This window comes from Gillisella vitis (assembly GCF_001541345.2).
GTDB lineage: Bacteria > Pseudomonadota > Alphaproteobacteria > Rhizobiales > Rhizobiaceae > Allorhizobium > Allorhizobium vitis.
The window spans coordinates 173015-286120 of record NZ_LMVL02000005.1 but is presented as its reverse complement, the minus strand read 5'-3'; the positions used below and the strand labels follow the sequence as shown (position 1 = coordinate 286120).

The 113106-nt window shown below is 58.5% G+C and carries 113 protein-coding genes, 2 tRNA genes and 2 riboswitches (2 of these 117 only partly in view); of the genes, 49 read left to right on the top strand and 66 right to left on the bottom strand.

Annotated elements, in window-relative coordinates:
- Positions 1 to 498 carry the 3' portion of a glutamine amidotransferase gene (locus ASB66_RS18675; RefSeq protein ID WP_060718687.1) on the top strand. Its footprint begins 267 nt before the window's first position, so the window shows 498 of its 765 coding nt (coding positions 268-765); its start codon lies beyond the left edge, outside the window; it ends in the stop codon at positions 496 to 498.
- A 6-nt stretch (positions 499 to 504) separates the two neighbouring features.
- Here ASB66_RS18675 and ASB66_RS18670 read toward each other — a convergent pair whose 3' ends face one another.
- On the bottom strand, positions 505 to 1743 hold the full coding sequence (locus ASB66_RS18670; RefSeq protein ID WP_060718688.1) for an MFS transporter: 1239 nt from the start codon (positions 1741 to 1743) through the stop codon (positions 505 to 507).
- 140 nt (positions 1744 to 1883) lie between these two features.
- On the opposite strand from ASB66_RS18670, the gene ASB66_RS18665 reads away from it, so the two are divergent.
- Positions 1884 to 2174, top strand: coding sequence for a YggT family protein (locus ASB66_RS18665; protein WP_015917418.1), 291 nt, complete (start codon positions 1884 to 1886; stop codon positions 2172 to 2174).
- The gene (locus ASB66_RS18660) at positions 2171 to 2485 is read left to right on the top strand and encodes a DUF167 domain-containing protein (protein ID WP_060718689.1); all 315 of its coding nucleotides are present in this window, start codon (positions 2171 to 2173) and stop codon (positions 2483 to 2485) included. Before ASB66_RS18665 ends, ASB66_RS18660 begins: the two co-directional genes overlap by 4 nt.
- Positions 2486 to 2491: 6 nt before the next feature.
- On the opposite strand, the gene ppa is transcribed toward ASB66_RS18660, so the two are convergent.
- The 5 genes from ppa to ASB66_RS18635 form a co-directional block, all read right to left on the bottom strand.
- Positions 2492 to 3025, bottom strand: coding sequence for an inorganic diphosphatase (gene ppa / locus ASB66_RS18655; protein ID WP_060718690.1), 534 nt, complete (start codon positions 3023 to 3025; stop codon positions 2492 to 2494).
- Positions 3026 to 3159: 134 nt separating this feature from the next.
- Positions 3160 to 3666: a GNAT family N-acetyltransferase gene (locus ASB66_RS18650; RefSeq protein WP_015917421.1), complete on the bottom strand. Its 507-nt coding sequence runs from the start codon at positions 3664 to 3666 to the stop codon at positions 3160 to 3162.
- A 247-nt stretch (positions 3667 to 3913) separates the two neighbouring features.
- The gene (typA, locus tag ASB66_RS18645; protein WP_114386874.1) at positions 3914 to 5743 is read right to left on the bottom strand and encodes a translational GTPase TypA; all 1830 of its coding nucleotides are present in this window, start codon (positions 5741 to 5743) and stop codon (positions 3914 to 3916) included.
- Positions 5744 to 5902: 159 nt separating this feature from the next.
- A complete protein-coding gene (locus ASB66_RS18640; protein WP_114386833.1) occupies positions 5903 to 7483 on the bottom strand; it encodes an alkaline phosphatase D family protein in 1581 nt (526 codons plus the stop codon).
- A gap of 129 nt (positions 7484 to 7612) precedes the next feature.
- Positions 7613 to 9697, bottom strand: coding sequence for a M3 family metallopeptidase (locus ASB66_RS18635; RefSeq protein ID WP_060718890.1), 2085 nt, complete (start codon positions 9695 to 9697; stop codon positions 7613 to 7615).
- Between the two features lie 237 nt (positions 9698 to 9934).
- On the opposite strand from ASB66_RS18635, the gene ASB66_RS18630 reads away from it, so the two are divergent.
- Entirely contained in the window at positions 9935 to 11113 is a 1179-nt protein-coding gene (locus ASB66_RS18630; RefSeq protein WP_060718692.1) for a multidrug effflux MFS transporter, read from the top strand.
- 52 nt (positions 11114 to 11165) lie between these two features.
- On the opposite strand, the gene ASB66_RS18625 is transcribed toward ASB66_RS18630, so the two are convergent.
- On the bottom strand, positions 11166 to 12389 hold the full coding sequence (locus ASB66_RS18625; RefSeq protein ID WP_060718693.1) for an argininosuccinate synthase: 1224 nt from the start codon (positions 12387 to 12389) through the stop codon (positions 11166 to 11168).
- A gap of 323 nt (positions 12390 to 12712) precedes the next feature.
- Here ASB66_RS18625 and ASB66_RS18620 point away from each other — a divergent pair, with 323 nt between their 5' ends.
- The 3 genes from ASB66_RS18620 (at position 12713) to ASB66_RS18610 (ending at position 15248) form a co-directional block, all read left to right on the top strand.
- Positions 12713 to 13567 carry an SDR family NAD(P)-dependent oxidoreductase gene (locus ASB66_RS18620; protein ID WP_060718694.1) on the top strand — a complete coding sequence of 285 codons (855 nt, stop codon included), beginning with the start codon at positions 12713 to 12715 and terminating at the stop codon, positions 13565 to 13567.
- Between the two features lie 142 nt (positions 13568 to 13709).
- Positions 13710 to 14525: a hypothetical protein gene (locus tag ASB66_RS18615; RefSeq protein ID WP_060718695.1), complete on the top strand. Its 816-nt coding sequence runs from the start codon at positions 13710 to 13712 to the stop codon at positions 14523 to 14525.
- Positions 14526 to 14606: 81 nt separating this feature from the next.
- Complete coding sequence (locus tag ASB66_RS18610; RefSeq protein WP_060718696.1) at positions 14607 to 15248, top strand: LysE family translocator; 642 nt, start codon at positions 14607 to 14609, stop codon at positions 15246 to 15248.
- Between the two features lie 35 nt (positions 15249 to 15283).
- Here ASB66_RS18610 and ASB66_RS27015 read toward each other — a convergent pair whose 3' ends face one another.
- The 8 genes from ASB66_RS27015 to ASB66_RS18575 all read right to left on the bottom strand — a co-directional run bounded on the left by ASB66_RS27015 (position 15284) and on the right by ASB66_RS18575 (position 20262).
- Positions 15284 to 15412 carry a hypothetical protein gene (locus ASB66_RS27015; protein ID WP_267889528.1) on the bottom strand — a complete coding sequence of 43 codons (129 nt, stop codon included), beginning with the start codon at positions 15410 to 15412 and terminating at the stop codon, positions 15284 to 15286.
- Positions 15409 to 15633 (bottom strand): hypothetical protein, encoded by a 225-nt coding sequence (locus tag ASB66_RS18605; RefSeq protein ID WP_015917430.1) that lies wholly within the window; start codon positions 15631 to 15633, stop codon positions 15409 to 15411. The genes ASB66_RS27015 and ASB66_RS18605 overlap by 4 nt, the downstream gene beginning before the upstream one ends.
- Complete coding sequence (gene rlmN, locus ASB66_RS18600; RefSeq protein ID WP_411910084.1) at positions 15633 to 16811, bottom strand: dual-specificity RNA methyltransferase RlmN; 1179 nt, start codon at positions 16809 to 16811, stop codon at positions 15633 to 15635. Before rlmN ends, ASB66_RS18605 begins: the two co-directional genes overlap by 1 nt.
- Positions 16812 to 17109: 298 nt before the next feature.
- Positions 17110 to 17619: an invasion associated locus B family protein gene (locus ASB66_RS18595; RefSeq protein WP_015917432.1), complete on the bottom strand. Its 510-nt coding sequence runs from the start codon at positions 17617 to 17619 to the stop codon at positions 17110 to 17112.
- A 281-nt stretch (positions 17620 to 17900) separates the two neighbouring features.
- Positions 17901 to 18326 (bottom strand): YkvA family protein, encoded by a 426-nt coding sequence (locus ASB66_RS18590; RefSeq protein ID WP_060718891.1) that lies wholly within the window; start codon positions 18324 to 18326, stop codon positions 17901 to 17903.
- Between the two features lie 93 nt (positions 18327 to 18419).
- Positions 18420 to 18722, bottom strand: a complete 303-nt coding sequence (locus ASB66_RS18585) for a 4a-hydroxytetrahydrobiopterin dehydratase (RefSeq protein ID WP_060718892.1) — start codon at positions 18720 to 18722, stop codon at positions 18420 to 18422.
- A gap of 115 nt (positions 18723 to 18837) precedes the next feature.
- A complete protein-coding gene (thpR, locus tag ASB66_RS18580) occupies positions 18838 to 19425 on the bottom strand; it encodes an RNA 2',3'-cyclic phosphodiesterase (RefSeq protein WP_060718698.1) in 588 nt (195 codons plus the stop codon).
- Positions 19426 to 19491: 66 nt separating this feature from the next.
- Positions 19492 to 20262, bottom strand: a complete 771-nt coding sequence (locus tag ASB66_RS18575) for an arylesterase (RefSeq protein WP_411910085.1) — start codon at positions 20260 to 20262, stop codon at positions 19492 to 19494.
- A gap of 92 nt (positions 20263 to 20354) precedes the next feature.
- Here ASB66_RS18575 and ASB66_RS18570 point away from each other — a divergent pair, with 92 nt between their 5' ends.
- The 4 genes from ASB66_RS18570 to ASB66_RS18555 all read left to right on the top strand — a co-directional run bounded on the left by ASB66_RS18570 (position 20355) and on the right by ASB66_RS18555 (position 25259).
- On the top strand, positions 20355 to 21071 hold the full coding sequence (locus ASB66_RS18570; RefSeq protein WP_060718699.1) for an ABC transporter ATP-binding protein: 717 nt from the start codon (positions 20355 to 20357) through the stop codon (positions 21069 to 21071).
- Entirely contained in the window at positions 21068 to 23614 is a 2547-nt protein-coding gene (locus ASB66_RS18565) for an ABC transporter permease (RefSeq protein WP_060718700.1), read from the top strand. Before ASB66_RS18570 ends, ASB66_RS18565 begins: the two co-directional genes overlap by 4 nt.
- Positions 23615 to 23802: 188 nt before the next feature.
- On the top strand, positions 23803 to 24573 hold the full coding sequence (locus ASB66_RS18560) for a Bax inhibitor-1/YccA family protein (protein WP_060718701.1): 771 nt from the start codon (positions 23803 to 23805) through the stop codon (positions 24571 to 24573).
- Positions 24574 to 24701: 128 nt separating this feature from the next.
- Positions 24702 to 25259, top strand: coding sequence for a GNAT family N-acetyltransferase (locus ASB66_RS18555; protein WP_060718702.1), 558 nt, complete (start codon positions 24702 to 24704; stop codon positions 25257 to 25259).
- A 7-nt stretch (positions 25260 to 25266) separates the two neighbouring features.
- Here the strand turns inward: ASB66_RS18555 and ASB66_RS18550 are convergent, their stop codons facing one another.
- The 3 genes from ASB66_RS18550 to acnA form a co-directional block, all read right to left on the bottom strand.
- Positions 25267 to 25686, bottom strand: a complete 420-nt coding sequence (locus ASB66_RS18550) for a DUF2794 domain-containing protein (RefSeq protein ID WP_015917441.1) — start codon at positions 25684 to 25686, stop codon at positions 25267 to 25269.
- Positions 25687 to 26016: 330 nt separating this feature from the next.
- The gene (locus tag ASB66_RS18540; RefSeq protein WP_060718894.1) at positions 26017 to 26805 is read right to left on the bottom strand and encodes a DUF1223 domain-containing protein; all 789 of its coding nucleotides are present in this window, start codon (positions 26803 to 26805) and stop codon (positions 26017 to 26019) included.
- 467 nt (positions 26806 to 27272) lie between these two features.
- Positions 27273 to 29966, bottom strand: a complete 2694-nt coding sequence (gene acnA, locus ASB66_RS18535; RefSeq protein ID WP_060718703.1) for an aconitate hydratase AcnA — start codon at positions 29964 to 29966, stop codon at positions 27273 to 27275.
- Between the two features lie 251 nt (positions 29967 to 30217).
- Here acnA and ccmA point away from each other — a divergent pair, with 251 nt between their 5' ends.
- The 5 genes from ccmA to ASB66_RS18510 all read left to right on the top strand — a co-directional run bounded on the left by ccmA (position 30218) and on the right by ASB66_RS18510 (position 33183).
- Positions 30218 to 30883, top strand: coding sequence for a heme ABC exporter ATP-binding protein CcmA (ccmA, locus tag ASB66_RS18530; protein ID WP_171431004.1), 666 nt, complete (start codon positions 30218 to 30220; stop codon positions 30881 to 30883).
- Positions 30880 to 31539, top strand: coding sequence for a heme exporter protein CcmB (ccmB, locus tag ASB66_RS18525; RefSeq protein WP_060718704.1), 660 nt, complete (start codon positions 30880 to 30882; stop codon positions 31537 to 31539). The genes ccmA and ccmB overlap by 4 nt, the downstream gene beginning before the upstream one ends.
- A 68-nt stretch (positions 31540 to 31607) precedes the next feature.
- Positions 31608 to 32390: a heme ABC transporter permease gene (locus ASB66_RS18520; RefSeq protein WP_060718896.1), complete on the top strand. Its 783-nt coding sequence runs from the start codon at positions 31608 to 31610 to the stop codon at positions 32388 to 32390.
- Positions 32387 to 32557: a heme exporter protein CcmD gene (gene ccmD, locus ASB66_RS18515; protein ID WP_060718705.1), complete on the top strand. Its 171-nt coding sequence runs from the start codon at positions 32387 to 32389 to the stop codon at positions 32555 to 32557. The genes ASB66_RS18520 and ccmD overlap by 4 nt, the downstream gene beginning before the upstream one ends.
- Positions 32557 to 33183, top strand: coding sequence for a DsbE family thiol:disulfide interchange protein (locus tag ASB66_RS18510; protein ID WP_060718706.1), 627 nt, complete (start codon positions 32557 to 32559; stop codon positions 33181 to 33183). Before ccmD ends, ASB66_RS18510 begins: the two co-directional genes overlap by 1 nt.
- Here ASB66_RS18510 and ASB66_RS18505 read toward each other — a convergent pair.
- From ASB66_RS18505 to ASB66_RS18480, 6 genes are all read right to left on the bottom strand, one after another.
- Positions 33158 to 33748, bottom strand: a complete 591-nt coding sequence (locus tag ASB66_RS18505) for a DUF2585 domain-containing protein (RefSeq protein WP_114386829.1) — start codon at positions 33746 to 33748, stop codon at positions 33158 to 33160. The two genes, ASB66_RS18510 and ASB66_RS18505, sit on opposite strands and share 26 nt — an antisense overlap.
- The gene (locus tag ASB66_RS18500) at positions 33745 to 34395 is read right to left on the bottom strand and encodes a septation protein A (protein ID WP_060718707.1); all 651 of its coding nucleotides are present in this window, start codon (positions 34393 to 34395) and stop codon (positions 33745 to 33747) included. Before ASB66_RS18500 ends, ASB66_RS18505 begins: the two co-directional genes overlap by 4 nt.
- Before the next feature lie 73 nt (positions 34396 to 34468).
- Positions 34469 to 35836, bottom strand: a complete 1368-nt coding sequence (gene ftsY / locus ASB66_RS18495) for a signal recognition particle-docking protein FtsY (RefSeq protein ID WP_060718708.1) — start codon at positions 35834 to 35836, stop codon at positions 34469 to 34471.
- A gap of 22 nt (positions 35837 to 35858) precedes the next feature.
- Positions 35859 to 37133 (bottom strand): tRNA (N(6)-L-threonylcarbamoyladenosine(37)-C(2))-methylthiotransferase MtaB, encoded by a 1275-nt coding sequence (gene mtaB / locus ASB66_RS18490; RefSeq protein ID WP_060718709.1) that lies wholly within the window; start codon positions 37131 to 37133, stop codon positions 35859 to 35861.
- Complete coding sequence (dapF, locus tag ASB66_RS18485) at positions 37130 to 38041, bottom strand: diaminopimelate epimerase (protein ID WP_060718710.1); 912 nt, start codon at positions 38039 to 38041, stop codon at positions 37130 to 37132. Before dapF ends, mtaB begins: the two co-directional genes overlap by 4 nt.
- Before the next feature lie 70 nt (positions 38042 to 38111).
- Positions 38112 to 39107 (bottom strand): MBL fold metallo-hydrolase, encoded by a 996-nt coding sequence (locus ASB66_RS18480; RefSeq protein WP_060718711.1) that lies wholly within the window; start codon positions 39105 to 39107, stop codon positions 38112 to 38114.
- A gap of 261 nt (positions 39108 to 39368) precedes the next feature.
- Here ASB66_RS18480 and ASB66_RS18475 point away from each other — a divergent pair, with 261 nt between their 5' ends.
- The 6 genes from ASB66_RS18475 (at position 39369) to trmD (ending at position 43901) form a co-directional block, all read left to right on the top strand.
- Positions 39369 to 39866 carry a hypothetical protein gene (locus ASB66_RS18475; protein ID WP_147274055.1) on the top strand — a complete coding sequence of 166 codons (498 nt, stop codon included), beginning with the start codon at positions 39369 to 39371 and terminating at the stop codon, positions 39864 to 39866.
- 255 nt (positions 39867 to 40121) lie between these two features.
- Complete coding sequence (ffh, locus tag ASB66_RS18470) at positions 40122 to 41702, top strand: signal recognition particle protein (RefSeq protein ID WP_060718713.1); 1581 nt, start codon at positions 40122 to 40124, stop codon at positions 41700 to 41702.
- A 12-nt stretch (positions 41703 to 41714) separates the two neighbouring features.
- Positions 41715 to 42047 carry a chorismate mutase gene (locus ASB66_RS18465; protein ID WP_156544714.1) on the top strand — a complete coding sequence of 111 codons (333 nt, stop codon included), beginning with the start codon at positions 41715 to 41717 and terminating at the stop codon, positions 42045 to 42047.
- A gap of 64 nt (positions 42048 to 42111) precedes the next feature.
- Positions 42112 to 42483 carry a 30S ribosomal protein S16 gene (rpsP, locus tag ASB66_RS18460; protein ID WP_015917458.1) on the top strand — a complete coding sequence of 124 codons (372 nt, stop codon included), beginning with the start codon at positions 42112 to 42114 and terminating at the stop codon, positions 42481 to 42483.
- 124 nt (positions 42484 to 42607) lie between these two features.
- A complete protein-coding gene (gene rimM, locus ASB66_RS18455; RefSeq protein WP_060718714.1) occupies positions 42608 to 43180 on the top strand; it encodes a ribosome maturation factor RimM in 573 nt (190 codons plus the stop codon).
- Position 43181: 1 nt separating this feature from the next.
- On the top strand, positions 43182 to 43901 hold the full coding sequence (trmD, locus tag ASB66_RS18450) for a tRNA (guanosine(37)-N1)-methyltransferase TrmD (protein ID WP_060718715.1): 720 nt from the start codon (positions 43182 to 43184) through the stop codon (positions 43899 to 43901).
- Here the strand turns inward: trmD and ASB66_RS18445 are convergent.
- Positions 43883 to 44626 (bottom strand): sulfite exporter TauE/SafE family protein, encoded by a 744-nt coding sequence (locus tag ASB66_RS18445; protein ID WP_060718716.1) that lies wholly within the window; start codon positions 44624 to 44626, stop codon positions 43883 to 43885. The genes trmD and ASB66_RS18445 overlap by 19 nt on opposite strands.
- 273 nt (positions 44627 to 44899) lie before the next feature.
- On the opposite strand from ASB66_RS18445, the gene rplS reads away from it, so the two are divergent.
- The 7 genes from rplS to ASB66_RS18410 all read left to right on the top strand — a co-directional run bounded on the left by rplS (position 44900) and on the right by ASB66_RS18410 (position 50744).
- Positions 44900 to 45448, top strand: a complete 549-nt coding sequence (gene rplS, locus ASB66_RS18440; RefSeq protein ID WP_060718717.1) for a 50S ribosomal protein L19 — start codon at positions 44900 to 44902, stop codon at positions 45446 to 45448.
- 225 nt (positions 45449 to 45673) lie between these two features.
- Complete coding sequence (locus ASB66_RS18435; protein ID WP_234613196.1) at positions 45674 to 46051, top strand: hypothetical protein; 378 nt, start codon at positions 45674 to 45676, stop codon at positions 46049 to 46051.
- Between the two features lie 234 nt (positions 46052 to 46285).
- Positions 46286 to 47698: a PepSY-associated TM helix domain-containing protein gene (locus ASB66_RS18430; protein WP_060718719.1), complete on the top strand. Its 1413-nt coding sequence runs from the start codon at positions 46286 to 46288 to the stop codon at positions 47696 to 47698.
- A 71-nt stretch (positions 47699 to 47769) separates the two neighbouring features.
- Complete coding sequence (copC, locus tag ASB66_RS18425) at positions 47770 to 48141, top strand: copper homeostasis periplasmic binding protein CopC (protein WP_114386827.1); 372 nt, start codon at positions 47770 to 47772, stop codon at positions 48139 to 48141.
- Positions 48138 to 49019 carry a copper homeostasis membrane protein CopD gene (gene copD / locus ASB66_RS18420; RefSeq protein ID WP_060718721.1) on the top strand — a complete coding sequence of 294 codons (882 nt, stop codon included), beginning with the start codon at positions 48138 to 48140 and terminating at the stop codon, positions 49017 to 49019. The genes copC and copD overlap by 4 nt, the downstream gene beginning before the upstream one ends.
- Before the next feature lie 85 nt (positions 49020 to 49104).
- Positions 49105 to 49902 (top strand): transporter substrate-binding domain-containing protein, encoded by a 798-nt coding sequence (locus tag ASB66_RS18415; protein ID WP_060718722.1) that lies wholly within the window; start codon positions 49105 to 49107, stop codon positions 49900 to 49902.
- Between the two features lie 17 nt (positions 49903 to 49919).
- Positions 49920 to 50744 carry an amino acid ABC transporter permease gene (locus ASB66_RS18410; protein WP_070152772.1) on the top strand — a complete coding sequence of 275 codons (825 nt, stop codon included), beginning with the start codon at positions 49920 to 49922 and terminating at the stop codon, positions 50742 to 50744.
- Here the strand turns inward: ASB66_RS18410 and ASB66_RS18405 are convergent.
- Positions 50741 to 51760 (bottom strand): glycosyltransferase family protein, encoded by a 1020-nt coding sequence (locus tag ASB66_RS18405; protein WP_060718723.1) that lies wholly within the window; start codon positions 51758 to 51760, stop codon positions 50741 to 50743. The two genes, ASB66_RS18410 and ASB66_RS18405, sit on opposite strands and share 4 nt — an antisense overlap.
- A gap of 272 nt (positions 51761 to 52032) precedes the next feature.
- Between ASB66_RS18405 and ASB66_RS18400 the strand changes: the two genes are divergently transcribed.
- Entirely contained in the window at positions 52033 to 53736 is a 1704-nt protein-coding gene (locus tag ASB66_RS18400) for an O-linked N-acetylglucosamine transferase family protein (protein WP_060718724.1), read from the top strand.
- A gap of 321 nt (positions 53737 to 54057) precedes the next feature.
- The gene (gene leuC, locus ASB66_RS18395) at positions 54058 to 55467 is read left to right on the top strand and encodes a 3-isopropylmalate dehydratase large subunit (RefSeq protein ID WP_060718725.1); all 1410 of its coding nucleotides are present in this window, start codon (positions 54058 to 54060) and stop codon (positions 55465 to 55467) included.
- 178 nt (positions 55468 to 55645) lie between these two features.
- On the opposite strand, the gene ASB66_RS18390 is transcribed toward leuC, so the two are convergent.
- Both ASB66_RS18390 and ASB66_RS18385 read right to left on the bottom strand, forming a co-directional pair.
- Complete coding sequence (locus ASB66_RS18390; RefSeq protein WP_060718726.1) at positions 55646 to 56476, bottom strand: aldo/keto reductase; 831 nt, start codon at positions 56474 to 56476, stop codon at positions 55646 to 55648.
- A 154-nt stretch (positions 56477 to 56630) separates the two neighbouring features.
- Positions 56631 to 57191 carry a L,D-transpeptidase family protein gene (locus ASB66_RS18385; protein WP_060718727.1) on the bottom strand — a complete coding sequence of 187 codons (561 nt, stop codon included), beginning with the start codon at positions 57189 to 57191 and terminating at the stop codon, positions 56631 to 56633.
- A gap of 119 nt (positions 57192 to 57310) precedes the next feature.
- Between ASB66_RS18385 and ASB66_RS18380 the strand changes: the two genes are divergently transcribed.
- The gene (locus ASB66_RS18380; RefSeq protein ID WP_015917473.1) at positions 57311 to 57994 is read left to right on the top strand and encodes a response regulator transcription factor; all 684 of its coding nucleotides are present in this window, start codon (positions 57311 to 57313) and stop codon (positions 57992 to 57994) included.
- Positions 57995 to 58031: 37 nt separating this feature from the next.
- Positions 58032 to 58487, top strand: coding sequence for a cyclic nucleotide-binding domain-containing protein (locus tag ASB66_RS18375; protein ID WP_060718728.1), 456 nt, complete (start codon positions 58032 to 58034; stop codon positions 58485 to 58487).
- Positions 58488 to 58619: 132 nt separating this feature from the next.
- On the opposite strand, the gene ASB66_RS18370 is transcribed toward ASB66_RS18375, so the two are convergent.
- The 6 genes from ASB66_RS18370 to tesB all read right to left on the bottom strand — a co-directional run bounded on the left by ASB66_RS18370 (position 58620) and on the right by tesB (position 66100).
- Positions 58620 to 59423 (bottom strand): exodeoxyribonuclease III, encoded by an 804-nt coding sequence (locus ASB66_RS18370; protein ID WP_060718729.1) that lies wholly within the window; start codon positions 59421 to 59423, stop codon positions 58620 to 58622.
- Positions 59424 to 59557: 134 nt separating this feature from the next.
- A complete protein-coding gene (locus ASB66_RS18365) occupies positions 59558 to 60220 on the bottom strand; it encodes an outer membrane lipoprotein carrier protein LolA (RefSeq protein ID WP_060718730.1) in 663 nt (220 codons plus the stop codon).
- Positions 60221 to 60339: 119 nt separating this feature from the next.
- The gene (locus ASB66_RS18360; protein ID WP_114386825.1) at positions 60340 to 62967 is read right to left on the bottom strand and encodes a DNA translocase FtsK; all 2628 of its coding nucleotides are present in this window, start codon (positions 62965 to 62967) and stop codon (positions 60340 to 60342) included.
- Positions 62968 to 63259: 292 nt separating this feature from the next.
- Entirely contained in the window at positions 63260 to 64618 is a 1359-nt protein-coding gene (locus ASB66_RS18355) for an ammonium transporter (RefSeq protein ID WP_060718732.1), read from the bottom strand.
- Between the two features lie 28 nt (positions 64619 to 64646).
- A complete protein-coding gene (locus ASB66_RS18350; RefSeq protein ID WP_015917480.1) occupies positions 64647 to 64997 on the bottom strand; it encodes a P-II family nitrogen regulator in 351 nt (116 codons plus the stop codon).
- Positions 64998 to 65215: 218 nt separating this feature from the next.
- Entirely contained in the window at positions 65216 to 66100 is an 885-nt protein-coding gene (gene tesB / locus ASB66_RS18345; protein ID WP_060718733.1) for an acyl-CoA thioesterase II, read from the bottom strand.
- 86 nt (positions 66101 to 66186) lie between these two features.
- On the opposite strand from tesB, the gene ASB66_RS18340 reads away from it, so the two are divergent.
- A complete protein-coding gene (locus ASB66_RS18340) occupies positions 66187 to 67401 on the top strand; it encodes a ubiquinone biosynthesis hydroxylase (protein ID WP_060718900.1) in 1215 nt (404 codons plus the stop codon).
- Between the two features lie 55 nt (positions 67402 to 67456).
- Here ASB66_RS18340 and ASB66_RS18335 read toward each other — a convergent pair whose 3' ends face one another.
- From ASB66_RS18335 to ASB66_RS18320, 4 genes are all read right to left on the bottom strand, one after another.
- Complete coding sequence (locus tag ASB66_RS18335) at positions 67457 to 67645, bottom strand: Trm112 family protein (RefSeq protein WP_015917483.1); 189 nt, start codon at positions 67643 to 67645, stop codon at positions 67457 to 67459.
- 33 nt (positions 67646 to 67678) lie between these two features.
- Positions 67679 to 68353, bottom strand: coding sequence for an LON peptidase substrate-binding domain-containing protein (locus ASB66_RS18330; protein WP_015917484.1), 675 nt, complete (start codon positions 68351 to 68353; stop codon positions 67679 to 67681).
- Between the two features lie 177 nt (positions 68354 to 68530).
- Positions 68531 to 69529: a thioredoxin gene (gene trxA, locus ASB66_RS18325; RefSeq protein WP_060718901.1), complete on the bottom strand. Its 999-nt coding sequence runs from the start codon at positions 69527 to 69529 to the stop codon at positions 68531 to 68533.
- A gap of 196 nt (positions 69530 to 69725) precedes the next feature.
- Positions 69726 to 70235, bottom strand: coding sequence for a prolyl-tRNA synthetase associated domain-containing protein (locus ASB66_RS18320; RefSeq protein ID WP_081089092.1), 510 nt, complete (start codon positions 70233 to 70235; stop codon positions 69726 to 69728).
- 306 nt (positions 70236 to 70541) lie between these two features.
- Here ASB66_RS18320 and ASB66_RS18315 point away from each other — a divergent pair.
- Positions 70542 to 70616 (top strand) — tRNA-Gly (locus tag ASB66_RS18315).
- 186 nt (positions 70617 to 70802) lie between these two features.
- Here ASB66_RS18315 and ASB66_RS18310 read toward each other — a convergent pair.
- The 7 genes from ASB66_RS18310 to ASB66_RS18280 all read right to left on the bottom strand — a co-directional run bounded on the left by ASB66_RS18310 (position 70803) and on the right by ASB66_RS18280 (position 77514).
- Positions 70803 to 72083: an MFS transporter gene (locus ASB66_RS18310; RefSeq protein ID WP_070152734.1), complete on the bottom strand. Its 1281-nt coding sequence runs from the start codon at positions 72081 to 72083 to the stop codon at positions 70803 to 70805.
- 167 nt (positions 72084 to 72250) lie between these two features.
- Complete coding sequence (locus ASB66_RS18305; protein ID WP_060718735.1) at positions 72251 to 73261, bottom strand: aldose epimerase family protein; 1011 nt, start codon at positions 73259 to 73261, stop codon at positions 72251 to 72253.
- A 177-nt stretch (positions 73262 to 73438) separates the two neighbouring features.
- Positions 73439 to 74626 carry a vWA domain-containing protein gene (locus ASB66_RS18300; protein WP_060718736.1) on the bottom strand — a complete coding sequence of 396 codons (1188 nt, stop codon included), beginning with the start codon at positions 74624 to 74626 and terminating at the stop codon, positions 73439 to 73441.
- A 6-nt stretch (positions 74627 to 74632) separates the two neighbouring features.
- On the bottom strand, positions 74633 to 75085 hold the full coding sequence (locus ASB66_RS18295; RefSeq protein WP_060718737.1) for a GNAT family N-acetyltransferase: 453 nt from the start codon (positions 75083 to 75085) through the stop codon (positions 74633 to 74635).
- The gene (metA, locus tag ASB66_RS18290) at positions 75082 to 76011 is read right to left on the bottom strand and encodes a homoserine O-acetyltransferase MetA (RefSeq protein ID WP_060718738.1); all 930 of its coding nucleotides are present in this window, start codon (positions 76009 to 76011) and stop codon (positions 75082 to 75084) included. Before metA ends, ASB66_RS18295 begins: the two co-directional genes overlap by 4 nt.
- 69 nt (positions 76012 to 76080) lie before the next feature.
- Positions 76081 to 76158: riboswitch (SAM riboswitch) on the bottom strand.
- Between the two features lie 59 nt (positions 76159 to 76217).
- Positions 76218 to 77084, bottom strand: a complete 867-nt coding sequence (locus ASB66_RS18285; RefSeq protein ID WP_060718739.1) for an AAA family ATPase — start codon at positions 77082 to 77084, stop codon at positions 76218 to 76220.
- Positions 77085 to 77163: 79 nt separating this feature from the next.
- Positions 77164 to 77514, bottom strand: a complete 351-nt coding sequence (locus ASB66_RS18280) for a hypothetical protein (RefSeq protein ID WP_060718740.1) — start codon at positions 77512 to 77514, stop codon at positions 77164 to 77166.
- A gap of 50 nt (positions 77515 to 77564) precedes the next feature.
- Here ASB66_RS18280 and ASB66_RS18275 point away from each other — a divergent pair, with 50 nt between their 5' ends.
- From ASB66_RS18275 to ASB66_RS18260, 4 genes are all read left to right on the top strand, one after another.
- Positions 77565 to 77834: a hypothetical protein gene (locus ASB66_RS18275; RefSeq protein WP_060718741.1), complete on the top strand. Its 270-nt coding sequence runs from the start codon at positions 77565 to 77567 to the stop codon at positions 77832 to 77834.
- 35 nt (positions 77835 to 77869) lie between these two features.
- Positions 77870 to 78118, top strand: a complete 249-nt coding sequence (rpsU, locus tag ASB66_RS18270; protein ID WP_015917494.1) for a 30S ribosomal protein S21 — start codon at positions 77870 to 77872, stop codon at positions 78116 to 78118.
- 194 nt (positions 78119 to 78312) lie between these two features.
- Positions 78313 to 78972, top strand: coding sequence for a thiamine diphosphokinase (locus tag ASB66_RS18265; RefSeq protein WP_060718903.1), 660 nt, complete (start codon positions 78313 to 78315; stop codon positions 78970 to 78972).
- Positions 78973 to 78975: 3 nt separating this feature from the next.
- A complete protein-coding gene (locus ASB66_RS18260) occupies positions 78976 to 80805 on the top strand; it encodes an ABC-F family ATP-binding cassette domain-containing protein (protein WP_060718742.1) in 1830 nt (609 codons plus the stop codon).
- A 144-nt stretch (positions 80806 to 80949) separates the two neighbouring features.
- Here the strand turns inward: ASB66_RS18260 and ASB66_RS18255 are convergent, their stop codons facing one another.
- From ASB66_RS18255 to ASB66_RS18245, 3 genes are all read right to left on the bottom strand, one after another.
- Positions 80950 to 81237 (bottom strand): hypothetical protein, encoded by a 288-nt coding sequence (locus tag ASB66_RS18255; protein ID WP_060718743.1) that lies wholly within the window; start codon positions 81235 to 81237, stop codon positions 80950 to 80952.
- A gap of 422 nt (positions 81238 to 81659) precedes the next feature.
- On the bottom strand, positions 81660 to 83432 hold the full coding sequence (locus ASB66_RS18250; RefSeq protein ID WP_060718744.1) for an ABC transporter ATP-binding protein/permease: 1773 nt from the start codon (positions 83430 to 83432) through the stop codon (positions 81660 to 81662).
- Between the two features lie 120 nt (positions 83433 to 83552).
- Positions 83553 to 84293 carry a hypothetical protein gene (locus ASB66_RS18245; RefSeq protein ID WP_060718745.1) on the bottom strand — a complete coding sequence of 247 codons (741 nt, stop codon included), beginning with the start codon at positions 84291 to 84293 and terminating at the stop codon, positions 83553 to 83555.
- A 246-nt stretch (positions 84294 to 84539) separates the two neighbouring features.
- Positions 84540 to 84648: riboswitch (TPP riboswitch) on the top strand.
- A 71-nt stretch (positions 84649 to 84719) separates the two neighbouring features.
- Here ASB66_RS18245 and thiB point away from each other — a divergent pair.
- From thiB to ASB66_RS18220, 4 genes are all read left to right on the top strand, one after another.
- The gene (gene thiB / locus ASB66_RS18240; RefSeq protein ID WP_060718904.1) at positions 84720 to 85730 is read left to right on the top strand and encodes a thiamine ABC transporter substrate binding subunit; all 1011 of its coding nucleotides are present in this window, start codon (positions 84720 to 84722) and stop codon (positions 85728 to 85730) included.
- 179 nt (positions 85731 to 85909) lie between these two features.
- Complete coding sequence (thiP, locus tag ASB66_RS18230; RefSeq protein WP_060718905.1) at positions 85910 to 87532, top strand: thiamine/thiamine pyrophosphate ABC transporter permease ThiP; 1623 nt, start codon at positions 85910 to 85912, stop codon at positions 87530 to 87532.
- Positions 87529 to 88290 (top strand): thiamine ABC transporter ATP-binding protein, encoded by a 762-nt coding sequence (locus ASB66_RS18225; RefSeq protein WP_081089094.1) that lies wholly within the window; start codon positions 87529 to 87531, stop codon positions 88288 to 88290. The genes thiP and ASB66_RS18225 overlap by 4 nt, the downstream gene beginning before the upstream one ends.
- A gap of 308 nt (positions 88291 to 88598) precedes the next feature.
- Positions 88599 to 90065 (top strand): M48 family metalloprotease, encoded by a 1467-nt coding sequence (locus tag ASB66_RS18220; RefSeq protein ID WP_234613208.1) that lies wholly within the window; start codon positions 88599 to 88601, stop codon positions 90063 to 90065.
- A gap of 139 nt (positions 90066 to 90204) precedes the next feature.
- On the opposite strand, the gene ASB66_RS18215 is transcribed toward ASB66_RS18220, so the two are convergent.
- Positions 90205 to 91062, bottom strand: a complete 858-nt coding sequence (locus ASB66_RS18215) for an RNA polymerase factor sigma-32 (RefSeq protein ID WP_060718746.1) — start codon at positions 91060 to 91062, stop codon at positions 90205 to 90207.
- A gap of 485 nt (positions 91063 to 91547) precedes the next feature.
- Between ASB66_RS18215 and htpG the strand changes: the two genes are divergently transcribed.
- Positions 91548 to 93479 carry a molecular chaperone HtpG gene (gene htpG / locus ASB66_RS18210; protein ID WP_060718747.1) on the top strand — a complete coding sequence of 644 codons (1932 nt, stop codon included), beginning with the start codon at positions 91548 to 91550 and terminating at the stop codon, positions 93477 to 93479.
- Between the two features lie 63 nt (positions 93480 to 93542).
- Here htpG and bfr read toward each other — a convergent pair whose 3' ends face one another.
- The 8 genes from bfr to obgE all read right to left on the bottom strand — a co-directional run bounded on the left by bfr (position 93543) and on the right by obgE (position 100092).
- On the bottom strand, positions 93543 to 94028 hold the full coding sequence (bfr, locus tag ASB66_RS18205; protein ID WP_060718748.1) for a bacterioferritin: 486 nt from the start codon (positions 94026 to 94028) through the stop codon (positions 93543 to 93545).
- Between the two features lie 302 nt (positions 94029 to 94330).
- On the bottom strand, positions 94331 to 94642 hold the full coding sequence (locus ASB66_RS18200) for a (2Fe-2S)-binding protein (RefSeq protein ID WP_060718749.1): 312 nt from the start codon (positions 94640 to 94642) through the stop codon (positions 94331 to 94333).
- Between the two features lie 121 nt (positions 94643 to 94763).
- Positions 94764 to 95246 carry a 23S rRNA (pseudouridine(1915)-N(3))-methyltransferase RlmH gene (gene rlmH / locus ASB66_RS18195; protein WP_060718750.1) on the bottom strand — a complete coding sequence of 161 codons (483 nt, stop codon included), beginning with the start codon at positions 95244 to 95246 and terminating at the stop codon, positions 94764 to 94766.
- A gap of 163 nt (positions 95247 to 95409) precedes the next feature.
- A complete protein-coding gene (gene rsfS, locus ASB66_RS18190; RefSeq protein ID WP_060718751.1) occupies positions 95410 to 95874 on the bottom strand; it encodes a ribosome silencing factor in 465 nt (154 codons plus the stop codon).
- A 35-nt stretch (positions 95875 to 95909) separates the two neighbouring features.
- On the bottom strand, positions 95910 to 96566 hold the full coding sequence (locus ASB66_RS18185) for a nicotinate-nucleotide adenylyltransferase (protein WP_060718752.1): 657 nt from the start codon (positions 96564 to 96566) through the stop codon (positions 95910 to 95912).
- Positions 96541 to 97824 carry a glutamate-5-semialdehyde dehydrogenase gene (locus tag ASB66_RS18180; protein WP_060718753.1) on the bottom strand — a complete coding sequence of 428 codons (1284 nt, stop codon included), beginning with the start codon at positions 97822 to 97824 and terminating at the stop codon, positions 96541 to 96543. The genes ASB66_RS18185 and ASB66_RS18180 overlap by 26 nt, the downstream gene beginning before the upstream one ends.
- On the bottom strand, positions 97817 to 98995 hold the full coding sequence (gene proB, locus ASB66_RS18175; RefSeq protein WP_060718754.1) for a glutamate 5-kinase: 1179 nt from the start codon (positions 98993 to 98995) through the stop codon (positions 97817 to 97819). Before proB ends, ASB66_RS18180 begins: the two co-directional genes overlap by 8 nt.
- A complete protein-coding gene (gene obgE, locus ASB66_RS18170) occupies positions 98992 to 100092 on the bottom strand; it encodes a GTPase ObgE (protein ID WP_060718755.1) in 1101 nt (366 codons plus the stop codon). Before obgE ends, proB begins: the two co-directional genes overlap by 4 nt.
- 87 nt (positions 100093 to 100179) lie before the next feature.
- Between obgE and ASB66_RS18165 the strand changes: the two genes are divergently transcribed.
- Positions 100180 to 101040 carry an endonuclease/exonuclease/phosphatase family protein gene (locus ASB66_RS18165; RefSeq protein ID WP_114386819.1) on the top strand — a complete coding sequence of 287 codons (861 nt, stop codon included), beginning with the start codon at positions 100180 to 100182 and terminating at the stop codon, positions 101038 to 101040.
- A gap of 36 nt (positions 101041 to 101076) precedes the next feature.
- Here ASB66_RS18165 and ASB66_RS18160 read toward each other — a convergent pair whose 3' ends face one another.
- The 4 genes from ASB66_RS18160 to rplU all read right to left on the bottom strand — a co-directional run bounded on the left by ASB66_RS18160 (position 101077) and on the right by rplU (position 103048).
- A complete protein-coding gene (locus tag ASB66_RS18160; protein WP_060718757.1) occupies positions 101077 to 101664 on the bottom strand; it encodes a GNAT family N-acetyltransferase in 588 nt (195 codons plus the stop codon).
- On the bottom strand, positions 101664 to 102296 hold the full coding sequence (locus ASB66_RS18155) for a GNAT family N-acetyltransferase (RefSeq protein WP_060718758.1): 633 nt from the start codon (positions 102294 to 102296) through the stop codon (positions 101664 to 101666). Before ASB66_RS18155 ends, ASB66_RS18160 begins: the two co-directional genes overlap by 1 nt.
- A 126-nt stretch (positions 102297 to 102422) precedes the next feature.
- A complete protein-coding gene (gene rpmA, locus ASB66_RS18150) occupies positions 102423 to 102695 on the bottom strand; it encodes a 50S ribosomal protein L27 (protein ID WP_015917517.1) in 273 nt (90 codons plus the stop codon).
- 38 nt (positions 102696 to 102733) lie between these two features.
- Positions 102734 to 103048 carry a 50S ribosomal protein L21 gene (gene rplU, locus ASB66_RS18145; RefSeq protein ID WP_015917518.1) on the bottom strand — a complete coding sequence of 105 codons (315 nt, stop codon included), beginning with the start codon at positions 103046 to 103048 and terminating at the stop codon, positions 102734 to 102736.
- Positions 103049 to 103478: 430 nt separating this feature from the next.
- Between rplU and ASB66_RS18140 the strand changes: the two genes are divergently transcribed.
- Positions 103479 to 103568: transfer RNA gene (locus ASB66_RS18140), tRNA-Ser, on the top strand.
- 2 nt (positions 103569 to 103570) lie between these two features.
- Here the strand turns inward: ASB66_RS18140 and ASB66_RS18135 are convergent.
- Positions 103571 to 104782: a capsular biosynthesis protein gene (locus ASB66_RS18135; RefSeq protein ID WP_234613210.1), complete on the bottom strand. Its 1212-nt coding sequence runs from the start codon at positions 104780 to 104782 to the stop codon at positions 103571 to 103573.
- 229 nt (positions 104783 to 105011) lie between these two features.
- Between ASB66_RS18135 and ASB66_RS18130 the strand changes: the two genes are divergently transcribed.
- Positions 105012 to 106364 carry a capsule biosynthesis protein gene (locus ASB66_RS18130; RefSeq protein ID WP_060718760.1) on the top strand — a complete coding sequence of 451 codons (1353 nt, stop codon included), beginning with the start codon at positions 105012 to 105014 and terminating at the stop codon, positions 106362 to 106364.
- 88 nt (positions 106365 to 106452) lie between these two features.
- Here the strand turns inward: ASB66_RS18130 and purH are convergent, their stop codons facing one another.
- The 4 genes from purH to htpX form a co-directional block, all read right to left on the bottom strand.
- On the bottom strand, positions 106453 to 108069 hold the full coding sequence (gene purH / locus ASB66_RS18125; RefSeq protein WP_060718761.1) for a bifunctional phosphoribosylaminoimidazolecarboxamide formyltransferase/IMP cyclohydrolase: 1617 nt from the start codon (positions 108067 to 108069) through the stop codon (positions 106453 to 106455).
- Positions 108070 to 108221: 152 nt separating this feature from the next.
- A complete protein-coding gene (locus ASB66_RS18120; protein ID WP_060718762.1) occupies positions 108222 to 109898 on the bottom strand; it encodes a heparinase II/III family protein in 1677 nt (558 codons plus the stop codon).
- Positions 109899 to 110011: 113 nt separating this feature from the next.
- Positions 110012 to 111478: an RsmB/NOP family class I SAM-dependent RNA methyltransferase gene (locus ASB66_RS18115; RefSeq protein WP_060718763.1), complete on the bottom strand. Its 1467-nt coding sequence runs from the start codon at positions 111476 to 111478 to the stop codon at positions 110012 to 110014.
- Positions 111469 to 112497: a zinc metalloprotease HtpX gene (gene htpX, locus ASB66_RS18110; RefSeq protein ID WP_060718908.1), complete on the bottom strand. Its 1029-nt coding sequence runs from the start codon at positions 112495 to 112497 to the stop codon at positions 111469 to 111471. The genes ASB66_RS18115 and htpX overlap by 10 nt, the downstream gene beginning before the upstream one ends.
- Positions 112498 to 112606: 109 nt before the next feature.
- Here htpX and ASB66_RS18105 point away from each other — a divergent pair, with 109 nt between their 5' ends.
- Complete coding sequence (locus ASB66_RS18105; RefSeq protein ID WP_060718764.1) at positions 112607 to 112819, top strand: DUF1674 domain-containing protein; 213 nt, start codon at positions 112607 to 112609, stop codon at positions 112817 to 112819.
- Between the two features lie 183 nt (positions 112820 to 113002).
- On the top strand, positions 113003 to 113106 hold the 5' end (the start) of the coding sequence (locus tag ASB66_RS18100) for a hypothetical protein (protein WP_060718765.1). The gene runs 124 nt beyond the window's last position; 104 of the gene's 228 nt are visible here — the first part of the coding sequence; its start codon is at positions 113003 to 113005; its stop codon lies off the right edge, out of view.

Here is a 113106-nt window from a genome sequence, read left to right as displayed (position 1 = left end):
GAGAACCGGCCCTATCTCGGCATTTGTCTCGGTGCGCAAATGCTGGCCCGGCATCTGGGCGCCAAGGTCAGGGGTCATGACCGGGAATTGGTCGAGATCGGCTGGTATCCGATCCAGCCGACCAATCACGGCCGGTTGCTGATGAAATGGCCGAAAATGGTCTATCATTTTCACCGCGAAGGCTTCGATCTGCCGCATGGTGCAACACTGCTGGCCACCGGCGATATCTACCCCAATCAGGCGATCCGTTACGGCGAAAAAGCCTTCGGTATCCAATTTCATGCAGAACTGACGCGCGCGATGATGCAGCGCTGGGTGGTGCATGGCGCCTCACGCTTTTCCATGCCGAATGCCCAGGCTGGCCGCGACCACCTGGAAGGACGCATGCTGTTCGATGCCCCGCTCAAGGCCTGGCTCTCGGATTTTCTTGATCTGGTCTTTGCTGAGGAAACTCAGTCCGCCAATCAGCGTCAAAAGACTGATAAAGAACCAGCCTGATCGCAATCAGGTCTTGTCAGGGGCTTCCAGCGTGTCGATGGTGCGCAGCTTCGGAAAGGTCAGCGCCCAGATGATAGAGACCGCCAGCGTCCCGACGCCACCGACGACAACCGCTCCGACCGGTCCAATCAGATGGGCCATGGTACCGGCCCGGAACTCGCCCAGTTCGTTGGATGCGCCGATGAATACCGAATTGACGGCATTGACCCGGCCACGCACCTGATCCGGTGTCCAGAGCGCCAGCAGCGTTTCACGCACATAGACCGAAATCATGTCGCCTGCGCCCATCACCGCCAGCGCCAGCGCCGACACCCACCAGACCGTCGACAGCCCGAAAGCCACGGTCGCGAGCCCAAAGATGGCAACGCCGACGAACATGATCGTTCCGGCGCGGTGCTTGATCGGAAAGGTGGCAAGAAAGGTCGCCATGGCAATAGCGCCTACGCCCGGTGCCGAACGCAATATGCCCAGCCCCATCGGCCCCATGGTCAGGATGTCAGAGGCGTAGATCGGCATGAGGGCCACTGCCCCGCCTAACAGCACGGCGAACAGGTCGAGTGAAATAGCCCCCAGCACCACCTTCTCATGACGGATGAACTTGAAGCCAGCCAGAAGATAGGTCCAGGTTTTCGGTTCGTTGGCGGTTCGCTGCGCCGGTTTTGGCACCAGCAGAACAAGAAGCGTGCCTGCCGCCATGAAGCCCAGCGCAACGATATAGGCCGAGAGCGGTCCCACACCATAGAGCAGGCCCCCGGCAACCGGGCCGAGGATCGATGCGGTCTGCCAGGACGACGCATTCCAGGCAAAGGAATTGGCCAGATCCTTTTCCGGCACCAGATTGGGAGCCAGCGACTGAACGGCAGGCCCCATGAAGGCGCGTTCAATACCAAAAATTGTCATAATCGCCAGCACCGGCATCGGCGAAAAGGCATTCTCCACGGTGAGGAACAGCAGGAGCGCCACGCAGACAGCGCTAACACCCAGGCAAACCGCAACGATCATGCGCCGGTTCATCCGATCCGCGGCTGTGCCGGTGACCAGGATAAGCAACAGCGCCGGCAGAAACTGCACTAGCCCGATCAGGCCGAGATAGAGCGCATTACCGGTGACCTCATACATCTGCCAGCCCACGGCGACGCTGACGATCTGCATGGCGAAAGCGGCCAGGAAGCGAGCGAAGAAAAATTTCGTATAGGCGGAATGGCGAAAGGCGGCGAAACGGTCTTCGGACTGGGAAATGGACATCAGCTATTTTCCTGGCCGGAGGGGTCCGGCATTCTCTGCGCAACTTGCGTTAAACATGAATGGCGATAGCTGGCAAGGCGACACTTGCCCGTTTCGGCCTCAATGTCTACATGTCTGTCAACTGACAAATGGAGACAGACATGCTTGCCCTGTTGCAGACGATTGATCTCGCCCTCAATCTTTATACCTGGATCCTGATCGCCAGCGCGATTTTTTCCTGGCTCTACGCTTTCAATGTGATCAATTCCAGCAACCGATTCGTCAATCAGATCGGCCTGTTTCTGTTCAACGTCACCGAACCGGCGCTACGCCCAATCCGCCGCATCATGCCCAATCTCGGCGGCATCGACATTTCGCCGATCATCCTGCTGCTGATCATCTTCTTCATCCGCTCACTGATGTGGAACACGATTGCCCCCATGCTGCTGTGAGCCATTGCTATCGGCGTTTCGATGATCACATCCGCCTTGCCGTCCGGCTAACGCCGAATGGCGGGCGCGACGGGATTGATGGTGTCGACGTCAATGCGAATGGCGAAGCTCACTTAAAAGTGCGGGTCAGCGACGTGCCTGAAAAGGGCCGGGCCAACAAGGCATTGATCGCCCTTCTGGCCAAACGCCTCGGCATCGCCAAATCCGCCGTCAGCTTGATATCAGGAGATACCGCCAGACAAAAAATCCTCCGGATCGATGGCGACCCGGAGGATTTGATTGGTAGGCTGGAAGCGATCATTACCTCGTGAGGCAAATCACGCTTCTTTCTTGGCGCGCTCGATCGATTCGACAATCATCTTCTTGGCAACATTGACATCGCCCCAATCGCCGATCTTCACCCATTTGCCGGGCTCCAGATCCTTGTAGTGCTCGAAGAAATGCTTGATCTGGGCCAGCGTGATTTCCGGCAGGTCGGTATAATTCTGCACCTTGTCATAGCGACGGGTCAGCTTGGGAACCGGCACGGCCAGGATCTTCTCGTCCATGCCGCCATCGTCTTCCATCATCATCACGCCGATCGGGCGGACATTGATGACACAGCCTGGCACCAGTGGGCGGGTATTGCAGATCAGCACGTCCAGCGGGTCGCCGTCCAGACACAGCGTATGCGGCACAAAGCCGTAATTGCCGGGATAATGCATCGGCGTATAGAGAAAGCGGTCGACGATCAGCGTACCGGCTTCCTTGTCCATCTCATACTTGATCGGCTGGCCACCGACCGGCACCTCAACGATGACGTTGATATCTTCCGGCGGATTCTTGCCGATCGCAATCGCATCAATACGCATGTCTAACCCCATGGGATGGTTGAAATCCCCGGTGTCGTAAAGGGTTTCTTAAACCAAAGCAACCATTTGCGACAGGCAGCACCAATAAAGGGCGCAATCACGGTAAACACTGCGGGCCTACGCACCCGAGCCGATCAGGCCCAGACAAACCCCAGCTTTTTCAAGCTGACGGCATCGAAATCTTCCATGCCCTCCACGCTGTCCGTACCGCCATTCGAGCGGAAGAAATTGACGGCGCCCGCACAGTCCTCCAGGCACCAGACCACCAATCCTCGGCAACCAAGCGATTTAAGCAGGCGGCGGCATTCGGTAAACAGCGTGAAACCCAGGCCAACGCCCTGGTATGCGGGGCGCATATAGATCTCGTAGATCTCACCATCATAGGGAAGGCCCCTGGCCCGGTTGAGGCCGAGCGTCGCATATCCAGCAATCACCCCGCCAATATCGACCACCAGCACCGTCGCCGGACCATTGGTGGCCTTGCGCCACCAGGTCTCGCCACGGCGCTCCATCATCCTGATCAAGGCCTGGTGCGGGATAAGACCGCTATAGGTGGACTGCCAGGCTTCCCGATGCGCCTCGGAAAGCGCTCTCCCATCATCCGGCGCAGCCGGACGTACATCAATCGATAACGTCTTCATAACGTCACTCTCATCCGACTGGGGTGATGACAATCAATGCGGGATCATTCCCGCTGGCAAGTCCGCCCCCTCCTCGTGCTTGCCCCATAACCACGCCCCAGATTAACGCTTTCTTAAACAATCAGGCAAGAGTGGTCCTGGTAAAATTCCGAGGATCAGAATCGTCTTAAAGGCCTATGCACAAAAAAACCCCGGCCAACAGGCCGGGGTTGATGATCTCTCAGAAATGAAAGAACAGAAACGGCAATCAAGCCTGGGCGACGCGGGCCTTGCCGAAACGCTTGCGGTCGTTGGCGTCCAGGTAGAACTTGCGCAGACGGATGGACTTCGGCGTCACTTCCATCAGCTCGTCGTCCTGGATCCAGGAAAGCGCGCGGTCCAGCGTCATGCGGATCGGCGGGGTCAGCTTGACAGCTTCGTCCTTGCCAGCAGAGCGGATGTTGGTCAGCTGCTTGCCCTTGAGAACGTTGACTTCCAGATCGTTGTCGCGCGAGTGGATGCCGACGATCATGCCTGCATAGACCTTTTCGCCTGGCTCGATAATCATCGGGCCGCGATCTTCCAGGTTGAACATGGCATAGGCCACGGCTTCACCGGACTGGTTGGACAACAGCACGCCATTGTTACGGCCAGAGATTTCGCCCTTGAACGGCTGGTAGTTGTGGAACAGGCGGTTCATGATCGCCGTACCACGGGTATCCGTCAGCAGTTCCGACTGGTAGCCGATCAGTCCACGGGTGGGCGCATAGAATACCAAGCGGACGCGATTGCCGCCGGAAGGCCGCAGCTCGGTCATTTCTGCCTTGCGCTCGGACATTTTCTGCACGACGACGCCGGAATGCTCTTCATCGACGTCGATCACAACTTCTTCGATCGGCTCCATCAGGGTGCCGTTCTCGTCCTTGTGCATCACAACGCGCGGACGCGACACAGCCAGCTCAAAGCCTTCACGGCGCATGGTTTCGATCAGAACGGCCAGCTGCAATTCGCCGCGGCCAGACACGAAGAACGAATCCTTGCCTTCCGATTCTTCAATCTTCAGGGCAACATTGCCTTCGGCTTCCTTGAACAGGCGGTCGCGGATGACGCGGCTCGTGACCTTGTCGCCTTCTGTGCCAGCCAGCGGGCTGTCATTGACCAGGAAGGACATGGTGACGGTCGGCGGATCGATCGGCTGGGCTTCCAGCGCTTCGGTCACGGACGGATCGCAGAATGTGTCGGCAACCGTGCCCTTGGACAGACCGGCAATCGCCACGATGTCGCCAGCATGGGCTTCGTCAATCGCGGTGCGCTCGATGCCGCGGAACGCGAGAATCTTGGAAATACGGCCGGTTTCGATGACCTTGCCGTCCTGGCTCAGAACCTTGACGGACTGGTTCGGCTTGATCGAGCCGGAATGGATACGGCCGGTGATGACGCGACCCAGGAAGGGGTTGGCTTCCAGCAGCGTGCCGATCATGCGGAACGCGCCGTCTTCGTCGCCAACGCTTGGCTCAGGAACGTGCTGCAACACCAGGTCCAGCAACGGGGCCAGGCCCTGATCCTTCGGGCCTTCAGGCGCGATATTCATCCAGCCATCACGACCGGAACCGTAGAGGATCGGGAAGTCGAGCTGCTCATCGGTGGCATCGAGGCTGGCGAACAGGTCGAAGACTTCGTTGATGACTTCTTCATGGCGGCCATCGGGACGGTCGATCTTGTTGATCGCAACGATTGGGCGAAGACCAACCTTGAGGGCCTTGCCGACCACGAATTTGGTCTGCGGCATCGGGCCTTCCGACGAGTCGACGAGAACGATAGCGCCGTCCACCATCGACAGGATACGCTCGACTTCGCCGCCGAAGTCGGCGTGGCCGGGGGTGTCGACGATGTTGACGCGAACGCCCTTCCATTCAACCGAGGTTGCCTTGGCGAGAATGGTGATGCCGCGCTCTTTTTCCAGATCGTTGCTGTCCATGACGCGCTCTGCAACGCGCTGGTTTTCGCGGAACGAACCGGACTGTTTCAGAAGTTCGTCAACAAGGGTAGTTTTCCCATGGTCAACGTGCGCGATGATCGCGATATTGCGAATCTTCATGATTAGGATCTCTGATGGCTCTGGCGCGAAGTCCATGCCGGTGCCGTTGATGAAACCAAAGACCGCGCCTGTTACTTTGGGGCGCTCATACCCTGTTTTTTGCATTTGCGAAAGAGGCAAAGCGTCTTGATGACGCTCTGCCGCATTTTCACCGCAGAATCAGGCGCTGCGCACCGGATCGAGCACGACCTTGTAGAGTTCGTTGTCGTCCCGGTCCATCAGCCGCACGGAGAGCTGTTCGCTCTGCCCATCAACATCGACGATGCCGAAGAACTGAAGACCCGCTGACGGCGGCAGGTTCTGGCCCTGCTCGGCGGTCGGCGCTTTGATGAATTTCAGCTCAGGGCCGAAGGTCATGTCGAGATCGTTCGGCCCGAACGTCCCCGCATGCAGGGGACCGGAGACAAACTCCCAGAACGGCTCGAAATCCTGGAAGGCCGCCTTGTCAGGATTGTAGTAATGGGCGGCGGTATAATGCACATCCGCCGTCAGCCAGACGGTATTGCGAATGCCGGTCGTTTTCATGTGCCGAAGCAGTTCGGCAATTTCCAGCTCGCGGCCACGCGCCTCGCCATTATCGCCCTGGGCCACGGCTTCAGTGCCTTTCTTATTGAGATAATCGTCCCAGACGATCAGGCTCAACGGCATGTCGGCGGCGATAATTTTCCAGGTCGCCTTGGAATTGGTCAGTTCCCGCTTCAGCCACGCCACCTGCTCAGCCCCCAGGATGCGCGATTCCGGCGTCTGGACGGTTTCCATGCCATCGTGATTGGGGCCGCGATAGCTGCGCATGTCGAGGAAAAACACGTCGACCAGCGGACCATGGGAAATCTTGCGGTAAACCCGGCCCGGCTCGGCAGGCGTATAGCGGATCGGTGTCATTTCATGGAAGGCGCGGGCGGCACGCGCCGACAGCAGGGCGATGGATTTTTCGCTATAGCGGCTGTCGGCAGTCAGGTCCTTGCCCGACGACCAGTTGTTCAGCACTTCATGATCGTCCCACTGGTAATGGGTCGGACAGATCGCCGACAGTTCCAGCACGTTCTTGTCCATCATATTGTATTTCCACTGGCCGCGATATTCGTCCAGGGTTTCGGCCACCTTGCGCTTTTCATCGGTGACGATGACATTCTTCCACTTGGTGCCGTCCTTCAGGTCGACTTCTTCCTTGATGGGACCATCCGCATAGATGGTGTCGCCGGAATGCAGGAAGAAATCCGGCTGATGCTTGGCCATGGTGGCATAGGTCTTCATACCGGTTTCATCGATACCCCAGCCCTGCCCCACCGTGTCACCCGACCAGACGAAGCGGACGTTGCGCCTCGAAGCGGGTGCAGTGCGGAACCGGCCGGTGATCGGCTCGGAAACACTGTTGATATGGGAAAGATCAGCCGCCGTGAACCGATAGAAAATCTCCTGGTCGGCAGGTAGGTCCGTCAAAAGCCGCTTCACGGCATAGTCACTGTCCGGCAGCGCGTTGAGAGCGGGCAAACGCACAGGATTGGCAAAGCTTTCGGTGGTCGAATATTCCATCATGATCCGCGAAGGGCGGTCTACCCGCGTCCAGATCATCCCGGAATTCAGATCGACATCGCCGGATTGGACGCCGTGGGTGAAAACGGGGCGATCCGCCGCCCGCGCATAAAACGGCAGCGCCAGACCGGAGCCGGCAGCAAGCCCGGCGGCACTGGTGCCGAGAAGAAACGAACGGCGGCTGAGCGCCGTGAAGGATGTGGACATCAAACCTCTCCTTGGGAAAACGACGCCGGTTCAATCGAACCGACGTCGGACCCAAACAGAGAGACATGTCAGGCGCTTAACCGCAGCGTGACAGTTTCATTAAATTTCCTGCAACAGCAGCCGAACAGCTTATGCCGCAAGCCCACGCTTCTTCAACATCGCTTCCGGGCTCGGCAACCGACCACGGAAAGCCTTGTAGGTTTCTTCCGGGTCCACTGCACCGCCGATGGCATAGATATTGTCCTTCAAGCGTGCAGCCATATCAGCATTGAAGGCATTGCCGGTTTCCTCGAAAGCCTCGAAGGCATCGGCATCCAGCACTTCCGACCACATGTAGGAATAATAGCCAGCCGAATAGCCATCGCCGGAAAACACATGCTGGAAATGCGGCGTGGCATGGCGCATGACGATGGAAGACGGCATGCCGATTTTTTGGAGAATTTCTGCCTGTACTGCCATCGGATCGCCCACCTGATCTTCCCGCGTGTGAAACGCCATATCGACCAGCGCCGATGAGGTGAATTCAACCGTATCGAACCCGGCATTGAAGGTTTGTGCTGCCAGAACCTTGTCGAGCAAGGCCCGTGGCATGGCCTCACCGGTCTGATAATGCACGGCATAGGTTTTCAGGATATCCGGCACCGTCAGCCAATGTTCATAGAGCTGCGAGGGCAGCTCCACAAAATCGCGCGATACGGCGGTACCCGACACGGACGGATAGGTCACGTCCGACAGCATCCCATGCAGGGCATGGCCGAATTCATGAAACAGCGTGCGGGCATCGTCCAGCGACAGCAGCGCTGGCTTGCCTTCGGCAGGCTTGGCAAAATTGCAGACATTGTAGATGATCGGCAATTCGCCCTGCCTGCCGTTTTTCAAGTGCAGCTTGTGCTGCGACTGGAAGGAGCTCATCCAGGCGCCGGAGCGCTTCGAGGACCGGGCGAAGTAATCGCCGAGGAACAGCGCCTTCAGCGTGCCATCCGCCTCACGGATTTCAAACACCCGCACATCGGGGTGATAGCCCTTCACATCGTTCAACGGCACGGCAGTGATGCCGAACAGTTTTTGCGCCACAGCAAAGCAGGCTTCGATGATTTTTTCCAGTTGCAGATAAGGCTTCAGTTCGGCTTCCGAAAAATTGAACCGCTCGGAGCGCAGCTTCTCGGCATAGAAACGCCAATCCCAGGGCGCAACCGCGTGGTTCTTGCCGTCCTTGGCAATCAGGTCCGCCAATTCCTGCTCTTCGATGGCGGCTTGGGCGACGGCGCGTTCCCAGACCTGCATCAGCAGGCCGTTGACCGCTTCCGGGGTCTTGGCCATGGTATTGTCGAGCTTCAGGGCGGCAAAATTCTTATAGCCCAACAGCTTGGCCTTTTCCGCCCGAAGCGCCAGGGTTTCGGTCACGATGGCGCGGTTGTCACGCTCACCGCCATTTTCACCCCGGGCAACCCAGGCCCTGAAGGCGGTCTCGCGCAGGTCCCGGCGCTCGGAAAAGGTCAGGAAGGGGACGATGACCGAGCGTGACAGCGTCACGGCATAGGCTTCGCCCTTGCCACGGGCTTGCGCGGCAGAGGCCATCGCATCCTTCAGAAAATCGGGAATGCCCGCCAGCTCGTCATCGCTGGTCAGCGGCAATGCCCAATCGGTCTCATCGCCCAGCACATTCTGACCGAAATTGGCGCCAAGGCTTGCCAGCCGCTCATTGATCGCCGCCAACCGCTCCTGTTCGGGCTTGGCGAGCTTGGCACCGGCCTTGACGAAACCCTTCCAATGCCGTTCCAGCACCCGGGTCTGCTCCAGCGTCAGGCCCAGGCTATCGCGCTTTTCCCACAAGGCATCAACGCGGGCAAACAGTGCGGCATTCATGCTGATCTTTGAATAGTGGCGCGACATTTTCGGCGCAATCTCGCGCTCCAGCGCCTGGATGACCTTATTGGTATCGGCACCGGCCTTGTTCCAGAACAGCGCCGAGACCCGCGACAGCCCGTCACCGGCGATCTCCAGTGCGACGATGGTGTTGTCGAATGTCGGCTCCGAAGGATAATGGGCGATGGTGTCGATGTCCGCGTCGTGTTCGGCCAGCGCCATGTCGAAAGCCGGGGCAAAATCCTCATCGCCGATGGCAGTGAAATTCGGCAGGCCATGCGGCCCATTCCATTCTGTGACGGTGGCAAAAGCGCCGTTGGGGCCAAGATTACGGTCTGGAGATGTCATCACGAAGCAATCCTTCTCATCAATGACAAAGATATAGGCGATCACTCCCGCCATTGTCACCCCTGCGTCACCCCTCTGTTGCGCGGGGTGGGGCATCCGTGGGATCTCCGATGGCAATGACCGGCCATCGCCTGAAGGATTTTCCATTTCAATTGCACCCCGGCTGGCTTACCAGTGATCCATGCCCGTTGAATATGTCCCCGCCCCATGACGAAATCCGCCACCCCGCCGTCCCGGATGAGCGAGAACCGCACCTCCCTGCTTGGCGCACTGCTGACGATGATCGGTCCGCTGTCCATGGCGATTTACACGCCAGCCATGCCGCAATTGGTCCATGCCTTTTCCACCACGGATGCGGCCATCAAGCTCAGCCTGTCACTGTATTTCGCGGGCTTTGCCTGCGCGCAATTGCTGTCCGGGCCGTGTTCGGATGCGTTCGGACGACGCCATGCGACGCTGGGCTTTCTTGGCATCTACCTCCTCGGCAGCCTGGCCGCGGCGTTTGCGCCCTCTGTCGAGTTTCTGCTGGCCGGGCGCATCGTTCAGGGCATCGGCGCATCCGTCGGGGTCACGGTGTCGCGCGCCATGGTCCGCGACCAATTCGTCGGGGAGCAGGCCTCTCGGATCATCAATATGATCGGCATCATGCTAGCCATCGGACCGGCCATGGGGCCGACCGTCGGCGGATTGGCGCTTGTCGCCTTCGGCTGGCAATCGGTGTTTCTGCTGATGGTCGGGTTCGGCGTGGTCAGCATTATCACGGTCGCCATTCTGATGGCGGAAACGGCGGTGCCGGACCGGCAGATGATTCGCCCGGCCCGGCTTATCGCCTCTTACGCGACCTTGATGGCCGACCGGCGGGTCTTATGCTCGGCCCTGGTTCTGGGCGGCTGTGTCGGCGCGCTCTACGCGCAATCCACCATGCTGCCTTTCGTTTTGATCAACAAAGTCGGGTTATCTCCCGCGCAATTCGGCCTTGGCATGCTGATGCAGACCGGCTCCTATTTCGCCGGTTCGGTGGTGCTGCGGCTGGTATCAAGCCATCTGCGACCCGGTCAGGCCCTGCGCTTCGGGCTGACACTGGCAGGATGCGGCGGATTGCTGATTTTTTTGTCCACCCACCTTTTGATGCCAACCTATCTCTCCATCATGGGACCGGTCGCCGTCTGCGCCTTCGGCATGGCCTTCGTCATTCCCGATATCTCCACCGCAGGTCTGCTGCCGCATCCAACACTGGCGGGCTCGGCGGCGGCCCTGATGGGCTTCGTGCAGATGAGCTGCGGTTTTCTGGGCGGGCTTGCCGCTTCCTGGCTTGGCGATCCGCTGACCGCCTTCGGCACCATCATTCCCCTGATGGAATTGATGGCGATCATCGCCTATCTCGGCTTCCTTCGTGCCTGGAAGCAGACCCAATAAAAAACCGCCGCCAGTGTCCCGGCGACGGTTTCAAATCTTTCAAATCCTATGATTACTTGCCGAGATTACGCTTGGCCAGCGTGCGCAGGCGAAGTGCATTGAGCTTGATGAAGCCCGCTGCATCCTTCTGGTCATAGGCGCCCTGATCGTCTTCGAAGGTGACAAGCTGGTCGGAATAGAGCGACTTTGGCGATTCGCGGCCGATGACCATGACATTGCCCTTGTAGAGCTTCAGCGTCACTTCGCCTTCGACATGTTCCTGGCTCTTATCGATCATCGCCTGCAACATTTCACGCTCCGGCGAGAACCAGAAGCCGTAATAGATCAGCTCGGCATAGCGCGGCATCAGCTCATCCTTGAGATGAGCAGCGCCACGGTCCAGCGTGATCGATTCGATGGCGCGGTGGGCGGTCAACAGGATGGTGCCGCCGGGGGTCTCGTAAACGCCACGGCTTTTCATGCCGACGAAGCGATTTTCAACCAGGTCCAGGCGGCCAATGCCGTTGTCACGGCCATAGGTGTTGAGTTCGGCCAGCAGCGTCGCCGGGCTCATCCGCACGCCGTTGATCGACACGGCATCGCCCTTTTCAAAGCCAACCTTGATGACGGTCGCCTTATCGGGAGCGGCTTCCGGCGAAATCGTGCGCATATGCACATATTCCGGCGCTTCCTGGGACGGATCTTCCAGAACCTTGCCCTCGGAAGAAGAATGCAACAGGTTGGCATCAACGGAGAACGGCGCTTCGCCCTTCTTGTCCTTGGCGACAGGGATCTGATTTGCTTCAGCAAAGGCCAGCAGATCGGTCCGGCTCTTGAAGGCCCAGTCGCGCCAGGGCGCGATGATCTTGATATCAGGGTTCAGCGCATAGGCCGAAAGCTCGAAACGAACCTGGTCATTGCCCTTGCCGGTCGCGCCATGAGCGATAGCATCGGCGCCGGTCTTCCTGGCAATCTCGATCAGGTGCTTGGAAATCAGCGGCCGGGCAATCGAGGTGCCGAGCAGGTAGACGCCTTCATAGACGGCATTGGCGCGAAACATCGGGAAGACGAAATCGCGGACGAATTCCTCGCGGACATCCTCGATGAAGATTTCCTTGATGCCCAGCATTTCCGCCTTCTTGCGGGCCGGTTCCAGCTCTTCACCCTGGCCAAGATCGGCGGTGAAGGTCACGACTTCAGCGCCGAGTTCGGTCTGGAGCCATTTCAGGATGATCGAGGTATCGAGACCGCCGGAATAGGCGAGAACGACCTTTTTGACGTCTTTCGGAAGTACCATGAGTGCGAAGTCCGTATGTCTGGGCGAGGCCACTGAACCGGGCCCCCTCGGGTTGGAGGCACTTTTAGCCGGATTGGCGCGTCATGCAAGGGTGAAGCCCTCGGACATGGTCGATGCGGGTAGAGGAAAGGCAGGAGGTAGATCAAAAAAACCGGCGTGATTTGACTTGGAGGCCCTCTGTCCCATATGCCGAATGTCGTGAATGCGACAATTCCACGGGTAGATTCAAGCATTTCAGCCAGGAATTGCATAGAAACGATAGAATTGGAGCGGTTCATGCTCTTCCAGCATGGGCCATTTCCGAGCCATCAAAGGAGCAAGACATGACCGACATTCAATCGGTAATTGCCAAGGGCAAGGTCGCGGTCGTCACCGGGGCAGCTTCAGGCATCGGCCTTGCCGCCGCCAAGGCTTTCGCCAGTCAGGGCATGTGCGTCGTGCTCGCCGATCTCGGTGGGGATGCGCTTGCCAATGCACGCAGCGAAGTCGCCACTTTCTCGGAAAATCCGGAGAGCGATATCGTCGCCATCGAGACAGACGTCAGCAAGCTGGATGAACTGGAAGCACTGGAGCGCGCCGTGCTTCAACGCTTCGGGCGTGTCCACCTGTTGATGAACAATGCCGGCATCCAGCCAGGCAGCAGCCTGTTCGGACCACAGGTCAACTGGGACAACGTGTTCGCCGTCAACCTGATGGGCGTCGTCCACGGCACCAGGGTATTCGGGCCTGATATGATCGCCCACAAGGACCCGGCCATCATCATCAATACCGGCTCCAAGCAGGGGATTACCACGCCTCCCGGCGACCCCGCCTATAATGTTGCCAAGGCCGGCGTCAAAGCCTTCACCGAGGCCTTGCAGCATGAACTGCGCAACACACCGGACTGTAATGTCAGCGCCCATCTGCTGATTCCCGGCTTCGTCTTCACCGGTCTCACAGCCGGCGAGCGGACGACAAAGCCCGACGCGGCCTGGACCCCGGAGCAGACGGTGGATTTCATGCTGGACAGCCTCAAACGCGGCGATTTCTACATTCTCTGCCCCGACAACGATGTCAACCGGGCGACGGATGAGAAGCGTATTGCCTGGGCGGCTGGCGACATCATCGAAAACCGTCCGCCGCTGTCGCGCTGGCACCCTGACTACGCAGAGGCCTTCAAGGCGCATTTGCAAGGCTGAGTGGCCTTTTTGTCTTAAACGTCAGGCCGTGACAGATGGCTCCCGACATCTGTTACGGTCCTGCAAAATTTACGAGAATTCTATTTAAAGTTTCGCGCTATGAGTGTATCGATATCTTCATTATTGTTATGGAGATGTTTCAATGACTGTTTTTTACGCCTGGGTTAATCCCGCATTTTTTGAAGGCAATCCTCTCGATCACACCTGGGTCACGACCTATGACAACCGGGTTACCCCCTATGCGACAATCGATGCGGTGACACAGGCCGGACAAACCTATTGGTATTGCTGGGGTGATTTTCACGCCACCGGCTCCACCGATGATTATCCAACCGGCCTGCTTGCCCAGCAGGACGGCAACACTGCCGTCGCCAGTTGCCTTGTCGAACCCAATGTCGAGGGATCGCTTTCCAATTCACCGCCGAACGGAACCATTCTGGTCTATGGTGTGAATGGCGTTTGCCATCAGATTGCCAACCAGGTGCTGTATGCAACGAAAACGGCAACCACAGCGCCTTTGACCGTCAAGGGCGCAGCCGGATATGCCTTGAGTACCTTTCTTTATGGTACCTATGGCACCCGCAAGGCCGCATGGGCAAAGAAGATCACCACCTGCACAGCGGGAGAGACCAGCGGAGCGATCCGGGAAGAGGATGCGATGAGCGACCTGCCAGACGATTTTCTCGACCATGCCCGCCAGACACTGGGCGACCAGCCCGAAAAGCTGCAAAAACTGCTGGACTTGCGAGACACGGTCGCATCCTACATGGCAATGGATCTGCCAGGCACGGCAGCGCCCTCGATTGAGCTGATCAACGCGCGTAACCAGCACATGCTGGACCAGGCCGCTGACCTTCTCGGACCCGTGGACTTTGAAAAAGTCTTCGGGATTCACCCCGAAAAACGGGTGAAACTGGTTCATCCATCACAGCTGAAAACCACCAGAGAGCAAAAATAAGCCTCGCATCCGCTTGCTGAAAAGGGATCGCGGATCGTAACATGGCCCGCGAACTCTTTTCATATGCCATGCGAGATAGTCATGACCTTCATTCCGGGCCTGCCGACCCTTCTAGCCTTTACCGCCGCCTGCCTGTTGCTGGCGGCAACGCCGGGGCCGGACATGACCCTCTCCATCAGCCGTGCATTGCGCGATGGCAAGGCGGCAGGTCTTGCCGTGCTGATCGGCACCAATCTCGGAATTGCAGTGCATACGATGCTGGTGGCTTTCGGGGTCTCCGCCCTTATCGTTGCTTCGCCGACAGCCTTTCTGATTCTGAAAAGCGGTGGGGCTGCTTATCTGGCATGGCTCGCCTTCCAGGCAATCCGCCATGGCTCGAAATTCGTCGCCACGCCTGAAGCGGGCGCAAAGGGCAGCGTGAAGGCCGCGTTTCTCAACGGGATCTGGGTCAATTTGCTCAACCCGAAAGTCATCATTTTCTTCATGACCTTCCTGCCGCAATTCGTCACGGCGCATGATCCCGATGTCACCGGAAAGCTGCTGTTCCTCGGTTTCTGGTTCATGCTGGTGTCGCTCCCCATCACGGTCGCCATCGTGCTGGCCGCTGACAAGCTGGCTGGCTGGCTGCAACAGAATCCGAAAGTGCTCAGGGGAATGGATTACACCTTTGCAGGTGTGTTTTCAGTCTTCGCCGCCAAGATCCTGATGACCCAGGCGCGATGACAGAGCGTGCGTCTAAAAAGGCGCGATAACGCAGATCAATGAACGTGTTTGCGCGACTTTTCGGCGTCAATGCGGTCCTTGCGGGTGATGAAGAGCATGAAAAAGCCAATCATCAATCCGCCGACAGGCATGATCAACATTGTCAGAAATTGCTCTGTGCTCATGGCTTCAGACCTTTCAATATCTTCCGCGCTAACAAATGTAATGCCACAGACGCTAAAATGCAAATGGAACAGACAAGAGCGAGATTTCCGTTCGGACCATGGCCACTATTGACCGTAGAGATGACAGGCGCAAAACCTCCAACGGCAAAAATCGCGATGGCAACGCCATTGATATAGGTTGCCGTCAGCTTGGTTCGTTCATTGCGAACGGCAATTTCCATCAATCGTCCTCGCCATGGCCCACAATCATCATCGCCTCATAGGCCAGACGTTCGGTCTTGCGCATCCGTTCCGATTCCGACTTCAACTGCCCGCAGGCGGCCAGAATATCGCGGCCGCGCGGCGTGCGGATCGGTGAGGCATAACCTGCCGAATTGATGAAATCGGCAAATTTCATGATCTGGTCCCAGTCGGAACACTGATAATTGGTGCCGGGCCACGGATTGAAGGGAATGAGATTGATCTTGGACGGAATGCCCTTCAACAGCTGAATCAGGCCCTTGGCATCCTCAAGACTGTCGTTCACATCCTTCAACATCACGTATTCGAAGGTAATCCGCCGGGCATTGGACAGGCCCGGATAATTGCGACAGGCGTCGATCAGGTCCTTCAGCGGATATTTCTTGTTGATCGGCACCAGCAGGTCGCGCAATTCGTCACGCACCGCATGCAGCGAAATCGCCAGCATCACGCCGATTTCATCGCCGGTGCGGTAGATTTCCGGGACCACGCCGGAGGTGGAAAGCGTGATGCGGCGCTTTGACAGCGACAGTCCATCGCCATCCGAGGCGATCAGCAGCGCCTTTTTCACTTCCTCGAAATTGTAGAGTGGCTCACCCATGCCCATCATCACCATATTGGTGATCTTACGGCCCTCATTCGGCACCATCGCGCCGACAGGCGCATCGCGGTCGGGAAAGTCGCCCAGCCGGTCGCGAGCCAGCAACAGTTGCGACAGCACTTCTTCCGCCGTCAGGTTGCGCACCAGCTTTTGCGTGCCGGTGTGACAGAAGGTGCAGGTCAGCGTGCAACCAACCTGACTGGAAACGCAGAGCGTTCCCCGGCCTTCTTCTGGAATGTAGACGCACTCGACCTCGACCGGACGCCCGGCACCGCGCGGCGGATAGCGCAGCAACCACTTGCGGGTGCCATCATTGGACACCTGTTCCTCGACAATTTCAGGTCGGGCAATGGTGAAATGCGCCTTGAGCTTCTCGCGCATGTCCTTGGCGACATTGGTCATCTGGTCGAAATCGGAGACGCCGCGCACATAGATCCAGTTCCACAGCTGGGCAACGCGCATCCGCACCTGCTTGTCAGCCACGCCGATCTCGCGGAGCATGTCGCCCATTTCCTCGCGGGTCTGGCCGATCAGGGTCGGCTTGGTGGCGCCAGCCATGGCGGCGGGCCGCGCCTGGGGCGTCCGCTCAATGATAATTTCCGTGGCAGCCATCGCTTAACCTCATCAAAACCAAGTGATCGACAGCCTAGCAGCCATAGAATGACGCGGGCCTTCGCACTCTATTTTTCAACTTTGCTGTGTGCAAGAAATCGATAACACCCCATCATCAGCAGACAACGGCGCGGCAGCCTTCAAGACCGCATTTGCCGGGCCTTTATCATCAAAATACCCCGACGTCATCCCAAAACGCAAAAAGGCCGGGAAACCCGGCCTTTGTCGCATCGCAAAGCAAATGTTATTTGCACTTTTCAATGCGTTTCAGCGCATCGGAAATACCCTGAAGCGAATAGGCGTAATTGGTTGGCGTGCCGCGACCGGACACGGCCTGGACGCTCATGGTCTTGCCGACCTTCATCGCGGCCACCAAAGCTGGCTCTTCGGCGGCATTTTCCACCCAGGCGGCGCTATCCTTAGTGAACATCGTAAAGCTCTTGGCGTCAATTTTCACCGTCACCTTGGAGCCGGTCTTCAGCGTATAGCCCATCATCGCCTGCGGTTCGTAGGAAATGTTCTGGCCGGGACGCTGCGAGACGATGAAGAAAATATCGCCGTGATTGACGGAGGGCGGCTCCTTCGTGGTCGGCACCGACAGCACATAGCAGACCGTGCTATTGCCGGACTTGTAGGAATAAGCACCCCAAGCCTTGAACTGCTCGATCCGCGTCGGGCTTGGCGATTGCGCCGCGGCCACATCTGCGAATGCCAGCATGATTGCGACTGCGGTTGCGATTCTTTTTACAAACATTTTCTTCCTGCCGCTTTTTCGTCGGACGCCAAGACAACCAGTCTCGTGTCCAGCCTCGAAACCTCATTCAATTTGACTTAATTTTGGTTACCAAACCGTCAACGAGACATGAAATGCACAGCTTATAGCCGACAAATCCATGCTTCCAGTCAGTCCTTTTCCGAAAATGGTACAGATTGAAGGCACCGGCAGATCAACCGGCTCTTTGGTAGAACACAAGGAATCAGGCAGGAATTGGACTATGACGCAAGAGACTGGCGCCATAGTTGAAAATGTCGCAATCAGCCCCGCTCAGTCTGCCCCTGTGGTGCGCTTTTTCCTTCACCTTGCACCGGATCGCCATCATCGGCCAAGACTGCATCGGCTGCATCGTAATGACGTTCCTTGATATGGCCATTGATCATCGCCAGCGCCGTCGTCAGCACGGCAATGTCGTCTGTAAATCCGACAAAGGCCAGCATATCGGGAATAGCATCGAAGGGCAGGACGAAATAGCCAAGCGCCGCCAGCAATATACCACGCACCCGAAGCGGCGTCTGCCGATCCGTCGCGCAATAGAAAGCAGCAATCACATCCCGGCTGAACGGGATGTGGCGAATTGCCTTTCGCATCTTCGGCCAGAAGGTACGGCTCAGCTTTTGCTCCTGCTTTTGCTGTTCGGCCTCATCGCCCGGCAGAAGAATTTCACCGATCTTCACATCGTCCAGTTTCGACTCGACCATGACCTGCCTCTTTCTCACTCTCCAGCTTGGGGTGTGAACCCGGATATGGCCCTGATATGGGAATGACGCGTGTTTCTGTCAAACGCGCCGCTTTGCGACCTGGTCCATGGCAGCTGCCAGCTTCAGATCATGCCCGGTCAATCCGCCAACATCATGGGTGGTCAGCTTTACGTCGACCCGCCGGTAGACATTGAACCATTCCGGGTGATGACCCATTTTTTCGGCAATGATGGCGCATTCGGTCATGAAGCCGAAGGCCTGGGCAAAGTCGTCGAAGGAAAATTCCTTGGTGATCGCGTCGCCCTGTTCAGACAGGCTCCATCCATCCACATCCCGCAGAGCGCCCTGGATCGCATCTGGCGCAAGCCGTTCATATCGCATGATCAATTCCAATCTGGCCGCCGCAGCATATCACTCGCTGACATAGCGAGAAGCACTCGTGAGACAAGCCATTCGAGCGCAAAAAGTTCCTTCGACGTCCGCTTTCAGACTAGGTTTATCCGTTCAGCGAATGCTCGGCATGCTCTGAAAAACTGACCTCTGAGCGTTCTTCATAGAGGGGGAAGATTTCCTCCTTCAGATAAGGGCCACCCCCCACCGATTCCTTGGAGGACATCAAGACGAACCTTGGAACGAAAAAGGGCGCGGTCTGGAAATTACCGCGCCCTGACAGATAATGTACAACGTCATCCAGTCTCGATGACTTCAGCCGCGCCAGTGTGACATGCGGCGTGAACTTTCGGGGGTCGGGCGGCAGACCCACTCTTTGGCAGATCCGCTCTATTTCGCCCTGGAGCGCCGTCATCTGCGGGTGTGGCGTGACGCCTGCCCAGATGGAATGCGGCTTCTTCGACCCGAAGGACCCGATGCCGTTCAGACTGAGCTGGAATTCCGGCCGGTCGATGCGATCCAGCCTATCGACGATCTCATCGGCGGTTCGCCCGTCGATATCGCCTATGAACCGAAGGGTGATGTGGTAATTTTCCACATCGATCCATCGGGCTCCCGGAAGCCCGCCGCGCAGCAAAGACAGGCTCAAGGCCACGTTGCGCGGAATTTCGAGGGCAGTGAACAATCTCGGCATGGAGAGCTCCCCGAATCTTTTGCAGATGCTAACAACGAATCATGCTTGCAAAGGGTAAGCAAGTCGTTAATTCATCTTATCCTCCAAACCTTTCGCGAAACTCTGGACGGCGGGCAGCATATGCTCGACCATCACCCCTACGCCCTTGGCATTGGGATGCATGCCATCGCCCAGTTTCAACGTGGCATCGGTCACGACGCCCTCAAGGATAAAGGGATAGAGCGGAATTTTATATTTCTCAGCCAGGCGCTGATAGAGCGGATTGAACCTTTTGGCGTAATCCGCGCCCATGTTGGGCGGTGCGATCATACCCACTAGCAAAACGCCGATCTTGCGGGCCTGCAATTTTTCGATGATCGCCGCCAGGTTTTTTTCACTCTCTTCCGGCGCGATGCCGCGCAGCGCATCGTTGGCGCCAAGCTCCAGGATAACGCCCTGCGTTCCATCCGGCACCGACCAGTCGACCCGCGCCAAGCCGCCTTCCGTGGTATCGCCGGACACGCCTGCATTGCCGATACTGACATTCATGCCCTTGTCATGCAGGGCTTTTTCCAGCTGGCTCGTCAATGCCTCGTCGCCCTGAAGCTGATAGCCGGCCATCAGACTATCTCCGAGCCCAATCAATTGCACTTGCGCGTCCGCCACCGGCGTATCCCCCGTTGCATCCTCTGGCATGGACTGGTCCGGTAGAAGCTGATCAGGCATGGACTGTTCTGACGGCTGCCCTTGCGGAGCCTGCTCCTGAGCGACGCTCGGCAGGGCAAAACTACCGCCTGCGAGCAAGCCAGCCATCACTATGACGGCGAATTGAAGGGGGACAGGTTTAAAACCCATGATGGCTTTCCTAAATTCGCGTAGACGATCATGATGCCCGACCGGACATCGCCAAGGCGTTAAAGACCTAGACCCTCATATAGGACGAAAACCGCGTGAGACAAACCATCATTCAGCTCAGAAAAGCCGATCTCACCCTTGGCAATGCCGCCGCCTCGGTCCACGTCCTCAAGGGTATGGATCTGGATATTTCAGAAGGCGAATCGATTGGCATTGTCGGCCCGTCCGGTTCGGGAAAATCAACGCTGCTGATGGTGCTGGCCGGGCTGGAACGGCTGGACAGCGGCGAAATCCACATCAACGGCACCGCGCTGCATGGCTTGAGCGAAGATGCCCTCGCCGATTTTCGCGGCCGCAATATCGGCATCGTCTTCCAGTCCTTCCATCTGATTGCCAATATGACCGCGCTGGAAAATGTCGCCGTGCCGCTGGAACTGGCCAATGTCAAAAACCCTTTCGACATTGCCGCCCGCGAGTTGCGCGCCGTCGGCCTCGGCGAACGGCTCAGCCATTATCCCGGCCAGTTGTCCGGTGGCGAACAGCAGCGGGTGGCTATTGCCCGCGCCCTTGCTCCCTCGCCCGCCGTGGTGATTGCCGATGAGCCGACCGGCAACCTGGATGGCGCAACCGGACGGCAGATTGCCGACCTGCTGTTTGCCAAACAGGCCGAGCGCAAGACCACGCTGGTTCTGGTCACCCACGATACCGCGCTGGCCGGTCGCTGCTCAAGACAGGTCCGCGTCCGCTCCGGCCAGATCGAGCCGGATGACGAGGCTGGCAAGACGCTGGCGGACGAGACCGTTTCGGCATGAGCGGATTTTTGCAACGTCTCAGAACCGCCTTGCGTCTCAGCGCCCGCGAAATGCGCGGCGGATTTGGCGGATTTTATATTTTCCTGGCCTGCATCGCGCTTGGCACGGCGGCGATTGCCGCCGTCAACTCCGTCTCCACTTCGATTACCCGGTCCATTGCCAGCCAGGGGCAGTCGCTGCTGGGTGGCGACATCCGGTTTGAGCTGAACAACCGGGAGGCCAATGCGGCGGAAAGCGCCTTCCTCCAGGGGCTCGGCACCGTCTCAGCCTCCACTGGCCTGCGCTCCATGGCCCGGTTGCCGGATGGCTCCGACCAGTCTCTGGCCGAGATCAAAGCGGTCGATGGCGCCTATCCGCTCTATGGCACATTCGTCGCCACGCCGGATCAGCCCTTGGCTGACCTATTGACAAAAACCGGCGACGCTTATGGCGCGGTTGCAGCTCCTTTGCTGCTCGACCGTCTGGGGATAAAGATCGGCGATAGCCTGCTGGTCGGCTCCGTCCGGTTGGTCATCACCGGCACCATCACCACCGAGCCTGATGCCATTTCGGAAGGCTTCGGCTTTGCGCCGCGTGTCATCACCAGCCGCGAAGCACTCGCCGCCTCCGGCCTGATCCAGACCGGCAGCCTGGTCGAACAGGTCTACAAAATCAGGCTGAAACCCGGCAGCCCATCGCTCGCGGCCATTCAGGATCAGGCAAAGCAGCAATTTCCCGATGCGGGCTGGTCAATCCGCACCAGCGACCGGGCAGCACCCAACCTGACCGAAAACATCACCCGGTTTTCGCAATTCCTGACACTTGTCGGGCTGACGGCGTTGATTGTTGGCGGTGTCGGCGTTGCCAATGCGGTGCGCGCCTTTCTTGACAGCAAGCGTAGCGTCATTGCCACGCTGAAATGCCTGGGCGCACCGGCTAGCGTCGTCGTCATGGTCTATCTGTTCCAGATCCTGATGGTCGCCAGCATCGGCATTGCGCTGGGGCTTGCCATTGGGGCCATCGCGCCCTGGATCGCCAGCTATTATCTCGCGCAATTCCTGCCGATCCAGGCGGATTTCGCCATTTACCCACGCTCCCTGCTGCTGGCGCTGCTGTTTGGCGGGCTGACCACGCTGGCCTTCGCCGTCATGCCGCTCGGACACGCGCGGCAAGTGCCAGCCACGGCGCTATTTCGCGAGCAGGGTTTCGAGACCCGCCGCCTGCCCTCCTGGCCATATGTGCTGGTGGCAGGGCTGGCGATCCTCGCCCTTGCCGCACTGGCGATTCTGACCGCCTATGATCGGCGGCTGGCGATATTCTTCCTGATTGCCATGGCTGCCAGCTTCGTGGTGCTGCGGCTGGTCGCTTATGGCGTTGCAGCACTTGCCCGGAAAAGCCCTCGACTTCCTTCGCCTGCGCTGCGGCTGGCGGTCGGCAATATCCATCGCCCAGGCGCGCTGACACCCTCGGTCATTCTGTCGCTCGGCCTTGGCCTTGCGCTTCTGGTGACGCTGTCGATGATCGATGGCAATCTGCGGCGCAATCTCACTGGAACGCTCTCTGAAAAAGCCCCGAATTTCTTTTTCGTCGATATCCAGCGCGACCAGCTCGATGATTTCCGTCAGATCATCGCTCGCGAGGCACCGCAGGGGCAGGTCGTTGAAGTGCCGATGTTGCGTGGGCGGATCACCGCCTTCAATGGCCAGGACGTGGCCAAGATGAACGTGCCGCCGCAGGGCCGTTGGGTCCTGCGCGGCGACCGAGGCATTACCTATGCCACCGACCTGCCTAAAAATGCCACGGTGACAGAGGGCCAATGGTGGACACCGGATTACAAGGGTGAACCGCTGGTGTCGTTCTCAGCCCAGGAAGCAGGCGAACTGGGCCTGAAGCTCGGCGATACGGTAACCGTCAATGTGCTGGGCCGCACCATCACCGCGAAAATCGCCAATTTCCGCAAGGTGGATTGGCAATCCCTGTCGATCAATTTCGTCATGGTATTTTCGCCCAATACCTTTGCTGGGGCACCCCATGCCTGGATCGCCACCCTGACTGAGCCATCCGCCAGTCCGCAGCAGGAAGCAAACATCCTGCGTTCGGTCACCAAGGCCTTTCCGACCATTACCAGTGTTCGGGTCAAGGATGCGCTGGACATGGTGAATTCGCTGGTCGGCCAATTGGCCGTTGCCATCCGGGCCGCCGCCGCCATTGCCCTCATTTCATCGGTTCTGGTGCTGTCGGGCGCGCTTGCGGCAGCCAATCGGGGCCGCACCCATGACGCGGTGGTGCTGAAAACGCTGGGAGCAACGCGACCGATGCTGATCCGCGCCTTTACCTACGAATATCTGCTGCTTGGCCTTGCCACGGCGATTTTCGCGCTTCTGGCCGGAAGCGTTGCGGGTTGGTATGTGGTCAGCCAGATCATGAAACTGCCCGCCAGCTTCCTGCCCGGGGTCGCCGTTTCCACCGTCGCGCTGGCGCTGGTGACGACGATCGGCATCGGCCTTGCCGGAACATGGCGGGTGCTGGGGCAGAAGGCCGCGCCGGTTCTGCGGGAACTCTGACAGGGATGGGGACTTGTCCGTTAACCGAACTGGATGACCATAGGCGACATTACCGAGGTTTAACGCAAAAGCTCTTGTTCTATAGCGTTATTGCTCCCATATTGACGCTACGCATGCTGGAGCCCCGCAGCGGCGCTTGGGACACTGTCCCGCACCGTGAACAATCCGGGGCTTAATGAGAGGAAACCATGTCTGATTTTCGCAATTATCAGGCGCGTACTGGGGTAGGTTCGGCCGAGATGATCGACCAGGGCCTGCGCAGCTACATGCTGAAGGTCTATAACCTGATGGGTCTTGGACTGGCGATTACCGGCGTTGCGGCTTACGTGATCGCCATGCTTGCCACCACGACCGACCCATCCCAGGCTGTCGGACAGTTCGGCAACGGCATCATGCTGACCAGCCTTGGCGCTGCCATTTACGGTAGCCCGCTGAAATGGGTGATCATGCTGGCTCCTATCGGCCTGGTGTTTTTCCTGAGCTTCAAGATCCAGTCGATGAGCGTATCGGCGGCCCGCACCACCTTCCTGGTCTATGCTGGCCTGGTCGGCCTGTCGTTGTCGTCGATCCTGCTGATCTATACCGGCCAGAGCGTGGTGCAAACCTTCTTCGTCACGGCTGCTTCGTTCGGCGCCCTGTCGCTGTATGGCTACACCACCAAGCGTAGCCTGAGCGCGATGGGTTCGTTCCTGATCATGGGTCTGTTCGGCCTGATCATCGCCTCGCTGGTCAACATCTTCCTTCAGTCTTCTGCCCTCGCCTTTGCTGTTTCGGCTATCGGCGTTGTGATCTTTGCAGGCCTGACCGCCTACGACACCCAGAAGATCAAGGAAATGTATTTCGAGCAGGACGGTGCCGATACGGCTGGCCGCAAGGCTATCCTGGGTGCGCTGACCCTTTACCTCGACTTCATCAACCTGTTCCTGTTCATGCTGCGCTTCATGGGCGACCGTCGCTAACGGCGGACAAAAGTAACAGGATCACATCAGGGCGGCCTTCGGGTCGCCCTTTTTCATGAGCCGTCTTGCCGTAAGCGCCTGGCTATGCAAGACGGAAATCTACACTGTTTCTCAGCGTAGAAAGTCCCATGCCCGTGCAAATCCGCGCAGCCACCTTAGCCGACATCCCCCGCATCACCGAGATTTACTCGCATGCCATTCTGACGGGAAAGGCAAGCTATGAAATCACCCCACCCGACGTGACTGAGATGGCGCACCGGATGGAAACGATCACCTCTCAATTCTATCCCTATATCGTCTCAGAGGATGGTGACGGCGGTCTGCTCGGCTATGCCTATGCCTCGGCTTTTCGCACTCGGCCGGCCTATCGCTTTCTGGTGGAGGATTCGATTTACCTGGCAGAGGCAGCCCAAGGCAAGGGGATCGGTAAGGCGCTGCTGGCCGATCTGGTGGCGCAATGCACGGCACTGGGCTTCAGGCAGATGATCACGGTGATCGGTGGCGCTAACCCCGCGTCAATTGGCGTTCACCGCAGCCTGGGATTTACCCATGCCGGAGGTATCAACGGCTCCGGCTTCAAACACGGAACCTGGCTCGACACCGTTTTCATGCAACGCGCGCTCGGCGAGGGTAACCAGACACTACCCGACGAAAAAACCTATCCCGGCAGCCTTTTCAAAGGGTGAGGACGCTCTACTCGACCAGTTTCAAAACCTTGTCGAACACTTTCAGCACCTGACGCAGGTCATGCCCACGTTTCAAAATCATTCCGTGGGTATTGACTACAGAAAAGGCCCCTTGCTTTGCCGCAAGCTTCGGATTTTTCTCGATCCGATACAAAGGCATCTCACCGGAGCGCTTGAAAACGGAAAACACCGCCTTGTCTTTCAGGTGGTCAAGCGCGTAATCGCGCCACTCGCCTTCCCCGACCATGCGGCCATAGACCCATAGGATCGCATCCAATTCCGTACGATGAAAAGTGACCGGTAGCGGATCAAGATTCTGCTTGTAATCCCTCAGATCCACCACGGGAGCAGGTCTGTTGCCCGGACGCTGGCCAGTTTCAGGAGTGACGGGCGGGACTTCACGAGGTAAATCCGGCTGATCGGTCATTGGGGCTCCTTCGTGCTTTTCATGACAAGCCGGTGACAGTTTGCCTGACAGGCATCAAATTGCAAGAGCGTAACTGCGTAAGCGGTTTGCGCCAAAAAGCTCAACCTGTACCATTTCGGAAGGTTTTTTTCCTTCGCCGTATTTCGGTCAAAACAGCGCCCCAATTGCAGACGAGATTGCACCGTCTTCAGTTGACGCGTCAGCGTCAAGGGTCCGGTCTGGCGCATTGACCCCTTACCCCCAGCCCCCCAATGTTCCCGGCCGGACCCGCTGAAGACAAAATATGATATGTGAGACCCGGCAGCGCGCCATGCGCAAACTGTTTTCCAATCATGGATTGAGTTGCTTAGCGCTCTCATTTCCCGCAGATTGAGCCATTACCATTGCTGCTCCGACGATCCTGCCAGGCTCTCCATTTTGCGTCGAAGACTGAAGCAGCACTGCAAATCCGTCACAATCATTGCTGCGCAGGACCTTGGATGGCAGGGTCAGTTTCAAACTATCGCCATGCCACATGCCGACAGATTGGATGTCGCTGACGCTGTTCCAATAGGTCATGCGCTGGCCCTTGTTTTCACCCTTCAGGACCTCGACATCTTTTCGACGCTTGAAATAGACGACGATCACATCGGCGCGACCTTGGCCATTGCCGATCGACACCGACAGTGCATCCCCTTGAATGGCTGCATCGACCTTGACGGACAAGCCATTGCCGCTGGCCCGCAGCCCATCCAGTTTTCCCGAAAGCGTCGTCGCATCGGTACCCTTCATCTGCATCGCGCCATTGACCACAGCCTGGGGCGTATAGACACCGCTCCTACCGAAGCTTCGTGCATAGGCATATTGGCGGGCGGTATTGCCAGGGGACCCGAGCGTATCGGTCCAACCACGGTAGTTCCAGTAATCGACATGGTAGGCCAGTGCGATCACATCAGGTTGTTTGGCGAGCGCTTCAAAGGCACGGTCGGCGGGTGGGCAGGATACACAGCCCTGCGACGTAAAAAGCTCGACAACCCCCTTCGGCGAATGCACATCCTCAGCCTTGACGACTGAGGCAGCTGCCAAGCACATCATCAGGCCCACAAGGAGGCCTTTCCCAGGAATTGCCGTAACCTTCATCGAAACCATCGATACTGCCCCATTCTTCAACCCTCCCCTTTAGTCAACTCCTCTACAGCGCCGTGCGCCATATATGGCGCACAAAGGTTCGCTGTAGCTCTTTATATCTGCTGCATAATTTTCCCTTTAAACCGATTCCGGTTTAAAGAATTATGCAGTAAGCCCGCCACAATACCATGGCGTCTCAAAGTGCCGAACGATCCTTTTCGGAGCGCCCCCTTGCAGCCAGCCCGGCTTACGCTGTCTATACTGCATAAACATGTCAAAGCAGTTTAAACCGGTCACATGAACCTGGTCCTAAGCATCGCCAAGCCGCCGATCAGCCTGCTCATGGATTGAGAAGATAAACAGGACCCGCTTCAACACCAAGTCACGTTGGGGTGAGAGCAACCTTGAAGTGAAGAGAAAACAAAAAAGCCGCCGGCATTTGCGCCAGCGGCTGTTATTTTCAGTGGGAATCGACAGGATTAAGCGGCCAGATCGCGCAGAACGGTCTGCAAGATGCCGCCGTTATTCACGTAGGTCACTTCGTCAAGCGTATCGATGCGGCAGATCAGCGGCAGATCCTTCACTGTGCCATCGGCATAGGTGATCTTGGCGATCTTCTTCTCGCGTGGCTTGATCTCGCCTTCGAGGCCTTCGATCGTCACGGTTTCGTCGCCCTTCAGGTTGAGGCTGGCCCAGGTGGTGCCGTCCTCGAAGCAGAAAGGAACGATGCCCATGCCGACCAGGTTGGAGCGGTGGATACGCTCGAACGACTGGGCAATCACGGCGCGCACGCCGAGCAGGTTGGTACCCTTAGCAGCCCAGTCACGCGAGGAACCGTTACCGTATTCCACGCCAGCAAAGATCACCAGCGGAACGCCCTCGGCCTTGTACTGCATAGCCGCATCGTAAATCGACATCTCTTCCTTGGACGGATAATGGATGGTGTAGCCACCTTCCTTGCCGTTCGGACCGAGCATGTGGTTGCGGATACGGATATTGGCGAAGGTACCGCGCATCATCACTTCGTGATTGCCGCGACGGGTACCGTACTGGTTGAAGTCCGCCACGCCAACGCCATGGTCCAACAGATAGGCGCCAGCAGGCGACGCCGCCTTGATGGAGCCAGCCGGCGAGATATGGTCGGTGGTGATCTTGTCACCAAACAGGCCAAGAACGCGCGCGTTGGTGATGTTCTTGAGACCGGAACCACTCTTGCCCATGCCCACGAAGTAAGGCGGGTTCTGCACATAGGTCGAGTTGTCGTCCCAGGCATAGGTCTGGCCAGCCGGAATCTGAACGGCCTGCCAGTTTTCATCACCCTTGAACACGTCGGCATACTTGCTTTCGTACAGTTCGCGGGTGACGTATTTCAGGATGAATTCCTGGATTTCCTTCGAGGTCGGCCAGATATCCCGGAGGAACACCGGATTGCCGTCCTGGTCTTCGCCCAAAGGCTCCGTGGTCAGGTCCTTCTGGACCGAACCGGCCAGCGCGTAAGCAACAACCAGCGGCGGAGATGCCAGGTAGTTGGCCTGAACGTCCGGCGAGATACGGCCTTCGAAGTTACGGTTGCCCGACAGAACGCCTGCGGTGATCAGGCCCTTGTCGTTGATGGTCTTGGAGATCGGCGCTGGCAGCGGGCCAGAGTTGCCGATGCAGGTGGTGCAGCCGAAACCAACGAGGTTGAAGCCGAGTGCATCCAGAGAAACCTGCAGGCCAGACTTGGACAGGTATTCACCAACAACCTGGCTTCCAGGTGCCAGCGAGGTCTTGACCCAGGGCTTGGACTTCAGACCCTTGGCAACAGCATTACGGGCCAGAAGGCCAGCAGCAATCAACACGCTCGGGTTGGAGGTGTTGGTGCAGGAGGTGATAGCGGCAATGGCCACATCGCCATGACCGAGGTCGAAGTCAGTGCCTTCAACAGCGTAGCGATTGGTCAGCTGGCCAGGCTTCTTGTAGTCGCCTTCCAGCGCCGTTGCGAAGTTTGGCGCAATCGTTTCCAAGGCCAGACGGCCTTCCGGACGCTTTGGACCCGCCATCGACGGCACAACGTCGCCGAGGTCGAGTTCCAACGTGTCGGTGAACACCAGTTCGGAACCGTCGCCGTCGCGCCACATGCCCTGCGCCTTGGAATAGGCTTCGACCAGTGCAATCCGGTCCTTGGTGCGGCCCGACATCGTCAGGTAGTTGATGGTTTCGCCGTCAACCGGGAAGAAGCCGCAGGTCGCGCCATATTCCGGGCCCATGTTGCCAATGGTGGCGCGGTCGGCCAAAGACATCGAATCCAGGCCGGGGCCGAAGAATTCAACGAATTTGGACACAACGCCCTTCTTGCGCAGCATCTGCACAACGGTCAGCACGAGGTCGGTGGCGGTGACGCCTTCCTTGACCTTGCCGGTCAGCTTAAAGCCGATGACCTCAGGCAGCAGCATGGAAACCGGCTGGCCAAGCATGGCCGCTTCGGCTTCGATACCGCCAACGCCCCAGCCCAGAACGCCCAGACCGTTGATCATCGTGGTATGCGAATCGGTGCCAACGCAGGTGTCCGGATAGGCAGTGGTTTCGCCGTCTTCGTCCTTGGTCCAAACGGTCTGGCCGAGATATTCGAGATTGACCTGGTGACAGATGCCAGTGCCCGGAGGAACAACGCGGAAGTTTTTGAACGCCTGCTGGCCCCACTTGAGGAAGCGGTAACGCTCGCCGTTGCGCTCATATTCCAGCTCAACGTTACGGGCAAAAGCGGTTGGCGTACCGAATTCATCGACGATGACCGAGTGGTCGATGACGAGGTCGACGGGAACCAGCGGGTTGATCTTTTCCGGATCGCCACCCAGTGACACCATGGCATCGCGCATGGCGGCCAGATCGACCACGGCGGGAACGCCGGTGAAGTCCTGCATCAGCACGCGGGCCGGACGATAGGCTATTTCGTTTTCAGCCGTGCCCTTGTCAACGAGCCAGGCGGCGACGTTTTCAATGTCGGCCTTGGTGACGGAGCGGCCGTCTTCGTTGCGCAGTAGGTTTTCCAGCAGCACCTTCATGGAATAGGGCAGCTTGGAAACGCCGGTCAGGCCATTGGCCTCGGCCTTGGGGATACTGTAATAGACATAATCCTTGCCATCGACGGAAAGCGTCGACCGGCAATTGAAACTGTCAAGCGATTTGGACACGGATAGAACCCCGCTGATACTGATAGCCAACACATACGTGCGGACGCCTATGCACTACATGCACATCAGGATGCGGGTGCGACCATTTCCGCTGTCCGCCCGTGAAAATCGCTTTACGCAACATTCAAGTTCGGCGCTAGGATGATGGACACGCCGGTCGCTGGCGTGGTTGCAGGTCTTATAGAGAATTTCCAAGAACTGTTCCAGAGTGTAGAAGGCCAAATGGCACAATTTTTTAAAGGCGATAAGCTTTGCTAAACAAAGGGGAAATCACCCGGCTAAATGCCCTGGAACTGGCCGCAAAACGCGGCGAGGATCTGTTGTTTCGCAACATCTCCTTCACGCTGTCATCCGGCGAAGCGCTGATCCTGACCGGTCGCAACGGATCGGGAAAATCCACCTTGCTGCGGGTCATCGCCGGCTTCATCCGGCCAGAGCGTGGCTCCGTCCTGTTCGAATCACCCGGCACCGAGCCACGGCCGCCCCGCGAGGTCAGCCATTACCTCGGCCATCGCAACGGCATGAAGGCGGAACTGACAGTGGCCGAAAATCTGGAGTTCTGGAAGGCATTTCTCGGACAGGCCCAAGGCGGTGCAGGCATCTCCATCGAAGAGGCCGCCGATCAGGTTGGACTGGGTGGTATTACCCACCTGCCCTATGGCTATCTGTCTGCCGGGCAGCAGCGGCGCTTCGCCATGGCCCGGTTGCTGGTCTCCTACCGCCCGATCTGGATTCTCGATGAGCCGACCGCCGCACTGGACGTCAAAGCTGATGAAATGTTTTCAAGCCTGATCCGCGCTCATCTGGCCCACGGCGGCATGGTGCTGGCCGCCACCCACCAGCCCTTGGGGCTGGACAACCCGAATCTGTTGGAAATGAAGGGCTTCGACTACGGCTATCTGGAGGATGCGGCGTGATCGCTTTATTCCTGCGCGACTTGAAACTGTCGGTCAGGGCGGGCGGCGGCGCACTGATCGGCGTGCTGTTCTTCCTGACCGTGGTGGCAGTGATTCCCTTTGGCGTCGGTCCGGATATGAACCTGCTGGCCCGAATCGGTCCTGCCATTGTCTGGATCGGCGCGCTGCTGTCAGCGCTGCTCGGCCTCGACCGGCTGTTTCAGGCCGACCGGGATGACGGTTCGCTGGATCTGCTGCTCATGCAGGAAACACCGCTGGTGCTGACCGTCTTCGTCAAATGCCTGGCCCATTGGACGGCGACCAGCCTGCCGCTGGTGATCGCTTCGCCGCTGCTGGGTCTGTTCATGAATATGAGCGAAATGGCCATCGGGGCAGTGATGCTGACGCTGCTGGTCGGCTCTCCCGCGCTGACCTTCATTGGCGCTGCCGGAGCGGCGGTTGCCGTGGCCCTGCCGCGGGGTGGGCTGTTGGTATCGATCCTGGTTCTGCCGCTGGCCATTCCGGTGCTGATTTTCGGTGTGAGTGCTTCCTATGCGGCTGTGGAAGACCCAGCCCCTTTCCTGCCGCCTTTTCTGTTTCTATCCGCACTGACTTTATTCTTCGCGGTCATAGGCCCATCGGCAGCAGCATTGGCGCTCAGAAACACAGCGGATTGATCATTCTTGACCTCCTGCAATTGATTGCGATCAATTGCAGCAACACCATCCTCAGGGTAGAAAGCAGCATGACCGACAACAGCCTTGCTTCGACCAAGCTCACTGCCCGATTAAACGCACTGGCCAATCCGACCCGGTTTCTGGCGCTGGTGGCACGTGTCCTGCCGTGGATGGCGGGAACAACCATTATTCTGCTGGCCATCGGCCTGACGCTCGCCTTCACCACCGAGGGCGATTATCAGCAGGGCGATACGGTGCGGATCATGTATATCCATGTACCCTCGGCCTGGCTGGCGATGATGTGCTATTCGGTGATGGCGGTCTCCGCCATCGGCACGCTGGTCTGGCGTCATCCGCTGGCCGATGTCAGCCATCGGGCCGCGGCCCCGCTGGGAGCGGCCTTTACCTTCATTGCGCTGGTCACCGGCTCGCTCTGGGGCAGGCCAATGTGGGGAACATGGTGGGCCTGGGGCGATGCCCGCCTGACTTCGGTGTTCATTCTGTTCCTGATGTATCTGGGCCTGATCGCCCTCAACCGAGCCATGGACGATCCGTCGAAATCGGCGCGGATCAGTTCGGTGCTGATCCTGGTCGGCTTCGTCAATATTCCGATCATCAAATTTTCCGTGGAATGGTGGAATACGCTGCACCAGCCGGCCAGCATCCTCAAGCTTGGCGGCCCAAGTGTCGATCCGGAGTTTCTGCGGCCCTTGCTGGTCATGGCCGTAGCCTTCACGCTGCTGTTCTTCACCCTGCATCTGATGGCGATGCGCAACGAGATCTGGCGGCGGCGAATCATGGCCCAGCGACGGCTTGCCGCCCGGGTCGCCTCGCAGGAGAGCGCATCATGAAATATGCCTTCTATATCGGCACCGCCTACGGGCTGACCGCGGCCGCCATTCTGTTCATGGTTATCTGGATCTGGCTGGAGGGCCGCGCGCGTCAGAAAGAGTTGAAGGCGCTGGAGGCGGCAGGCATCCGCCGCCGCTCCGACACATCGACAGAAAAGGCGCTCTGATGGCTGAGGACAGGCTGGAAACCGCTGAAAAGCGCGGGCTCTCCCGTTACCTGCTGGCGGCCATTCCGCTTGCGGTTTTCGCGCTGATCGCGGGAACAGCGGGCAAGATGCTCTATGATCAGGATTTCAACGGCAAGAATGTCAGCGATATTCCCTCCGCGCTGATCGGCACCAAGGCGCCCACCCTGAACCTGCCACCGCTGGAAGGCTCCAACCTGCCGGCGCTGACCTCTTCCGCCATCACGGGCAAGCTCACGCTGGTCAATGTGTTTGCGTCCTGGTGTGTGCCCTGCCGGGATGAGCATCCGCTGCTGAAACAGCTGAGCAATGACCCCCGCATCCAGATCGTCGCCATCAACTACAAGGACAAGAGCGACAACGCGCTGAGGTTTTTGGGCGAGCTTGGCAATCCCTACAAAGCCATCGGCATCGACCCGAACGGCAAGGCGGCAATTGACTGGGGCGTCTACGGTATCCCGGAAAGCTATCTCGTCGCGCCGGATGGCACGATTGTTTACAAGCGGGTCGGGCCTTTTGATGCGCAATCGATAGAAAACGGTCTTTACCCGGCTATCGACAGGGCACTTGCCGTCAAAGCCATTACAGAGCCGCCTGCCAGGCCTTGATCGCATCCACCGGCCAGACCAGCATGATGACATTCAGAGTCAGATTGTCCCGGATCAGATACCCCGTCAGCAACTCGAAAAACATTGCAACGACAATCGTCAGCCAGATCGGCGCGCGGGACGCGAAGATGAAGCCGAGTGCCATGAACACGGTATCCATCGCCGAATTCAGGATGCTGTCACCCTCATAGCCAACAGCCATGGTGGCGGCGCGGTAACGGTTGATGATGATTGGGGAATTTTCCAGCAATTCCCAGCCCGCCTCAATCAGAGTGGCCAGCGTCAGCCGCTGACCAAACGACCCCCGCCGCAGCACCAGCCAGCCGAGACCGTAAAACAGGAATCCGTGGATGATATGCGAGGGCGTGTACCAATCCGCCAGGTGTTGGGAATTGCCGGGCGTATTCACGCCCGCCTCGAACAGTTTCACATAGCCGCAGGAGCAGATCCAGATCCGGCCCATAAAATGCTCGGCCAAGATCTGTACGGCCAGAATGATGACGGGAACGACCAGCCAGAACGAGGCGGCATGATGGGTTTTCGGCGATCCCGCCACAGCCGTCACTTGCCGCCCTCTTCCGCTTTGTTTTCCAGAGAATGGCGCATGATCAGCGGCATCTGCGCCAGCGTGAACAGAATGGTAATGGGCATCGTTCCCCAGACCTTGAAATTCACCCAGACATCATTGGTGAAATTGCGCCAGACCACCTCGTTCAGCACCGCGAGGAACAGGAAGAAAATACCCCAGCGCAGCGTCAGCTTGCGCCAGCCCTCGTCATCAAGCTGGAAAGCCGCATTAAAAACATAGCCGAGCAAGGATTTGCCAAACAGCAATCCGCCAAGCAGCACCAAGCCGAACAGCGCGTTAACGATGGTCGGCTTCATCTTGATGAATGTGTCGTCTTGGAGCCAGATCGACAGCGATCCGAACACCAGCACCACCACGCCGGATACGAAAGGCATGATCGGCAAGTGCTTGAAGACGATCTTGGACACAACAAGCGCCAGCACGGTGGCGACCATGAACAGCGCCGTCGCAATCAACAGCGGCCCGCCGATGGCGGTCAGGGCCGGAAAATGCGCCGCCAGCCATTCGCCGCGCAGATTGCCGAAGAAGAACACCAGCAGCGGCCCAAGCTCCAAGGCCAGCTTCAGCAAGGGGTGATGCTGTTCTGCCGCACTCGGTTGCTGGTCTGCGTTTCCTGCTGTCATGGTATCCTGCTTTGCTCTTCGGGCTTAGTTTTGCGGTTAATACGAAATTGCGTCGAATTTAAAGATGGGCGCTTTAGCTTGAGGGGCCAAAACCGGCAATGGCGCGGGCAAAATCCTCGGCCTCGAAGGGTTCGAGATCATCCACGCCTTCGCCAACGCCAATGAAATAGACCGGCAATTTGTGCTTGGCGGCGATGGCGACCAGAATACCGCCGCGCGCTGTGCCATCCAGCTTGGTCATGATCAGGCCGTTGACACCGGCGACATTGCGGAAAATTTCCACCTGGTTCATGGCGTTCTGGCCGGTGGTGGCATCCAGCGTCTGCAACACCGTATGCGGCGCATCCGGGTCGAGCTTGGAGAGAACCCGAACGATCTTTTCCAGCTCGTCCATCAACTCGGTCTTGTTCTGCAACCGGCCTGCCGTATCGATGATCAGCACGTCGGATTTTTCCGCCCTGGCCTTTTCGAAAGCATCATAGGCCAGCCCCGCTGCATCGGCGCCAAGCTTGGTGCCGATAAAGGTCGATCCGGTGCGATCCGCCCAAATCTTCAGCTGCTCGATGGCGGCGGCACGGAACGTATCACCCGCTGCCAGCATGACCTTTAGCCCGGAGCCGGACAATTTGGCGGCAAGCTTGCCGATGGTCGTGGTCTTGCCCGTGCCGTTGACGCCGACGACGAGAATGACATGCGGCTTGTGGTTAAGGTCCAGCGCCAATGGCTTGGCCACCGGCTTCAACACCTTGACGATTTCAGCCGCCATGATGCGCGTCACGTCCTCACCAGTCACATCCTTGCCATAGCGCTCAGACGACAGGGTGCCGGTGACACGCATGGCAGTCTCGACGCCGAGATCGGCCTGGATCAGCAGATCCTCCAGCTCTTCCAGAGTCTCTTCGTCCAGCTTGCGCTTGGTGAACAGCGCTGAGATCTGGCCGGTGAGCTGCGAGGAGGTGCGAAACAGCCCGGCTTTCAGGCGCTGGAACCAGCTCTGTTTCACCTCAGGGGTTTCCGGCTCAGGCTGCGGCTCGACCACGGTCGAAAAACCCTTCGGCAGCGCGATCTCAGTGCCGGGCGAAGCGTCTTCCGCCTCGTCGAGCAATTCATCGAAAGACGGCGTCGCGTCATCAGAGGGGTGCTCGTCAGCAGCCTCTTCGGCTTCCAGCAGCGACAGCGGCAAGAGGCTCAGATCCTCCGCCGTCACATCATCTTCATCAGCCTGATCTTCGACCAGATCATCGGAAGGCCCGCCTGCCGTCTCGACTTCCTCGGCCAGAACAGGATCTTCGGCCAGCGGCAATTGCTCCACACGGTCATGCGGCTCGCTCTCGGCGGCAATGGCGGCTTTTTCCTCGGCGGAAAGCCCGGCATCTACACCTGTTTCGCTTGGCTTGTCCTTGCCAAAGGTGAAGACTTTTTTGATGAATCCAAGCGCCATGATGTTCTTTGCTTTTCGACGTTCAGGCCGCAGCGGCGGCTGACTGTTCAATAATCAGGTGACGTCCATTGTGACCGCCGATCACCGCATCCACAAGGGCACCCGGCAGATGACCCGGAGCGGCCACGAGGGTGAAGTCCTGCGTATGCGCCATTTCGTTGCGCTCCACCAGCAGCTTTTGCTGTGAGCCGACCATGTGTTCAAGATGGGCATGATGCAGCTGTTCGGCAACTGCACGAAGGCTGGCAGCACGCGCTTTCACCAAAGCGCGGTCCAGTTGCGGCATTCGGGCAGCCGGTGTGCCGGGCCTTGGGCTATAAGGAAAGACATGCAGATGGGCGATGCCGATCTCTTGCGCCAGACGAGCGGAATTTGCCGCCATCTCCTCGGTTTCGGTCGGGAACCCGGCAATCATATCAGCACCAAAGCTGAAATCGGGCCGCAGGGCGCGGACCTGTGTCGCAAACCCCAAGGCATCCGCCCGTGAATGGCGGCGCTTCATCCGCTTCAGGATCATGTCGTCACCATGCTGCAACGACAGATGCAGATGCGGCATGAAGCGCGGCTCTTCGGCGATCAGGTCGATCAAGTGGCGGTCAACCTCAATACTATCGATGGAGGACAGCCGCAGACGCAGAATGTCAGGCACCTGTTTCAACAGCGTTTTTGCCAGCAGGCCCAGGCTGGGCTGGCCGGGCAGATCGGCGCCGTAGCTGGTGGCATCCACGCCGGTCAGCACCACTTCGCGGTAGCCGTTTTCCACCAGCTTGCGGGCCTGTTCCACCACGGCCCCCATCGGCACGGAGCGCGAATTGCCCCGTCCATAGGGGATGATGCAGAAGGTGCAGCGATGGTCGCAGCCGTTCTGCACCTGAAGGAAACCACGCACATGGCCGTCTATATGGCTGACCATTTGCGGCGCGGTCTCTGTCACGCTCATGATATCGTTGACCCGCAGCTTTTCCGCCGCAGCCACCCCGAAGTCAGGCAAAGCGCGGTAATGTTCAGCCTTCAGCTTTTCCTCATTGCCCAGCACAAGATCCACTTCCGGCATGGCGGCAAAGCCTGCGGCGTCGGTCTGGGCGGCACAGCCGGTCACGATAATCCGCGCCTGCGGGTTTTCACGCCGGGCGCGGCGGATGGCCTGGCGGGCCTGACGCACCGCCTCGCCCGTCACCGCACAGGTATTGACCAGAATAGTCTGGTCAAGGCCCGCCTTTTCGGCCTCCGCCTTCATCACTTCCGATTCGTAGGTATTGAGGCGGCAGCCGAAGGTGATGACGTTTATGTCGCTCACGAGACCGAGGCCTCGTGGCCCGCCTGCTGCTCGCGCTGCCAGGCGCCGGTCTGCGGATCGAGCTGTCCAGCCCATTCCCATTCTGCCGCACCCGTCATGATCACATGCCCGTCACGCTCGCGCCATTCGATGTCGAGGGCCTGGCGATTGGGGCTGGAGGCGACGGTGATCGTCACTTTGCGCTCGGTGCGCCCGGTGCGGGCTGCGGAAACCCCGGCGGCACAAGCAGCGGAACCGCAGGCCAGCGTCAGCCCGGCGCCGCGCTCCCAGGTACGGGTGGTCATCGCGGTCTTGGATGTGACCTGCGCCAATGTAATATTGGCCTTTTCAGGAAACAGCGGATGGTTTTCGAGCAGCGGCCCGAACCGTTCCAGATCATAGGACATCGGGTCACGGTCCACCCAGAATACCGCATGCGGATTGCCCATCGACATCACGGCAGGCGAATGCAGCACCGGCGCATCAATCGGCCCGATCTGCAATTCGATCCGGCTGGTATCGTGAAACTCTTCCGACAGCGGGATGCGGTTCCAGTCGAACACAGGTGAGCCCATATCGACGGACACCGTGCCATCTTCATGCTCGACGGCGTTGAGAATGCCAGCCAGCGTCTGGAAGGTGAAAGCCTTCAAGCCGGTTTCCGCCGACAGGGCCTGCACCACGCAGCGTGTGCCGTTGCCGCAGGCCTGCGCCAGCGTGCCATCGCAATTGATAATGTCGATATAGGCGAAGGTACCCGCCAGCTTGGGATCGTGGATCGCCATGATCTGGTCGAAATGGGTTTCAGCATCACCCGCCAGCGCAATGGCCGCCTGCGGCGTGACGCGGTCGGCGCGGCCGCGCATGTCGACGACCAGGATCTTGTTGCCAAGCCCGTTCATCTTCGCGAATTCGACCCGATTGCCCATAGCCTTCCTGTCCTGCGGTTGTTGAGCGCTATATGGCGCAATTTCACTGGAATTACCAGTGGCAGCGGGATCAACCGGCAGGCACATCAAACACCTGGCCAGCCTGCAAAGGCCGGAACCGTTCGGGCGCAATACCCGCCGCTTCCAACGCGGCGGCCAGATGGTCCACCGGCTCCGTGATCGGCTCGTCGGTCAGTTGAAACGTTCCGAAATGATGGCCAACGGCAAAAGAGGCATTGCAGAGCGTAAACCCCTCCACCGCTTCCTGGGGGTTCTGATGCTGGCCGCGCATGAACCAGCGCGGCTCATAGGCGCCGATCGGTAGGTTAGCCAGCCGGAAACCGCCATATTTCCGGGCCGCTGCCCGGTAATTGATGCCCTCGTGAAAGCCAGTATCGCCAATATGATAGATCTTGCCGGCCGGCGTTTCGAGCACAAAGGCCGCCCACAGCGCCATGCGCCGATCCCTTGCCCCCCGCGCCGACCAGTGATGGCAGGGTTCTGCGGTGACACGGACATCGGCGCTGACCACCAGATGCTGCCCCCAGTCCAGCACGCTGACATGGGCCAGAGGCACGGCGCGGCGAATGGTGACATCATTGCCCAATGGCGTAACGAAATGCGGCGCAAATGCGTGATGCAGGCGCGCAAGCGTCCTTCCGTCGAGATGATCGTAATGATTATGGGTGATCAATACCACATCGATGGACGGCAGGTCGTTCAGCCGAATTCCCGGCGCGATCGCTCGCTTCGGTCCGGCAAATGCCACCGGACTGGCCCGGTCGGACCAGACAGGATCTGTCAGAATATTGAGTCCACCGACCTGGATCAGCATCGAGGCATGGCCGATCATGGTGACCCGCAGATCCTTGCCCTCGACACGCGGCAGAGGCCGAGCCTGCCCTTCCGGCAACTCGACCTGCTTGGGCCAGCGAGCACGCTGACCTTTGAGCTTCCAGCGCATGACGGAGGTAAAGCCGAAGGGCACGATACCGCCAGGATTGAAAAAACGGGTTCCATCAAAATGGTCGGAAACCGGACCGCGATAATAGGGATTTTTTATCATGACATCTTCAATTGTTAAAATCGATGACTCCCCAGGAAGTCACAATAACCGAGAGACTCTCGGTGCTCTTGTTTTCATTTATCTTTTCGAGAAAACCGGCTCCACTTTTCCCTGATAAACGCTAGATATGGATTACAACCGTTTTTTGGCAAATAGGACATATGTATGTATTTGATAAAAATAGCTGTTCTGATCACGTCCTTGGCTTTTGCGTCTGCCCTGCCAGCCTCGGCGCAAGATATCCCAGCCCCCATTCATGGCGTGACCTTTGAAGAATGGGCAGCAGCCAACGCCCGTATCGCCAACACTATGGACAAAAGCGAGGTTGAGAACATACTGGGCGTGACCGATGCCCAATTTCAGGAAATCGATGCCGGCTTTACCAAGGCATGGAAAGAATCGCCCGATCCGCAACGCGAATTCTCCCGTCTCTATGGAGAGGCATTTGCCAATCCCAACAGCGGTCGCTTTGCCAAAGCCCCGATGCAAGTGGCACAGAAAGGCAAGCTTGCGACCTTTGAAGACTATGCGAGAGTTCAAGGCCACCTGCAAGCGGCTGTTAAATTCGGCGTCGACCCGCAAAAGGTTCTCGAGCAACACGGCCTTACCGTCTACGAATTCTCGCAGGAGGCCGGACAATGGGTTCAGAAACTCGCAAACCAGGCAAATGCAGGCGGAGATGGCCAGTCGATTATGCAATGGCATGACAGGCTGGCCTTCTATGAGGCCGAGTACAGCGAGCGTTATGCAAAACAGTAAGACACCAAGGCCCTCCCCCGCACTGCTCAAGGCAAAGCATTCTTGACTCCTGCGGCATTTTGCTGTTTACCCCTCCCAAATCTGCGACGAGACATGACTCCGAGCCGCCGACCGGGACCCGTAAAGGTATAAAGAGTTCCCGGAGGTCAACACCCGACAGCGCGATGCGCCCTCGGGTGATTTTTGGCTTTGCGTCTTGTTTTTGGCACAGGAAAACCCGAGGTTTGGGGCAACCCAACCCATGAGGATGATGCGATGTTTGAGAACCTGCAGGACCGCCTTGGCTCCATCTTGAATGGACTGACCGGCCGTGGCGCGTTGTCGGAAGCCGATGTTTCCGCCGCCCTGCGGGAGGTTCGCCGCGCCCTGCTGGAAGCCGACGTCGCGTTGGAAGTGGTGCGCAGCTTTACCGACAAAGTGCGGGAAAAGGCGGTTGGTGCCGCCGTTTTGAAAGCCATCAAGCCCGGCCAGATGGTGGTCAAGATCGTCCATGACGAATTGGTCGACATGCTGGGCGCCGAAGGCGTTTCCATCGACCTGCACGCCCCGGCACCCGTCGTGATCATGATGGTCGGCCTCCAGGGCTCCGGTAAAACCACCACGACCGGCAAGATCGCCAAGCGGTTGACCGACCGCGATCGCAAGAAAGTCCTGATGGCCTCGCTGGACACCCGCCGTCCCGCCGCCCAGGAACAGTTGCGGCAATTGGGCGTGCAGACCGGCGTCGATACACTGCCGATCATTGCCGGCCAGTCACCGACCGATATTGCCAGCCGTGCCGTGCAGGCCGCCAAGCTGGGCGGCCATGACGTGGTCATTCTCGACACCGCAGGCCGCACACACATCGACGAGCCCTTGATGGTCGAAATGGCCGACATCAAGAAGAATGCCAAGCCGCACGAAATCCTGCTGGTCGCCGATGCGCTAACCGGTCAGGACGCCGTCAATCTCGCCCGCAATTTCGATGAGCGGGTCGGTATTACTGGCCTGGTTCTGACCCGCATGGACGGCGATGGCCGTGGCGGTGCTGCCCTGTCGATGCGTGCCATCACCGGCAAGCCGATCAAGCTGATCGGCGTTGGCGAAAAGATGACGGAACTGGATGAATTCCATCCACGCCGGATCGCCGACCGTATTCTCGGCATGGGCGACATCGTTTCGCTGGTCGAAAAGGCCGCCGAAAATATCGATGCCGAAAAGGCCGCCGCCATGGCCGCCAAGATGGCCAAGGGCAAGTTCGACCTCGATGACCTGGCCGACCAGCTGCGCCAGATGCAGAAAATGGGCGGCATGGGCGGCATCATGGGCCTGATGCCCGGCATGGCCGGAATGAAGGACAAGATGGCGGCGTCAGGCATGGACGACAAGATGTTTGGCCGCCAGATTGCCATCATCTCGTCGATGACCAAGGCCGAGCGCACCAATCCCGATATCCTTAAGCATTCCCGCAAGAAGCGCATTGCCAAGGGTTCCGGCACCGATGCCTCCGAGATCAACAAGCTTTTGAAAATGCACCGCCAGATGGCCGACATGATGAAAATGATGGGCGGCAAGAAGGGCGGCGGCATGATGAAGCAGCTGATGGGCGGCCTCGCCGGAAAGATGGGCATGGGCGGAATGGGGGGGATGGGCGGTATGCCGGATCTCAGCTCCATGGACCCCAAGCAGCTGGAAGCCTTGGCGCGCCAGGCTGAAGCCGCTGGTATCAAGCCGCCGCCGGGCCTTGGTGGCCTGGCAGGTGGAATGGGTGGCGGACTTCCCGGTCTGGGTGGTGGAAAATTGCCCGGTCTTGGTGGAGGCTTTCCCGGCCTTCCCGGTCTCCCAAAGAAGAAGTGAGGATAGCTGCCAATGTCCCATCCCGTGTTTGATACCACCATCAGACAGGAACTGGCCGGTTACCGCCAGTCGATTGACAATATCGACGCGGCACTGGTGCATATGCTGGCCGAACGCTTCCGCTGCACGCAGGCAGTGGGCGTGCTGAAAGCCAAATACGACCTTCCGTCCGCCGATCCGGCGCGGGAAGAATACCAGATCGGACGTTTGCGGCAGCTTGCCAAGGACGCTCAACTCGACCCGGATTTTGCCGAGACTTTCCTGAATTTCATCATCAAGGAAGTTATCCGGCATCATGAAGCCATTGCGGCTGAACATAGCAGTCAAACGGAACAGACCGCCTGACGGCGGCCTCAACAACACACCGGACGCAACAGACCGCGCCGGTTAAAAACCAAGGAGTATACCCATGTCCCTCAAGATTCGTCTCGCCCGCGGCGGTTCCAAGAAGCGTCCTTACTACCAGATCGTTATCGCCGATGCCCGCAGCCCACGCGATGGCCGTTTCCTGGAAAAGGTTGGTTCCTGGAACCCAATGCTCGGCAAGGACAATGAAAAGCGCGTTGAACTGAACGCTGACCGTATCAAGGAATGGATTGCCAAGGGCGCACAGCCGACCGACCGCGTTCTGAAGTTCCTTGCAGAAGCTGGCCTGGCTGAACGCGCTGCACGCAGCAACCCTGAAAAGGCAAAGCCCGGCAAGCGCGCTGTTGAGCGTCTGGCTGAAAAGAAGCAGAAGGCTGATGCCCTGGCTGCTGCGACTGCCGAAGCCGCTGAATAATCGGTTTGAAATGATTTGACCGACGGGCGGCATGGTTTCATGTCGCCCGTTTGTCGTTTATCCTTCTTTCGCTTCTACCCAATTTCAAACAGCCCCCGACTTTCGCCAAGGACCTGCATCCGCCATGACCAAGCTTGAAAATCCCGTGCTGATGGCCGTTATCGGTGCCGCCCAGGGCCTGCGTGGCGAAGTGCGGGTGAAGTCCTTCACCGCCGACCCGATGGCGCTGGGCGATTACGGCAAACTGCATGCCGCAGATGGCCGGGTCTTTGAGGTGCTGGATATTCGTGAGGCCAAAACCGTTGTCGTGGTGCGTTTTCGTGGCATCAATGACCGCAACGCCGCCGAAGCCATCAACGGACTGGAACTGTTTATCGAGCGCAGCGCGCTGCCCGATGAAGAACTTGATGATGATGAATTCTATTATGCCGACCTCGAGGGTCTGGCGGTGGTGGATGCCGAAGGCAATAGCTACGGCACCGTAACGGCAGTGTTCGATTTCGGCGCAGGCGATCTGCTGGAAGTAAAAGGACCGGGAAAACGCCCCGTTCTTGTGCCGTTTTCCGAAGCTGCCGTGCTTCAAATCGATCTGGAGGAAGGCAAGCTGTTGATCGACCCGGAGGCGGCGGGCCTGAAGGACGACGGGAGCGAGGAACCGTTCAGCGCCGATGGCAAGCCGAAGAGCGGCGGTCGCTGATATGACATTTCAGGCAACGGTGCTGACGCTCTACCCGGAGATGTTTCCTGGGCATCTCGGCGTGTCGCTGGCAGGCCGGGCGCTGGAGCGTGGCCAATGGGCCATGGAAGCGGTGCAGATCCGCGATTTTGCCAGTGACAAGCACCGCAGCGTTGATGACACGCCCGCCGGTGGCGGGGCAGGCATGGTACTGAAACCGGATGTGCTGGCCAGAGCCATCGACAGCCTTGGGGACGATGACCGCCCCCGCCTGCTGATGAGCCCGCGGGGCAGGCCGCTCACCCAGAAACGAGTCCGCGACATCGCTGGCGGTAGCGGCGTGGTGATCGTCTGCGGACGGTTTGAAGGTATCGATCAGCGGGTCATCGAGGCTCGCAATCTGGAGGAAGTCTCCATCGGCGATTATATTCTCTCAGGCGGAGAGCCTGCGGCCCTGACGCTTCTGGATGCCGTGGTGCGCATCATCCCCGGCGTGATGGGCAATGACCTGTCCGGCCTGCATGAAAGCTTCGAGGGCGGATTGCTGGAACATCCACATTATACCCGCCCGCAAGTCTTTGAGGGCCGCGAGATCCCATCGGTGCTGACCTCGGGCAATCACGGTGCCATCGAGGCCTGGCGCCAGGAGCAATCTGAGACACTAACCCGCGAGCGGCGGCCAGATTTGCTCTCTCAGCACCCGGAAAATCAATTCCCGGCCAATCAGCCTTTCAAAAAATAATAGATCGCCAGCGACAGACCAGCGGCGATCACCAGCCAGCGCAGCAATGTCTGCGGCGCACGTTTGGCCATGTGCACGCCAGCATAGCCACCCAATGCCGCCGCAGGCAGCATGATGCCCGCATGCAGCCACGACACCGCGCCAGCCGTGGCAAACACCAGGATGGCAATGGCGGCGATGACGATGGCCAGCAGGTTCTTCAGCGCGTTCAGATGGTGGTAATCACCACCGCTGGCAAATTGCAGCGAGGCCAGCATCATAATGCCCATGCCCGCCCCGAAAAATCCGCCATAGATGGAGGTGATGCCTTGCAACAGCAATCCGAGCAGGTTGGCGGGGTGCTGCTGATCGGCCTTGCGTCTTAGCCGAGGGCCAAACGCAAACACCAGCGTTGCCATCAGCAACAGCCACGGCACCAGGCGGCTGAAGGTGGGATTGGAGAGGGAGATGAGGATCAACGCGCCCATCAGCGAACCCACGGCTGAGATGAACGACAGCAGCGCAGCGCTTTTCCAATGGGCGGCGATTTCGCGCCGATAGGCGAGTGTCGAGGTGATATAGCCGGGAAACTGGATGATGGAAGAGGTCGCATTGGCCGTGACCGATGGCAGGCCTACAAGGGTCAGCACCCCGAAGGTCAGGAAGGTCCCGCCGCCAGCAATGGCATTGACCACCGCCGAGAAAAACCCGGCGACAAACATCAGACTGATGATTTCGATTGACATGAATGGCTCCCCCTGCGCCGTTATTGCAACAGGCTGCGGCCCGCGCAAGCCGATCACCCGAGCAAAATTCTTGGGGTCAAGGGATGACAAGCCGGAGCGATTGGTATAAGGGCAGGCGCAGAAACGGGTGTTATCCCGTGAACGAGACTGAAAAGACCGAAAACAAAGAACTGCGAAACCGCTCCCGCCGCAAGGCGTCATCCCGAGGCTATGACCCAGGGATGAGGGATGAGCGCTCTGGCTGTTTCAGAAGAACTTGAAAAGGTTAAACCGATGAACATCATTCAGCAGCTGGAAGCCGAACAGGCCGCCAAGATCGAAGCCAAGCGCACCCTGCCGGAATTTTCTCCTGGCGATACGCTGCGCGTCAACGTCCGCGTCACGGAAGGCAACCGTACCCGCGTACAGGCCTATGAAGGCGTTTGCATTGCCCGCTCCGGCGGCAGCATCAACGAAAGCTTCACCGTTCGCAAGATTTCCTATGGCGAAGGCGTCGAGCGCGTTTTCCCGGTCTATTCGCCGCTGGTCGAAAGCGTCGAAGTGGTTCGTCGCGGTAAGGTTCGTCGCGCCAAGCTCTACTACCTGCGCGACCGTCGTGGCAAATCTGCCCGTATCGTTGAAAACACCGGCACCCGCGCCCGCAAGCTGAACGACGCCGAACGCGCCGCACTGGCTGAGGAAAAGGCCCGTCTGGAAGCCGAAAAGGTTGCAGCAGCACAGGCCCTGGCCGCTGAAAAGGCCGCAGCAGAAGCTGCCGAAAAGGCCGCTGCCGCTGCCGCTGAAGCCGAAGCTGCAAAGGCTGCCGAAGGTTCGGCTGAATAAGTCTGGCATAGTCATTTTGAAAAAGGCGGTCTTCGGGCCGCCTTTTTTGTTTCCAACCGCTCTCAGCACAGGGACAACCCTGCGGCCACGCGACGCAGGGCCGTTGCCAGACATTGATCTTGAAAGATTGCGATCTCACCCTTACTGCTGATGAAGCTGTGGCGGTCCGAAAGAACCGGCACGATCAAGGGAAAGCGGATGCGCGCAGGGCAGATGACATGGCGAATGGCGGTGCACGTCTGGTGCATGATCGCTGTTGTCGCCATCGGCTTTGCCCATAAAACCCCTCAGGCCTTGGCAGCACCGCAAATCCCGACGGAATTTGCCGCCTATACCCTGCCGGATGGTTCTCTGCCGGTCCTGTGCATCTCCAGCCAAACCTCCTTTACACCTGAGGATCACGGCAAACCGCACGGACATCTATCCCAAAGCGGCTGCGAAGCCTGCCGTATCGGCGCCTCCATCCTGTTGCCCATGCCAGCGGATACGATTGGCGTGGCGGCCAGAGCCAGCCTTGAAACGGCAAGTCCGCCTGTTCAAGCACCGGTTATCGCCCGGATCTTTCCCCCCAATAGCGCGCCCCGCGCCCCACCCCTTGGCTAACATCTGATCCGGCCATGCCTCTCTTGCGCCCTGCCTCTCTTGCAGCAGAGCGAGGAACGTATGGCCATCGTCGGCAACAGGGTTTGGTCGAACAGCTTTTTCTTCGGCTAACGCTTTGCTCCATCAGATTCACGCCTATGGCCTTGCGGGCTTTGCCGGATCACATGCGTTTGCATGTCCGCCCATTGCATGTCCAGCAAGCCAGCCATCAGGCACTCTTCCAAGGTTTCAACCATGTCCACCATCACATCCCTGCCGGTCGAAAAGCCGGTAGCAGCCTCAACCAGAGGATTTTATTTTGCCGCCTGGCGCTGGCATTTCTATGCCGGGCTCTATGTTGCCCCTTTCCTGATCGTGCTGGCCGTGACAGGACTGATCATGATGTGGAGCGCCACCCTGGTCGGACGCGACGGAGAAAAGGCCTTCACCGTCACCCCCACATCTGCGCAGACACTTGTCTCGCAACAGGCAGATGCCGCACTGTCCGCCGTTCCCGGAGGCGTTATCGCCCAATATATCGCGCCAGCCACACCGGAAAGTGTCGCGGCTTTCCGGGTCAATCGGGGCCAGGAGTCGATGATGGTCGCCGTCAATCCCTATGACGCGCAGGTGCTGGGCCAGTGGAGCCGCCGCAGCGGGCTCTACGACCTGGCCGACAACATTCACAGCGACCTGCTGATCGGCACGCTCGGCGACCGGCTGATCGAAATCGCCGCCGGTTTCGGTGTCGTGCTAGTCATCACCGGGCTTTACATGTGGTGGCCGCGTCAGGGCGAGCGGTTCTCACAGATGCTAATTCCCCGTTTTACCGACAGAGGCCGCCAGCTGTGGAAATCCCTGCACCGCACCATCGGCTTTTACGCCTCGATCCTGCTTCTGGTCTTTCTGGTTTCGGGCTTGAGCTGGGCAGGCGTCTGGGGTGAAAAATTCACCCAGGCCTGGAGCACGTTCCCGATCGGCAAATGGAGCGATGCCCCGCTGTCCGACGCGACCCATGCCGCCATGAACCATGGCAGCATCAAGGATGTTCCCTGGACGCTGGAACAGGCACCGATGCCGATGTCCGGATCTCATGCCGGTCACGCCGGACTGCCGGATGGACAGACCGTGACTCTGGACAATGTCATTGCCTATGCACGGGCCATCGGCTTCAACAATCGCTTTCAGTTGAATTTTCCTAAGGACGAAAGCGGCGTCTGGAGCATTTCCCGCGACACCATGAGCAATGACAGCACCGATCCCCGCTCCGACCGGACCGTGCATATCGATCGCTATAGCGGCAAGGTCCTGGCCGATATCAAATATGAAAACTACGGTCTCGCCGGCAAGACGATGGCGCTCGGCGTTTCCTTTCACATGGGCACAATCGGCCTTTGGAACCTGATCCTCGTCACCGTCTATTGCCTGGCGGTGATCTTTCTCAGCGTCAGCGGCATCGCCATGTGGTGGATACGCCGTCCGAAAGGCGCATCACGGCTGATGGCCCCCGCCTATCCCGCCGACATGCGCCTCTGGAAAACCGGAGCGATCGTCATGCTGCTCACCTCCCTGCTGTTTCCGCTGACCGGCGCTGCGCTGCTGGCTGTCCTCCTGCTCGATATGGTGCTGATCCGCCGGATCAGACCGTTGAAAAGGGCCTTGAGCTAAACCGACACTCAAAGGGCGGCGCATCGAAAGCCGCCTGCAATCCATCTCACCCAAAACCAAAGGACACGATCATGACTGTCACATCCAGAACACTTTCCACATTTGCCCTCTTCGGCGCCCTGGCCCTGGCAGGCCAAGCCTTTGCCCATGCTCATCTGGCCAGCGTCGCCCCGGCGGACAAGGCGACCATTGCCAGCGCCCCGAAAACCATCGATCTCAGCTTCACCGAAGGGCTTGAGCCGAAATTTTCCGGCGTCGATATCATCGGCCCGCAGCAACAGAAGATCAAAACCGGTGAAGCCGTGGTCAGCAAGGACGGCAAGGGCCTGAGCGTTCCGCTCAGCGAGCCGCTGGCTCCTGGTGCCTATAGTGTCGAATGGCATGTTCTGTCGGTCGATGGTCATAAGTCGAACGGTACGACCAGCTTTACCGTCAAGCCGTGACACCCGAACAGGTCAACATCCTCTGCCGCCTGGTGTTCGACACCTGCGCGCTCTTCCTCTGGGGCGCGCATGGCTTTCTGTTGCTTGCCGTCGCCAAGGATCTTGCCAAGCATATCGAGCACCGCCAGGCCAGATTTTTCCATCTCGCACTCGCGCTCATGGTGATTGCCGGCATCGGCAAGATCGCCGCCCAGGCAGCCTTGCTCGGTGATGGCTGGCAAACGGTGACGCCGACCCTGGTCGCCGACCTGCTCCAGGCCACGCGAAGCGGAGCGGCGCTCGGGCTACAGGCAGGGCTCACCGGCGCGCTCCTGCTGGCCTATTGTATCTTTCGCCATCATCGCGGCATCGTCGTAACGCTGTTTGGCGCCTTGGTCTTGATCAGCCTCAGCCTTAGTGGTCATGCGATTGCCGAGACGGGTGCGACAGGCCTTCTGCATCTCGTCAATCACAGCCTGCATCTTCTGGCTGCCAGCCTCTGGCTCGGAGCCTTGCCGCCGGTCGTGCTGTTGCTACAGGCCATGCAGGATGAGCGCGCAAGGCCGCCGGCACTGGCGGCACTGATGCGGTTTTCCACCATAGGCCATGTCGCCGTTGCCCTGACCTTGATCAGTGGCGCACTCAACGCCTGGCTGATCGTCGGCGCGCATGCTGTCGATATCAGCATGCCCTATCAGAGATTGCTGCTCTTCAAGATCGGTGTCGTTGCAACCATGGTGATAATCGCCATCATCAACCGCTACGTCTTCGTACCGCGCATGCATCACAGCCCGGCAAGCGCGATCCGCGCCATCCGAATCGGAACGCTGGCGGAATGTGGGATGGGTCTTGCCGCTGTCGCATTGGTCTCCGCCTTCGGCACGATGCAGCCGGGATGAAGGACTGTTAAGGCCTCAAGTCCCTTGAAATGGAGGGATCATGTGTGACAGTGTTCGCTCGCCACATGGTCCAGGAGTTATTTTCATGTCTTTGCGCCGCACCGTTCTCGCCGGTCTTTCGGCTCTTTTGCTTGCCCCCTTCGCCGCCTTTGCTGCGGATCTGCCGGATCTCGGCGGCAAGACGGTGATCGTCGTGACCGAAAACGCCTATCCGCCGATACAATTTGTCGATCCGAAGAGCGGCAAGGCCATCGGCTGGGAATATGACGCCATGAACGAGATCGCCAAGCGGTTGAATTTCAAGGTCGAATATCAGAACACATCCTGGGACGCGATGATCCAGTCGGTTGCCGACGGCCAGTACAATATCGGCATGACCGGCATCACCATCAAGGAAGACCGCAAGGAAAAGGTCGATTTCTCCGATCCCTATATGCGCTCGCAGCAATTGATGCTGGTGCGCGGCGATGAGGCCCGCTTTACCGATGCCAAGAGCTTCAAGGCCTTCGATAAGGGCCTGATTGGCGCTCAGCCCGGCACAAGCCCGTTCTACACCGCGGTCTACGAAGTGCTTGACGGCAACGAACAGAACCCACGCATCAAACTGTTCGAAACCTTCGGCGCGACCGTACAAGCCTTGAAAACCGGCGATGTCGATTTGGTGCTCACCGACAGCACGGCAGGCAAAGGCTATGTCGATGCCTCCAACGGAGCCATGAAAATCGTCGGCGAGCCGCTGGGGACAGAGGATTTCGGCTTCATCTTCCCAAAGGGTTCGGATCTGGTCAAGCCGGTCAATGCCGCCATCGCGGCCCTGAAGGCCGATGGCACGTTCGACGCCCTGAACAAGAAGTGGTTCCTCGATTACAAGCTGGGTGATTGACGGCCAGGCAGCTTTCCATGGCCTTCCAGACCCTTCCGAACGGTAGCAAGCAGGATTTTCCCTGGTGGCTGGTGGCGCTTGGCCTTCTGGCTCTGGCGCTGGCCATCACCATCGCGGTCAACGACCTCTATACCCAGGTGTTCGAAACGGTATCCCGCGGTATCGGCGTCACCGTTTTCGTCACGCTGACCGGTTTTGCGCTCGCCTCCATGCTTGGTCTGCTGATCGCGCTGGCAGGCATGGCCGACAGCATCGTGCTGCGCCAGGCCGCGCGGTTCTATATCGAGATCGTCAGGGGCATTCCGGTCCTGGTCCTGCTGTTTTACGTGGCCTTCGTCGGCGCGCCCGGCTTCGTTGCGCTCTATAATACCCTGACCGCCCCGCTTGTTTCCTCCGGTTGGCTGGAACCGCTTCAGGTGCGCGATGTCTCTCTGATGTGGCGGGCGATTTTTGCGCTTTGCATCGGTTATTCGGCCTTTATCGCCGAAATCTTCAGGGCCGGCATCGAATCCATCGACAAGGGACAGATCGAGGCGGCCAAATCGCTGGGGCTGAACCGCGCGCAACGGTTTCGCCTGGTGATACTGCCTCAAGCCATCCGGGTGATTTTCCCGCCGCTCTCCAATGATTTCGTTGCCATGGTCAAGGATAGCTCACTGGTTTCAGTACTGGGTGTCGCCGATATCAGCCAGGCCGGAAAGATCTATGCCTCCGGGTCCTTCCGGTTTTTCGAGACCTATTCCATCGTCGCCTATATTTATCTGATCCTCACCATCGGCCTGTCGCTCATCCTGCGCCGCGTGGAAAAGCGGATGCGATCGCGCGATGGCCAGCGAGCCTAAACGTCATCAAGCACGGCTCGATACCGGCGATACTCTCCGGCAAGACCAGGTCTCAGGCTGTCGGCCACCGGCAGGATCGTCGCAAAGAGCGTTTCCGGATCGGTACTATTGCCAAGCGCCACCACCGCATCCTTGACCTCCTGCGGATAGAGATCTGGCTGACGGGCCACCCGATTGCAGAATACCCGCAGATTGAACCGGATATTGGCTTGCAGCCCGTCACCGCGGTCATGGGGAGCAAAAGGCAAGCCGCGCCAGCCAAGCAGGCTATGCAGATCCAGAAACAACAGAAATTCATGATAATGGCGCGCCGTTGCCGGCAAGCCGACTTGAAGCAGCAGCGTGTCAAACGAGGTCTCCAAAGTCGCCACAGAGTTCCATTGCCCGAGATCATAGCAATAGATCAGCGCCGGATCATGCAACACCTTGCCACAACACAGGAAAGCGGCGACGAAACTCCAATCGCAATAGGCGCCCCGCGTCGGATGGTGCGCGTTGAAAGTCTTCAGGACCCCTGCAAATAGCTGGCTGCGAAAAATACTGTAGTAAAGCGCGTTATTGCCGCCGGTCGTATCGACATACTGCTGTATCCGCGCCGAAGGGCCGTCTGCATCCAGATTGGCGGTAACGACATCAGCCACGCCCGCATCGTCACGCCAGATCATCGTGCGCGGTCGCACACCGATGACATCCTGCGGCAGGGAGGACAGATCGCCCACCGGCAGGCCGTCGAGAACATAGACCGCATCGTCATCCGCAAAGGGCATTAGAAACGGTGTTGCCACGTGGTCGAGTGCATTGACCAGATTGGCAACAGCATCCTCGGCGCTGGAATGCAGGTAGCGCACCCGCCCGCCGAGGCCTTGCAACCATTCCGCCTTGGCCGGATCGCCGGAATTGTCAGACACGATCAACACGGCATCCAGTTTTTCCGCACAGATCACCGCAGTTTCCAGTGAAAACCGGCTCTGAACCAGCGATCGACGGCTTGGAACGACTATGGAAAGCTGGGACATGCAGGGTTTTCCGAAACAAATGCAACAGGGTTGTGCAACGGCAAACCCATAGAGAGGCAATGTTTCCTCAAGCTGGATGCATGACAAGCCCTGCACCAGACCAGCCGTATATTGCCGGGCGAAGAATACCACCAGTCATCGAACATGACCGTTGGTATTGCTTTTGCAAAACGGTCAACCGACTGAGGCGTATGAGAGTTTTGCACTGCCTTCAAGGCATGAATATATAAGCATTTCGGTGCTTTGGTAGAACAGGAATGGCAGCAGACGCGATGTCCGACAATCTTGCCGCAGCATTGGCGCTTTACGTCTCGGGTGACTATCAGGGAACCTACGCCACATTACAGCCTCTCCTGGCAAAAAACCAGGATGCCGGACCTCAAGCCTTGCTGGTCATGGCCCAATGCTGCGCGAAACTTGAACAATTCACCGAGGCTGCCACATTTTACCGACGCGCTGGCAAACTACTGCCTGCTCAAGCCTCTGTCCTGATTACCCTCGCGGACAAGATGGAACGATCCGGGGTCGAAAAGGCAAGCGCGTTGGAAATCGAGGCGCTTACAGCATCAAGACGCGCCATCCGAGCTGGCGGCTTCGATCTTCACTCCTGGCAGACCTACCGAGCCACGCTCCGGCACACCTTGAATATCGACGAAATGCGCGTCAGTGACCAGGCGGTCCGCGACCGTCTGAACCGGCGGCAGGAGGCCTATTATTCGGTCGATAGCCAGACTGTTCATCTGAGCTGGTGCGATGACGAGATATTGAATGGCCTCTGGCGCAGCGATTTACCGGCAGCGAAGCCGGCCTCGCAAACCTGGAAAAAGCATGCTGGCTCAAAGCTGAAAATTGCCTACCTGCTTGCCGATGAACCGCAGGACGATCCGCAACGCTGTCTGGTCTTGTCCCTTGCCGCGGCCCATGACCAAGCGGATTTCGAGGTTCTGCTTATTGGCTCCAGGCTACAAACAGCCGATGAAGCAAGCAAGGAAATCCCGTCGCTCAGCATCAGCGATCTGCGCGAAGACGATGCCGTAGCAACGCTGCGAACTGCCGGGATCGATATCCTGGTCGATCCGCTGGGCTATGGCGAACAAGGCCGCCCGAATCTTCTGCGGCACCGGATCGCGCCGCTACATCTGGCGATGGCCGGCCATCCCGGCACCAGAACCGGCCTCGTCTGCGATTACCTTCTCGCCGATACGGTGGTTTTGCCCCAACCAGTGAAAGCAAGCGCAGCGACAGCCAAAACTGAAGCGCCCTATAGTCCGGCGATCTGCTATCTCCCAGAGGCTTTCACCGTCACCCCACCCACCCTAAATCCGCCAGCCCAGTCGCGCCAGCAGCGCGGCCTGCCTGAAAACCGGATAATCCTGGCAGCTTTCCACCCTATAGACAGCATATCACCGCGCACTGCCGATCTCTGGCGCGATATTCTACTCCAGACCGATGATAGTGTGCTCTGGAGCACCTGCGACAACAATTACGCCCGCAGCAATTTCAGCGCCTGGATGAAGCGCCAGGGCATTGATGAAAACCGGCTGCTCTTCTGCACCCCAGCCCGAGCAACGGAGCACGCAAGCTGGATACAACTGGCCGATATCGCGCTCGATTGCTTCCCGAGCAACAATCAATCCTCAACGCTCGCCGCGCTTCAGGCCGGACTACCAATTCCGACCTTTCCGGGCGTAAATTTTGCCAGCCGCATAACCGCGAGCCTGCTGCATGCGCATGGCCTGGACGAATTGATCGCTCGCGATGCCGATGCCTATGTGGCCCTCTGCGCCACCCTGGCCCGGGACAAGCGCGCGCGCGCGGCCCTGAAGCAGAAGATTCTTGCGCAAAACGCAGTCTCACCGGTTTTCGATGTGGCTAGCTTTACCAGTCATCTGGAGGCGGCCTATCGGAGCATGGCAGGCCGGGCAGCGGCGGGACTGGAACCTGAGGATTTTTCGGTTACCAACCCGCAAGCGTAGGCTCCTCCCCCGTCCTTCATGCACTGCGAAGCCTTCAATCTTTGAATTGCTGTTTGGCTTGAAAACTGGTATCAGACCGCCATGGGATCTAAATTCGGATGTCTCGCGCCTGACATATTCGTGCTGCAAGACCACAAGCGTCTTCCGGCACGTTTCTTTGCGCGCGTTGCCGGAGCGCTTGGCAATCAGCTGGCTTAAGTCGCTCCTCGCGGTGCGACCTGCACCTGCGATAGTCTTGCAAACACTCCCCGATCTTGCAAACAGTCTTTGACACGGTCATATGACCCAATCCCTTTTCAACCCTTCGACGGATGAACAGCCATGAGCGCACCCCGTACCCTCTACGACAAGATTTTCGATGACCATCTGGTGGATCGCCAGGATGACGGCACCTGTCTTCTCTATATCGACCGCCACCTCGTGCATGAGGTAACGAGCCCGCAGGCCTTTGAAGGTCTGCGCATGGCTGGCCGCAAGGTGCATGCACCAACCCGCACACTGGCCGTCGTTGACCATAACGTACCGACCACGCCGGATCGGGCCGAGGGCATCAAGAACGAGGAAAGCCGCATCCAGGTCGAGGCGCTGGCCAAGAATGCCGCTGACTTCGGCGTCGAATATTATTCTGAAAAAGACAAGCGCCAGGGCATCGTGCATATCGTCGGCCCTGAACAGGGCTTTACCCTGCCCGGCATGACCATTGTCTGCGGCGACAGCCATACCTCGACCCACGGTGCCTTTGGTGCCTTGGCGCATGGTATCGGCACGTCGGAAGTGGAACATGTTCTGGCCACCCAGACCTTGATCCAGAAGAAGGCCAAGAACATGCTGGTGCGTGTCGATGGCAAGCTGCCGGCTGGCGTCACTGCCAAGGACATCATTCTCGCCATCATCGGTGAAATCGGCACAGCTGGCGGCACCGGCCACGTCATCGAATTTGCCGGTGAAGCCATTCAGGCCCTGTCGATGGAAGGCCGCATGACCGTCTGCAACATGACGATCGAAGGCGGCGCCCGTGCTGGCCTGATTGCGCCTGATGAAAAGACCTTCGAATATATCAAGGGCAAGCCCCGCGCGCCGAAGGGTGAAGAGCTGGACATGGCGCTTCAATACTGGAAGACGCTGCATACCGATGAAGGTGCCCATTTCGACCGCACCGTCGTGCTGGATGCCGCCAACCTGCCGCCCATCGTCTCCTGGGGCTCTTCGCCGGAAGATGTGATTTCGGTTCAGGGCACCGTGCCGAACCCGGACGATATCGCTGATGAAAACAAGCGGACATCGAAGTGGAGGGCGCTCGACTATATGGGCCTGAAGCCCGGCACCAAGATCACCGATATCGCCATCGACCGGGTGTTTATCGGTTCCTGCACCAATGGCCGCATCGAAGACCTGCGCGCCGCAGCCGCCGTGCTGAAGGATCGCAAAGTGGCATCGACGGTTTCTGCCATGGTGGTTCCGGGGTCTGGCCTCGTCAAGGAACAGGCGGAAGCCGAAGGTCTCGACAAGATCTTCCTCGATGCCGGTTGCGAATGGCGTGAGCCGGGCTGTTCCATGTGCCTGGCGATGAACGACGACCGCCTGAAGCCGGAAGAACGCTGCGCCTCGACCTCGAACCGCAATTTCGAAGGCCGCCAGGGCTACAAGGGCCGCACTCACCTCGTTTCCCCCGCCATGGCCGCTGCCGCTGCCATTGCCGGCCATTTCGTCGATATCCGCGAGTGGAAGTGAGATAGTCTCGAACTCTTCATCAGAAAGGCGGCTCTTGAGCCGCCTTTCTTGTTTCTAGAGCATGTCAGCGCTTCAACGAAGCGCTGACATGCTCTAGGCCTTTGCTCTTACGCATTTCCGGACGTAAAACCGCTTCACACTTTTCCTGGAAATGCTTTAGTCAATGATTCACGTGAAATCAGAAGCTCGCCGTCATCGGATCGGGTCCAATGCGGGTCGATGAGCTGTCGAGCGCAGCGATCTCAGTCATATCCTCAGGATCGAGGCTGAAATCGAACACCTTGAAATTCTCTTCGATGCGCGAGGGCGTAACGGATTTCGGGATCACCACCAGCCCGCTTTCGATATGCCAGCGGATGATGATCTGGGCCGCCGTGCGGCCATGCTTGGCCGCGATTTTGCCGATCACCGGATTGTCCAACAGCTTACCCTGGCCAAGTGGGCTCCAGGACTGGGTGATGATACCGTGGGCCTGGTGGAATTCGCGGGCTTGTTTCTGCTGGAAATCCGGATGCAGTTCGATCTGGTTGATGACAGGCACCACGCCGGTTTCATCGATGATCGTCTTCAGATGCTCCGGATAGAAATTCGACACGCCGATAGAGCGCGCCCGGCCCTCCTCCTTCAATTGGATAAAGGCCTTCCAGGTCTCGACAAACAGGCCGCGATGCGGTGATGGCCAGTGGATCAGGTAGAGATCGACATAATCGGTGCCGAGCCGTTTCAGGCTGGCGTCGAAAGCTTTGAGGGTATTGTCGAAGCCCTGCTCATTGTTCCACAGCTTGGTGGTCAGGAAAATATCGCCACGGTCGATGCCGGAAGAGCGGATGCCTTCGCCGACACCCTCCTCGTTTTCATAGACGGCAGCCGTATCGATATGGCGATAACCTGATGACAGCGCGGACCGCACCGCAGGTGCCGCTTCGCTATTGGGTGTTTGCCAGACGCCGAGACCCACCTGCGGGATGCTTTTGCCGTCGGAAAAGGAAATGTAGGATTGATCTGCCACGTAAGGGTCTCCCATTCGAGATCGAGGTTTAAGATCGGGCAAGAACCGCGACGACCTTTAGAAGGCGCATTCCATGATGCCGGGTCTATAGATAGGCATGGGCAATGTGTTTCCCACCCCGGCAGCCCGGTGTTTGTATCAGGGAGGTATGTCTTCACAAAACCGTGACAATGGTGGCCTGTGAAACAACCGCCAGCAGGCGACGCATGTCGGCGGGGCTGATCGCCACGCAGCCCTCCGTGGGGGCATAATCAGGCCGGGCAATATGGAAAAAGATTGCAGACCCGCTGCCTTGTTTGCGCCGGGTAAAATTCCAGTCCATCACCAGGCAGATATCATAGAGCCGGTCCTGGCGCTGCAACCGCTCATGTCTGGGGGTGAAAGGCGCCTTGACCGGACGGTTATAGGCCGGATGGCTCGGCGCATCGCACCACAGCATGTCAGCACGAATCGACCTCAAGGGCAGGCGCGAGCGTATGGCCTCACGAGACTCCGCCCGAAAGTAGCCGTAAAGCAACCGCATCGATGCCCGTGGGGTTGCGCCATCGCCCTCGCGCTTGAAGGCCGTGATGCCCGACCGTCCGATGGCGGCAGGAAACCGCAGCGGTCCGGCCTGAACGATGGCCTGGCTCTTGCAACCGGGCTTGCGGCGCACCACAATACTGCGAAGACCTTGGCGCGGTTGAGCCCCGGCTCTGGAAACTGGGTTTGGCATTTCGCTCACGGAGTTTTGCTTTGTCGAACACTTTTCTTGTAGAGTGAGTTGGCTAGATAAGACAATGATTTCAAGAACAGTGCAATCTGGCCTGTTCACTGCTTGGGAGTATATCAGGTATGGCTGCTCGGACGATCCTTCTGGTCGATGACGACGATGACCTGCGCGAAACGCTGGTGGAACAACTTTCCCTTTACGAGGAATTTTCGATCCAGCAGGAATCCAACGCCACCAAGGGCGTGCAGGCGGCCCGCAATGGCCAAGTGGACCTGATGATCATGGATGTCGGCCTGCCGGACATGGATGGCCGCGAAGCCGTGAAACTGCTGCGCAAGGGCGGCTTCAAGGCCCCTGTCATCATGCTGACCGGCCACGACACCGATTCCGACACCATTCTGGGGCTTGAGGCCGGTGCGAATGACTATGTCACCAAGCCATTCCGCTTTGCGGTTCTGCTGGCCCGCATCCGTGCGCAGTTGCGCCAGCACGAGCAGAGCGAGGATGCCACGTTTACCGTCGGTCCCTATCTGTTCAAGCCAAGCCAGAAGCTGCTGACCACCGAGGACGGCAAGAAAATCCGCCTGACGGAAAAGGAAGCGGCCATCATCCGCTATCTCTACCGCGCCGGGCAGAAAGTCGTCACCCGCGACGTGCTGCTGGAAGAAGTCTGGGGATACAACTCCGGCGTCACCACCCATACGCTGGAAACCCATGTCTATCGCCTGCGCCAGAAGATAGAACGGGACCCGTCCAATGCCGAAATTCTGGTCACCGAAAACGGCGGTTACAAGATTATTCCCTAAACGGACATTAAACGGACCCTGAACCGGAGCATTCTTGATGGCGCTGAGCGATGACATGCAACTGCTCTCATCCCTGGCGCTGTTTCAGGGCCTGGAGCCGGACCAATTACGGCTGATCGCCTTTGGTGCCGAACACAGGCCCATCGGCCAGGGCCAGCCGCTGTTTCGGGAACACTCTCCGGCTGAATGCGCCTATGTGGTGGTGCGCGGCCGGTTCGAGCTTTCCAACACAGGCCGCGATGGCAAGCCGCAAGTCGCCGCCGTGGCCGGTCCTGGCACCATGCTATCGGAACTGGCGCTGGCGACTATGGTGGAGCGCAAATACACCGCCATCGCGCTTGAGGATTCCGAAGTGCTGCGTATTCCCCGCCCGCTGTTCCACCGGCTGCTGGAGGAATATCCGCAGCTCGGCCTGATCATGCAGGAGCGCATCCGGCAAAACCTCATGGCACTGGCGACCGGTGCAAAGGGCATGGAAGAGCGTTTTCGGTAACACGCCAGGATTACTCCAAAGGCCCTTGACGCGATTATAACGTATTGCGCCACATATGGCGCTGTAGCCGATTTATATCTACTGCATAGTCGCTTCAAGGGTATGAAACCTCGGCATATTTGCCTTTCTCCGTTACAAGTCAAACTTAGCAGTAACAGGCACGTGGTCGGACGGCTTTTCCCAGCCGCGCGCTTCGCGCAAGATCTCGATGGTTTTCAGCGACGGTAACAGATCCGGCGATGACCAGATATGGTCGAGACGGCGGCCCTTGTCGGCGGCGTCCCAGTCCTTGGCCCGGTAGCTCCACCACGTATAGAGTTTTTGCGATGGATCGACCAGTTCCCGCATCAGGTCCACCCAGCCGCCGCGATCGATCACGTCGAGCAGGCCTGTGGTTTCCACCGGCGTGTGACTGACAATTTTCAGCAGTGCTTTATGGGACCAGACATCGTGCTCTAGCGGTGCGATGTTGAGATCGCCAACCAGAATGGCGGAGGTTTCCGGCTCGGCAGTGGCAGACAGCGCCTTCATTTCCTCGACGAAATCCAGCTTGTGGCCGAATTTCGGATTGATGTCCCGGTTAGGCTCATCACCACCGGCCGGCACATAGAAATTATGCAGGCGAATACGCCTCCCGTTCCACTCGAAAATCGCCGAGATGTGACGGCTGTCGCCCACGCCGCAGAAATCCTGCCGGTGATCTTCGCTCAACGGAAATTTCGAAACAGTAGCAACGCCGTGATAGCCCTTCTGGCCATGCAGAATGGCATAGGGATAGCCCAGCGCCTGAAAAGCCTCCAACGGAAACTCATGGTTCTGGCATTTGATTTCCTGAAGGCAGAGAATATCCGGCTGACGCAGTTTCAGAAAATGCTCGACGATCGGCATGCGCAGCCGCACCGAATTGATATTCCAGGTGGTCAGGGAAAAAGTCATGACGAGATCCTTCAGCGCCGAACAGATCCGGCATTGCTCATCCCTTTATGCAAACTCGTAGAATTTTGACAGTCAAAAGGCCCGAAATCTTCAGATTTCGAGCCTCAATCCGTTAGAGATCGTTCAACCGCCGCTCAGCCGCGATTGCGGATATCGTCATAGGGAACTTCGAAGACTTTTTCATCGAAATTGACGCCCTGCTGGACGTTGAAGATCATCACCGACGTGTCCTTGCCCTGCGCATCGGTCACCGTCCATTGCCGCAGCTCGAAGGTCTTTGGATCAAACATCAGGGTAATGGTCTGGTCGCCGAAGATCGACTTGTCGCCCAGCACGATGGTCGTCAGATCCTGCTCTTCCTTGACCTGCCGCACCATCTGGTGGCCAAGGTCGATGCGGTCGGACAGAAGCAGGCTCAGCGGCGTCTTCGACAGCGGATAAACATCCCAGGTCTTCATTTTCAGGTTGCCGATTGCCACGTTACGACCATCGGAAATCACCCGCATCGGTGACGGCTGCTCATAGTTGAAGCGCAGTTTGCCCGGACGCTCTATGTAGAATTTTCCGGCTGTCTGTTCACCGCGTGGGCCAAACTGCACGAATTCGCCCATCATGGTTTTCACCGAGGCAAAATGATCCGCGATCCTTTGGGCGGCGCTGGCCTGGGCCTGAGCGTATGCGGGTGACACTGTGGCGCCGGTGGCCACAACAGCAATCCCAGCAGCCGCCAGGCCAATAAATCCCCGACGGCCAATCATCCCTGCCATGCCTGCCGGGGCAAACGTCTTCTTTTGCATTCTTTTCTCCTTTTGCCCCTGTTCCATAAGGCGCAAACCGGGCGCCATGGTGACCACACCGGATCGTGAACGTCGAAACGTCTTTCGACGCCTGGACGTTCCACACCAGCCTGTTGCCGTCACCGCTCGATGTCAGCTTCCGTCGGAACGAGGATTTCGCGTTTGCCCGCATGGTTGGCCGGGCCGATAATGCCTTCCTGCTCCATGCGCTCAATCAGCGATGCGGCTCGGTTATAGCCGATGCCCAGCCGACGTTGAACATAGGAGGTCGAGGCTTTTCCATCCCGAAGCACGACGGCGACGGCCTGGTCATAGGGATCGTCCGATTCGGCCAGATTGCCGGTTCCTGCCGGTCCGCCGCCTTCGTCGTCGTCCTCATCGATGGTCACCGCATCAAGATAATCCGGCGCGCCCTGGGTTTTCAGATAGGCAACGATGTCTTCCACCTCATTATCCGAGACGAAAGGTCCGTGAACACGCTGGATGCGTCCGCCGCCAGCCATGTAGAGCATATCGCCCATGCCCAGCAGTTGTTCGGCACCTTGCTCGCCCAGAATGGTGCGGCTGTCGATCTTCGAGGTGACCTGGAAGGAAATACGGGTCGGGAAGTTCGCCTTGATGGTGCCGGTGATCACGTCCACGGATGGACGCTGCGTTGCCATGATGACGTGGATACCCGCCGCGCGCGCCATCTGCGCCAGGCGCTGCACCGCGCCTTCGATATCCTTGCCCGCCACCATCATCAGGTCGGCCATCTCGTCGATGATCACAACGATATAGGGCATCGGCTGCAAATCAAAGGTTTCGGTCTCGTACATGGCCTCGCCGGTCTGCCGGTCGAAGCCGGTCTGCACGGTGCGGGTCAGCACTTCGCCTTTCTCAATCGCCTGCTCGACGCGGCTATTGAACCCGTCGATGTTGCGCACGCCGATCTTCGACATCTTCTTGTAGCGCTCTTCCATCTCGCGCACCGTCCATTTCAAGGCGACGACAGCCTTTTTCGGATCGGTGACAACAGGCGAGAGCAGATGCGGAATGCCATCATAGATCGACAATTCCAGCATTTTCGGATCGATCATGATCAACCGGCATTTTTCCGGCGGCAGGCGGTAGACCAGCGACAGGATCATGGTGTTGATCGCCACCGACTTGCCCGACCCCGTCGTACCAGCCACCAACAGATGCGGCATCTTGGCGAGGTCGGCGATCACAGGTTCACCGCCAATGGTCTTGCCCAGCGCCATCGGCAGCTTGGCTGTCGAGCCGTTGAAGTCGCGGCTGCCGATCATTTCCCGCAGATACACGGTTTCGCGAGTGCGGTTCGGCAATTCGATGCCAATGGCGTTGCGGCCCGGCACGACGGCAACACGGGCGGCAATGGCGCTCATCGAGCGGGCAATATCATCGGCAAGACCGATAACGCGGGATGATTTGATTCCTGGCGCTGGCTCAAGCTCATACAGTGTGACGACCGGGCCGGGACGCACTTCGATAATGTCACCTTTGACGCCGAAATCCTCCAGCACACCTTCCAGCGTCCGGGCATTGTGTTCAAGCTGATCGGCGGACAGGCTAGCATCCTTGGCAACCGCACGCGGCTCGGCCAGAAGTTGAACCGACGGCAGTTGAAAGCCGCGCGCCCCTCTGGGACCAGACACCGGAGCCGGGCGCGGACGCTCTGCGGCAGGGGCAACACGGCGGGCAGAAGGCTTTGCAGCACGGTCCTCGTCTTCATCGTCGAATAGGATGTCATCAGCCGAGCGACCACGGGTGCGCAGGTCAAAGGGTGGCTCGTCATGCGCGTCCTCCGGCGACACCGGCGGCGGCGCGATACGGCGACGGCCCGCACTCCGCTCACCCGGCTCAAAGGATGGATCGGCGCGGTGGTCTGGACGTCCAGCCTGAACCGGCACAACCTCATCATCATTGAAGTCGTAGGGCTGGTCGAAATCCGACCGCTCGCGCCTTTTTGGCTTCAGACCGGCGAGACGCCGCATCCGGGCCTGACCGGTATACCAGACATGGGCGAGCGCACCGGCAGCCAGCGCGAAAGGCCCTGTACGATCGTCATCGTCTTCATCCTCATCGACGATAGGCACGGCCTTGCTCTTGCGAGACCCCGCCTGTGCGCTTGCACGGGCAGCCAGAATTTCCGCTTCGAAATCGTCCTCTTCATTGCCGATGATACCGGCAGCAAACAACATCAACCACAGCATCGGGGCGATGAAAATCACGCCCAGCACCATGGCAAACGTTCCAGTTGGGTAGGCTCCGACAAACAATGCAGGAAAACGCAGGATCATGTCGCCGATCACCCCACCGATGCCGTTGGGAATGGGCCAGGTTCCCGGCGGCGGAAAACAGCCGAACACGGCAGCGCCCGCAACCGCCCCGGTGCCCCAGGCGGCAAGCCGACGTGGCAGGCGTGTGATCTTACGGCCGGAGATCAGCGAAAGCGACCAGGCCAGCACAGGCAGCAGCGCCGCGACCGAGGCGAGCCCGAAAAACTGCATGGAGAGATCGGCGAACACAGCGCCGGGATAACCGAGAATATTGGTGGGCGCCCGGCTGGTCGCATAGGAAAAACTCGGATCGGCCACATTCCAGGTCGCCAGCGCGGCAATAGCCGCCACCAACCCGAGAAACAGCGCAAAACCAAGCAGAGCCAGGAATTGCCGCATGATGAAACCCATCACGATCATCCGAGGCGACCGCTCTTCCAATACTGCCAGCGTGCTTCTGCTCATAGGTGTTCGCCTGCCAGTGCAATGTCAACAAATTTGGAAACCGGATGCGCCGGGCAGGACCCGAACCGGCTTGCGAATAATGAGATTACCAGAATACGGGTTAACGCTCCTTTAACCATGGATGACCCGTCCGGTCGAAAGCCCGTCTCGCCAAAGTGGCTCAACCAGTTTTTCCCTATCAGGGTATATAGAGCGCGATTTTCCAGAATCAAAAAACCCGGGCACGAGGCCCGGGTTGGTTTTCTTTTAACGAAGCTGCTTGATCGGCCCCCGAAATCGGGAGCAACAGGGATTAAGAGTGATAGGCAGCTTCACCGTGAGAGGCGAGGTCGAGACCTTCGCGCTCGGCTTCAACTGGCACACGCAGACCAACGATGACATCGACGATCTTGTAGAGGATCGCAGAGCCGATACCGGTCCACAGGACCGTGATGACCACGGCCTGAAGCTGTACCATAACCTGGCCGCCCATCGTCTGTTCGCCGACATAACCGACGCCACCCAGCGAAGCGCTGGCGAAAATGCCGGTGGAAATAGCGCCGAACATGCCGCCAATGCCATGCACGCCGAACACGTCAGCCGTGTCGTCATAGCCGAACTTGTTCTTCACGACAGAGACGAAGAAGTAGCAGAGCGGCGAAACGATCACACCCATGACGATTGCGCCCATCGGGCCGACGATACCGGCGGCAGGCGTGATGGCAACGAGGCCAGCAATCATACCGGAGGCAGCGCCCAGCATCGAGGCCTTGCCGCGGGTGAAGGATTCAACCACGCACCAAGACAGGATAGCCGCAGCCGTGGCAATGAAGGTGTTGACGGTGGCGAGCATCGCACCGCCGGAGGCTTCGAGGTTGGACCCGGCGTTGAAGCCGAACCAGCCGACCCAGAGCATGGCGGCACCGACATAGGTAAGCGTCATGGAATGCGGGGCCATCATGTCCTTGCCATAGCCTGTGCGCTTGCCGACCAGGATCGCGCCAATCAAACCGGCAACACCGGCATTGATGTGAACGACCGTGCCGCCAGCAAAATCAAGGGCGCCGAGACCGAAGAGATAGCCCTTGGCATCCCAGACCATATGGGCGACCGGGAAATAGACGAAGGTAACCCAAAGCAGGCAGAACAGGATCGCAGCCGAGAACTTGATGCGTTCCGCGAAGGCGCCGATGATCAGGGCCGGCGTGATGGCCGCGAAGGTCATCTGGAACAGCATGAAGATATATTCAGGAATGACGACGCCCTTGCTGAAGGTAGCAGCAGTTGTCGTGGTGTCGACGCCAGCCAGGAACATCTTGGCAAAGCCACCGAAGAACGGGCTCTCGCCGCCGCCGAAGGCGAAGGAATAGCCATAGATAACCCAGACGATCATCACCATGGCGGCAATGACCGTGCACTGCATCAGCACGGACAGCATGTTCTTGGCGCGCACCAGGCCGCCGTAGAACAGGCCAAGGCCGGGAACGGCCATGAACAGAACCAGGATGGTGGACAGGAACATGAAGGCGGTATCGCCCTTATCGGGAACCGGAGCAGCCGCTGCGGCAACAGCTGGCGCTGCATCCTGCGCAAAGGCGATCGCTGGCGCCATCAAGGCCGCCGATGCAGCCCCGAGGCGCAAGGCTTGAGATTTGAATGTGGAAAACGACATCTATATGAACTCCCCTTGACGGCCGGTCTTACAAGGCTTCGGTATTGGTTTCACCGGTGCGGATACGCACCGCCTGATCGATCCCATAGACGAAAATCTTTCCATCGCCGATCTGACCGGTCTTGGCAGCAGAGGCGATTGCTTCCACTGCCTTGTCGGCGACATCCGTCGCTACGGCGACCTCGATCTTCAGCTTGGGCAGGAAGCTCACGGCATATTCCGTGCCGCGATAGATTTCCGTGTGCCCCTTCTGCCGCCCATATCCCTTGACCTCCGTGACGGTCAGGCCTTGGATACCGACAGCCGTCAGTGCTTCGCGCACTTCGTCCAGCTTGAACGGCTTGATAATGGCCATCACAATCTTCATCTGGTTTCCCATCCTCTGGTTTATCCTCGGCGAAAAACGCCGTCTCTCCTCGACGCCGACCTACGACAGGGGGCAGCGACTATCATCCTACATTCAAACCGTGTGCCAAGTTTCAGGAGGAAGTTAAGCTATTGAAATACAATAGTTATAATGGAGAGCGCCAAAAAAAAGGCACAGGAATGGGCGAAAACATGGTTTTTTTTGTGCAAATTCAAAAAATCGCACAAAATTTAATCATTTGCCTTTTTCCGAATCAAGCCCTCCTGGGCAACGGAAACAACCAGCTGACCTGTCCGCGTATAAATTGAGCCTCTGGTCATTCCCCGGCCACCCGACGCGCTGGGGCTGTCCTGGGAATAGAGCAGCCAGTCATCGAGCTTGTCGGGCTGGTGGAACCACATCGCATGGTCAAGGCTGGCGGCCTGGATGCGCTGGTCGAAAACGGAAACACCGTGAGCATAGAGTGCGACATCCAGAAGCGTCATGTCGGAGAGATAGGCCAGCACGGCTGCCTGCAGGCGGCGGTCATCCGGCACCGTACCGGTCATCCGCACCCAGATATCAGCCTTCGGTTCCAGCTTGTCCTTTGTCAGATAATGCAGGAAGGAGGTGGGGCGAAATTCCACCGGCCGCTCCCTTGCCCAATAGGCCCGGATATGGGCGGGCGCTTGCGACAAAAACATTTCGCGAAATTCCCGCTCCCCCATCAACCCTTCCGGCGGCGTCACATTGGGCATGACGAGCTGGTGGGAAAAGCCCTCTTCTTCTTGCTGGAAAGAGGCCGACATCGAAAAGATCATCTGGCCGTGCTGGATGGCAACGACCCGGCGGGTCGAAAAACTGGCACCGTCACGGGTTCGCTCGACCTGATAAAGAATTGGCACAGCGGGATCGCCGGGACGCAGGAAATAGGCATGCAGGGAGTGAACATACCGCTCACCGTCGACACAGCGCTGCGCTGCCATCAACGCCTGGGCGATGACCTGGCCGCCGAACACTCGTTGCCAACCGACCTGCGGGCTGGTGCCTCGGAACAAATTGACTTCCAATGCCTCCAGGTTCAGCGTTTCGATCAGTTTTTCCATCGGTGTAGCGGAATTTTCTGTCTGCGGCATTTTGGAAAAGCTCCGGCGGTAGGAAGTCGGGTCCAACTGATCTATATAAGACCAGAAGCACGATACAAGCTGTAAGGGAGTAGATGATGGCGGATCTGGTTGTAGTCGGAGGCGGATATGTCGGTCTCTCGGCGGCGCTCGCCGTCAAGCGCGCCGCGCCGCATCTGGACGTGACGGTAATCGAAGCAGCCCCCGAAGGCCAGTGGCGCAAGGACCCCCGGGCCTCGGCGGTGATTGCGGCGGCCACCAAAATGCTGGAGGTTTTCGGTGTCTGGAGCGCCATCGAACCGCAGTCCCAGCCGATCAACCGGATGATCGTGACCGATTCGCGCACCAGCGATCCGGTCCGGCCCGTCTACCTGACCTTTGACGGCGAAGTCGAGGAAGGCAAGCCTTTCGCCTATATGGTGCCCAATGTCGCCATGGTCGGTGCGCTTCTTGACGCTGCCGGTGAGGCCGGAATTTCCATCCGCCATGGCGTGAAAGCCGCAGGCTTTTCCGTGACCGGCCATAAAGCCGAAGTCGCGCTTTCCGATGGCACAACCCTTGGCTGCCGCTTAGTTGTCGCCTGTGACGGCGTGCGCTCGCGCATCAGGGACATGGCGGGGATCAAGACCGTCACCTGGGCCTATGGCCAGTCCGGGATTGTCACCACGGTCGAACATGAGCGTCCGCATGGAGGCGTGGCAGAGGAACATTTCCTGCCTGCCGGACCCTTCGCCATCCTGCCCTTGACCGGCAATCGCTCGTCGCTGGTTTGGACCGAGCGTAGCGAGGATGCCGACCGTCTGGTCGCCGAAGACGACCTGATGTTCGAAACCGAACTGGAGCGCCGTTTCGGCCACAAGCTTGGCGCTATCCGCGCCACCGGTGACCGCCGGGCCTTTCCGCTGGGACTGACGCTGGCCCGCTCTTTCATCGGGCCACGACTGGCGCTGGCAGGCGATGCGGCGCATGGTATACATCCGATTTCCGGTCAGGGCCTCAATCTTGGCTTCAAGGATGTGGCGGCGCTGGCGGAAACAATCGTCGATGCCGATCGCCTCGGCCTTGATATCGGCGACCTCACGGTTCTGGAACGCTACCAGACCTGGCGGCGCTTCGACACCTTCCGCATGGGCGTTACCACCGACGTGCTGAACCGGCTGTTTTCCAACGATATTACCCCGGTCAGAATCGCCCGGGATTTCGGGCTGGGTCTGGTGGAGCGGCTGCCGAAACTGAAAAGCTATTTCATTTCCGAGGCAGCAGGAACAGCGGTGAAGGGCGGCCCGAAACTTCTGACCGGTCAGTCGATCTGACAAAATGTCCGGCAGGCGATTTGGCGGGGCCAATGAATGGCCCTAACCAGCGCCTTCAGTCTTCAATCTTGCGGGCTTCCGAGACCAGCATGATCGGAATGCCATCGCGAATAGGATAGGCAAGCCTTGCCTTTTCCGAGACCAGCTCGTTGTTTTCCCGGTTAAGGGTCAAGCGGCCATTGGTCAGCGGGCAGACCAGCAATTCCAGCATTTTCGGATCGACACCGTTCATCCGCTGATCCATGGCTGCGCTCCTTCATTGTCTGCCCATTCACCGTTACTGTAAAACCGGCTCCACATCACCGAAACCGCGTGCCAGATAGATTTCGGTAATGGCAATCAGCGTTTCTGTGCGGCTATGCAGATCGGTGGCCTCCAGCAAGGCCTGTTTTTCAGCAGGCGTAAAAGGCGACATCATCGACAAGGAATTGACAAGGGTCAGATTGCTGGCGCGCTGGACGCTCTCCCAATCCGCCTCCAGCTTGTTGGCATCGAGATAGGCCCGAAACACCGCGAGCAACCGCTCCCGATCCACGCTGTTTTCCTGGCCTTCAGCCGCCAGATCGGCCATGAACGGCGAAATTCGCACCGTGCGGAATGGATGGGTGGTTTTCAGCTCTTCACTCAGCCGGAAACGGCAGATTCCACCCAGCGACAGAATATAGCGGCCATCGCCCGTCTCGGCGAAAGAGGTAATCCGACCGATACATCCCATGCTGCACAGGGCCGGAATGCCGGTGGCGATCTCATAGGGCTCAGTCAATGCCGGCTGAATCATGCCAATCAGCCGATTGCTGCGCAGCGCGGCATCGAACATTTCCAGATAGCGCGGCTCGAATATATTCAGTGGCAATTGCCCACCGGGCAGCAGAAGAGCTCCTGCCAGCGGAAAAACCGGCAATGTCTCCGGAAAATCAGCCGCCGTCAGATATCGCGCATTGCCGACCTGCATTCCAACCTCCTGAAAGAGCACCGAGCCAATGCCCTGTCGCTCTTTAATTCCTTATAATGTGGCATGCGCCCGGCAAATCTCAAGATGCGCCTGCCACAGAACACAACTTCCGCCGCTCTGAACGTATAGGGATCGGCCCTTGAACAGGGCTCCTCCTATTCTCTGCCTTCAAGCCCGTTACGAAAACAGGATCGAAGACAGCTTGCGCCGAGCCTGAATGGTGGCGGGATCCTTCGGGCCCCAGACCTCGAAAAATTCAACCAGTTGGCGGCGGGCGCCATCGTCGTCGAAGGTCCGGTCTTTTTTCATGATCAGCAGTAGATGATCGGCTGCGTCTTCACGCTTGCCCTCGACATTGCGGATCTTGGCAAGCTTCAGCCGTGCCTCGTGATCGTCAGGATTAAGGGACAGTTGCTGTTCCAACGCCACCGGATCACCCAGCTTGCGGGCCTCTTCGATTTGCTCCAGCTTTTTGGCTACGGCCTGGATTTCTGCGGCTTTCGCCAATTCTTCGGGCAGGCCATCGACAATCTGGCGCACCCGTTCATGCTGGTTGAGGGCAAGCATGCATTCGGCAATACCGGCAACCGCCTTGGCATTTTCCGGATCGGCCTGCATGACCGCTGCATAAAGCTGGGCCGAACCGTCAAAATCGCCGCCGTCGTAAAGCCCCTTGGCTTCTTCCAGCACAGCCTCGATTTCCGCCGCCTGATCGGCACCGCCGTCTGGTCCGCCTAGCTTGTCGATGAACTGCTTGACCTGACTTTCCGGCAGCGCGCCCATGAAGCCATCGGCAGGACGGCCATCGACAAAGGCGACAACCGCAGGGATGGACTGGATACCAAGCTGACCGGCAATGGCCGGATGCTCGTCGATATTCATCTTGACCAGCTTGACCTTGCCCTTGGCCTCATTGACTGCCTTTTCGATGATCGGCGTCAACTGGCGGCAAGGGCCACACCAGGGCGCCCAGAAATCCACCAGGACCGGCTGGCGGCGGGATTCTTCCAGCACATCCTTGGCAAAGCCCTGAGTGGTCGTATCCTTGATCAGACCACCAGCGGGCGTCGCTCCTGCAGACGCTGGTGCTGCCGCAGCAGGCGCCGTGCCGAATTGCGCATTCGCAGTCATCTGCCCGCCATAGGAGCCGCCGTATGGATTACCAGAATTGCTCATCACCATCTCCCGCCTGTTCATGACAGCCCGGGCGTTTTGCAAACGCATTCCAGGTGCCGCCTTATTTCCACCGTCCGCAAGTTCCGTTTCATACCGCAACAGATATCGGGAACCATGTTGAAGCCTTGTCCCGGCCCCGTGATCTTTACAGGGTTTCTTGGATTTCAAGGAACCGTGTAAGCGTTTAAATCGTACCTCAGGCCGTGATTTTCAAGACGATTGCCTCATGTCCAGTCGCCATCAGAAAGCGCAGAAGGTCGTCCCGGCCAATCGAGGTTGTAGCGTCATTCGACAGCGGATGGCAATTGATGATCTCGTGCTGCATCAGGTCTGCATCCAGAACGAATGTCACCTTGTTGCCCGTGTCATTGATTGCCCCGAACGCCGTCACCGAGCCGGGGACGACACCCAGATATTCCATCAGCTTTTCCGGCTTGCCAAACGATACCTTGCTGGCCGCACCAATCAGCGTATGGACGGTCTTCAGATCGACAATGGCGTTTTCCTCGACCACCAGCAGGAAGAACTGATCCTTCTTGTCCTTGACGAACAAGTTCTTGGTATGGCCGCCAGGGATCTCATCGCGTAGGGATACCGATTCTGCCACGGTAAAGACTGGCGGATGTGAGACTGTCCGGTGCTCGATGCCGAGGCTATCGAGAAAGGCAAACAGGTCTGCGGGCGATTTCGGCACAATCTCTGTCATGATGGTCCTGCTTCAGAATATAGTCTCGGCGGCACCCTGCGGTTAAACGATATCAAGCGATCTCCTTCAACTGTTTTATGCGCCGATCGTCTACTCAAACAGTCCCTGACCAGCGCTCATTTCCGGGCCTCACGAAACGTTCAAAATTCTCATTGCCACAGAATAACTTACGCCTTGATTGGAAAAAATCTTGGAGCCGCCGTCATTTCCCTGTTGCAATCGAAAAGCAGTTGGGCCATATACCGCCCGTCGCCGCAACACAGCGACCCACGGTTCAGCTTACTACCCCGGACCGATGGACAATGAGCGGGTGTAGCTCAGGGGTAGAGCACAACCTTGCCAAGGTTGGGGTCGAGGGTTCGAATCCCTTCGCCCGCTCCAATTTTTCCAAAGATGAATTCAAGTGTATGATTTCCCGAAAGGGAGATCGCGTTTTCCGTATCTGAACGACCGGTTTGGGCGTTACAGACGTGAAAAACCTTCCCTGATAAGCTACCAAAACTTGCCATTAGGAAAAGTAGCGTCGCCAAACGCGCTCCGAATGGCGACACCAGAATGCGAAGTCCGTCAGCTCGCCCGTATCGGCTTGTGTCCCATCACCCTGCCAATGATGATGACCAGCACGCCAGCAATGGCGAGGCAGGCGGCCAGGAAGAACATCGGAGCAATCGTGCTGCCGGTCTGGTCGCGGATCAGCGGCACGACATTCTGGGCAACGAAACCGCCGAGATTGCCGACCGAATTGATGGCCGCCAGACCGGCAGCAGCGCCGGCCCCTTTCAGGAAGCGCGATGGCAGGCTCCAGAACACCGGCTGGCCTGCGAAGATCCCGGCGGCGGCCAGGCACAGAAACGCAAATTGCAGCACCTGGTCTGTTAGCACTGCCGACATCACAAGGCTGACAGCCCCGACAAAGGCCGGGATGACGATATAAGGCGTCTTGTTTTCCGTCCGGTCAGCCGCCGATGGCACAACATAGAGCGCAATGGCAACAGCAACCCAGGGGATGATGTTGATCAGACCATTCACCGTATTGGATACGCCAAACCCCTTGACGATGGTTGGCAGCCAATAGCTCAAACCGTAGGCTGCCAGCGGAAAGCCGACATAGCAGAGCGACATCAGCAGCACGCGCGGATTGATCAGCGCCTTGAAGCCATTGTCGGCATTGCTATCCATTCCGGTGTTTTCAGCATCCAGCCGTGCCTGAAGCCAGGCTTTTTCCGCATCCGTCAAAAAATGTGCCTTGGCCGGCGTGTCGGCAAGGTAAAACCAGGTGACGATACCAGCCAGAACCGCCGGAATACCGGTGGCCAGAAAGACCCATTCCCAACCCTGATAGCCGAGGAAACCGTCGAGATCGAGCAAGACACCGCCCAAGGGCGCGCCAATGGCATTGGCGAGGGCGCTGAAAATCATGAACAGGCCAACCATCCGGCCCCGATAGTCTCTTGGAAACCAGAGGGTCAGCAGATAGAGCACGCCCGGAAAGAACCCCGCCTCGCAGACGCCCAGCAGAAAGCGCAGGATGTAAAACATCGTCGCGTTCTGGGTATAGGCAAGCGCAATGGTTACAGCGCCCCAGGACACCAGAATGCGGGCAAACCAGCGGCTGGCGCCGAACCGTTCGAGAAAGAGATTGCTCGGCACTTCAAATAGAAAATAGCCGATGAAGAACAGCGATGCCCCAAGCCCATAGGCATATTCGCTGAGGCCCAGCGCATCGACCATTTGCAATTTCGCATAGCTGACATTCTGCCGATCAATATAGGCGATCAAGTAGAGAAGCCCCAGAAACGGCATCAGCCGCCAGGTGATTTTTGAAATCAGTGCTTTTTCGGAAACCAAGTCATGTCCTCCCACAACCCTCCCCTTGCATAATTTCCTGTTTGAATCGGGTCCGATTCAACGAATCATGCAACCTCCTGCGGGTGCCGCGGGGACGGGTAATGTAAATAGGATTACACGCTTAATTGTTCCCCGCACACTCTTGGACAAAGCCGTGCAAAAAACCATCAGCTCGCAGAAAACACATAATCCGTTTCCTGCCGCAGGGTTTCACCGGGCCGCAGGACAGCACTTGAGAAACCGGGTTGGTTGATGGCATCCGGCCAAATCTGGGTTTCCAAACAGAAACCGGCATAAGCACCGTAGCGACGGCCCTCAAGACCGGAAACCGGTATATTCAGGTAGACGCCTGCGTAGAATTGAACGCCGGGTTCGGTGGTACGCACCTCCATGGAAACGCCGGATTTCAGGCTACGGGCCATGGCGACGCTGCGCTTGGCCACCCGTGTCTGCGACAGACAGAAATTGTTGTCGAAGGGAACCTGAACGCCGTCCTCTGTCCGGCGCATCACGCCCATCTGCCGGAAATCAAACGGCGTACCAATCACAGGGCGTTGCTCTCCGGTCGGGATCAGCCGGTCATCGACAGGTAGATAATGGTCGGCGGCAATCATCAACTCATGATCCAGCATGTCAGGCGAATCATCCAGATTGAAATAGGAATGCTGGCAGAGATTGGCGAGTGTCGGCGCGTCCGTGGTCGTCTCATAGACCACAGACAACACACCATCATCCTGGAGGTGATAGGTCGCCCGGATGTGGGCATTGCCGGGATAGCCCGCCCGGCCAGCCGGATCGGTGATCTCAAGCACCACCCGGTCACGGTCGAGATCGGCAATCGTCCAATTGCGCCTGCCAATGCCGTCGCTGCCGCCATGCAAATGGGTGAGACCACGCTCGTTGCATTCCAGTTGATAGTCTTCACCATCAAGGGTGAAACGTCCGTTAGCAATACGATTGGCCAACCGCCCAGGCGTCGCTCCGAAATAGGGAGAATGGATCGCATAATCCTCGAACCGCTCGAAACCCAGCACCAGCGGCGCCACATGGCCCTCCATCCTGAGATCCTGGATCGCGGCCCCCCAGGTCAACACCTTGGCCTTCAAGCCACCGCCATGCAGCGTGACCTGCTCTACCGTTTCACCCTTGGTGGTCGTGCCAAATTCCAGACGCTGCATATGCTTCCTCACCCTTGCATCGACGGTGCCTGCCTTAGGCGGGCGCGTCGTCGTTTCTGCTGTGTCAGATAGGTTTATTGCATAATTCCTCAAACCGAAATCGTTTACAGATAAAATATCCAGCAACCATAAGGCGTTACAGCAAACATCAGCGCACCATAGACGATGTGGGGTGGATTAGCGCGACAGTTCCCGTGCCGCATCCTCCAACCCGCCAAGCGTCAGAGGGTGCATTCGTCCGCCCATGAGACGCGAAATCAAACCGATGGAATGGGTATAGGCCCAATGCTCCTGCTGCATCGGGTTGAGCCACAAACATTTGCGAAAATGCTCCGTCATGCGCGACAGCCAGAAGGCGCCGGGTTCGCCATTCCAATGTTCCACCGATCCGCCGATCATGGTGATCTCATAGGGGCTCATCGCCGCATCTCCGACAAAGATCACCCGGTAATCCGGGCCATAGGTTCGGATAATCTCTTCCGTCGGGATGAGATCGGTCCGGCGGCGGCGATTGTCTTTCCATACGCGCTCATAAAGGCAATTGTGGAAGTAGAAATGCTCCATATGCCGAAATTCCGACCGGGCTGCCGAAAACAACTCCTCCACGCCTTTGACGTGATCGTCCATGGAGCCGCCGATATCGAAGAACATCAACAGCTTGACGGCATTGCGCCGTTCCGCCTGGGTCTTGATGTCAAGATAGCCATGCTCCGCCGTCGCACGGATCGTGCCACCCAAATCAAATTCGTCCGGGGCGCCTTGCCGTACGAACCGCCGCAACCGGCGCAGGGCAACTTTGATATTGCGGGTCCCAAGCGCAACGGAATCGTCGAGATTGCGAAACTCCCGCTGATCCCACACCTTGACAGCGCGGCGATGGCGTGATCCGTCCTGGCCGATCCTCACCCCTTCCGGATTATAGCCATAGGCCCCGAAAGGCGATGTCCCCGCTGTGCCGATCCATTTCGAGCCACCCTGATGGCGCTCCTTCTGCTCGGCCAACCGCTGTTTCAGCGTTTCCATCAGCCTGTCGAAACCACCCATGGCTTCGATCAGTTTCTTGTCTTCGTCGGACAGGTGTTTTTCGGTCAGCTTGCGCAGCCAGTCTTCCGGCAGAGCGGTCTCAGACACACCCGGCTGCGGCCCACCTGTCGCTTCCAATCCCTTGAAACATTCGGCAAAGGCCAGATCGAAACGGTCGATATGCCGCTCATCCTTGATCAGCGTCGTGCGCGCCAAATAATAGAAAGCCTCAATATCGAAATCGACAAGGCCCCGCTCCACCCCTTGCAGCAAGGCCAGATATTCCCCCAGTGAGACCGGGATTTTCTGTTGTTTGAGCTTGAGGAAGAAGGGCAGGAACATCGGCGCTCAGAGCGGTTGCTGGTAGATGATAAAGGGGGTTTTGTCCGCCACCTGATCATAGAGACGCCGGGCCGTGCTGTTAAACTCCTGGGTCATCCAGTAGACCTTGCCCGCGCCAGCTTCCGCCGCCGCGGCGTTAACTGCTGCAATCAGCGCCCGACCGATGCCAAGCCCACGGACTTCAGGATCGACATAGAGATCCTGAAGATAGCAGACATCGGCAATATACCAGCAGGACCGATGAAAGACATAATGGCTAAGGCCCACAGCTTTCCCCTTGGCCACAGCCAGAAACCCGCGAAATTCGCCAGTTCCCTGCCCCGTCAGTCGGGCAAAGGTGGTCGCATAGACCTCTTCCGGCAGTTCCGTTTGGTAAAAGGCGAGATAGGCGCGCCACAGGCGGCGCCAGTCTGCCTCATCATCAACAATCAGGGGACGGACCAGAAGATCGCCGGTCATTTTGCGCGCCCCTTGCCGATATCGTTCAAATCATAGCTGGTGGTCTGATACATCTCGTTGATCCAGTTTCCAAACAGCAGATGCGCATGGCTGCGCCAGCGGTTGAGCGGCGTCAGTGTATCATCGTTGTGCGGAAAGTAATCATACGGCAAACGGATCGGGATGCCGGCGCTGACGTCGCGGAAATATTCATCCGCCAGCGAGGTGGAGTCATATTCGACGTGATTGAACATGTAGAGCCGGTTTCCCTTGTCCTCCTGCACCAGGCAGACACCCATCTCGTCGGATTCCATCAGGATGTTCAGGTTCGGCACTTTTTCGATATCGGCGCGGCGTACCTCGGTCCAGCGTGAGACCGGCACCTGGAAATCATCCGAGAAGCCGTTGAGATAGATGGAGGACGGCGCGAGATTACGATGGCGGAACACGCCGAAAGCCTTTTCTTTCAGCGCCTGTTTCGGCACCTTGTGGAAGTGATAGATCGCCGCCATCGCCCCCCAGCAGACATTCATCGTCGTGTGGACATTGGTTTCCGTCCAGTCGAGAATCTGCTGTATCTCGCTCCAATAGGTGACGTCTTCAAAGGGCAGCGTTTCCACCGGGGCACCGGTAATGATCAGTCCGTCGAACTTGCGGTGCTTCACCTCTTCCCAGGTCTGGTAGAAGGACAGGAGATGCTCTTCGGGCGTGTTCTTGGCCTTATGCCCGCCGATCCGCACCAAGGTCAGTTCCACCTGCAATGGCGATGCGCCGATCAGCCGGGCAAACTGCACCTCGGTTTTGATCTTGTTGGGCATGAGATTGAGCAGGGCGATCTGCAACGGGCGAATATCCTGACGGATCGCTGCGGTTTCCGTCATGACCCGCACACCCTCATGAACGAGGGCGTCGAAGGCGGGGAGCGTATCGGGAATCTTGATCGGCATCGGCTTTAAACTTTCCTGTCACGGCACGGTGCGGCAGCTTTGCTATCGCCATCGGCCTCGGAAAGTCTTGGATAACTTGCCTCGGCCCTTTAGCAATTTATTTTACGTGGCTGCAAGCCGGCCGGCCAAATCACCACGAGAAGACGGCTATTTACGCCTTCACCCGTTACGAATCAATGAAAACATAAGCTGCACCGCAGCACGGATCAGCGTCCGTCCCGCGCTCCATCCCGCCGGGCCATGAAGGCCAGCCGCTCGAACAGATGCACGTCCTGCTCATTCTTCAAAAGCGCGCCATGCAGTTTCGGCAGGGCATTGGCGGCGTCGCTGCGCAAATCGGCGGGATCGACCTCGTCGGCCACCAGCAGGCGGATCCAGTCCAGGGCTTCCGAGGTCGATGGACGTTTTTTCAGGCCCGGCGTTTCGCGGATTTCGTAAAACCGGGTCAGGGCCGCCTGGAGCAGGCGCTGCTTGATGCCGGGATAATGAACCTCGACGATCCGCGCCAGCGTCTCGGCATCCGGAAAGCGGATATAATGGAAGAAACAGCGACGCAGGAAGGCGTCGGGTAGCTCTTTCTCATTGTTGGAGGTGATGATGACGATCGGGCGCACCTGCGCCTTCACCCGCTCGCCGGTCTCATAGACGTGAAACTCCATCCGATCCAGTTCCTGCAACAGATCGTTGGGAAACTCGATATCGGCCTTGTCGATCTCGTCGATCAGCAACACGGTTTTCCGGCCTGCGGCAAAGGCTTCCCAGAGCTTGCCGCGCCTTATATAATTGCCGATATCGCTGACACGCGGATCGCCCAGCTGGCTATCGCGCAGGCGCGACACGGCATCATATTCGTAAAGGCCCTGCTGCGCCTTTGTGGTGGATTTGATCGTCCATTCGATCATGTCGAGACGGAGTGCTGCGGCAACCTGGCGGGCCAACTCGGTCTTGCCGGTGCCTGGTTCACCTTTGACCAGCAGCGGCCGTTCCAGAGCGATGGCCGCATTGACGGCCACCGTCAGGTCCTTGTCGGCGATATAATCCGCGCTTCCGGTGAATTGCCCGGTAAATGGCATGATCTCTCCAATTCATCGTGAATTTCGGTGAAAGTAATCAGCAGCACAGCCAGCGACAAGCCGGTGCAGGCCAATCTCTTCACAAATAAAGCTTGTATTTTGTTTGAAATCTGCCACTTTGGCCCCCACATCCTGCTCGACCATTCAGGATGGGGTCACCTTTTCCGGCAGGAAAGCGCTTTGGCCCCGAATGGGCATGAGTTAAACTTTCCTCTGCCTGACTGAACTGCAAGGCCGGACGTTCCGGTTTTTGTCTGTGCCGCTGAACCGGGTGCGGTTCGACGGCAGGATGGGCAGGGACTATCTTTTTTTGTAGCGACACGTGAGCGCCGGTATCGGCGAACAGCACTGCAAAAATCCGCACCGCGCCGTTTGCATTGTTGTCCGCATCTTTTCGCCACGGCGAAACCAAAGCGGTTTCCCGGCGCATTTTCGTTTCGGCATTTGATCCGTGAGCAGTAATCCTGCAAGGAGACCGGCATGACGGCGCATTTATACAAGACAGGCGACATGGTCGTCCTGAAAGATGGTCCCGTCAGGCTCTCCCGGTCGGTCGGCGTGTGCAAGGTGCTTGCCACCCTGCCGGAATCCCAGGGTGCGCGACGGTATCGGGTGCGCTTCGAAAGCGAAACGTTCGACCGGTCGATTGCCGAGGACGAGATCGATGTCAGCCGTTCACCACGGTCCGGCACGGCCTCAAAAACACAAAAGCCGGGTGCCGCCTGGCTGGCGCCCGTCAATTCGAAATAACCAGATTATCATCCTCAACCATCAAAGGAGAGACAGTGCAGGTACTCGTCAGGGATAACAATGTTGAGCAGGCATTGCGCGTGCTGAAGAAGAAAATGCAGCGCGAAGGCCTGTTTCGTGAAATGAAGGCCCGTTCGGCCTATGAAAAGCCGTCGGAAAAGAAGACCCGCGAAAAGGCCGAGGCCGTGCGCCGCACCCGCAAGCTGGCCCGCAAGAAGCTTCAGCGCGAGGGCCTTCTGCCTGCGCCGAAGAAAAAAGTTTTTGCACCACGCGCCCAAGGGTAAGGGCCGAAGGGCAAGGGGTATATCCCCCTTCGCCATAAAATCGAGACCGGGCAAATCCGTGCAGGTCTCGAATCCTTTGTTCCAGGTCAGTGGGCTCAAGCCAACCGTGCCTCGGGCAATCGGACTGGAAAATGCCGCAGGCGTTCCGTTGATCACGGAACGCCTTTTGCATTTGGCCTCAGATGCGTTATGGCATGGCCATGACGGAAAGCACCTTCACCATTCTGCTCGGCGGTCCCCTCGCCATCACGCCCCGGCTGCTCGGCACCGTTGCAGGAACCCGCGCTATCGCTGCCGATGGCGGCATGCGCCATGCCGAACCGCTGGGAATGACACCTGAGCTTTGGGTGGGCGATTTCGACAGTTCCGACGATCTTCCCGCAGACCGGTTTCCGGATATTCCGCGCCTTCCCTATCCCGCTCGCAAGAACCTCACAGATGGTGAAATCGCCATTGAAGAAGCCCGCAAGCGCGGCGCGACCTCTCTGCTGCTGGCGGGCGCGCTCGGAGGAGAACGATCAGACCATGCGATAATGCATCTACTGCTGGCGGTGGCGCTGGCCGCCCAGGGGCTTGATCTGCACCTCACATCCGGCGAGGAAGAGGCATGGCCGCTTCTGCCGGGTAAAACCGTGACCCTGGACCTGCCGCAGGGTTCGTTGTTTTCCATTCTCGGCTTTTCCGCGCTTGCCGGGTTGACCATTCTCGGCGCCCGCTATCCATTGCAGGGTTTCGATCTGCCGTTCGGATCGTCCCGCACCATTTCCAATGTGGCCGAAGGTTCGGTAACGCTGTCGCTTGGCAGCGGCGACGCCGTGATCCTTGCCCGCCCTTATGACATGACCGGAGCGTGACCCTTGGCACCGCCAATCCTGAAACTTGATAATATCTTCCTGTCCTTCGGCGGCGCACCGCTGCTCAACGGCGCAGGCCTGCAAGTCGAACCGGGCGATCGCATCTGCCTTGTCGGTCGCAACGGCTCGGGCAAATCCACCTTGATGAAGATCGCTGCCGGTCTGGTCGAGGCCCAGTCGGGCGAAGTGTTCCGCCACCCCTCGGCCACCATCCGCTATCTCGAACAGGCCCCGGATTTCGGCAGCCACGCCACCGTGCAGGCCTATGCCGAGGCAGGCCTTGGCCCCGGCGACGATCCCTACCGGGTCACCTATCTGCTGGAACATCTGGGCCTGAGCGGCCAGGAAGATCCGAAAAGCCTGTCGGGCGGCGAAGCGCGCCGCGCAGCCCTCGCCCGGGTGCTGGCACCGGAACCCGACATCCTGATGCTGGATGAGCCGACCAACCATCTCGACCTGCCGACCATCGAATGGCTGGAAGAAGAGTTGCGCAAGACCCGCAGCGCCCTGGTGCTGATCTCCCATGACAGACGCTTCCTGGAAAAATGCTCGACCGCCACCGTCTGGCTGGATCGCGGCCTGTCGCGCCGTCTGGCGCGCGGCTTTGGCCATTTCGAGGAATGGCGCGACAAGGTGCTGGAAGAAGAAGAGATCGAACAGCATAAGCTCGGCAAAGCCATTGAGCGTGAAGAACATTGGCTGCGCTACGGCGTAACGGCACGGCGCAAGCGCAATATGCGCCGGCTCGGCAACCTCCAGACCCTGCGCGCCGACTATCGCGGCCATAAAGGTCCGCAAGGAACAATCCTTGCCAGTGCCACCGAGGGCAAGGAAAGCGGCAAGCTGGTGATCGAGGCTGACAAGATCACCAAGGCCTATGGCGAGCGGACGATTATCGCGCCGTTTTCAATCCGCGTGCACCGCGGCGACTGTATCGGCCTGGTCGGCCCGAATGGCGCTGGCAAAACCACGCTGTTGAAAATGCTGACCGGCCAGCTCTCGCCTGACGAAGGCACAATCAAGCTCGGCACCAATCTGGAGATTGCCACGCTTGACCAGAAGCGCGAGGACCTGAACCCTGATGACACGCTGGCCAATTACCTGACCGATGGGCGCGGCGAGAACCTGCTGGTCAATGGCGAGCAGAAACATGTGACCGGCTATATGAAGGAATTCCTGTTTCAGCCGGAACAGGCCCGCACCCCGATCCGCAACCTGTCCGGCGGCGAAAGGGCCAGGCTGATGCTGGCGCGGATCATGGCCAAGCCCTCCAATCTGCTGATCCTCGACGAGCCGACCAACGACCTCGACATCGAGACGCTGGACCTGCTTCAGGAAATCGTCACCGGGTATTCCGGCACCGTCATCCTCGTCAGCCATGACCGTGATTTCCTCGACCGCACCGTGACCTCGACCATCGCCCCCGCCAATCCGGAGGCCCCCAATGGCCACTGGATCGAATATGCCGGTGGCTATTCCGACATGCTGGCGCAGCGCCGGGGTGTGGAAGACGAGCGCAAGCGCGTGGAAAAAGCGGAAAAAGCCAAGACGCAGGACAGCGGCGGCAAAAGCGCCGATACGACAGCCAAGACCAAGGGAAAGCTGTCCTTCAAGCAGAAATTCGCGCTGGAAAACCTGCCGAAGGAAATGGAAAAGGCCGAGAAAGAGATCGCGCTGCGGGAGGCAAAAATGGCCGATCCCAATCTGTTCGTGAAGGATCCCGCCACGTTCAACAAGCTCGCCGCCGAAATGGAAACGCTGCGTCAGTCCATCGCCCGCATGGAAGAGGAATGGCTGGAACTGGAAATGCTGCGCGAAGAGCTGGAGGGGTAGCGCCAAGCGCTCTATAGCAGCCTGCGCAAAGCTCGCTCTACAGCGCCGTACGCCATATATGGCGCACGGCGCTGTAGAGCTTTATATCTACTGCATAGTTTTCCCTTTAAACCGATTCCGGTTTAAAGAATGATGCATTAACCATTATTTGGTTTTGAGCAGCCACATCTTGCCGGCCATGGTGATCCGGCGGGAATCTTGCTCGGCTTCTTCAGCGGTATTGCACCGTTCCAGCAGGCCCAGGTCCGTCAGTTCCGTCACGGTCGTGGTGGTGAGAAACTTGATCTTCTGCGGCCGTTCCTTGAAACGGTCGGTCCTGGAATACGTGACCTCCGCGTTCAAATGCGTCCATTTCTTCAGCGGCTGGGGATATAGATCGCCGTCCTTGGCAAGCTTCAATCCGCGGATCTGCGTGGGTGTCAATTCGATCATATCCAGCCTCTAGTGGGACCATTTCCAGCGCCAAGGACGCCCCAGGAAATGCTCTGTCTCTTTTGTGTTATACCAAGGCCCGAAGACGCGCACGCATCCCTGCCTTGAAAAAAAAACGACCATCTCAAGTGCCTTAAAGGCTTGAGATAGTCGCAACGGAATACCGACTGCCATTGTGAACGGCTATTGGCATGATGCGGTGGCACGTGGAAAACGGCCCAATGAATTCTGATATTGCGTGCGCCTGTGCAGAACGCCCCGGGGGCAATGTCACAGTCTGCTTGGCGCGCAATTTCGCTTTTTTAATCCATATCTGGTTTAAAGATTATGCAGTAAGCTTCTGCGGGCAGAGAGTCTACTGGATAATTTCTTAAATCGGACGAGATGAAGCTCGCTTTAACGAGCTATGCCGTCAAGCAGGTCTATTCCGGCACCGGCACGTCCATCCGCTCCAGATGCAGGATGCGCGGCGATACCGCATCGATAAAGCCTTGGGCGCGGCCGATATAGATCAGCGTCGCCTCCTCTAACTGCGTCATCACGCCGGTGAGGATTGTCGCCGTTTCCGGTTCCACGCCATCAAGCACATCGTTGAACACCACCCAGCGGGGCTTGCGCAACAGGATATGGGCAAAGGCCAGCGCCATCTGCTCATCCTTGTCCAGCACCCGGTCCCAACGCTGCCGCTCGTCCAGCGCGCTAGCAAGGCGGCTGAGCTTGACCGTCTTCAGCGCCAGCGTCATCGCCTCGTCACCATAGGTGGAGGCGTCCTCGGGATAGGCCAGGATGTCCCGCAACCGCCCCTCCGGCATATAGGGGGACTGCGGCACGAACAGGATATGATCTTCCTGCGGCAAACGGATCAAGCCTTCGCCATAGGGCCAGAGTCCGGCGATGGCATTGAAGAATTGCCGCCGGTTGATGCCGGGATCACCGTTGACCATCACATGTTCACCGGCAAGGATGGTGGGATTGTCCTCTTTCAGATGATAACCGCCCCAATGAGCCTCCGCCTCGACGGGGGTGCGGATATAGACATCCTCGAAAGCCAGTTCGCCTGGTTTACCGGCCTCGACCCGGATCTGGCCTTCCACCGTCTCGGTCAGCGCCGGTTCGATCAGGGCGGCGCGCAGCACCATCACCCGCAGCAGCGTCGCCTTCCAATCGGCAATCGCCCCGAAATTATCGACGTACCAGCGCAAGGCCGTATAGACCTGCGTGAACGCGGAGGCTGCCATCATCAGGCCGCCGAAGGTCATCGTGCCGCCGAAATAGGCTGGCGAGGCGATCAGCACCGGCACGATCAGCGCCAGCCAGCCGAAGGCCGCCGACACCCAGGTCAGATTGGTCAGCGCCAGCGCCAGCTTGGAAATAATCGCCAGCACTCGGTCGATGGTGGAATGGATCTGGCCGCGCTCGACATCCTCGCCACGCGCCAGGGCAATCGGCTCCAGATGCTCGTTGCTGCGCATCAAGGCGGCGCGAAGCTCGGCCTCGCGGGCATAGCGGGTGGCGTTGAGACGGGTCAGCGTCGCCCCGACCAGATTACTGGCCACCGCCGCGCCGCCGGCATAGATCAGCGCCGCCCAGACCATATAGCCGGGAATGGCGATCTGATGGCCAAACAAGGTCAGCGAAAAATCGCCGGACAATTTCCAGAGCACGCTGATGAAACTGACGAGCAGAATGGTGGATTGCACCAGGCCGACGGTGAGTGACGTCGTCGATTCCGCCAGCTTGCGCGCATCTTCATGCAGGCGCTGGTCCGGATTGACGCCAAGCGGGCTGGACACCGACAGCCGATAGGCCCGCCTGCCTTTCAGCCATTGATCGACCATATCGCGCGCCAGCCCCTCACGCATGTAAAGCGCGGTCATCTGGCTGAAAAAGGTCTGCGCCACATTGATGACCAACAAAAAGGCGGCAATGAAGAAGAAGTTGCGCAATTCCTGCCAAAACGCGGATAGATCGCGATTTTCCAAGGCGTTGTAAAACGGCTGGTTCCAGCGATTGAGCAATATCTGGCCGTAGGTCAAAAGCAGAATGACAGCGAGCAACGAAAGCGCCAGCAGCAGAATGCGGCCTCTGACATGGCTGGACCAGAAGGATTGGCCAGCCATGCGCATCTGTTCGGCAAATGTCAGGTCCGGCGCGGCGGTTTCGTTGTCCGGAAGTGTGGTCTTGGATGCGGTCATCAGTGGTGATCGGCCATGAAAAGAAGTTCTGCTTCCCATCATGCCCGCGATAGCGCTGTTGTGCTACTCCCCAACCATAAAAAGCCTTAGAGAAATCCCCGTCAGCTGAACCGCACAAGATCAACGCGGAGGCGCCACCTTGGGAATAAGCACGGCTTCGGGTTTGGCCACCATCAGAAAATCCTTGGCTGGCTTATAGTTCGTGGTCTTCTTCTTGGAATAATTCGGCGTCACCATGCCAGGAAGCATTCCAGATCCGTGGATACGATCATCAATCGGAAAATAGCTTTCCTGCTTGGGATGTTGAAGGTTGGCGGCCGCCTCATGCACGCATTGTGTCCGTCGATCATCCTCTGGATGCCACCGGTAGATGTTGGTCGTCCAGACCTCGACTTTCATCATAATAACGCCATTGCGATTGATTTCTTCAATAAACTGCCAGTTCACATTCAATGAGCCCGTCGCAAACTGCCAATCGTGATTTCGAAAATTGGTTTGCGGAATATCCACGATGCCGGAAGAGGCAGGGTGAGATGACGGGGACAGGATTGGCGCAGTCCTTGAATTTTCCCCCTTTGAATTTTTCAACGGCGCCCGCGCCGCATTGATTGTACCAAAGATGCGAGCACGCACCCCGGGGTCCTCTTCCATCAATGTCCGAAGCGAGAAATGGATCGGTTCACCCGAGCCCGCCAGATAGTGATTGAGGAACTGTTCTGCCCGACCGCCTTTATCCATGGTTCTTGCCTTGGCAAGCGTCATGATCTGCAGGTCAGACCATGTCTGACCATGGTCTGTGTATTTTCCGGTAAACCGCACACTGTTGCAGACAAAATCAATATCACTTTTTTCCAATGGCATGCGATGTTCCTCCATCAACCAAGGCAAGCAAGCGTATAATTATCGAAGCTTAAGAGCCGCAGTAAACCAGAAGGCTAGACATGGCGTCAACAAAATATCTCATTTGCGTCAAATTCGGCGCAATATGAATGACGATACTGATCCGTGACGATTGAAATCCACTGACCCTCCAAGATCGATGAAGGGTCACTCACCGTCCCAGGCAATCACCCCTTGTCAGTTTCATTTCCCACCGCTAAACCTCCTAGAGATCTAACGGGGTGCAATGGTGTCTGCCATTGCTGAGAGGCGACATCGCCAACCCGCGGAACCTGATCCGGCTAACACCGGCGGAGGGATTAGATGCGCGGCTGCCATGCCGCCTTTTCCCATCTCGCGCACTATTGAAATTGAAGAGGAAAAGCCATGGCTGACCAGTCCCCACGCATGTTCCTATCCATCCCAGCAACCGCATTGCTGGCGCTTCTCGCCATTGGCACGCCCGCCGCCAATGCCGAAGACAAGGTGCTGACCATCTACACCTATGAAAGCTTCGTTTCCGAATGGGGACCAGGTCCGAAGGTGAAAGCCACGTTTGAAAAAACCTGCGGCTGCACCGTCAAGTTCGTCGGGCTGGAAGATGGCGTGGCACTGCTGAACCGCTTGAAACTGGAAGGCGCTTCCAGCGAGGCGGATCTGGCGTTGGGGCTGGACACCAATCTCACTGAGGAAGCCAGGCAGACCGGGCTTTTTGCGCCCCACGGCATTGATGCATCCTCGGCCCAGGTGCCTGGCGGCTTCAAGGACGATATGTTTGTGCCCTATGATTACGGACATTTCGCCGTCGTCTACGACACCCAGACCGTAAAAAATCCGCCGAAAAGCCTGAAGGAACTAGTGGAAGGCGACCCTGCCCAGAAGATCGTTATCGAAGACCCGCGCACCTCGACGCCGGGGCTCGGCCTGCTGCTTTGGGTCAAATCCGTCTATGGCAAGGATGCACCCGCCGCCTGGGCAAAATTGAAGGACCGGGTGCTGACCGTCACCCCCGGCTGGTCGGAAGCCTATGGTCTGTTTACCAAGGGCGAAGTGCCGATGGTGTTTTCCTATACGACCTCACCCGCCTATCACATGGTCTCTGAAAACACCGACCGTTATCAGGCCGCAGACTTTTCGGAAGGGCATTACATCCAGATCGAAGTGGCGGGATTGCTGAAAGGCGCCAAGCACAAGCAATTGGCCGAGGATTTCCTGAAATTCATGCTGACCGCAGGCTTCCAGGATGAGATCCCCACCAACAATTGGATGATGCCTGTCACCAAGACCTCGACCCCGCTGCCAGAGGCTTTCGACCGTCTGGTCAAGCCAGCCAAGACCTTTCTGATGAGCCCGCAGGAGGTTGCCACCAACCGCAAGGCCTGGATCGCGGAATGGCAGGCGGCAATGGCTTCAAAGTAGGGCCTGGCATGGCTTTAAAGCATTTCCAGCAAAAGTGTTTAGCGGTTTTGCGTCCGGAAATGCGTAAAAACAAAGAGCGAGAACATTTTCGCGATTCAACGAAAAGCAAAAATGCTCTAGGTTTTTGTTTGCGCATCGGAGTTTTCCGAAAACCGGTTCCCACTTTTCGGTCCGATGCTCTGACACGGCAAAACCTGCTGCCGATTGCCGGTGGGGTCATTGGCCTTGCCAGCCTTTTTGCGTTTATCGGATTGGCAATCACCGCCTTGCTGGTGGCAACCGGTGGCAACGTGCCGCTGGCGCTGGACAATTACACCCTGTCCATCCTGCGCTTCACCCTGGTGCAGGCCGGGCTATCGACCGCGCTGTCCATTGCCTTTGCCCTGCCTGTGGCACTGGCCTTTGCACGGCAACGGCATTTCTGGGGCCGTCGCTGGCTGATCCGGCTGATGGCGCTGCCCATGGGTCTGCCGGTGCTGATCGGAGCGCTGGGCCTGATTGGTATCTGGGGTCGCAACGGGCTTGCCAATGATCTGCTCGCGCTGCTCGGCCGTCAGACACCGGTCAGCATTTACGGCCTGACCGGCATTCTCATTGCCCATGTGTTTTTCAACATGCCCTTGGCATGCCGCCTGCTGCTTGCCGGGCTGGAGCGGGTGCCACCGGATTATTGGCGCATGGCGACCAGCCTTGGCATGGGTCCGGTTGCCATTTTCCGGATGATCGAATGGCCAGCCCTCAGCACCTTGCTTCCCGGCATAGCCGGGCTGATCTTCATGCTCTGCGCCACCAGTTTCACGCTGGTGCTGACACTGGGCGGTGGACCGAGCGCGACGACGCTGGAAGTGGCGATCTATCAGGCGCTGCGCTTTGATTTTGACCCGCCCCTGGCCGTATCCCTGGCCACTCTGCAACTGGCCGTCACGGCTCTGTTGCTTGGCCTTTTGGCGCTGTTTCCCGCACCAGACGACCAAACAATACCCGATGAAAGACCTGTGCTGCGGCTCGATGGCAAGGGGCTGGCAGCGCGGGCCTGGGATGGCGCCGTGCTGCTGGTCGCTCTGCTCTTCCTGGTCACGCCCCTTGCCACTATCGCTTTTGCTGGCGTTAAAGCCGATCTCCTGAAACTGCTGGGTGATCCCTCGGTTTGGCGGGCTGCCGGTCTTAGCCTTGCCATCGCCTTTCCCGCCGCCCTGCTGGCGCTGGGTCTCAGCCTCGTCTTCATCAATGCCAGGACAGCACTATCCGGCCTGCGGCAAAAAACCCTGGTCGCAACCACCCTGTCCCGGCTGATTGGCGCAACCTCCTCGCTGGTTCTGCTGGTGCCGGTCATCGTGCTGGCCACCGGCTGGTTCCTGCTGCTGCGGCAGATGGGCAATGCTGCAGGGTTTGCCGGGCCGGTGGTGGTGGCGATAAACGCGATCATGGCGCTGCCCTTTACCATGCGGGTCTTGGCACCGGCCATCGCCACCCATCACCAGCGCACGGCGCGGCTGTCTGCAAGCCTCGGCCTTGGCGGACTGGCCAAGATCCGCCATATCGACTGGCCGGGCCTGCGCCGTCCAATCCTGACGGCCCTGTCCTTTGCCATGGCGCTGTCGCTGGGAGACCTCGGAGCGGTGGCCCTGTTCGGCGCCAATAATCTGGTGACTTTGCCATGGCTGATCTATAGCCGGATGGGCAGCTACCGCACCGCCGATGCAGATGGCCTGGCGCTGCTGCTCGGTCTTGTCTGCCTTGTGCTGACCATGATTGGAACGGCGGGCGGCTCAAGCACCAGCAAACCGGAGGAGCGACCTTGAGCGAGACGGCCAATATCCCGGATGCCGCACCCGTTGCCTCAATTGTGCTCGACAACGTGCAACTGCGGCTGGGGAACCAGAGTTTTGGTTTCAACGATCAGATCGCTGCGGGAAAGATCACGGCGATCACCGGCATGTCCGGCTCAGGCAAATCCACCCTGCTGAACCTGATTGCCGGGTTTGAGACCCCCGATCAGGGCCGCATCCGGATTGGTTCGGAGGACATCACCGATCTGCCCCCCGCAAAGCGGCCGGTCTCTCTGGTGTTCCAGGACCATAACCTGTTTGCCCATCTCGATCTCGCCACCAATATCGGCCTTGGCATCGATCCGTCCCTGCGGCTTAGCGCGGCGGATCGGCTGGCGGTGAGCGAGGCACTGAAAAGAGTGGGACTTGGCGGTTATGACAAGCGCAAGCCAGCAACGCTCTCCGGCGGCGAAAAACAGCGCGCCGCCTTTGCCCGCGCGCTGGTACGGCGCAAGCCAGTATTGTTGCTGGACGAACCTTTTGCCGCCCTCGATCCTGGCCTGCGCGCCAGCATGGCAGACCTGCTGCTGGATCTGCACCGCGAAACCGGCCAGAGCGTGTTGATCGTCAGCCACGATCCCCAGGATGTGCGGCGCCTGGCAGATGATGTGCTATTTCTGGATCAAGGCCGGATTTCACTGCATTGCGATGCAAAAACCTTCCTTTCCGGCGAAGGCCCAGCTGCGCTCAAGACCTTTCTCGGTCCCTTTCATAATAGTGACCGGCTTTAAGGCCATGATTTCGACGCGACCGGCTGGCATGGCGTGGTACATACAAAGCACAAATCAATGCGATCATTAACATTTTCTTATCCAATTGGCTGATCTTGTGCGATGCGCAGTTTTATCCAATTCAATAATATGCTGTTAAGGATTTGGATAAAAATCGTGAAACGTCCCGCGTCGCAATATCAGCGAAATGGCGGGTGTGACTGAACAGGTAAGGGGACGAAGACGTTTCTAGGATGCGCTGCAATATGATCCTGATGGCCCCTGCACAGCGAGGCACTTGGCAGACCACGCAAATGGTGGCGGGAAAAATGCGCCCTGGATTTAAAGCCAGCCTCGGCCTGATCGCCGCCCTGTCGCTTGCCGGCTGCCAGTCAATGGTTGAGCAGTCCTACCAGCCGAACATTTCGCCCTCGTCTTCACCACAAATCGTTCAGGAAGTGCAGAAGGACGATCCGCGCGCCCAGATGGGTGCGCGTGAGCATCCCCGCATCGTCGCAAGCTATGGCGGCGAATATCACGACGAGAAAACCGAGCGGCTGGTGGCGAAAATTGCCGGTGCGTTGACGGTGGTTTCTGAAAACCCGCAGCAATCCTATCGGATCACCATTCTGAATTCTCCCGCTATCAATGCCTTTGCCCTGCCCGGCGGCTATCTCTATGTCACCCGTGGCCTGCTGGCGCTGGCCAACGACGCTTCGGAAGTGGCTGCCGTGCTGTCGCATGAGATGGCTCATGTCACCGCCAATCACGGTATCGAGCGCCAGCGGCGCGAGGAAGCAGAGGTCATTGCCAGCCGGGTGGTGGCCGAAGTCCTGTCCAGCGATCTGGCCGGAAAGCAGGCCTTGGCCCGCGGCAAGCTGCGGCTGGCCGCCTTCTCACGCCAGCAGGAATTGCAGGCCGATACGATCGGGGTGCGCACGCTGGGCGAAGCAGGTTACGATCCCTATGCGGCGGCGCGCTTCCTGGATTCCATGGCCGCATACCAGCATTACAGCTCATCCGACCCGAATGCCGATCAGAGCATGGACTTCCTGTCCAGCCACCCCAGCACGCCACAGCGGGTGGAACTGGCACGCGACCATGCCCGCGCCTTCGGACCTGACGGATCGACTGGCGACAAAGGCCGCGATTACTTTTTCGATGGCATCGACGGCATGCTGTATGGCGACAGCCCGCAGGAAGGCTATGTCCGTGGTCACACATTCCTGCATGGTGGCCTCGGCATTCGCTTCGACGTGCCGGATGGTTTTCAGATCGACAACAAGGTAGAGGCGGTCATGGCCACCGGGCCTGGCGATGTCGCCATCCGCTTCGACGGCGTGGCCGATACCCAGAACCGCAGCCTGACCAATTATATTTCCAGCGGCTGGGTCACCGGCCTGTTACCGGACAGCATTCACGAAACCAAGATCAATGGCATGGAGGCTGCGACCGCCAGGGCCTCTGCGGATCGCTGGGATTTTGACGTCACCGTGGTACGGCTGGGCAATCAGATTTTCCGCTTCCTGACTGCCGTTCCCAAGGGCAGCGACCAGCTCGCGCCGACAGCCGATCTTCTGCGCCAAACCTTCCGCCGCATCACGCCTGAGGAAGCCAAGACACTGAAACCATTGCGCGTCCGGGTCGTCACCGTTGGACAAGGCGACACGCTGGCCAGCCTGTCAGCCAGGATGATGGGAACGGATCGAAAGCTGGAACTGTTCAAGGTGTTGAACGCCATTCCTGCCGGACAAAGCCCGGCGCAGGGCAGCCGGGTCAAGATCGTCTCGGAATAACCAATGCATAATTCCTTAAATCGGAATCGATCTAAGGAGAAAATTATGCAGCAGATTTAAAGCATTACAGCGTCCTTTGTGCGTTTTATAAAACGCACAAAGGACGCTGTAGAGATTTGGTTCGATCTATTGGGTCTGGTCAGGCCACCATCTGCGGATTGGCCTCAACCAGCGCTACCTTCAGCTTTTCCATCGCCCGGGTCTCGATCTGGCGAACCCGCTCCTTGGAAATACCAAGCTCACAGCCCAGCTCCTCAAGGGTGGCGCCATCCTCAGAAAGCCGCCGGGCACGAATGATGCGCATTTCGCGCTCATTCAGATGCGCCATGGCGCCGCGTAGCCAGTCCAGGCGGCGCTCGGTATCGATCATATCCGTCACCTGCTCGTCCGGTGTCGGCTCATCGCTGGCCAGCATGTCCAGACGCTCGGCACCCTCTTCACCGTTGTTGGAAATCGGTGCTTGCAGGGAGGTGTCGTTGGAAGAGAGCCGGGCGTCCATCGACTGCACATCGGCAAGGCTGACGCCAAGCGCAGTGGCGATTTCCTGGTGAATGGCCTGATCGGTCAGGCGTTGATCGCCCTGGGCAAGCTTTGCCCGCAACCGGCGCAGGTTGAAAAACAGTGCTTTCTGGGAGGAGCTGGTGCCGCCGCGCACGATGGACCAATTGCGCAGGATATAATCCTGCATGGAGGCGCGAATCCACCAACCGGCATAGGTCGAAAAACGCACTTCGCGGGTCGGCTCGAACCTTGCCGCAGCTTCCAGCAGCCCTATATAGCCTTCTTGAATGAGATCGCCGAGCGGCAAGCCAAAGCCACGGAACTTGGAAGCCATGGCAATCACCAGTCGCATATGGGCATGGGCAATCTGGTTGCGGGCCACCTGGTCGTTGCCGTGTTTCCAGCGGACCGCCAGATCATGCTCCTCCTGGCGCTCCAGATACGGTGCAGCCATTGCAATTCTGATGAGCTTCTTGTCGGCTTGCAGGGAATTCATCAAGGCCTCCATTCGCGCGGCACCACGAGCCGCGTCGAGAGCAATTTAAAGGTTGAAACCACGGCAATGAATGTTTCATTCTTTTACGCTGGGACTTGCCAAACGGATCACTGCGCGACATATCTGTTATAGCTCACGCTAATATGACTAGTGATATGATTGTGTTTTGCCCGTACCAACGTCGCTGAAACGCTCCAAGCCGAGGAATGTTCCAACGGAGTGGCGCGACAAATGTTGCCGCGCGCCGAAGACCCATCTTTAGCGCAGGTGAAACAGGAAGGTGCAGCGCAAAAAAAGCGGACGACTGTCATCCCGCCACCATCTCAGCTCTTGAATTTCACCTGATCTTTCGCCACCTGAAGGCGGTTGCGGGCCGCAGGTGGGACATCCTTTGCGACGCCAGCAAAATACTGTTTTTGCTGCATGCTGTAAGACCGGTCGCCGCACCGTTCTGGCACGCTGCCTGATGTGATACGGGAGTTATAATGTCGACAGAAACCGCCGAAAAGCTGGCCGAAGCCACACCAGAATCTCATGTTTTCGAAGCCGATGTCGCCCGCCTTCTGCACATGATGGTGCATTCGGTCTATTCTGATAAGGATGTGTTCCTGCGGGAACTGGTCTCCAATGCCGCCGATGCCTGCGAGAAACTGCGGTATGAGGCGATTACCACGCCGGGCCTTCTCACCAGCGATACCGATCCCCGCATCCAACTGCGGCTCGATGCCGATAACAGGCAATTGATCCTCGAAGACAATGGCATAGGCATGAGCCGGGCCGAGTTGATCGAAGCCCTGGGGACAATTGCCCGCTCAGGCACCCGTGCCTTCATGGAGCGGATCGAAGCCAGCAAGGCGGAGGCCGGCAAGACTGGCGATGACGCCCAGTTGATCGGCCAGTTTGGCGTCGGATTCTATTCCTGCTTCATGGTGGCGGACAAGGTGGATGTGGCAACGCGCCGTGCCGGTGAGACGCAGGCCTGGGCCTGGTCTTCCGACGGTAAGGGCAGCTATTCCATCAGCGAAATCGATGCCGACGACGCGCCAGCCCGTGGCACCCGCATCACCTTGCATCTAATGGAGGATGCCAAGGATTATGCCACCCGCGCCCGCGTCGAGCGGATCGTCAAGCAGCAGTCAGGCCATGTGCCGGTTGCGATCACTCTGGTTGAAAAGCCCGGCGACGAACCAACCCGGATCACCGAAGGCACAGCGCTTTGGACCCGCTCGAAATCCGAGATCAGCAGCGAGGACTATGCCGATTTCTACCGCGGCATTTCCGGACAATATGACGAACCGGCCTTGACGGTGCATTTCCGCGCCGAAGGCCGCCACGAATATACCGCCCTTGCCTTTGTCCCCGGCACGCCTCCTTTCGACCTGTTTGATCCCGACCGCAAAGGCCGTATCAAGCTCTATGTGAAGCGGGTGTTCATCACCGACGACGCCGAGCTTCTGCCACGTTACCTGCGCTTCGTGCGCGGTCTTGTCGATACTGCCGACCTGCCGCTGAACGTATCGCGGGAAATGATCCAGGAAAGTCCGATCCTGTCGGCCATTCGCAAGGGCGTGACCAATCGCATCCTGACCTCCCTGGAAAAGCTGGCCCAGAACGAGCCCGAAACCTACAAGACACTCTGGGAAAATTTCGGCGCTGTGCTGAAGGAAGGGCTCTATGAGGATTTTGAACGGCGCAACCAATTGCTGGGACTTACCCGTTTTCGCACTACGACATCAGGCGACGACCAGCGCAGCCTTGCCGACTATATCAAGGACCTCAAGCCGGAACAGGACAGCATTTATTATCTGACTGGCAGCAATCTGGAACAGCTGAAGGCCTCGCCGCAGCTGGAAGGTTTTCGCGCTCGCGGCATCGAGGTTCTACTGCTCTCAGACCAGATCGACAGTTTCTGGGTGATGAATGCGCCTGAATTCGAAGGCAAGACCTTCAAATCCGTTAGCCAGGGTGCAGCCGACCTTGCCAAATTCGCCAAGGCCGACGCCGGGGCTGATAGCGACCAGGATAGCAACGACCAGGCAAAGGCAGATATTGCCGGCTTCCTGGCGCTCGCCAAGGAACAGTTAAAAGATCTGGTTGCTGATGTCCGCGCCTCAGATCGGCTGACGGAAAGCCCCGTCTGCCTTGTGGCACCAGAAAGCGGTTATGATCGTCAGCTGGAGAAAATATTGGCCGGAGCAGGTCAGCTTGCCTCAACTTCCAAGCCAGTGCTGGAGTTGAATGCCGATCACGCGCTGGTGAAGGCCATGGCGGGTGCCCAACATGCGCCAGCCCTGCAAAATGATGCGATCCACTTGCTCTACGACCAGGCCCGCATTCTCGATGGCGAAAAACCAGCCGACGCCCGGGCCTTTGCGGAACGCATGGGACGGCTGTTCGAAAAGGCACTTCGCGCCTGATCAATCAAAAATAAAAAGGCCCGGTTCGCATCTGCAAACCGGGCCTTTTTCATGGGAACAACGTTATTCCGAAGCGTCGGCAGAATCTGCGTTGAGCTGACCGTATTTTTCGGCGCCAAGCTTGGAGAACAGTTCGAGCTGGGTTTCGAGGAAGTCGATATGGCCTTCCTCATCCATCAGCAGCTGTTCAAACAGCTTCATGGTGACGTAGTCACCAGCCTGATAACAGATATCGCGGGATTCCTTGTAGGACGTCCGGGCTTCGTATTCGCCAGCAAGATCGGCCTCCAGCACTTCCTTGACGGTCTGACCGATGCGCAAAGGCGCCAGAGTCTGAAGGTTGGGGTGGCCTTCCAGGAAAATGATCCGCTCGACCAGCTTGTCGGCATGCTGCATTTCTTCGATGGATTCCGCCCGTTCCTTCTTGGCAAGCTTGGTATAGCCCCAATCTTCCAGAAGACGGTAGTGCAGCCAATACTGGTTGACAGCACCCAGTTCCAGAAACAATGCCTGGTTCAAACGTTCAATAACTTTTGCATCGCCCTTCATCGCAGGACCCCTATCTTAAACGGTTACCGGCACGGATAACTGCTTCGATTGCCTGCAATCGACAGAATTATCAGTGCGCTCCAATGTTTTACAACGCTTCGCACAACTTGCCAGCGATATGCGCGATAAAAGCAGGATTGAATTGCCAAGTCGAGCATTAATTTTAGAATGATTCCAAAAAGACGAGGATGGCCTAATCCTGACACGAGATCTCGTGACACATTTGCAGGCTGCTAAAACGAAAAAACCCCGCATGAAGCGGGGCTGTGGGTGGGTTTGCAGTATCTGAACGCGGCCAGTGGTCAGGCCGTCCGGCTGACACGATTGCGGCGTTCTATAAGCTCGTTCTTCTGTTCTTCCTGAAAACGCTTCAAGCGCTCCATGAAATTCACGAGGTTTTCGCCATCGCTATTGCGCTGAGCGTGAAAGGCCTGGGTGGTCGAGACGATGATATCCACGACATTCGGGAAGCACCCACAACAGCGACCACGCTTTTCCATGGCGTGATAGACCTTTGCAGGCACAATCAACTGCCAACAGTCCTGCTCAAGAAATTCCGTGATCGTATCGCGGATCTCTTTCTCGGTGATGAAATTGCAACTGCACACCAGCATCGGCTTCAGCCCGTTAAACAAACATGACATCTACTCTCTCGTTTTATGACTAAAGAGGAGGCTGTCTGTCAAGAAAAAACGCGCCGATCACAGACATGTTGTATTGTGCGCATAAAATGCGTCAGGAACGGTGATAGGGATGGCCGGAGAGGATGGTAACAGCACGGTAGAGCTGCTCTGCCAGCATGATGCGCACCAGCTGATGTGGCCAGGTCATTTTTCCGAGGTTCAGCACCAGATCGGCACGGTCGCGGAAATCGGGGTCGAGGCCATCGGCCCCGCCGATAACGATCACCATGTCACGGCGACCACGATCCTTGTGGTCACCCACATAAGCCGCAAATTCCTGGCTGTCCCAGCTTTTGCCGCGCTCATCCAGCGCCACGACAAGAGGATTGTCCGGCAGGGATTTTTCGATCTGCACCGCCTCTTCCCGCTTACGGGTGGCCGAATTCGAGGCTCTGCTTTCCGGCAGCTCGCTGACACGAGAAAATTCCAGCCCGCTTGCTGGACCGGCCTTGGCAAAACGGTCCAGATAGCGTGACACAAGATCTTTCTCTGGCCCGGCTTTCAACCGGCCAACGGCAACAATGCCTATCCGCATCCCATCCTCTTGAAGGTTCGATCCGCAAAACCAATACCAGCTGAACGGAAACCCGCTCGCTTTCTTGGCAGACAAGGATCATCCCGTCGAAAACACGCGACGATCATTGCCTTTATCGGGCTCGATACCATCTCCAGACCGGCAAATATACCGCCTGTGAGGGTTAGTGCAGTCGGCTTTCCTCGATATCCGGTGCGGCCCACATCTTTTCGATGTTGTAAAACTCGCGGATTTCGGGGCGGAAAACATGCACGATAATGTCTCCGGCGTCGATCAGTACCCAATCGCCGGTCTCAAGACCTTCGACGCGCGGTGCGCCAAAGCCCTCGTCCTTCAGATCGGAGACGAGATGTTCGCAGATCGCCACGACGTGACGGGATGAGCGACCGGACACGACCACCATGTAGTCGCCCAGCGCCGATTTTCCGGCAATGTCGATAGAGACGATATCTTCTGCTTTCGAGTCCTCAAGGCTTGTGAGGACCAGCTCAAGCGCGCGGGCTGCGGCATCGACGCCACGTTCCGGGCTTTGCGGGATCGCGACAGTGGCGCGGCCCTTGGTGTGTACTGTTGTCAGAGTTTGTCCTTTCCGTCGGTAACAGCACGAAAACGACTCAGAGGCACCCATTGCCAGTGAGCCAAGAATAAGGTGGCACTGAATAGTTAATCTTTCAAGACAGGCCCTGTGCGAAGCGCTGTCGAACTCAGCATTGAGCGCGGTCCGTGAACGAAGGTCCAGGCGGGCGCCTGCCTGCGCCACAGCACACCAGCATCGCTTTCATCGACCCGTGCAAAATCGAAGCGCTGCGCCATTTTCGATGACAGATAAGACAGGGTCGCACCTGGCCGGTCGATCACCGCAATCGGAAAGGTCATGGCGATCTTCTGCCAATCCTGCCAATGGTGAAACGAGCGAAGATTATCCGCCCCCATGATCCAGATGAAATGCACATGCGGGTTCAACCGCTTCACATGGTCCAATGTACGCGCGGTGTAGCTCGTGCCCAGTTCCGCCTCAAAGGCGGTGATCTTCAGACGGGGGTCTTGCGCCAGCCCCTTGCAGAGCGCCAGCCGCTCGGCCAGAGGCGCCAGTTGGCTGTGGTTTTTTAGTGGATTTCCGGGTGTGACCATCCACCAAAGCTGATCCAGGCCCAACCGGCGAAGGGCAATTTCGGCCACCAGCACATGTCCCTGATGCGGCGGATTGAACGATCCGCCGAACAGGCCAACCACCATGCCGCGCTCGGTATGCGGCATGCGCAGATAATGTGCAGCGACCCCGGGATGGCTCACGTCAGGGCCGGATCTGACCGGTGCCATGCACCCGGTACTTGAACGAGGTCAATTGCTCGACGCCAACCGGCCCGCGCGCATGCATCTTGCCGGTGGCAATGCCTATTTCCCCGCCCATGCCGAATTCGCCGCCGTCGGCAAATTGCGTCGAGGCATTGTGCAGCAGGATAGCCGAATCCACTTCGTTGAAAAACCGCTCGACCACAGCAGGGTCTTCAGCAATCACCGCCTCGGTATGGTTGGAAGAGTAACGGGCGATATGGTCGATGGCCCCACCGATGCCATCGACAACGGCAACCGAGATGATCGCGTCGAGATATTCAGTACGCCAATCCTCGTCCACGGCAGGCTTCAGGCCAGGAAAGACTTTCAACACCGTCGCCGAGGCACGGATTTCACAACCAGCTTCGGTGAGGGCTTCAAGAAGCGGCATCAAATGGCTGCCGATGGCAGCGCTATCGACCAACAGAGTTTCTGCCGAGCCACAAATGCCAGTCCGACGCATCTTGGCATTGACGACGATGTTTTTCGCCATATCGAGATCGGCGGAGCCATCGACATAGACGTGGCAGAGCCCTTCCAGATGGGCAAAGACCGGCACGCGCGCATCCGATTGCACCCGTGCCACCAGGCTCTTGCCACCCCGCGGTACGATCACGTCAATCGTGCCGTTCAGCCCGGTCAGCATCGCACCGACCGCAGCACGATCCGTAACCGGCACCAACTGGATGGCATGTTCCGGCAGCCCGGCGGCCATAAGCCCCGCCACCAGGCAGGCATGAATGGCGCGCGAGGAATTGACTGAGTCCGAACCGCCCCGCAGGATCACGGCATTGCCGGATTTCAGGCAAAGTGCCCCCGCATCCGCCGTCACATTCGGGCGGCTTTCGTAAATCACCCCAATGACACCAAGCGGAGTACGGACCCGTTCGATCTTCAAACCGTTCGGACGCTCCCAGGCCGCGATGACTTCACCGACCGGGTCTTTCAACTCGGCCACCTCGCGCAGGCCCTTGGCCATCGCGGTGATCCGCTCTTCATTCAGCGTGAGCCGGTCGATGAAGGATGCCGCCAGCCCTGCCGTTTGCGCAGCCTTGAGATCGATAGCATTGGCAGCGATGATCTGGCTTTTTCCAGTCAGGATCGCCTCACTCATGGCGATTAACGCGGCATTCTTCTGGTCAGCCGAGGCAATTGCCAACGGTCGCGCAGCGGCCTTGGCCTTGGCGCCGATGTCCAGCATCAGCGCGTCGATACCATCCGCCTTGGCGACTGTGTCAAGCATGGGCCTCGTCCTTTTTCTTTACACTCTTGCCGGTTTTCCTGCCGGTCTGTTCCGTCATCACCAAATCATCACGGTGGATCATCGCCGAGCGTCCGGCATAGCCGAGCAGCGCTTCGATCTCCGCCGATTTATGCCCGGCGATACGCCGCGCCTCATCGGCATCGTAACCCGCCAGGCCACGGGCAATTTCTCGCCCCTCAAGCCCGATCACCGAAATCGTGTCGCCCCGATGAAATTGCCCGGATACCTCGCGCACTCCTGCCGGCAGAAGGCTCTTGCCAGCCCGAAGGGCCGTTTCAGCGCCCGCATCGACGGTTAGAATACCGGCGGGTTGCAATTGTCCGGCAATCCAGGTCTTGCGGGCCGTCACCGGCATGGCAGACGGCGCGAACCAGGAATGGGCCGCCCCCTCATCAATGCCGCGCAAAGGATTGAGCAGCTTGCCCGACGTGATGATCATCGCGCAGCCAGCACTGGTAGCAATCTTGCCCGCATCGATCTTGGTGCGCATGCCACCGCGCGACAATTCCGAGGCCGCCCCACCCGCCATCGCCTCGATTTCAGGAGTGATTTCGGCAATGACAGGCAAAAGTTTTGCCTCAGGATCGAGATGCGGCGGCGCGGTATAGAGACCATCGATATCGGAGAGCAGGATCAGCAGATCGGCACCCGTCATCGTCGCCACCCGGGCAGCCAGACGATCATTATCGCCGTAGCGGATTTCGGTGGTCGCCACCGTATCGTTTTCGTTGATGATTGGCACCGCCCCCAGCTTCAGCAACTGACTGATCGTGGCGCGCGCATTGAGATAGCGGCGACGCTCCTCCGTATCCCCCAGCGTCAGCAGGATCTGCCCGGCAACGATGGCGGACCGCGACAGGCTTTCCGACCAATGCCGTGCCAGAGCAATTTGCCCGACGGCTGCTGCCGCCTGGCTTTCTTCCAGTTTCAAGGCACCGGCTGGCAGGTTCAGCACCGTGCGGCCAAGCGCTATGGCACCGGACGACACGACCAGCACCTCGACACCCCTAGCACGCAGGGCGGCAATATCGTCACAGACGGCATCGAGCCAGGCATGTTTCAGGCCGGAACCCCGGTCCACCAGCAGGGCCGAGCCGATTTTGATGACGATGCGCTTATACTGCGAGAGAGAGGCAAGCGGTGCGCTCATTCCTCGCCCTCCTCACTCTCCTCTGGCCCTTCTTCGGTCTGGGCTCGATCTTCCAGCTTGTGGCGATGTTTCTTCGGCCGCTGCGAAATCGTCTCGTCGTCATAGCTGCGATTCTCAACGATCACGTCGCGCAATGCGCGCAGGACTTCGAGCATTCCCTTGCCGGTAATGGCGGAAATCATCATCGGCTTCTTGCCGCAGGCCTTTTGCAAGGCCTTGAGCTTCTTTTTCAGCTCATCCTCGTCCAGCACGTCGATCTGCGACAGGGCGACGATCTCAGGCTTATCTTCCAAGCCGCCGTCATAAGCTTCCAGCTCATGGGCAACCGTGGTGTAGGCCTTGGCGACATCCTCTTCCTGGGCAGACACCAGATGCAACAGCACCCGCGTGCGCTCGACATGGCCGAGGAAGCGGTCGCCAATGCCAACCCCTTCATGGGCGCCTTCGATCAGGCCAGGAATATCGGCCAGGATGAACTCACGCTCATCCACGGTCGCCACACCCAGATTGGGATGCAGCGTGGTGAACGGATAATTGGCGATTTTCGGACGCGCCCGCGTCACCGCCGCCAGGAAGGTGGATTTTCCGGCATTGGGCAAGCCAACCAGACCGGCATCAGCGATCAGCTTCAGCCGCAGCCAGATGGTCTTTTCTTCACCTTCCAGACCGGGATTGGCCCAATCCGGGGCCTGATTGGTGGCCGATTTGAAATGCGCATTGCCAAAGCCGCCATTGCCACCCGCTGCCAGCCGGAAGCGCTGTCCTTCGGTAACCATATCGACAATCAGCGTTTCGGCATCTTCTTCGAAGATCTGGGTCCCAACAGGCACTTTCAGCGTCACATGCTCGCCATTGGCGCCAGTGCGGTTGCGCCCCATGCCATGGGTGCCGACCGTCGCCTTGAAATGCTGCTGGAACCGAAAATCGATCAGGGTGTTCAGACCATTGACGGCCTCCACCCAGACATCGCCACCGCGTCCGCCATCGCCACCATCCGGCCCGCCGAACTCGATGAACTTCTCGCGGCGGAACGAGACGGCACCTGCGCCGCCGTCACCTGATCGAATATAGACCTTTGCCTCGTCGAGAAATTTCATGTCGCTGCCATACTTCCTGTGTCAGGATACTCATATCATATATGCGGCCATCGTTATCGCCGCTTGACGCGGAGGTCAAAGAGTATCGTGCGTTTCGTCAGTTACAATATTCAATACGGGATCGGCCTGGACGGCAAATTCGATCCGATCAGGATCGCCAAAAACCTCGAGGGTGCCGATGTCATCGCCCTCCAGGAAGTCACCCGTGGTTATCCCGCCAATGGTGGGGCCGACCTGCCGGAGATTTTCGCCAACCATTTTCCCGAATACCATTGGGTCTATGGACCGGCCTGCGATCTGCACGGCTCCTCGGCGCTGATCAAGGGCCGCCGCGTCGACAAACGCTACCAGTTCGGCAATATGGTGCTGTCGCGCTGGCCGATCCTCGCCAACCGGCTTTTGCTGTTGCCACGCACCCGCACCTTCGAACGGCTCAACAATCAGCGCGCCGCAACCGAGGCGGTGATCGATGCGCCCGGCGGAGCGCTCCGGGTGTATTCCGTCCATCTCGACCATGTCGCACCGGACGAGCGGATCGCCCAGATCCGGTTCCTGAAGGACCGAGCCATCAACTTCATCCAGGAAGGTGGCGCGATGACCGGCGGCCAGGAATATTCCTTGCCGCAACCGCCGTTGCCGGAAGATTTTCTGCTGATGGGCGATTTCAATATGCAGCCCGAATCGCCGGAATATCGCGAGATGGTCGGAACCATCGATGCCTATTACGGTCGTATCGCCCGTGCCGACGCCCCTCTGGACGCACTGGCCCGGCTCGGCAAACTCAATGCCGAAAGCTACAGCTGGGAAGAGGCTGGCAAGCCGGATATGCGTATGCATCTCGATTATTGTTTCCTGAGCGGTTCGCTGGCCCATCGCCTCAAAGCGGCAAGCGTCGATACCGATGCGGTCGGCTCAGACCATTTTCCGGTCTGGGTGGAATTGGAGTGAGGGTGCGGCGGCCCTATCTGGCCGCCGCAACCGTCTTTAAAACGCTTTCGCTCTCTGAAACCCGTCCTGCGTCAGACGGGTTTCAATATGCGGTGCCATTGCATTGCGCGACAGGCTATAGAGATCGGCGCAACGGGTCAGGGTGAAGCCCAGCTTCTCCTGGATTTTCAAGGATGCGGCATTATCGGCAAAAGCGCCGGAATGCAGAACCGCCTCCGGCATCCGCCGGAAGAACCGTTCGACCGCGGCCTGAGCCGCCTCGCTCATCAGCCCCCGCCCCCAATAGAAGCGGTTGAGCCAGTAGCCGAGATGCCAAAGCCCATGGCGCAGATCCAGGCCAACCATGCCGATATGAACATCGTCGCCCGAGGTGATGGCCAGATGCCAATCCGGCATGACACCGGCACTGGTGCGGTTCAGCCAGTCGCAGGCATCTTGCCGATCATAAGGCATCGGTACCCGGCTCAACATACGGGTGACCTGCCAGTCGTTCAGCGAGGCGGCAATGGCGTCCGCATCGGAAAGCCGATGGGGACGAAGCACCAATCGTTGCGTGTCAATCACCGGGCAAGGCCCGAGCGAAGGGAACCGCGTTTGCAGCCGGGGCTTTTCAAGAGCAGCCATCACCGCATCTCCCCCCAGCTCTTCAGCGACATCCAGGTCTTGCGATCCAGCCGGTACCATTCCACCGGCACCATGCCACGGGCAGCCAGATGGCCAACCATGCCGGAGCCCTGGAACTGGAAGCCGCACTTCTGGATGACCCGCCGGGCCGCCACATTGGTGACCCGGCAACGGGCATCGATGAAGGCGATATCGCGGGTCCGGAACGCCATGTCGATCAGGGCATGGGCGGCTTCGGTGGCGTAGCCGTTGTTCCAATAGGGCTCACCCAGCCAATAGCCGATTTCCAGTGTCTCCAGGTCGGTATGCGGCTCAAGCGCGCAACACCCGAGAAATTCGCCATTTTCACCTTTTGTGATCGCATACACGCATTTACCGATCTCGCCGAGATTGGAACGTCGCACAAAATCGGCGGCATCGGCTGCCGTGTAAGGATGTGGCATACGCGACACCATGGTCGCAACGGCGGCGTTATTGGCGAGATGGGTAAGGGCGTCGATGTCTTCTACATGCGGAGCGCGCATAACCAGCCGCTGCGATAAGAGGACGGGGCAACTTTGCCTTAACCGATCCGGCCTCAGCCGATCGTCGGGTGACCGGAATTGGTCATCCCTCAGTAATAAGCGTTCCATGGCTCAGTCTCCTTTGGAGGTAAGAAAAAAGGGAAGAGAGGTGGCGCCTCATCTTCCCTTTTGTCTGACTGAACCTGTACGCTCAGCCGGGTCGATGAGACGCCGGCTGTTGGTAAACGACCGGCTTTATTCTGCGGCTTCCGCCGTTTTCGGCATCACGGACACGAAGACGCGACCGTTGGACTTCGTACGGTAGGTGACATTGCCGGTGGTGAGTGCAAAGATCGTATGGTCCTTGCCCATGCCGACGTTTGCGCCCGGATGCCACTGCGTGCCGCGCTGACGAACGATAATATTGCCTGGAATGACGACTTCGCCGCCGAACTTCTTCACGCCAAGGCGCTTGGACTCGGAATCGCGACCGTTGCGCGACGAACCGCCAGCTTTTTTATGTGCCATTGGAGTTCTCCTTTAAAACCTGGTTTCCCGTTGACCGATTACGCAGCGACGATGTCGGTGATGCGAACGACTGTGTGGTGCTGGCGATGGCCGCGCGACCGCTTGGAATTCTGGCGACGGCGCTTCTTGAACGCGATGACCTTCTTGCCACGGTTATGCTCGACAACTTCAGCCTTCACGGTTGCACCAGCAACAAAAGGCGCACCGATCGTCGCATCGGCACCAACGCCAACAACGAGAATTTCGGTGAATTCAACGATAGCACCAGCTTCGGCTTCCAGCTTTTCGATGGTCAGCACGTCGTTGGCGGCTACGCGGTACTGCTTACCGCCGGTCTTGATGACTGCGAACATATTTTATCCTTCCATGTTCGTTACCGGTTCTGACCGGCAGGTGCCGGACGACCGTCTTTTTGTCAGTCGGAGAGCAGATCTTGAGATCTGCCGGTGGAAACCTCTCGGCAAAGCGAGAAGCGATTATAGACTTGAGAACCCACACACAGGGATCACCCATATCTAAAGTCGCACGTCGCATACGTGAGAACCTCCAATCTGTCAAGGCGAAAGCCCCTAAACACAAAGAGAATTCCAGACGATAAACCACGCGCGCATCACATCACCCTCGCCCTTTGTCTTTCCTGCAACAGGCAGGCGGCAGACCTGCGCTGCGCTCCATCAAGACGATCCAGCACATAGCAGGGAATTATGCCTTTTTCGCTCTTGCCAGCCCCCTCAATCGCCGCTATGAGACAGCCCGCGCTACACAAGCGCCGACCAGACCCGCGGAGAGGTGGCTGAGTGGTCGAAAGCACCGCACTCGAAATGCGGCATACGGGCAACCGTATCGTGGGTTCGAATCCCACCCTCTCCGCCATATTACCCTAGCGCCCCTGCCTCCAATTCCAAAAGCTCACTCTCATACCGAAAACGGCTGCGTTCGGGTGAAGACTCGTGGGCAAGTGGTTTTGTTTTGGTCAGCAGTCTGTCGGCCATTGCCGTGGCACCGTCGGTAATCGCCTGCTTGCCAATGAAGCCGCCGGGGATTTGGATGGTGGCGGTCATGGCGTGGATCAGGTGATTGAGCAGGGTGGCGTCAGGCAATTCGGGTGCCTGCCAGAAGCTGGCGAGGCTTTGCTGGTGAGTGAGGCCGGGTACGTCGTAGATTGCTGGCGCAAGTGCCATGACCGGGACGGCCTGTTGCAGCGCCGTCAGGCCGACCGTGGAGTTTACCGTCACTAGGCCGCGGCTGGCCCTTATCAAGGCCGTCAGGTCACCGCCGTCGATCACGTCGACCTGATGGGCAATGCCGCAGCGCTCCGCCATGCGGGCGATTTCTGATGACCAGTCGCGCAGTCCATTGTCGATCGGATGGGTCTTGAACAGCAATCTGCTGCCGGATGGAGCATGGCGGGCAAAAGAATGGATTACGGCTTGCAGAATGCGAAACAGGTCGCCCATCGGCGCGTGGCGGCGGATCTGATAGTCCCCCGGCAATTGCAGCGGAAAAAGATAGAAGTCGAACTCTCTGTCCGTCGCCAGATAGCGTTGTTGCAGGCGCAATGCTTGTGCCTTTCGCCTGCGCGCAGTCAGTCCCTTGACGATCCAGCCACTATATTCCACGACGGGATGGACAGGACCATGCGCCTTGTAACGCGGATGCAGCAGCCAGCCGAGCGCGACATTCGGGACATGATAGATCAGGTCATAAAGCGCATAGGTAAGAAAGCTGGAGGGATAGGGACTGCGCGGCTGAGGGGCCTCGACGCCCTGCGCCAGCGCCACAATTGCCTGCGGATCAACCGGAAACCTGGACTGGCTGGACATGCCAAACGGCTCCACCGTCAACCAGTCGGGCCGCAGATAGCCATGTTCGAAAATATGGGCGCGCAGGCCAAGCCGCGTGCATAGCGCAACGGCGGCGGCATGTTTGGGACGGCCATCGCCCAGCATCAGCACATCGGTAATGCCGTGGCGCAGAATGAGGCGTTCAAGAAAGCCGGGCCAGGCATCATCCCGGCCACGAAAAAAATCAAAAGGCCATTTTCTCCAGAAAATGACATCACCTGAACAAAAATTGACTTTACGCACGGCTACGTCGCGCGTTTCCAATGCTCTTGCGAGCGCTGGGAGAAACGGCGAGGCCGGGCCTTGGAGAAACAGAAATGTGCGTCGCTTTGTCACTCGATATAAACGATTCTCTAACGAATCCCTGCCTTCTGTGGTGTTTAAGTCATACGACAAAATTATAACATGGCCTATAAGAGCCGTTGAATTGAAAACCTTGCGTGGAAAATTGAGACGAGGGGTCCCGTCCGCAATGACATCATCTGAGCCGACAAAGGCCGTATTGTTCCTTCAGGGGCCTCCCTCCATTCTCTGGACGGAATTTGCAAGAGCTTTTGAACAAGCGGGCGTAAAAACCCATCATGTGAACTTTACGCTGGGCGATTTTCTGTTCTGGCGCAAACGTGGCGCGAAAAATTATCGCGGTTCCTTTTCCAAATGGCCAGCCTATCTGCGGCGGCTGATTGCCGAAAAGGGCATTACCGATATCGTCTATTATGCGGACCGCCTGCCCTATCACGCCAAAGCGGCTGAAATCGGCGCTGAAATCGGGGTGCGCTGTCATGCGGTCGAATGGGGCTATCTGCGGCCGGACTGGCTGACCTTCGAGCGCGACGGCATGGGCCGCTTCTCGCATTTTCCCAACGATCCGAAGGCTATTCGCGCCATCGCTGCAAAGGTAGGGGAACCGGATATCGCGGTGAAATATCCGCATACATTCGGACAGGAAGCCTTCAACGAAGTGATTTATAACCTGCTGAACTTCTTCGGCAGGCCCTTCTATCCGCTCTATAATGCCGACAAATATTATTCTGCCCTGGTGGATTATCTGCCGTGGCTGCTGAAAGCGGGCGTCAAGCCTGCCCGCCTGCCGGAAGGATTTCTGGAGGACGGCCAGCCGCCTTTCTATCTCGTCGCCCTGCAATTGCAGAGCGATTACCAGATCCGTGCCAATTCACCCTATCGGCATCTGCGCGACATGATGCGGCAGGTGATCGCCTCTTTCGTCAAAAATGCGCCAGCCGGTAGCAAGCTGCTGTTCAAGCAGCATCCGCTCGACAATGGTTTGGAGCGTTGGCACAAGGTGCTTCGCCATATCGCCCGCGAGTTCAAGATTGAGGACCGCGTCGTCTTTATCGAGGAAGGCGACCTGCATGATATTCTGCAAAAGACGGCGGGTGTTGTCATCGTCAATTCTACGGTTGGCCTTCACAGCCTGCGCGCCAAAAAGCCGACCATCGTGCTAGGCTGCGCGGTGTTTGACGTGCCAGGGCTGACACATCAGGGCCGGCTGGATGATTTCTGGAAGCGGCCGGAGCCGGTCGATCCCGAGTTGATGCGCGACCTCGTCAAGGCCATGGCCGCGACCATTCAGATCAAAGGCGATTTCTTCAACAAGGCAGGCCGTCAGGCAGCTATTGGTGCCATGGTGCAGCGGGTTATCGAGGGAACGGTCAATATGCCCGACGCCTTCATCGATCCGCCACCGCGGCTTACCTCGCCCAAGGGTATCCTGACCGTTCTGGGAAGACCCGTCGAACTCGATTGGGAAGAAGACGCGGCGGTGCCTGATATGACCTATGCACGGTCCGGCCCAATCCGCTGAATTCGCCAAGCCATCATAAAACAAGGCCTTCATAAAAAAGGGCGCGGAGTGAAAAACTCCGCGCCCTTTTTTGATCAACAACAGCCAATCAATGCCGGAAATGGCGCACGCCGGTAAAGACCATGGCGACGCCGTGCTCGTCGGCGGCAGCAATAACCTCTGCATCGCGCATGGAACCGCCCGGCTGGATCACCGCCGTCGCACCGGCGGCAATGGCCGCCAGCAATCCATCGGCAAAGGGATAGAACGCTTCGGAGGCGACGGCAGAGCCACGGGTCAGTGGCTCGGCCAGTCCCATGGCCTTGGCCGCGTCTTCGGCTTTCATCGCGGCGATCCGGGCAGAATCCACCCGGCTCATCTGGCCCGCGCCAATGCCGACAGCCTGGCCGTCCTTGGCATAAATCACCGCATTGGATTTCACATGCTTGGCGATCTTGAAGGCCAGCTTCATGTCTTCCAGTTCGGCTGCGGTCGGCGCGCGCTTGGTGACCACCTTCAGGTCCAGATCTTCCACCACCAGATTGTCGCGGCTTTGCACCAGCAGGCCACCCGATACTGTCTTGGCCGTCAGGCCTGGTGCGCGTGGATCGGCCAGGCCGCCGGTGGTCAACAGCCGCAGATTGGCCTTGCGGGCAATGATGGCCTTTGCCTCTTCCGTGACGTCAGGGGCGATGATCACTTCGGTAAACAGCTTGACGATTTCTTCGGCGGTTTCAGCGTCCAGGGTCTGGTTCAGCGCGATAATGCCGCCGAAAGCTGAAACGCTGTCGCAAGCCAGTGCCCGGCGATAGGCATCGGCCAGCGTCTTGCCGACTGCGACACCGCATGGATTGGCATGTTTGATGATGGCGCAGGCCGGGCCGTTTTCAGGCAGAAATTCCGAAACCAGTTCGAAGGCGGCATCCGTATCGTTGATATTGTTATAGGAAAGCTGCTTGCCCTGCAAAAGCGTGGCGGTTGAAACGCCCGGACGCTGATCGCCGGTAACGTAGAAACCGGCTTTCTGGTGCGGGTTTTCGCCATAGCGCATTTCTTCGCGCAGGCTGCCGCCGATCACCCGATTGCGTGGCGTCTCGATGGCAAGCGCCTCGGCAAACCAGTTGGAAATCGTTGCGTCATAAGCAGCAGTGCGGGCATAGGCACGAGCGGCAAATTGCTGGCGCAGCGCATAAGGCGTGTGACAATCGTCGGCTTTCAGTGCTTCCAGAAGCTGGGCATAGTCGGCGGGGTCGGTCACCACGGTGACATAGGCGTGGTTCTTGGCAGAGGCGCGGATCATCGCCGGGCCACCGATATCGATATTTTCAACCGTGGTCGGATAATCGCCACCCGCCGCCAGAACTGCCTCGAACGGATAAAGATTGATGACCGCGAGATCGATGGCCTCGATCTTGTGCGCCTGCATGGCCTTCACATGGTCTTCATCGTCGCGGATGGCAAGCAGACCGCCATGCACGGCAGGATGCAGGGTCTTGACCCGGCCATCCATGATTTCCGGAAAGCCGGTCACTTCGGACACGTCGGTGGCGGGAAGGCCTGCCTCGATCAGCGCCTTGTAGGTGCCGCCGGTTGATAGCAGCCGCACACCCATATCATTCAAGGCCCGGGCAAGATCGACAATGCCGCTCTTGTCGAACACCGACAGCAGGGCGGTGCGAATCTGCACTCTGTCCGGAACAGGGATTTTCTTCGAGACAACAGCCATGGCCTTCACTCCGAAAGAGCAATTCCTGGATGGACTTCAAAAGCATCCCAGATGTGGAATTGCGTGAACAAAAATAGCCGAGACAGCCCGCAGACCGGCGGCAAGCATGATGCCTGCCCGCCTAGCACAGCACGTTCTTGGAGGAAACAGCCTTATCCCTGCTTTGAAAAAAACCACCAGATTTCCGGTGTTTCCAGGACAAGCTCGATCTGCTCGGAAACCTGAATGCCGGAAAGGCCCGCGAAAAACACGTCCTCGGCAATCACGGGATAGCCGGTCGGAGAGGAAAACACCCAGGTCTCGCTACCACCGTTGGCCACCAGTCGGATGTTATGGTCATCCTCCTGGGTGAGACGCACCGAGGGGTGAATGTGAAACCGGATGATGACCCCGCCCTTCGGCATATCGGCCAGCGGCTGCTCTTTGTCCGATAGCAGCCGGTCATGCCCCACCAGCTTGGTGCCTGCCGCATTTAGGCGCAGATCCCGCTCGTGAAAAATGTTAAAGCCCCTGAGATAGCCATCATGACGGGCGGTCAGATGATCGCTGCCATCGTCACCGGCGCGGCGCATCACCTCGACCGAAGAGACCCCTCCGACCATGATCGGTCCCAGAAACCGGGAGGTCGAAATGCGGCAAGAGGATTGATCGCCGATCACCAAAGTCGAATGGGCCGCCGTTGCCCGCGCCATCTGCCGATATCGCTCGCCGGCAAACCGCGGCGTGCCGGAATTGACCACCAGCCGATGGCGCCCGCAGGACAGTTCGAAAGACAGGCAACCCGCATGGGCGGTGCGGCTGATATCGCCCTTTGCAGGCACGCCGGTATCGACGAGAACGACGGCACCGCCTGCCGCCAGCCGTTGATAATGGCTGTGCGGCAAGGCCCGGAATGGCTGGCCGCCGCTTTCGTCATAGCGCAGCACCGACATCAGATCATTGGCAAGCGTTGCCGTGGCGCCATTGAACAGCGCCAGATCGCCATTGCTGTGGCGAAAGAACCTTATGGCGGGAAACATCCGGTCAATGGTGGAAATCAGCTTGATCGGCACGTCATGACCGAGATTGACATAGGTCTGCCGCAGCGGCAGCAAATCGAACAGGATGTCGAGCGCTGCCTGCGGATTGCGGGAGATATGCCCGCCATCGGCCAATACCTGGCGCTCCAGTTCCAGGTCGAGGAAATGGGCCGCCTTGCGGATCTGGCGCGCCGAGGCCGACATAGCAATCGAGGCCATGGCCAGAGCAATGCGCAGTTTCAGCCGATCCACTCCGTCAGGGGCAAGGTCGGCGATCAATCCGGCATGGGCAACCTGACGGCTGAGGCTTTTCAGGAAGCGGCGGTAAAACCCGCTTTCGCAATCCTGGAGCACGACCGGCGAATGGGATAGCCAGGCAATGATCCTCTGGCCGAGTATGCCAGCCTCCCAGCCGATTCCAACCCGCTTGCCGTTCAGCTTGATCCAGCTGTCGACAATGGCGCGGGCATGGGCCGATGCTTCCGGTGTCTTGTTGGCGCGGATATGCCGAAGCCAGGAAAAGGAATGGAGCTTGGCGGCAAATACCTGCGAGGGCAGTTCCATGGTGAAAGGCGAGGCGCGCCCGCATTCCAGCAAGCGTCCCGCAAGCGGAAAGCGCCCTTCGAAAATCTCTGTCGCCACATGGGAATCCACGACCCGCAGATCGGTCGGCGCCACCAGCAGGCGGACCTGCCGACGGCGCAGCCGCAAAAAAGCAGCACGTACGGGCAACCAGCCGCGCCGCTTCCATCGCCGCCAGCCTTCGCGGACGTAGAGCACCGGCAAACTCTGGCCCTGTCTCTGTGGCATTCGACATTCCATTGCGCGCAATCCGCTTTGGCCTTGCGCGATAAAAGTATGAGGCTGATAAACCGAAATCGAAGGATGTCGGTTTATCAGCCGCCAATTGTGTAAAGATTTATTTAAACCCGACGTAAACGGCAGGCATAAAAGCCATCCAGCCCGCCCGCATGGCTATCGCCGCCCGGTAACATAGCAGGCACCGGTAACATAGCAGGTGTGGTACGAAATTCGCCAAGCGGAGTGATCGCGTCTTCCAGCCCCGGCCAGTCGGCGGCCTGCATCGCCACCCGCTCCAGCTCCGGATGATCGGCAAGAACCCGGGCCACGACATCCTCGCCCTCCTGCGGATCGAGCGAGCAATTGGAAAACACGATAGAGCCGCCCGGCGCAAGCAGTGTCACGGCGTGGCGCAGCAACCGTTCCTGCACACCCGCCAGCTTGACGATATCCTGCGGACCCTTGGTGTAAAACACATCGGGGTGCCGGCGCGTCGTGCCGGTCGAAGAACAGGGGGCATCCAGCAGCACGGCGTCAAAGCCCGGATGATCCTCGCCCAGATTGAACTCCATCAGATCCTGATGAACCAGTTGCGCTGAAAACCCCAGCCGTTGCAAATTACCATCCAAACGCTTCAGCCGATTGGCCGATTGCTCCACCGCCGTCACCACCGCGCCCGCAGCTGCCAATTGCGCCGTCTTGCCGCCGGGGGCGGCACAGAGATCCACGGCCCGCTTGCCTTCAATGGACCCGAACATCCGCACTGGAAGGGCAGCCGCCGCATCCTGAACCCACCAGGCCCCCTCTTCGAAACCAGGAAGGGCAGACACGGCACCGGCAAAGCTTGCCAGCCGGATGCTGCCGGTCGGCAACACCACACCGTTGAGCTTTTCGGCCCAAATGGCAGGATCGGCCTTGACGGTCAGGTCGATGGCAGCCGGGGTCAATTGGGCCTGCGCGATCCGCCGCGCTTCCTCCTCCCCATAGACTGAGATCAGCCGTTCGAAGAACCAGTCAGGCATGCAGATGACATCTTCGACATCCGCCAAAAGTGCCTGTTTTTCGCGGCCCAGCCTGCGCAAAACGGCGTTGACCAGCTTGGCGAACCGACGGCTGCGCGGATCGCGATTGGCCTGCTCGACGGCAAGATCGACAGCGGAATGATCGGGGACATCAAGATAGACCATTTGCGCGGCGGCAACGATCAGCGAATGATAGAGCGCACGCGCACCGTCAGGCAAAGGCGCATCCAACAACCGGGCCAGCATAGCCTCTATGCGGGGCAGAAAGCGCAGGGAGGTGTTGAGAATGGCGCGCACCAGGCCACGATCGGCCTCCGACAGGGCGGCATAGGCCGGATTGCCATGGTCGCCGTCCATCATGCCATCCAGCGAGGTCTTGCGGTCGATCACCGCAGCCAGAAGACGGCTCGCGGCCATGCGCGCTTCCAGCCCCGGCTTGTCGTCATGCGCCGGTCGGCGCGGTCTATCGGACTTGTGCCTGGATTGGCCATCCTGTTTGCCAGGCTCGCGATGGCCGGAGGATGATTTATCGGTTGGAGGTTTGCCGCGTCTTTCGTTCAATTCCATGGTCCCTTCGGGGCGTCATTATCCTTGCCGCGTCGCCCGATTTTGGGAACGGAGCTCGTGCTTGCGCCTCCCTTAACACCCCAGGGATCATCCGTCGATCTTTCTACACTGCTGCCCCAAGGGCCTGAAGCTGCCGCCCTGTTTTGCTGCGGGCGATAGACATTTTCCTGACGCGCGCCCATCTCCTGCGCCAAGGCTTGCAGCGCCGCGATCCGGTTGCCGGTATCGGGATGGGTGGAAAACAGGCTGTCCATCTTCTGACCGGACAGGGGATTGATGATAAACATGTGGGCAGTGGCTGGATTGCGCTCGGCCTGATAATTGGGCTGATGCGCCCCGGCGATCTTGGCCAGTGCCGAGGCCAGCCATAGCGGATTGCCGCAGATTTCCGCACCGCGCCGGTCGGCAGCATATTCGCGGGTTCGGCTGATGGCCATCTGCACCAGCATAGCCGCAAAGGGCGCGACAATCATCGCCACGAGCGGACCGATAATGCCACCGCCATTGCCGTTTTCGTCACGACGGCCACCGAAGAAGAAGGCAAAATTGCCCAGCATCGAAATCGCCCCGGCCAGCGTTGCAGTGATCGTCATGGTCAAGGTGTCGCGGTGTTCGACATGGGCAAGCTCATGGGCCATGACGCCCGCCACTTCTTCCGGCGTCAACGCCTGCAACAGGCCGGTCGAGGCGGCCACCGCGGCATTTTGCGGATTGCGACCCGTAGCAAAGGCATTGGGCTGCGGATTGTCGAAAATATAGACCTTGGGCATCGGCAGACCGGCATTTTGGGTGAGACCACGAACGATCTCATAAAATTCCGGCGCGTTGCGCGGATCGACCTCCTGAGCGTGATAGGCCGACAGCACCATCCGGTCGGAATTCCAGTAGGAAAACAGGTTCATCGCGCCAGCGATGACCAGCGCGATCATCATCCCGCCCTTGCCGCCGATCAGGAAACCGACGCCCATGAACAGGGCGGTCATGAAAGCCAGAAGCATGGCCGTGCGCATGATATTCATCGGGTCCTCCAAAAGGGTCCGGCAGCGGAGAGGGTTTTCCAGCTCGCTGCGATGTCCTACATATGTAAAGACCATCGATCATTTTCAATTGCTACAGGATGGATGCCGAATGGACGAGCACCAGAACGACCGACAAGATCCCGGCACCGAAGCCGCACCAAAAACGCTGTCGCCTGCCGCAGTCCGTGCGCTGGCAGAAGCCGAGGAGCGTCGTAAGGCCGAGCAGTCCCAAAAACCGGCGCCGGAAGTCGGTGGACGCGGCGGCGCGGATCCGGCCCGATTCGGCGACTGGGAAATCAACGGTCGCGCCATCGATTTCTAAGGTCTCTCAAGTTCGGATTGAACCAGGCAGACGACAGGCACGGCTGGCATTGAATGCCCCTGCCCTCCAATGGCCGTTTTCCGCTCGTAATCACGTCTCGGTGAAAGCTTGTTTTACCATGAAACCTTTTGCCCTGTGCGACGTTCATGCCAGCGGAACTCAGGAAATGTTCAGAGGAACTCCATGAAGAAAATTTTTCTTGCTTCGGTTTTTGCTGTTGCGGCGATGGCCGGCAGTATCATTCCGGCTTACGCGCAATCGGGCATGATGCCTCCACCGGACGAGCG

What these genes read in the sequence shown, in the direction of transcription:
- ASB66_RS18275 (WP_060718741.1), top strand. Translation starts at nt 77,565, where the DNA reads ATGACGGCGCATTTATACAAGACAGGCGACATGGTCGTCCTGAAAGAT.
- ASB66_RS18555 (WP_060718702.1), top strand. Translation starts at nt 24,702, where the DNA reads ATGCCCGTGCAAATCCGCGCAGCCACCTTAGCCGACATCCCCCGCATC.
- ASB66_RS18410 (WP_070152772.1), top strand. Translation starts at nt 49,920, where the DNA reads ATGGCCTTCCAGACCCTTCCGAACGGTAGCAAGCAGGATTTTCCCTGG.
- ASB66_RS18160 (WP_060718757.1), bottom strand. Translation starts at nt 101,664, where the DNA reads ATGGCTGCTCTTGAAAAGCCCCGGCTGCAAACGCGGTTCCCTTCGCTC.
- ASB66_RS18245 (WP_060718745.1), bottom strand. Translation starts at nt 84,293, where the DNA reads ATGCCATTGGAAAAAAGTGATATTGATTTTGTCTGCAACAGTGTGCGG.
- ASB66_RS18465 (WP_156544714.1), top strand. Translation starts at nt 41,715, where the DNA reads ATGTCCCATCCCGTGTTTGATACCACCATCAGACAGGAACTGGCCGGT.
- rplS (WP_060718717.1), top strand. Translation starts at nt 44,900, where the DNA reads ATGAACATCATTCAGCAGCTGGAAGCCGAACAGGCCGCCAAGATCGAA.
- ASB66_RS18180 (WP_060718753.1), bottom strand. Translation starts at nt 97,824, where the DNA reads ATGCTTGACACAGTCGCCAAGGCGGATGGTATCGACGCGCTGATGCTG.
- rlmH (WP_060718750.1), bottom strand. Translation starts at nt 95,246, where the DNA reads ATGCGGATAGGCATTGTTGCCGTTGGCCGGTTGAAAGCCGGGCCAGAG.
- rimM (WP_060718714.1), top strand. Translation starts at nt 42,608, where the DNA reads ATGACCAAGCTTGAAAATCCCGTGCTGATGGCCGTTATCGGTGCCGCC.
- ASB66_RS18105 (WP_060718764.1), top strand. Translation starts at nt 112,607, where the DNA reads ATGGACGAGCACCAGAACGACCGACAAGATCCCGGCACCGAAGCCGCA.
- ASB66_RS18355 (WP_060718732.1), bottom strand. Translation starts at nt 64,618, where the DNA reads ATGTCGTTTTCCACATTCAAATCTCAAGCCTTGCGCCTCGGGGCTGCA.
- obgE (WP_060718755.1), bottom strand. Translation starts at nt 100,092, where the DNA reads ATGAAATTTCTCGACGAGGCAAAGGTCTATATTCGATCAGGTGACGGC.
- ASB66_RS18400 (WP_060718724.1), top strand. Translation starts at nt 52,033, where the DNA reads ATGTCCGACAATCTTGCCGCAGCATTGGCGCTTTACGTCTCGGGTGAC.
- ASB66_RS18595 (WP_015917432.1), bottom strand. Translation starts at nt 17,619, where the DNA reads ATGTTTGTAAAAAGAATCGCAACCGCAGTCGCAATCATGCTGGCATTC.
- ASB66_RS18540 (WP_060718894.1), bottom strand. Translation starts at nt 26,805, where the DNA reads ATGAAGGTTACGGCAATTCCTGGGAAAGGCCTCCTTGTGGGCCTGATG.
- ASB66_RS18320 (WP_081089092.1), bottom strand. Translation starts at nt 70,235, where the DNA reads ATGACAGAGATTGTGCCGAAATCGCCCGCAGACCTGTTTGCCTTTCTC.
- ASB66_RS18365 (WP_060718730.1), bottom strand. Translation starts at nt 60,220, where the DNA reads ATGCAAAAGAAGACGTTTGCCCCGGCAGGCATGGCAGGGATGATTGGC.
- ASB66_RS18585 (WP_060718892.1), bottom strand. Translation starts at nt 18,722, where the DNA reads ATGCGATATGAACGGCTTGCGCCAGATGCGATCCAGGGCGCTCTGCGG.
- ASB66_RS18500 (WP_060718707.1), bottom strand. Translation starts at nt 34,395, where the DNA reads ATGACAGCAGGAAACGCAGACCAGCAACCGAGTGCGGCAGAACAGCAT.
- tesB (WP_060718733.1), bottom strand. Translation starts at nt 66,100, where the DNA reads ATGCCGCAGACAGAAAATTCCGCTACACCGATGGAAAAACTGATCGAA.
- ASB66_RS18670 (WP_060718688.1), bottom strand. Translation starts at nt 1,743, where the DNA reads ATGTCCATTTCCCAGTCCGAAGACCGTTTCGCCGCCTTTCGCCATTCC.
- ASB66_RS18650 (WP_015917421.1), bottom strand. Translation starts at nt 3,666, where the DNA reads ATGAAGACGTTATCGATTGATGTACGTCCGGCTGCGCCGGATGATGGG.
- rpsP (WP_015917458.1), top strand. Translation starts at nt 42,112, where the DNA reads ATGTCCCTCAAGATTCGTCTCGCCCGCGGCGGTTCCAAGAAGCGTCCT.
- ASB66_RS27015 (WP_267889528.1), bottom strand. Translation starts at nt 15,412, where the DNA reads ATGAGCACAGAGCAATTTCTGACAATGTTGATCATGCCTGTCGGCGGA.
- ASB66_RS18330 (WP_015917484.1), bottom strand. Translation starts at nt 68,353, where the DNA reads ATGCAGGTCGGCAATGCGCGATATCTGACGGCGGCTGATTTTCCGGAG.
- htpX (WP_060718908.1), bottom strand. Translation starts at nt 112,497, where the DNA reads ATGAATATCATGCGCACGGCCATGCTTCTGGCTTTCATGACCGCCCTG.
- ASB66_RS18510 (WP_060718706.1), top strand. Translation starts at nt 32,557, where the DNA reads ATGGCTGAGGACAGGCTGGAAACCGCTGAAAAGCGCGGGCTCTCCCGT.
- ASB66_RS18295 (WP_060718737.1), bottom strand. Translation starts at nt 75,085, where the DNA reads ATGACCGGCGATCTTCTGGTCCGTCCCCTGATTGTTGATGATGAGGCA.
- ASB66_RS18305 (WP_060718735.1), bottom strand. Translation starts at nt 73,261, where the DNA reads ATGCAGCGTCTGGAATTTGGCACGACCACCAAGGGTGAAACGGTAGAG.
- ASB66_RS18435 (WP_234613196.1), top strand. Translation starts at nt 45,674, where the DNA reads ATGGCGGTGCACGTCTGGTGCATGATCGCTGTTGTCGCCATCGGCTTT.
- ASB66_RS18445 (WP_060718716.1), bottom strand. Translation starts at nt 44,626, where the DNA reads ATGTCAATCGAAATCATCAGTCTGATGTTTGTCGCCGGGTTTTTCTCG.
- thiB (WP_060718904.1), top strand. Translation starts at nt 84,720, where the DNA reads ATGTTCCTATCCATCCCAGCAACCGCATTGCTGGCGCTTCTCGCCATT.
- thpR (WP_060718698.1), bottom strand. Translation starts at nt 19,425, where the DNA reads ATGCCGAGATTGTTCACTGCCCTCGAAATTCCGCGCAACGTGGCCTTG.
- ASB66_RS18335 (WP_015917483.1), bottom strand. Translation starts at nt 67,645, where the DNA reads ATGGATCAGCGGATGAACGGTGTCGATCCGAAAATGCTGGAATTGCTG.
- ASB66_RS18155 (WP_060718758.1), bottom strand. Translation starts at nt 102,296, where the DNA reads ATGGAACGCTTATTACTGAGGGATGACCAATTCCGGTCACCCGACGAT.
- ASB66_RS18560 (WP_060718701.1), top strand. Translation starts at nt 23,803, where the DNA reads ATGTCTGATTTTCGCAATTATCAGGCGCGTACTGGGGTAGGTTCGGCC.
- ASB66_RS18185 (WP_060718752.1), bottom strand. Translation starts at nt 96,566, where the DNA reads ATGGCACCGGTCAGATCCGGCCCTGACGTGAGCCATCCCGGGGTCGCT.
- rpmA (WP_015917517.1), bottom strand. Translation starts at nt 102,695, where the DNA reads ATGGCACATAAAAAAGCTGGCGGTTCGTCGCGCAACGGTCGCGATTCC.
- ASB66_RS18375 (WP_060718728.1), top strand. Translation starts at nt 58,032, where the DNA reads ATGGCGCTGAGCGATGACATGCAACTGCTCTCATCCCTGGCGCTGTTT.
- ASB66_RS18220 (WP_234613208.1), top strand. Translation starts at nt 88,599, where the DNA reads ATGCGCCCTGGATTTAAAGCCAGCCTCGGCCTGATCGCCGCCCTGTCG.
- rplU (WP_015917518.1), bottom strand. Translation starts at nt 103,048, where the DNA reads ATGTTCGCAGTCATCAAGACCGGCGGTAAGCAGTACCGCGTAGCCGCC.
- bfr (WP_060718748.1), bottom strand. Translation starts at nt 94,028, where the DNA reads ATGAAGGGCGATGCAAAAGTTATTGAACGTTTGAACCAGGCATTGTTT.
- ASB66_RS18665 (WP_015917418.1), top strand. Translation starts at nt 1,884, where the DNA reads ATGCTTGCCCTGTTGCAGACGATTGATCTCGCCCTCAATCTTTATACC.
- ASB66_RS18215 (WP_060718746.1), bottom strand. Translation starts at nt 91,062, where the DNA reads ATGAATTCCCTGCAAGCCGACAAGAAGCTCATCAGAATTGCAATGGCT.
- ASB66_RS18200 (WP_060718749.1), bottom strand. Translation starts at nt 94,642, where the DNA reads ATGCTGGTGTGCAGTTGCAATTTCATCACCGAGAAAGAGATCCGCGAT.
- ftsY (WP_060718708.1), bottom strand. Translation starts at nt 35,836, where the DNA reads ATGGCGCTTGGATTCATCAAAAAAGTCTTCACCTTTGGCAAGGACAAG.
- ASB66_RS18255 (WP_060718743.1), bottom strand. Translation starts at nt 81,237, where the DNA reads ATGATCGAATTGACACCCACGCAGATCCGCGGATTGAAGCTTGCCAAG.
- ASB66_RS18520 (WP_060718896.1), top strand. Translation starts at nt 31,608, where the DNA reads ATGACCGACAACAGCCTTGCTTCGACCAAGCTCACTGCCCGATTAAAC.
- ASB66_RS18280 (WP_060718740.1), bottom strand. Translation starts at nt 77,514, where the DNA reads ATGCGCCGGGAAACCGCTTTGGTTTCGCCGTGGCGAAAAGATGCGGAC.
- ASB66_RS18565 (WP_060718700.1), top strand. Translation starts at nt 21,068, where the DNA reads ATGAGCGGATTTTTGCAACGTCTCAGAACCGCCTTGCGTCTCAGCGCC.
- ASB66_RS18385 (WP_060718727.1), bottom strand. Translation starts at nt 57,191, where the DNA reads ATGCCAAACCCAGTTTCCAGAGCCGGGGCTCAACCGCGCCAAGGTCTT.
- ASB66_RS18635 (WP_060718890.1), bottom strand. Translation starts at nt 9,697, where the DNA reads ATGACATCTCCAGACCGTAATCTTGGCCCCAACGGCGCTTTTGCCACC.
- ccmD (WP_060718705.1), top strand. Translation starts at nt 32,387, where the DNA reads ATGAAATATGCCTTCTATATCGGCACCGCCTACGGGCTGACCGCGGCC.
- ASB66_RS18605 (WP_015917430.1), bottom strand. Translation starts at nt 15,633, where the DNA reads ATGGAAATTGCCGTTCGCAATGAACGAACCAAGCTGACGGCAACCTAT.
- purH (WP_060718761.1), bottom strand. Translation starts at nt 108,069, where the DNA reads ATGGCTGTTGTCTCGAAGAAAATCCCTGTTCCGGACAGAGTGCAGATT.
- ASB66_RS18640 (WP_114386833.1), bottom strand. Translation starts at nt 7,483, where the DNA reads ATGTCCACATCCTTCACGGCGCTCAGCCGCCGTTCGTTTCTTCTCGGC.
- ASB66_RS18550 (WP_015917441.1), bottom strand. Translation starts at nt 25,686, where the DNA reads ATGACCGATCAGCCGGATTTACCTCGTGAAGTCCCGCCCGTCACTCCT.
- rlmN (WP_411910084.1), bottom strand. Translation starts at nt 16,811, where the DNA reads ATGGCTGGCGCCACCAAGCCGACCCTGATCGGCCAGACCCGCGAGGAA.
- ASB66_RS18340 (WP_060718900.1), top strand. Translation starts at nt 66,187, where the DNA reads ATGGCGGATCTGGTTGTAGTCGGAGGCGGATATGTCGGTCTCTCGGCG.
- ASB66_RS18130 (WP_060718760.1), top strand. Translation starts at nt 105,012, where the DNA reads ATGACATCATCTGAGCCGACAAAGGCCGTATTGTTCCTTCAGGGGCCT.
- ASB66_RS18115 (WP_060718763.1), bottom strand. Translation starts at nt 111,478, where the DNA reads ATGGAATTGAACGAAAGACGCGGCAAACCTCCAACCGATAAATCATCC.
- ASB66_RS18615 (WP_060718695.1), top strand. Translation starts at nt 13,710, where the DNA reads ATGACTGTTTTTTACGCCTGGGTTAATCCCGCATTTTTTGAAGGCAAT.
- trmD (WP_060718715.1), top strand. Translation starts at nt 43,182, where the DNA reads ATGACATTTCAGGCAACGGTGCTGACGCTCTACCCGGAGATGTTTCCT.
- ASB66_RS18625 (WP_060718693.1), bottom strand. Translation starts at nt 12,389, where the DNA reads ATGGTACTTCCGAAAGACGTCAAAAAGGTCGTTCTCGCCTATTCCGGC.
- ASB66_RS18380 (WP_015917473.1), top strand. Translation starts at nt 57,311, where the DNA reads ATGGCTGCTCGGACGATCCTTCTGGTCGATGACGACGATGACCTGCGC.
- ASB66_RS18360 (WP_114386825.1), bottom strand. Translation starts at nt 62,967, where the DNA reads ATGAGCAGAAGCACGCTGGCAGTATTGGAAGAGCGGTCGCCTCGGATG.
- ASB66_RS18300 (WP_060718736.1), bottom strand. Translation starts at nt 74,626, where the DNA reads ATGTTCCTGCCCTTCTTCCTCAAGCTCAAACAACAGAAAATCCCGGTC.
- ASB66_RS18370 (WP_060718729.1), bottom strand. Translation starts at nt 59,423, where the DNA reads ATGACTTTTTCCCTGACCACCTGGAATATCAATTCGGTGCGGCTGCGC.
- ASB66_RS18250 (WP_060718744.1), bottom strand. Translation starts at nt 83,432, where the DNA reads ATGACCGCATCCAAGACCACACTTCCGGACAACGAAACCGCCGCGCCG.
- trxA (WP_060718901.1), bottom strand. Translation starts at nt 69,529, where the DNA reads ATGAGCAATTCTGGTAATCCATACGGCGGCTCCTATGGCGGGCAGATG.
- ASB66_RS18405 (WP_060718723.1), bottom strand. Translation starts at nt 51,760, where the DNA reads ATGTCCCAGCTTTCCATAGTCGTTCCAAGCCGTCGATCGCTGGTTCAG.
- typA (WP_114386874.1), bottom strand. Translation starts at nt 5,743, where the DNA reads ATGAAGATTCGCAATATCGCGATCATCGCGCACGTTGACCATGGGAAA.
- ASB66_RS18415 (WP_060718722.1), top strand. Translation starts at nt 49,105, where the DNA reads ATGTCTTTGCGCCGCACCGTTCTCGCCGGTCTTTCGGCTCTTTTGCTT.
- ASB66_RS18350 (WP_015917480.1), bottom strand. Translation starts at nt 64,997, where the DNA reads ATGGGAAACCAGATGAAGATTGTGATGGCCATTATCAAGCCGTTCAAG.
- ASB66_RS18265 (WP_060718903.1), top strand. Translation starts at nt 78,313, where the DNA reads ATGGCCATGACGGAAAGCACCTTCACCATTCTGCTCGGCGGTCCCCTC.
- copC (WP_114386827.1), top strand. Translation starts at nt 47,770, where the DNA reads ATGACTGTCACATCCAGAACACTTTCCACATTTGCCCTCTTCGGCGCC.
- metA (WP_060718738.1), bottom strand. Translation starts at nt 76,011, where the DNA reads ATGCCGATCAAGATTCCCGATACGCTCCCCGCCTTCGACGCCCTCGTT.
- htpG (WP_060718747.1), top strand. Translation starts at nt 91,548, where the DNA reads ATGTCGACAGAAACCGCCGAAAAGCTGGCCGAAGCCACACCAGAATCT.
- ASB66_RS18285 (WP_060718739.1), bottom strand. Translation starts at nt 77,084, where the DNA reads ATGCCATTTACCGGGCAATTCACCGGAAGCGCGGATTATATCGCCGAC.
- ppa (WP_060718690.1), bottom strand. Translation starts at nt 3,025, where the DNA reads ATGCGTATTGATGCGATTGCGATCGGCAAGAATCCGCCGGAAGATATC.
- ASB66_RS18480 (WP_060718711.1), bottom strand. Translation starts at nt 39,107, where the DNA reads ATGATAAAAAATCCCTATTATCGCGGTCCGGTTTCCGACCATTTTGAT.
- proB (WP_060718754.1), bottom strand. Translation starts at nt 98,995, where the DNA reads ATGAGCGCACCGCTTGCCTCTCTCTCGCAGTATAAGCGCATCGTCATC.
- rsfS (WP_060718751.1), bottom strand. Translation starts at nt 95,874, where the DNA reads ATGGGTGCCTCTGAGTCGTTTTCGTGCTGTTACCGACGGAAAGGACAA.
- dapF (WP_060718710.1), bottom strand. Translation starts at nt 38,041, where the DNA reads ATGGGCAATCGGGTCGAATTCGCGAAGATGAACGGGCTTGGCAACAAG.
- ASB66_RS18620 (WP_060718694.1), top strand. Translation starts at nt 12,713, where the DNA reads ATGACCGACATTCAATCGGTAATTGCCAAGGGCAAGGTCGCGGTCGTC.
- ASB66_RS18630 (WP_060718692.1), top strand. Translation starts at nt 9,935, where the DNA reads ATGAGCGAGAACCGCACCTCCCTGCTTGGCGCACTGCTGACGATGATC.
- ASB66_RS18430 (WP_060718719.1), top strand. Translation starts at nt 46,286, where the DNA reads ATGTCCACCATCACATCCCTGCCGGTCGAAAAGCCGGTAGCAGCCTCA.
- leuC (WP_060718725.1), top strand. Translation starts at nt 54,058, where the DNA reads ATGAGCGCACCCCGTACCCTCTACGACAAGATTTTCGATGACCATCTG.
- ASB66_RS18120 (WP_060718762.1), bottom strand. Translation starts at nt 109,898, where the DNA reads ATGCCACAGAGACAGGGCCAGAGTTTGCCGGTGCTCTACGTCCGCGAA.
- ffh (WP_060718713.1), top strand. Translation starts at nt 40,122, where the DNA reads ATGTTTGAGAACCTGCAGGACCGCCTTGGCTCCATCTTGAATGGACTG.
- ASB66_RS18610 (WP_060718696.1), top strand. Translation starts at nt 14,607, where the DNA reads ATGACCTTCATTCCGGGCCTGCCGACCCTTCTAGCCTTTACCGCCGCC.